This is a genomic window from Rhodococcus sp. NPDC127527 (assembly GCF_042672245.1).
Classification (GTDB): Bacteria; Actinomycetota; Actinomycetes; order Mycobacteriales; family Mycobacteriaceae; genus Rhodococcus_G.
Genome location: NZ_JBHXVP010000003.1, coordinates 1 through 83423, shown reverse-complemented (window position 1 = coordinate 83423; position 83423 = coordinate 1). Strand labels below are relative to the sequence as shown.

At 70.0% G+C, this 83423-nt stretch carries 86 protein-coding genes, 1 tRNA gene and 1 pseudogene; 39 read left to right on the top strand and 49 right to left on the bottom strand.

Going from position 1 to position 83423, the window contains the following annotated elements; genetic code table 11:
- Window positions 1-370 precede the first annotated feature (370 nt).
- From ACFVH2_RS06175 to ACFVH2_RS06155, 5 genes are all read right to left on the bottom strand, one after another.
- Window positions 371-446: transfer RNA gene (locus ACFVH2_RS06175), tRNA-Ala, on the bottom strand.
- Window positions 447-636: 190 nt separating this feature from the next.
- On the bottom strand, window positions 637-1422 hold the full coding sequence (gene glpR / locus ACFVH2_RS06170) for a gephyrin-like molybdotransferase receptor GlpR (protein WP_378420395.1): 786 nt from the start codon (window positions 1420-1422) through the stop codon (window positions 637-639).
- Window positions 1423-1615: 193 nt separating this feature from the next.
- Entirely contained in the window at window positions 1616-2272 is a 657-nt protein-coding gene (locus ACFVH2_RS06165) for a GNAT family N-acetyltransferase (protein WP_378420396.1), read from the bottom strand.
- A gap of 4 nt (window positions 2273-2276) precedes the next feature.
- The gene (gene glp, locus ACFVH2_RS06160; protein WP_378420397.1) at window positions 2277-3536 is read right to left on the bottom strand and encodes a gephyrin-like molybdotransferase Glp; all 1260 of its coding nucleotides are present in this window, start codon (window positions 3534-3536) and stop codon (window positions 2277-2279) included.
- Window positions 3537-3559: 23 nt separating this feature from the next.
- A complete protein-coding gene (locus tag ACFVH2_RS06155) occupies window positions 3560-4480 on the bottom strand; it encodes a UTP--glucose-1-phosphate uridylyltransferase (protein WP_378420398.1) in 921 nt (306 codons plus the stop codon).
- 79 nt (window positions 4481-4559) lie between these two features.
- Here ACFVH2_RS06155 and ACFVH2_RS06150 point away from each other — a divergent pair, with 79 nt between their 5' ends.
- The 4 genes from ACFVH2_RS06150 to mscL all read left to right on the top strand — a co-directional run bounded on the left by ACFVH2_RS06150 (window position 4560) and on the right by mscL (window position 6815).
- Window positions 4560-5141 carry a 5-formyltetrahydrofolate cyclo-ligase gene (locus ACFVH2_RS06150; protein WP_378420399.1) on the top strand — a complete coding sequence of 194 codons (582 nt, stop codon included), beginning with the start codon at window positions 4560-4562 and terminating at the stop codon, window positions 5139-5141.
- A gap of 146 nt (window positions 5142-5287) precedes the next feature.
- Entirely contained in the window at window positions 5288-5587 is a 300-nt protein-coding gene (locus tag ACFVH2_RS06145) for an FmdB family zinc ribbon protein (protein ID WP_378420400.1), read from the top strand.
- A gap of 87 nt (window positions 5588-5674) precedes the next feature.
- Window positions 5675-6334: an SAF domain-containing protein gene (locus ACFVH2_RS06140; RefSeq protein ID WP_378420401.1), complete on the top strand. Its 660-nt coding sequence runs from the start codon at window positions 5675-5677 to the stop codon at window positions 6332-6334.
- A gap of 91 nt (window positions 6335-6425) precedes the next feature.
- Window positions 6426-6815, top strand: coding sequence for a large conductance mechanosensitive channel protein MscL (mscL, locus tag ACFVH2_RS06135; protein ID WP_378420402.1), 390 nt, complete (start codon window positions 6426-6428; stop codon window positions 6813-6815).
- 66 nt (window positions 6816-6881) lie between these two features.
- Here mscL and ACFVH2_RS06130 read toward each other — a convergent pair whose 3' ends face one another.
- From ACFVH2_RS06130 to mrf, 13 genes are all read right to left on the bottom strand, one after another.
- Entirely contained in the window at window positions 6882-7559 is a 678-nt protein-coding gene (locus tag ACFVH2_RS06130) for an MspA family porin (RefSeq protein WP_378420403.1), read from the bottom strand.
- Window positions 7560-7635: 76 nt separating this feature from the next.
- Window positions 7636-8307, bottom strand: a complete 672-nt coding sequence (locus ACFVH2_RS06125; protein WP_378420404.1) for an MspA family porin — start codon at window positions 8305-8307, stop codon at window positions 7636-7638.
- Window positions 8308-8580: 273 nt separating this feature from the next.
- A complete protein-coding gene (locus ACFVH2_RS06120; protein ID WP_378420405.1) occupies window positions 8581-9258 on the bottom strand; it encodes an MspA family porin in 678 nt (225 codons plus the stop codon).
- A gap of 52 nt (window positions 9259-9310) precedes the next feature.
- Window positions 9311-9982: an MspA family porin gene (locus ACFVH2_RS06115; protein ID WP_378420406.1), complete on the bottom strand. Its 672-nt coding sequence runs from the start codon at window positions 9980-9982 to the stop codon at window positions 9311-9313.
- A 402-nt stretch (window positions 9983-10384) separates the two neighbouring features.
- Complete coding sequence (locus ACFVH2_RS06110; RefSeq protein ID WP_378420538.1) at window positions 10385-10573, bottom strand: hypothetical protein; 189 nt, start codon at window positions 10571-10573, stop codon at window positions 10385-10387.
- A gap of 2 nt (window positions 10574-10575) precedes the next feature.
- Window positions 10576-11073, bottom strand: coding sequence for a molybdenum cofactor biosynthesis protein B (locus ACFVH2_RS06105; RefSeq protein WP_378420407.1), 498 nt, complete (start codon window positions 11071-11073; stop codon window positions 10576-10578).
- 104 nt (window positions 11074-11177) lie between these two features.
- A complete protein-coding gene (locus ACFVH2_RS06100; protein ID WP_378420408.1) occupies window positions 11178-12632 on the bottom strand; it encodes a S1C family serine protease in 1455 nt (484 codons plus the stop codon).
- A 111-nt stretch (window positions 12633-12743) separates the two neighbouring features.
- Window positions 12744-14270, bottom strand: coding sequence for an ATP-binding protein (locus ACFVH2_RS06095; RefSeq protein ID WP_378420540.1), 1527 nt, complete (start codon window positions 14268-14270; stop codon window positions 12744-12746).
- Window positions 14270-14956: a response regulator transcription factor gene (locus ACFVH2_RS06090; protein WP_378420542.1), complete on the bottom strand. Its 687-nt coding sequence runs from the start codon at window positions 14954-14956 to the stop codon at window positions 14270-14272. The genes ACFVH2_RS06095 and ACFVH2_RS06090 overlap by 1 nt, the downstream gene beginning before the upstream one ends.
- 78 nt (window positions 14957-15034) lie before the next feature.
- Complete coding sequence (locus tag ACFVH2_RS06085) at window positions 15035-15646, bottom strand: trimeric intracellular cation channel family protein (RefSeq protein WP_378420409.1); 612 nt, start codon at window positions 15644-15646, stop codon at window positions 15035-15037.
- 5 nt (window positions 15647-15651) lie between these two features.
- Window positions 15652-17121 carry a D-serine/D-alanine/glycine transporter gene (gene cycA, locus ACFVH2_RS06080; RefSeq protein WP_378420410.1) on the bottom strand — a complete coding sequence of 490 codons (1470 nt, stop codon included), beginning with the start codon at window positions 17119-17121 and terminating at the stop codon, window positions 15652-15654.
- 257 nt (window positions 17122-17378) lie between these two features.
- Window positions 17379-17630 (bottom strand): type B 50S ribosomal protein L31, encoded by a 252-nt coding sequence (locus tag ACFVH2_RS06075; protein WP_378420411.1) that lies wholly within the window; start codon window positions 17628-17630, stop codon window positions 17379-17381.
- Window positions 17627-18874 (bottom strand): ribosome hibernation factor-recruiting GTPase MRF, encoded by a 1248-nt coding sequence (mrf, locus tag ACFVH2_RS06070; protein ID WP_378420412.1) that lies wholly within the window; start codon window positions 18872-18874, stop codon window positions 17627-17629. Before mrf ends, ACFVH2_RS06075 begins: the two co-directional genes overlap by 4 nt.
- A 100-nt stretch (window positions 18875-18974) precedes the next feature.
- On the opposite strand from mrf, the gene rpmB reads away from it, so the two are divergent.
- Genes rpmB through rpsR form a run of 4 tightly spaced genes read left to right on the top strand, consistent with a single transcriptional unit; the run spans window position 18975 to window position 19960 of the window.
- Entirely contained in the window at window positions 18975-19211 is a 237-nt protein-coding gene (rpmB, locus tag ACFVH2_RS06065) for a 50S ribosomal protein L28 (RefSeq protein ID WP_378420413.1), read from the top strand.
- On the top strand, window positions 19211-19375 hold the full coding sequence (gene rpmG / locus ACFVH2_RS06060; protein WP_378420414.1) for a 50S ribosomal protein L33: 165 nt from the start codon (window positions 19211-19213) through the stop codon (window positions 19373-19375). The genes rpmB and rpmG overlap by 1 nt, the downstream gene beginning before the upstream one ends.
- Before the next feature lie 2 nt (window positions 19376-19377).
- The gene (rpsN, locus tag ACFVH2_RS06055) at window positions 19378-19683 is read left to right on the top strand and encodes a 30S ribosomal protein S14 (RefSeq protein WP_378420415.1); all 306 of its coding nucleotides are present in this window, start codon (window positions 19378-19380) and stop codon (window positions 19681-19683) included.
- Window positions 19684-19702: 19 nt separating this feature from the next.
- Entirely contained in the window at window positions 19703-19960 is a 258-nt protein-coding gene (gene rpsR, locus ACFVH2_RS06050; RefSeq protein WP_072842868.1) for a 30S ribosomal protein S18, read from the top strand.
- A 79-nt stretch (window positions 19961-20039) separates the two neighbouring features.
- Here the strand turns inward: rpsR and ACFVH2_RS06045 are convergent, their stop codons facing one another.
- Window positions 20040-20834, bottom strand: coding sequence for an RsiV family protein (locus ACFVH2_RS06045; RefSeq protein WP_378420416.1), 795 nt, complete (start codon window positions 20832-20834; stop codon window positions 20040-20042).
- Between the two features lie 108 nt (window positions 20835-20942).
- On the opposite strand from ACFVH2_RS06045, the gene ACFVH2_RS06040 reads away from it, so the two are divergent.
- Window positions 20943-21869, top strand: a complete 927-nt coding sequence (locus tag ACFVH2_RS06040; protein WP_378420417.1) for an AEC family transporter — start codon at window positions 20943-20945, stop codon at window positions 21867-21869.
- A gap of 33 nt (window positions 21870-21902) precedes the next feature.
- Here the strand turns inward: ACFVH2_RS06040 and ACFVH2_RS06035 are convergent, their stop codons facing one another.
- Both ACFVH2_RS06035 and ACFVH2_RS06030 read right to left on the bottom strand, forming a co-directional pair.
- A complete protein-coding gene (locus ACFVH2_RS06035) occupies window positions 21903-23852 on the bottom strand; it encodes a VWA domain-containing protein (RefSeq protein WP_378420418.1) in 1950 nt (649 codons plus the stop codon).
- On the bottom strand, window positions 23852-25243 hold the full coding sequence (locus ACFVH2_RS06030; RefSeq protein WP_378420419.1) for an ATP-binding protein: 1392 nt from the start codon (window positions 25241-25243) through the stop codon (window positions 23852-23854). Before ACFVH2_RS06030 ends, ACFVH2_RS06035 begins: the two co-directional genes overlap by 1 nt.
- A 159-nt stretch (window positions 25244-25402) precedes the next feature.
- Here ACFVH2_RS06030 and ACFVH2_RS06025 point away from each other — a divergent pair, with 159 nt between their 5' ends.
- Both ACFVH2_RS06025 and mctP read left to right on the top strand, forming a co-directional pair.
- Window positions 25403-25681 carry a DUF3311 domain-containing protein gene (locus ACFVH2_RS06025; RefSeq protein WP_378420420.1) on the top strand — a complete coding sequence of 93 codons (279 nt, stop codon included), beginning with the start codon at window positions 25403-25405 and terminating at the stop codon, window positions 25679-25681.
- Window positions 25678-27354 carry a monocarboxylate uptake permease MctP gene (gene mctP / locus ACFVH2_RS06020; RefSeq protein ID WP_378420421.1) on the top strand — a complete coding sequence of 559 codons (1677 nt, stop codon included), beginning with the start codon at window positions 25678-25680 and terminating at the stop codon, window positions 27352-27354. The genes ACFVH2_RS06025 and mctP overlap by 4 nt, the downstream gene beginning before the upstream one ends.
- Before the next feature lie 46 nt (window positions 27355-27400).
- Here mctP and ACFVH2_RS06015 read toward each other — a convergent pair whose 3' ends face one another.
- From ACFVH2_RS06015 to ACFVH2_RS06000, 4 genes and pseudogenes are all read right to left on the bottom strand, one after another.
- Window positions 27401-27538, bottom strand: coding sequence for a BBE domain-containing protein (locus ACFVH2_RS06015; protein WP_378420422.1), 138 nt, complete (start codon window positions 27536-27538; stop codon window positions 27401-27403).
- A gap of 21 nt (window positions 27539-27559) precedes the next feature.
- A complete protein-coding gene (locus ACFVH2_RS06010) occupies window positions 27560-27874 on the bottom strand; it encodes a hypothetical protein (RefSeq protein WP_378420423.1) in 315 nt (104 codons plus the stop codon).
- 82 nt (window positions 27875-27956) lie between these two features.
- Window positions 27957-28124: pseudogene (locus tag ACFVH2_RS06005) on the bottom strand (FAD-binding protein); the annotation flags it as partial.
- Window positions 28125-28139: 15 nt separating this feature from the next.
- Window positions 28140-29615, bottom strand: coding sequence for an APC family permease (locus tag ACFVH2_RS06000; RefSeq protein ID WP_378420424.1), 1476 nt, complete (start codon window positions 29613-29615; stop codon window positions 28140-28142).
- A gap of 140 nt (window positions 29616-29755) precedes the next feature.
- On the opposite strand from ACFVH2_RS06000, the gene ACFVH2_RS05995 reads away from it, so the two are divergent.
- From ACFVH2_RS05995 to ACFVH2_RS05985, 3 genes are all read left to right on the top strand, one after another.
- Window positions 29756-30721, top strand: coding sequence for an alpha/beta hydrolase (locus ACFVH2_RS05995; RefSeq protein WP_378420425.1), 966 nt, complete (start codon window positions 29756-29758; stop codon window positions 30719-30721).
- A gap of 164 nt (window positions 30722-30885) precedes the next feature.
- Complete coding sequence (locus tag ACFVH2_RS05990) at window positions 30886-31755, top strand: endonuclease domain-containing protein (RefSeq protein ID WP_378420426.1); 870 nt, start codon at window positions 30886-30888, stop codon at window positions 31753-31755.
- 388 nt (window positions 31756-32143) lie between these two features.
- Entirely contained in the window at window positions 32144-32335 is a 192-nt protein-coding gene (locus ACFVH2_RS05985) for a hypothetical protein (RefSeq protein WP_378420427.1), read from the top strand.
- Between the two features lie 57 nt (window positions 32336-32392).
- Here ACFVH2_RS05985 and purH read toward each other — a convergent pair whose 3' ends face one another.
- From purH to ACFVH2_RS05950, 7 genes are all read right to left on the bottom strand, one after another.
- A complete protein-coding gene (gene purH, locus ACFVH2_RS05980; RefSeq protein WP_378420428.1) occupies window positions 32393-33946 on the bottom strand; it encodes a bifunctional phosphoribosylaminoimidazolecarboxamide formyltransferase/IMP cyclohydrolase in 1554 nt (517 codons plus the stop codon).
- Window positions 33933-34601: a phosphoribosylglycinamide formyltransferase gene (gene purN, locus ACFVH2_RS05975; RefSeq protein ID WP_378420544.1), complete on the bottom strand. Its 669-nt coding sequence runs from the start codon at window positions 34599-34601 to the stop codon at window positions 33933-33935. Before purN ends, purH begins: the two co-directional genes overlap by 14 nt.
- 29 nt (window positions 34602-34630) lie before the next feature.
- On the bottom strand, window positions 34631-36118 hold the full coding sequence (locus ACFVH2_RS05970; protein WP_378420429.1) for a DUF6350 family protein: 1488 nt from the start codon (window positions 36116-36118) through the stop codon (window positions 34631-34633).
- Between the two features lie 115 nt (window positions 36119-36233).
- Entirely contained in the window at window positions 36234-37160 is a 927-nt protein-coding gene (locus ACFVH2_RS05965; protein WP_378420430.1) for a DUF5336 domain-containing protein, read from the bottom strand.
- Window positions 37161-37341: 181 nt separating this feature from the next.
- Window positions 37342-38256, bottom strand: a complete 915-nt coding sequence (sucD, locus tag ACFVH2_RS05960) for a succinate--CoA ligase subunit alpha (RefSeq protein WP_378420431.1) — start codon at window positions 38254-38256, stop codon at window positions 37342-37344.
- 12 nt (window positions 38257-38268) lie between these two features.
- Window positions 38269-39438, bottom strand: a complete 1170-nt coding sequence (sucC, locus tag ACFVH2_RS05955; protein WP_378420432.1) for an ADP-forming succinate--CoA ligase subunit beta — start codon at window positions 39436-39438, stop codon at window positions 38269-38271.
- Window positions 39439-39581: 143 nt separating this feature from the next.
- Entirely contained in the window at window positions 39582-41471 is a 1890-nt protein-coding gene (locus ACFVH2_RS05950; protein WP_378420433.1) for a hypothetical protein, read from the bottom strand.
- A 440-nt stretch (window positions 41472-41911) separates the two neighbouring features.
- Between ACFVH2_RS05950 and ACFVH2_RS05945 the strand changes: the two genes are divergently transcribed.
- A complete protein-coding gene (locus ACFVH2_RS05945; RefSeq protein ID WP_378420434.1) occupies window positions 41912-42760 on the top strand; it encodes a M23 family metallopeptidase in 849 nt (282 codons plus the stop codon).
- A gap of 116 nt (window positions 42761-42876) precedes the next feature.
- Here ACFVH2_RS05945 and pcrA read toward each other — a convergent pair whose 3' ends face one another.
- A complete protein-coding gene (gene pcrA, locus ACFVH2_RS05940; protein ID WP_378420435.1) occupies window positions 42877-45345 on the bottom strand; it encodes a DNA helicase PcrA in 2469 nt (822 codons plus the stop codon).
- Between the two features lie 296 nt (window positions 45346-45641).
- Between pcrA and ACFVH2_RS05935 the strand changes: the two genes are divergently transcribed.
- Window positions 45642-45968 (top strand): chorismate mutase, encoded by a 327-nt coding sequence (locus ACFVH2_RS05935; protein WP_378420436.1) that lies wholly within the window; start codon window positions 45642-45644, stop codon window positions 45966-45968.
- 372 nt (window positions 45969-46340) lie between these two features.
- Here the strand turns inward: ACFVH2_RS05935 and ACFVH2_RS05930 are convergent, their stop codons facing one another.
- Window positions 46341-47777: a short-chain fatty acyl-CoA regulator family protein gene (locus tag ACFVH2_RS05930; protein ID WP_378420437.1), complete on the bottom strand. Its 1437-nt coding sequence runs from the start codon at window positions 47775-47777 to the stop codon at window positions 46341-46343.
- A gap of 182 nt (window positions 47778-47959) precedes the next feature.
- Here ACFVH2_RS05930 and prpD point away from each other — a divergent pair, with 182 nt between their 5' ends.
- From prpD to ACFVH2_RS05915, 3 genes are read left to right on the top strand one after another with little or no spacing between them, the layout of a single operon-like run.
- Entirely contained in the window at window positions 47960-49462 is a 1503-nt protein-coding gene (prpD, locus tag ACFVH2_RS05925; RefSeq protein ID WP_378420438.1) for a 2-methylcitrate dehydratase PrpD, read from the top strand.
- A complete protein-coding gene (gene prpB / locus ACFVH2_RS05920) occupies window positions 49462-50379 on the top strand; it encodes a methylisocitrate lyase (RefSeq protein ID WP_378420439.1) in 918 nt (305 codons plus the stop codon). The genes prpD and prpB overlap by 1 nt, the downstream gene beginning before the upstream one ends.
- A complete protein-coding gene (locus tag ACFVH2_RS05915; protein WP_378420440.1) occupies window positions 50376-51494 on the top strand; it encodes a bifunctional 2-methylcitrate synthase/citrate synthase in 1119 nt (372 codons plus the stop codon). The genes prpB and ACFVH2_RS05915 overlap by 4 nt, the downstream gene beginning before the upstream one ends.
- A 78-nt stretch (window positions 51495-51572) precedes the next feature.
- Here the strand turns inward: ACFVH2_RS05915 and ACFVH2_RS05910 are convergent, their stop codons facing one another.
- From ACFVH2_RS05910 to ACFVH2_RS05895, 4 genes are all read right to left on the bottom strand, one after another.
- Window positions 51573-52250, bottom strand: a complete 678-nt coding sequence (locus ACFVH2_RS05910; protein WP_378420441.1) for an MspA family porin — start codon at window positions 52248-52250, stop codon at window positions 51573-51575.
- A 76-nt stretch (window positions 52251-52326) separates the two neighbouring features.
- Window positions 52327-52995: an MspA family porin gene (locus ACFVH2_RS05905; protein WP_378420442.1), complete on the bottom strand. Its 669-nt coding sequence runs from the start codon at window positions 52993-52995 to the stop codon at window positions 52327-52329.
- An 88-nt stretch (window positions 52996-53083) separates the two neighbouring features.
- A complete protein-coding gene (locus ACFVH2_RS05900) occupies window positions 53084-54550 on the bottom strand; it encodes a PepSY-associated TM helix domain-containing protein (protein ID WP_378420443.1) in 1467 nt (488 codons plus the stop codon).
- A 279-nt stretch (window positions 54551-54829) separates the two neighbouring features.
- Window positions 54830-55354: a hypothetical protein gene (locus tag ACFVH2_RS05895; protein ID WP_378420444.1), complete on the bottom strand. Its 525-nt coding sequence runs from the start codon at window positions 55352-55354 to the stop codon at window positions 54830-54832.
- A gap of 212 nt (window positions 55355-55566) precedes the next feature.
- Here ACFVH2_RS05895 and pgi point away from each other — a divergent pair, with 212 nt between their 5' ends.
- A complete protein-coding gene (pgi, locus tag ACFVH2_RS05890) occupies window positions 55567-57216 on the top strand; it encodes a glucose-6-phosphate isomerase (RefSeq protein ID WP_378420445.1) in 1650 nt (549 codons plus the stop codon).
- Between the two features lie 6 nt (window positions 57217-57222).
- Here the strand turns inward: pgi and ACFVH2_RS05885 are convergent, their stop codons facing one another.
- Window positions 57223-58038 (bottom strand): FAD:protein FMN transferase, encoded by an 816-nt coding sequence (locus tag ACFVH2_RS05885; protein WP_378420446.1) that lies wholly within the window; start codon window positions 58036-58038, stop codon window positions 57223-57225.
- A 115-nt stretch (window positions 58039-58153) separates the two neighbouring features.
- Here ACFVH2_RS05885 and ACFVH2_RS05880 point away from each other — a divergent pair, with 115 nt between their 5' ends.
- The 5 genes from ACFVH2_RS05880 (at window position 58154) to ACFVH2_RS05860 (ending at window position 63475) form a co-directional block, all read left to right on the top strand.
- Window positions 58154-58915: a crotonase/enoyl-CoA hydratase family protein gene (locus ACFVH2_RS05880; protein WP_378420447.1), complete on the top strand. Its 762-nt coding sequence runs from the start codon at window positions 58154-58156 to the stop codon at window positions 58913-58915.
- A gap of 23 nt (window positions 58916-58938) precedes the next feature.
- Window positions 58939-60174 carry a hypothetical protein gene (locus ACFVH2_RS05875; protein ID WP_378420448.1) on the top strand — a complete coding sequence of 412 codons (1236 nt, stop codon included), beginning with the start codon at window positions 58939-58941 and terminating at the stop codon, window positions 60172-60174.
- Between the two features lie 69 nt (window positions 60175-60243).
- Window positions 60244-60489: a DUF2630 family protein gene (locus ACFVH2_RS05870; protein WP_378420449.1), complete on the top strand. Its 246-nt coding sequence runs from the start codon at window positions 60244-60246 to the stop codon at window positions 60487-60489.
- A gap of 39 nt (window positions 60490-60528) precedes the next feature.
- Window positions 60529-61998 (top strand): dihydrolipoyl dehydrogenase family protein, encoded by a 1470-nt coding sequence (locus tag ACFVH2_RS05865; RefSeq protein ID WP_378420450.1) that lies wholly within the window; start codon window positions 60529-60531, stop codon window positions 61996-61998.
- Window positions 61991-63475 carry a carboxylesterase/lipase family protein gene (locus ACFVH2_RS05860; RefSeq protein ID WP_378420451.1) on the top strand — a complete coding sequence of 495 codons (1485 nt, stop codon included), beginning with the start codon at window positions 61991-61993 and terminating at the stop codon, window positions 63473-63475. The genes ACFVH2_RS05865 and ACFVH2_RS05860 overlap by 8 nt, the downstream gene beginning before the upstream one ends.
- A gap of 7 nt (window positions 63476-63482) precedes the next feature.
- On the opposite strand, the gene ACFVH2_RS05855 is transcribed toward ACFVH2_RS05860, so the two are convergent.
- From ACFVH2_RS05855 to cobF, 3 genes are all read right to left on the bottom strand, one after another.
- Complete coding sequence (locus ACFVH2_RS05855; protein WP_378420452.1) at window positions 63483-64010, bottom strand: hypothetical protein; 528 nt, start codon at window positions 64008-64010, stop codon at window positions 63483-63485.
- A 120-nt stretch (window positions 64011-64130) separates the two neighbouring features.
- A complete protein-coding gene (locus ACFVH2_RS05850; protein WP_378420453.1) occupies window positions 64131-65006 on the bottom strand; it encodes an Fpg/Nei family DNA glycosylase in 876 nt (291 codons plus the stop codon).
- Between the two features lie 75 nt (window positions 65007-65081).
- The gene (cobF, locus tag ACFVH2_RS05845; RefSeq protein ID WP_378420454.1) at window positions 65082-65822 is read right to left on the bottom strand and encodes a precorrin-6A synthase (deacetylating); all 741 of its coding nucleotides are present in this window, start codon (window positions 65820-65822) and stop codon (window positions 65082-65084) included.
- Between the two features lie 33 nt (window positions 65823-65855).
- On the opposite strand from cobF, the gene ACFVH2_RS05840 reads away from it, so the two are divergent.
- From ACFVH2_RS05840 to ACFVH2_RS05810, 7 genes are all read left to right on the top strand, one after another.
- Entirely contained in the window at window positions 65856-66671 is an 816-nt protein-coding gene (locus ACFVH2_RS05840; protein ID WP_378420455.1) for a thymidylate synthase, read from the top strand.
- Window positions 66671-67153, top strand: a complete 483-nt coding sequence (locus ACFVH2_RS05835; RefSeq protein ID WP_378420456.1) for a dihydrofolate reductase — start codon at window positions 66671-66673, stop codon at window positions 67151-67153. Before ACFVH2_RS05840 ends, ACFVH2_RS05835 begins: the two co-directional genes overlap by 1 nt.
- Window positions 67154-67251: 98 nt before the next feature.
- A complete protein-coding gene (locus ACFVH2_RS05830; RefSeq protein ID WP_378420457.1) occupies window positions 67252-67578 on the top strand; it encodes a cupin domain-containing protein in 327 nt (108 codons plus the stop codon).
- A 111-nt stretch (window positions 67579-67689) separates the two neighbouring features.
- Window positions 67690-68583 (top strand): diiron oxygenase, encoded by an 894-nt coding sequence (locus ACFVH2_RS05825; RefSeq protein WP_378420458.1) that lies wholly within the window; start codon window positions 67690-67692, stop codon window positions 68581-68583.
- Window positions 68580-68936 carry a DUF4873 domain-containing protein gene (locus ACFVH2_RS05820; RefSeq protein ID WP_378420459.1) on the top strand — a complete coding sequence of 119 codons (357 nt, stop codon included), beginning with the start codon at window positions 68580-68582 and terminating at the stop codon, window positions 68934-68936. The genes ACFVH2_RS05825 and ACFVH2_RS05820 overlap by 4 nt, the downstream gene beginning before the upstream one ends.
- A 59-nt stretch (window positions 68937-68995) precedes the next feature.
- The gene (locus ACFVH2_RS05815) at window positions 68996-69694 is read left to right on the top strand and encodes an alpha/beta fold hydrolase (RefSeq protein ID WP_378420460.1); all 699 of its coding nucleotides are present in this window, start codon (window positions 68996-68998) and stop codon (window positions 69692-69694) included.
- Window positions 69691-70422 carry an SRPBCC domain-containing protein gene (locus tag ACFVH2_RS05810; protein WP_378420461.1) on the top strand — a complete coding sequence of 244 codons (732 nt, stop codon included), beginning with the start codon at window positions 69691-69693 and terminating at the stop codon, window positions 70420-70422. The genes ACFVH2_RS05815 and ACFVH2_RS05810 overlap by 4 nt, the downstream gene beginning before the upstream one ends.
- 10 nt (window positions 70423-70432) lie before the next feature.
- Here the strand turns inward: ACFVH2_RS05810 and ACFVH2_RS05805 are convergent, their stop codons facing one another.
- On the bottom strand, window positions 70433-71068 hold the full coding sequence (locus tag ACFVH2_RS05805; RefSeq protein WP_378420462.1) for a Tat pathway signal protein: 636 nt from the start codon (window positions 71066-71068) through the stop codon (window positions 70433-70435).
- Between the two features lie 125 nt (window positions 71069-71193).
- Between ACFVH2_RS05805 and ACFVH2_RS05800 the strand changes: the two genes are divergently transcribed.
- Entirely contained in the window at window positions 71194-72810 is a 1617-nt protein-coding gene (locus ACFVH2_RS05800) for a GAF domain-containing protein (protein ID WP_378420464.1), read from the top strand.
- On the opposite strand, the gene ACFVH2_RS05795 is transcribed toward ACFVH2_RS05800, so the two are convergent.
- Window positions 72807-73484 carry a response regulator gene (locus ACFVH2_RS05795; RefSeq protein ID WP_378420466.1) on the bottom strand — a complete coding sequence of 226 codons (678 nt, stop codon included), beginning with the start codon at window positions 73482-73484 and terminating at the stop codon, window positions 72807-72809. The genes ACFVH2_RS05800 and ACFVH2_RS05795 overlap by 4 nt on opposite strands.
- A 112-nt stretch (window positions 73485-73596) precedes the next feature.
- On the opposite strand from ACFVH2_RS05795, the gene ACFVH2_RS05790 reads away from it, so the two are divergent.
- A complete protein-coding gene (locus ACFVH2_RS05790; protein WP_378420546.1) occupies window positions 73597-74553 on the top strand; it encodes an acyl-ACP desaturase in 957 nt (318 codons plus the stop codon).
- Window positions 74554-74589: 36 nt separating this feature from the next.
- Here ACFVH2_RS05790 and ACFVH2_RS05785 read toward each other — a convergent pair whose 3' ends face one another.
- The 4 genes from ACFVH2_RS05785 to ACFVH2_RS05770 form a co-directional block, all read right to left on the bottom strand.
- Complete coding sequence (locus ACFVH2_RS05785; RefSeq protein ID WP_378420467.1) at window positions 74590-75492, bottom strand: universal stress protein; 903 nt, start codon at window positions 75490-75492, stop codon at window positions 74590-74592.
- Window positions 75493-75560: 68 nt separating this feature from the next.
- Window positions 75561-76343, bottom strand: a complete 783-nt coding sequence (locus ACFVH2_RS05780; protein ID WP_378420469.1) for a hypothetical protein — start codon at window positions 76341-76343, stop codon at window positions 75561-75563.
- Between the two features lie 36 nt (window positions 76344-76379).
- On the bottom strand, window positions 76380-77234 hold the full coding sequence (locus ACFVH2_RS05775) for an ABC transporter permease subunit (protein ID WP_378420471.1): 855 nt from the start codon (window positions 77232-77234) through the stop codon (window positions 76380-76382).
- The gene (locus ACFVH2_RS05770) at window positions 77231-78163 is read right to left on the bottom strand and encodes an ATP-binding cassette domain-containing protein (RefSeq protein WP_378420473.1); all 933 of its coding nucleotides are present in this window, start codon (window positions 78161-78163) and stop codon (window positions 77231-77233) included. The genes ACFVH2_RS05775 and ACFVH2_RS05770 overlap by 4 nt, the downstream gene beginning before the upstream one ends.
- 110 nt (window positions 78164-78273) lie before the next feature.
- Here ACFVH2_RS05770 and ACFVH2_RS05765 point away from each other — a divergent pair, with 110 nt between their 5' ends.
- The 4 genes from ACFVH2_RS05765 to ACFVH2_RS05750 all read left to right on the top strand — a co-directional run bounded on the left by ACFVH2_RS05765 (window position 78274) and on the right by ACFVH2_RS05750 (window position 81243).
- Window positions 78274-79446: a sensor histidine kinase gene (locus ACFVH2_RS05765; RefSeq protein ID WP_378420475.1), complete on the top strand. Its 1173-nt coding sequence runs from the start codon at window positions 78274-78276 to the stop codon at window positions 79444-79446.
- Window positions 79443-80111, top strand: coding sequence for a response regulator (locus ACFVH2_RS05760; RefSeq protein WP_378420477.1), 669 nt, complete (start codon window positions 79443-79445; stop codon window positions 80109-80111). Before ACFVH2_RS05765 ends, ACFVH2_RS05760 begins: the two co-directional genes overlap by 4 nt.
- 77 nt (window positions 80112-80188) lie before the next feature.
- A complete protein-coding gene (locus tag ACFVH2_RS05755; protein WP_378420479.1) occupies window positions 80189-80452 on the top strand; it encodes a hypothetical protein in 264 nt (87 codons plus the stop codon).
- The gene (locus ACFVH2_RS05750) at window positions 80449-81243 is read left to right on the top strand and encodes an LLM class flavin-dependent oxidoreductase (protein WP_378420481.1); all 795 of its coding nucleotides are present in this window, start codon (window positions 80449-80451) and stop codon (window positions 81241-81243) included. The genes ACFVH2_RS05755 and ACFVH2_RS05750 overlap by 4 nt, the downstream gene beginning before the upstream one ends.
- 9 nt (window positions 81244-81252) lie before the next feature.
- On the opposite strand, the gene ACFVH2_RS05745 is transcribed toward ACFVH2_RS05750, so the two are convergent.
- Entirely contained in the window at window positions 81253-82293 is a 1041-nt protein-coding gene (locus ACFVH2_RS05745; protein ID WP_378420483.1) for an LLM class F420-dependent oxidoreductase, read from the bottom strand.
- A 119-nt stretch (window positions 82294-82412) separates the two neighbouring features.
- On the opposite strand from ACFVH2_RS05745, the gene ACFVH2_RS05740 reads away from it, so the two are divergent.
- The gene (locus tag ACFVH2_RS05740) at window positions 82413-83237 is read left to right on the top strand and encodes an SDR family NAD(P)-dependent oxidoreductase (protein ID WP_378420485.1); all 825 of its coding nucleotides are present in this window, start codon (window positions 82413-82415) and stop codon (window positions 83235-83237) included.
- Window positions 83238-83423: the final 186 nt, after the last annotated feature.

Genomic DNA, 83423 nt, shown 5'->3' with positions numbered 1-83423 from the left:
CGACACCGGCGGTCACCGCGAACCCGGCCGCAACGGCCACAGCGCTGACACCACCCACCACACGACGAACGCTTCTGTCAGACATACATTTCCTCCGCGCCGGCAGCAGGATCGCTCAGCACGTCCCACCACACAGGCTCTTGTTCCGGTGCGCCGACGACGCCCGCATGGGCCCTCCGCGGCACGAAGACGATGCAGTACATCACAGCGACCGACCGCACGAAGCCATTTCGAGACGCACACATGGACGAGTGACCGACAACCGACGGACCCCGTTCGACCAGTACTTTTGCTAACCATTCGGGTCCGCGGGTGACAGCGGGCAAGAACGAGAAAAGGCACCACCCGCAATGCGGGTGGTGCCTTTTCGTGGTGGAGCTGAGGGGAATCGAACCCCTGACCTCTTCGATGCGAACGAAGCGCGCTACCAACTGCGCCACAGCCCCGAACCACGCCCCCGAAGGAACGCTCGGCAACTGTAGCAGGACCCCGCCCACAGAAAGAAATCGGCAGGTCAGCGGCTTATCCGCCGTCAACCCTTCCGAGACCGAGCCGTCACACCAGGGGTCCTCCGGCAGTCTCGTCGACGATGGTGTCGCCCAGCGGGGCGTGCGCAGGACCGGGCAACGCCTGTTGCTACTGCCCGACCACCCGTCGGACCTCCTGAGGGGGAAGATCCACGTCGGCCTGTTCGTCGTAGTAGTCGAGGTGGTCGAAGACGGGGTCGCCGTCGTCGACCTCGAGAACGACCGCACCCGGCCTGCGCAGTCGCGACGGAACGAGCCGGAGCTCCTCGTCCTCACGCGACTCGACCCCGAGCCGCGACCGGCTCAGTCGCGCCATCCGCCTGCGTCGGATCTCGTGCTCGATCTGCACCTGCCGGCGAAGATAGGCCATGTAGCCGACCAGCCCGGCGACCGCTGCCACGCACGCCCACCACATCATCGGCGAGACGATGATCGCCAGCGCCGCGGACATGATCGCGGCCAGCACCAGCCCGAGGACCGCGCGCTGACGGAACGAATAACGGGCCGCCCGGGCGATCGCGTCGGCTTCCGGGTCGAATCCTCCGCGGCCCCGGCGCTGCGGCACGTACCGCCCGGCCTCGCGTCGGTCGTCGTACCCGTGGTCTTCGGGTTCGTCGTAGTCCCGGTCGAGAGTCGCGTCGGCTCCTGCGTGGGATTCCATCCAGTCCTCCGCGTCCATCGGGCGATTGGGATCGGGGCGCCAGTTCGGATCGCTACGGTGCCCGGTTGCCGGACCACGCTTGTGCTGCCGGGCGAGTTGGTCCCTGTCGAGAACTCGCGTCGCGAGCGCCACGTCGGTGGTCTGCCGAATACGGGGTCGACGCTTGGCCTGCATAGGCAACAGCACGATGAGCCACACGACAACCAGCGCGATCCACAGCAAGGAGTTCGGCATGTCGGCGACCCTCCCTCTCCGTCGTCTGTTGGCACGGCTGTCACCAGCACGCCTGACCGAAGTGGCATGCCCAGGCTAGTTGTCTCGGCGTGCTGTTCCCCGCAGACGCGCCGACTCACCTTTCCCACATGCCACATTAGTCACTACTGCCGCATCCCTGCACACCGGGTAGCGGAAAGGTAACCAGGACCACTCAGCCCCAGGTCGCCTTGCCCGACCGCACCAACCGGTCCACGACCGTGGCCTCGACTTCCTCGATCGTGATCGCCACCAGCAGGTGGTCACGCCAGGCACCGTCGACGTCGAGGTATCGACGCAACAGCCCCTCCTCCCGGAAGCCGACATTCCGCAGCACCGCCTGGCTCGCGGCGTTCTCCGGCCGGACCGTCGCCTCGATCCGGTGCAGGCCGACCGCCGAGAAGCCATGATCGAGGCCGAGGGCGAGCGCCGCCGTCGCAACCCCCTGACCGCCGACCTCCTTGGTCACCCAGTAACCGATCCAGGCCGAGCGCAGTGCCCCGCGGATAATGTTGCCGATCGTCAGCTGTCCGCAGAACTTGCCATCCAGCTCGATCACCATGGGCAACATCCGCCCCTTGCGTGCCTCCGACCGCAGCGCGGAGCACAGGCCCGGCCAGTTACCGATGTGGTGCCGCGCGTCCCACGGGCCCTCGCCGGTCGGTTCCCACGGCCGGAGATGTTCCTGGTCCCGAATTCGAATCCGACTCCAGGCGGCGGCATCGCGCAACCGGATCGGCCGCAGCGTCACCCGCCCCGCACTCACGACGAGCGGTCCCAGCTCGGCGGGCCAGCCCGGATGGACGGTGTACCGGCGCAGTGGCGTCGCCACGACGTCAGCCCCGCTGCGCGAGGAAGGCCACGTCCACCTGATCCCCGGTTCGGATCTCGGTGACGTCGGGGTCGACGAGGACCAGGCAGTTCGCCTCGGCCAGGGTGGCGAGCAGATGCGAGGAAGCGCCCGGCGCGCCGCCGAGCGCCTGAACCAGGTACTCCCCCGTCGACTCGTCCCGCATCAGCTGTCCGCGAAGGAATCCCTTGCGCTTCTCGATCGAGGTGATCGGCGCGACCGTCCGAGCGGTCACGATCCGGCGCATCGGCTGCCGACGACCCAGGGCGATACGAATCAGGGGCCGGACCATCACCTCGAACACGACCAGCGCGCTCACCGGGTTGGACGGCAGCAGGAAGGTCGGCACCTCGTCGCGGCCGAGCTGCCCGAAGCCCTGAACCGAGCCGGGGTGCATCGCCACCCGCTCGACCTCGAGATCGCCGAGCTCACGCAGAGCCTCGCGGACCTGGTCGGAGGCCCCGCCGCCGACCGCGCCCGCGATGATCACGATCTCCGACCGGATCAGCTGTCCCTCGACCACCTCGCGCAACCGGCGCGGGTCGTTGCCGGCGATCCCGACCCGGTTCACGTCGGCGCCGGCGTCTCGGGCGGCCGCGGCGAGCGCGTACGAGTTCACGTCGTACACCTGGCCGGGACCCGGCGTCCTGTCGACGTCGACGAGTTCGCCGCCGACGGTGATCACCGACAGCCGGGGCCGGGGGTGCACGAGCACCTTGTCCCGCCCGACCGCCGCGAGCAGGCCCACCTGGGCGGCGCCGATGATCGTGCCCGCGCGCACCGCGACGTCGCCGGGCTGAACGTCGTCGCCGATCCGGCGGACGTAGTCGCCCGAGCGGACCGGGGCCAGCACCCGCACCCGGTTCTGCCCGCCGTCGGTGCGATCGAGCGGAAGTACGGCGTCCGCGAGGGTCGGCAGCGGCGCGCCGGTGTCCACGCGCACGGCCTGACGCGGCTGCAGCCGGGTCGGCTGCCGGGACCCGGCCGAGACCTCCCCCACCACCGGGAGGGTCACCTCGATCGGCTCACCGTCCTCGCCGCGCACGTCGCCACCCGCACCGGCCACATCCACGCTTCGCACGGCGTAGCCGTCGATGGCGGCCTGGTCGAATCCAGGTAGGGGACGCTCGGTGACCACTTCCTCCGCGCACAACAGGCCCTGTGCCTCGGAGATCGCTACGCGCACCGGCCGGGGCGCGACCGCGGCAGCGGTCACCCTGGTCTGCTGCTCCTCAACCGAGCGCATGTAGTCACTGCCTCCCGACCCCACTACCGACCCGTCTGCTGCAATCGCTGCACGAGCCACTCGCGCAGCGACGGACCGTATTCTTCGCTGTCGAGCGCAAAGTCAACCGCAGCCCGCAGGTAGCCGCCGGGATTTCCGAGGTCGTGTCTCCCTCCACGGTGCACGACCACGTGCATCGGGTGCCCCTCCGCGATCAGCAGCGCGATCGCATCCGTCAACTGCAACTCGCCGCCCTGCCCCGGCGTGATCCGGCGCAGCGCGTCGAAGATCGCACGGTCAAGCAGGTAGCGGCCCGCCGCCGCGAACGTCGACGGCGCGTCCTCCGGCTTGGGCTTCTCGACCATCCCGGTGACCTTGAGCACGTCGGGGTTCGTCGCGCCCGGCTCTACCTCGACCTCGAAGACGCCGTAGGCGCTCACCTGGTCCTTGGGAACGTCGATCGCGCACAGCACACTGCCGCCGCACTTGGCACGCACACGGGCCATCGTCTCGAGGACCCCGCGAGGCATCACGAGGTCGTCCGGAAGCAACACCGCGACGGCGTCCTCGTCGTCGTCGAGCACCGACTCCACGCACCCGACAGCGTGACCGAGGCCGAGCGGTTCGTCCTGGACCACCGACTCCACCGCGAGCAGGCCCTGCGCCTTCCGCACCTTCTCGAGCAGGTGCGACTTTCCACTCGCCTCGAGCTTGCTCTCGAGCACGAGATCCTCGACGAAGTGCGCGACGACCCCGTCCTTGCCCTCGGAGGTCACGATCACCAGCCGCGAGGCGCCCGAATCGGCTGCCTCACCGGCCACGAGTTCGATGCCGGGGGTGTCGACGACCGGCAGCAGCTCCTTGGGCACCGTCTTCGTCGCGGGCAGGAACCGGGTACCGAGTCCCGCCGCAGGCACGATCGCCGTGCGGAATGCCCTGGTCTGATTGGTGCCGAGCTCTGTCATGGCACACACCCTATCCATCGGCGGTGTCGACACTGAGTCCTAGGGTTAGCGGAATGATCCGAACGACCGAGACCTTGCCGTGCCGACACTGACGAAAGCGCAGTGGCGGGAGCGGGTGCTCGCGGACCGTCGGGCACTCGAACCGGACGTCCGCGCCGCCGAGGCCGGTGCGATCGCCGCGGCGGCCCGCGCTCTGGGGTCCGCTGCCGGTCCGTCTGCGACGGTCTGCGCCTACGTCCCGGTGGGCCGTGAACCGGGGTCGATCGAGATGGTCGAGGCGCTGAACCGGGTCGTCGGCAGGGTCTTGCTGCCCGTCGCCGGCGAGCCCGGCCCGCTGCGATGGGCGCCGTACCGTGGCCGCGATTCCCTTGTCCGGGCTTCCTTCGGACTGCTCGAGCCAGCCGAGGGGCACCTCTCGCCGGAGACGATCGGTGAGGCAGCGCTGGTGCTGGTGCCTGCACTGGCGGTGGACCGCCGAGGGGTGCGACTCGGCCGCGGCGCGGGCTTCTACGACCGCAGCCTCGACCTGGCCGATCCCGCCGCCCGCCTGGTCGCCGTGGTCCGCGACGAGGAGCTGGTCGACGAGCTGCCCGAGGACCCACACGACGTGCGGATGGACGAGGCACTGACACCCGGACACGGCCTGCAGCTCCTCCGGTGACGGTCACCACCACCGGCCCGACCAAGGGCGGCGTCAATCCAGGGGAATGCGCAGCTGATTAGCGGCGTTGGCACTCTTGACTGTAAAGTGCCAATGCCTGCGGTATCACTACCCAGGCCTGAGTACCCCGTGCGGAGGACCCTTCAGTGCCCACCTACTCCTATGCCTGTACCGAATGCAGCAACCGCTTCGACATCGTGCAGTCCTTCAGCGACGACACCCTGACGGTCTGCCCCCAATGTTCGGGCAAGCTCCGCAAGCTCTTCAACTCGGTGGGCATCGTGTTCAAGGGCAGCGGCTTCTACCGGACCGACAGTCGCGGCGGCAGCAGCACCGCCAGCGAGGCGGCGAGCACGAAGTCGGACTCGGCGGCAGCAAAGAGCGACTCGTCCTCCGCCGCGCCGGCGAGCACCCCCGCACCCGCCGCAAGCGCCGCCACCAGCTAGTTTCGGGTTGTCCACAGCCGCCGGAGCCGTCCACAGGACGGGTCCGGCGCGGGCCGGACGACACCCCGGCGGCCCTAGCGTGAGTTCATGCCACGCCGACGCGACACCCTGTCCCGCACCTACGGCGACCGCCTCGCGCGACTGACCAGACCTGGTTGGGCCCGTACGACCCTCGCCCGCCGGATCGCGGCGGGTGTCCTGGTGCTGATGGCACTGTTCCTGCTGATCCGCGGCGACCGGGAGACCGACGAGGTCCCCGTGGTCACCGCCGCGCGCGACCTGGCCCCGGGCCAGGTCCTCGTCTTCTCCGACCTTCGGGTGACACCGATGGATGCCGACCTCGTTCCGGCGGGCGCCCTCCGTGCGCCCGGCGACGCGATCGGGCACACCGTAGCCGGCCCGGCCCGCAGCGGCGAAGCGATGACCGACGTGCGCCTGCTCGGCCCCCGCCTCGCGGAGGCGGCCGTCGGCGGCCCGGAGGCCCGAGTGGTCCCGATCCGGCTGGCAGATCCCGAGGTCACCGACGTGCTTCGGGTCGGCGACCGAGTGGACGTGCTGACGGTCGGCGGCGATCGTTCCACCGATCCGCGGGTCCTGGCGTCGAGCGCCACCGTAGTCCTGGTGTCGGAGAAGGAATCCGGCCGCAACACCCGTGATCGGGTGGTCATGCTGGCGCTTCCCGTCGAGGCCGCCACCACGGTGGCCGCGGCCTCACTCACCGGCGCGCTGGCCGTCACCTTCCACTGATCGACCGGATGTGAGCTCGCTCGACAGCCATCAGGGTTCCTGGCATCGTTGTCCACGCTCACCAACCGGCCGACGGAATGGAGACCACACCATGCTCAAGGGTTTCAAGGACTTCCTGATGAAGGGCGACGTGCTCGACCTCGCGGTAGCGGTCGTGATCGGCGCGGCCTTCACCGCCATCGTCACCGCCTTCACCAACAACATCGTCAATCCGCTCATCGCCTCCATCGGCAGCGCCGAGATGGGCTTCGGCTTCCAGATCACCGACAATCCGGCGACATTCGTGAACATCGGCGCGGTTCTCACCGCAGCAATCAACTTCGTGATCATCGCGGCGGTCGTCTACTTCGTGCTCATCATGCCGTACAACCACGCCAAGCAGCGGTTCGGCAAGCCCGTCGTCGAGACGGCCACCGACAACGAGCTGCTCGGCGAGATTCGCGACCTGCTGGCCGAGAGCCCGGCGCTCCGCAGGCAGTAGCCCCACCTCGAACCCGGCCTGGGCCCGTACCGAGAACGGTACGGGCCCAGCCTGTTTCGAGCATTCCTAGCCGATACTGAAGGGCTGGCCCCACAGGGTGACCGTGCTCGACACGTTCTCCGTGTTGACCTTCACCCTCACGAAGGACCGCGCCTGCGCGTACCCGGCACAACCGTCGATACCCATCGTCGAGTCCGCCCACGTCACCGAACCCGAGTTGCCGGTGAACGAGTTCTCACCCGAGTGCGACTCCCCGCCGAAGTCGTCCGGCGCCTCGAGATCGAGCACCGAAAACGCCTGCGCCTGACCGGGACCGATCGACACGTTGCCGGTACCCCCGGCGGACGGCTCGCCCGGCGTACCGTCCCAGCCCGCACCCGTCCCGGACTCGGTACCCGCCTCTCCACCGAGGGTCAGCTGGCAGGCCACGATGTAGCCGGGTTCGATCTTGCCGCCGTCGGCGTTCGGTCCGGAGATCTCGACCTTCGCCGATCCCGACACCCACACGTTGCGATGCAATGGCGTCGCCCCCATCGACGGCGACACCGTCGCCGACTCACCGGTGCGGGTCACCGTCACCACGGTGCCGTCGACCAGGGTCTTGGAGATCGACCCGTCGGGCAGCGGTACGAAGGTGTCCGCGTTCGCGGCACCGACGGAGAACAGGCCGACGGCCACGGCAGCGGCCGCACCGACGGAAGCGATCTGCAGCCCGCGACGCAGGCTCTTGTTGGAAGTACGCATGAAAACCCCTCTGGGGGAATCCGTCTCACATCAGTCGAGACGGAAGTGAACGAGGACTTGGACGAGCCGAACCCGATCAGCCGATGCTGAACGGCTGCCCGTACAAGGTGGTCTTCGAGTAGTCGTTGCCCACGATCTCGACCACCGTGTACGACCGGGCCTGGGCGTAGCCGCCGCAGTTCTGGATCTCGAGCTGGGTGTCCTGGTACTGCACCGAGTACTTGCCGTTGCGCTTGACGTCCTTGCCCGCCACGTTCACGAACTTCACCTGACCGGCCGAGACCGGCACCGTCATCGATGCCGACAGCGACGGACCCGACAGGTCCATTCCGCCACCGAGCGAACCGCCCAGTCCGGTGATGTCGACCTGACACCCGACGATGTAGCCCGTGCTGATTCGCGAAACCCCGTGCGTGGACGAGTTGTTCGTACCCGGATCGTTGGTCGCACCGTTCCACGGACCGACCTCGCCTTCCTCGGCGACACCCGTGACGTCCGCGCTGACGGTGCCCGACACCCACGCCGTGCGACCCGCGCCGTTGGCCGCCAACGACGGCGAGATCAACGCACTTTCGCCGGTCCGCGTCACCACCGCGCCCGGACCCGCCTTCTGCCCGTCGGGCAGTGGGACGAAGGTGTCGGCGCTCGCGGCGCCGGTGGACGTCAGCGCGATCGCGACGGCGGCAACGGCGCCGACACCACCGATTCGGGTGCTGCGGCGCAGGCCGGACTTCCTGATCTCACTCATTCGTACCCCTCACAGGTGTCGGCCCAGCCCCGGCGGTCGGGGGCTGAGCTTGGTTGCCCCGCAAAGCTAGAACCTTGGACGGACGTCCGAAAGGGTGCGAACCTCACTTTTACGCATCGTTAACTGTGCGGGAACGGGGCGAAACACCACGAAGCCGGGAACCCGCGGGTTTCTCCGCGTGGTCCCCGGCTTCGCAAGAGGGGTCGAATCGTGATCGGTCTCACATGTGAGCGTAACCCGTTCCGTCCGTAAGTGATTCAGGTCACCGATGGGTCAGCCGATGCTGAACGGCTGACCCCACAGGGTGATGGTGCTGTTGACGTTCTTGGTGTTCGCGGTGACCTTGACGTAGTTGCGGGCCTGGGCGTAGCCGGCGCACCCGTTGACGGCAATGGTCTCGTCGGCCCACGTGACGCTGCCGCCCTTGCCCTTGAAACTGTTGGCGCCCGAGTGCGACTCGGAACCGTAGTCGTCGGCCTTCTCCAGGTCGAGCAGCCGGTGGTTCACGGCCTGGCCCGGTCCGATCGAGACGGTGCCCGACCCCTTCGCCGACTGGGTGGTCTTGTCGCCCGCGTAGTTCGACCCGATGCCCGAGTCGGCACCGGACTTGCCACCGAGGGTCAGCTGGCACCCCACCACGTAGCCGGGCTCGATCTTGCCACCGTCGGCGTTCGGGCCGATCAGTTCGACCTTCGCCGAACCCGACACCCACACGTTGCGGTGCAACGGCGTCGCACCCAACGACGGCGACACGTTCGCCGACTCGCCGGTGCGGGTGATCTTCACGATCGTCCCGTCGACCAGGGTCTCGGAGATGCTGCCGTCCGGCAACGGCACGAACGTGTCCGCGTTCGCGGCACCGACGGAGAACAGGCCGACGGCCACGGCAGCGGCCGCACCGACGGAAGCGATCTGCAGCCCGCGACGCAGGCCGGTCTTGCTGGCGTTCATCAATTCCCTTTCGAGGGTTCAGATTTCGGAATATCAGGCGGCGAAGCCGCGATCAGCCGATGGAGAACGGCTGCCCGTACAGGGTGGTCTTGGAGTAGTTGTCCCCCACGATCTCCACCACGGTGTAGGACCGGGCCTGGGCGTACCCGCCGCAGTTCTGGATCTCCAACTGGGTGTCCTGGAACTGCACCGAGTACTTGCCGTTCTTCTTGATGTCCTTGCCCGCCACGTTCACGAACTTCACCTGACCCGCCGACACCGGCACCGTCAACGACGCCGACAACGACGGACCGTTCAGGTCGATACCGCCACCGAACGACCCGCCCAGACCCGTGATGTCCACCTGGCACCCCACGATGTACCCGGTGCTGATCCGCGAAACCCCGTGCGTGGACGAGTTGTTCGTACCCGGATCGTTCTTCGCACCGTTGAACGGACCCACCTCGCCCTCCTTGGCGATCGACGACACGTCCGCGGTGACCGTGCCCGACACCCACGCCGTACGACCGGCACCGTTGGCCGCCAACGACGGCGAGATCAACGCACTCTCACCCGTACGCGAGACGACCACACCCGGCGTGGTCTTCGACCCGTCCGGCAACGGCACGAACGTGTCGGCACCCGCCACACCCGTGGACACCAGGCCGACGGCAACGGCCGCAACGGCCGCGCCACCGACGATTCGGGCGCCACGGCGCAGGCCGGACTTGCGGTTCTCGCTCATTCGTTCCCCTCATCACGTTCTGCTACTACTCAACCTCGACCGCCGAGATTGACGAGTGGTCCCATAAGACCCGGCGAAGTATTGCCAACTGTGATTACCGCAGCGTGAATTCACGGTGACTACTTGTTGGTGCACGCTTTACCGATGAGTCGCCATCGACAAACCGCGCCTCCACCGGGCGGACCTACCCATCGACGGCCCGTCGGGCCATTCCTGAGCTGACTCGCGAGGAGGCTAACCAGGGCGGAGTCCCCTGGCAATGAATAGTTTTCGATAGTGCGGGGTGAGTCGTCACACAGTGTTAAGGAAACAATTCACGGGCACGAGCCGCGATCGGGGGACGGCTGGAGGCGACAACGTCGGGAAGATGTTCACGGACGTGTCGCACGCACCCGCGTCGGCTCAGCCGTGATGCGGGGGAACCTGCCGACGCAACCACTCGTCGCCGACGGACTCGGAGGATCCAGGCGAGTCGCCGTCGCCGCGCTCGTCGCGCGTGGTCTCGGGGAGGACGTCACCGAAAATGCGCGCCAGCCGGGCCCGATCGATCGGGTCCCGGCTGGGGCGTGCCTGCTCGGCGTGGTCGGTGATGACTAGTCCTCTATCCAGGAGAGTTCGCCGATCACCTGGCCGGCGAGCGGGGTCAAGGTGGCCATTCCGTCGCGCACGGCGGCGCGGGACGAGGCCAGGTTCACCACCAGGGTACTGCCGGACACTCCGACCAGCCCGCGCGAGAGGCCGGCGTCGAGCGCCCCGGCGGCGAGTCCCGACGACCGCAGCGCCTCGCTGATACCCGGGATCTCCCGGTCCAGCACGGCGGCGGTCGCGTCGGGGGTGACGTCACGCGGTGAGACACCGGTGCCACCGACGGAGATCACCAGGTCGACGCCGCCGATCACCGCGGTGTTGAGCGCGTTGCGAATCTCCACTTCGTCCGCGGACACCGCCACGGTGGCATCGACGAGGAAACCTGCCTCCCCGAGCAGCTCGGCGACCAGGGGTCCGATCGAATCCACCCCCTCGCCGTGGGCGGTTCGATCGTCGACGATCACCACGAGAGCGCGGCCGGCCAGCGGGGTTTCGATGTCCATGACTCCTACGGTAGTGGCTGACCGGCCGGTGGCACCGACCTGGCCGTAAATACGGGATACGGCCGAACGGCCGCGCCCGGAGGCGCGGCCGTTCGGAGTGATCATCACCGGCCGCCCGTGGTGGGCGCCGCGGCGAGGGTGACCTCGACAGTCTTCGAATTTCCGCCGTTGGCATCGGTGTAGGTGACCTTCACCTTGTCGCCGGGGGCGTGCGAGCGGATCGCCGCGATCAGCGCGTCACCACTGTCGATGATCCGATCGTCGACCTTGGTGATCACCACGCCCTTCGGGATGCCCGCCTGGTCGGCGGGACCGCCCTGGGTGACGTCCTGTACGCCCGCGCCGTGCGAGGTGTCCCGCGAGGACACCGACACTCCGACGATCGCCTGGCTGGCCTTGCCGGTCTTGGTCAGCTCGTCGGCGACGCGGCGGGCCTGGTCGACGGGGATCGCGAAGCCGAGCCCGATCGAGCCGCCCTGCTGTCCGCTGGCGGCCTCCCCGCCGAGGGTGGCGATCGCGGTGTTGATGCCGATCAGCTTTCCGTCCATGTTCACCAGCGCGCCGCCCGAGTTGCCGGGGTTGATCGCCGCGTCCGTCTGGATCGCGTCGATGACGGTGTTCTGGTTTCCGGACTCTCCGCTGGTGGACACCGGGCGGTTGAGCGAGGAGATGATGCCGCTCGTGACGGTGCCGGCGAGGCCGAGCGGCGACCCGATCGCCACCACCGGCTGACCGACCTGCAGATCCGCGGAGGTGCCCAGCTCGATGGGGGTGAGGTCGGTGCGGCCGTCGACCTTGATCACCGCGATGTCCGAGGTCGGGTCGGTGCCGACCAGTTTGGCGGTGGCAGTGGAGCCGTCGGAGAACGCGACCGCCAGCTTGCCGTCCGGTCCGGCGCCCGCTGCGACGTGGTTGTTGGTCAGGATCAGACCGTCGGAGGACAGCACGATGCCGGACCCCTCACCCTCGGCGCGGCTGCCGGTGACCTGGATCTGCACGACGCTCGGCAGCACCTTCTGGGCAACCGACTGCACCGAGCCGGCCGGGGCGTTCGCGGTCTGGGTCGCGTTCGTCCGCGGGGCGTTGAGCGCGTTGGTCACCGGGCCCGAACCGCTCCCGTTGTTGGCGGACCACGCGCCCACCGCGCCGCCGATGCCGCCGCTGACCAGCGCGAGCGCGATGGCGCCCGCCGCGATCGCGGTGCGGCCGGACTTCGGCTTGCCCGCGGCCGGGGCGCCGGCCATCGGTGTCGCCATGCCGGCGGTGGAGGGGCCACCCGCGGTCGGGTACTGGGCGGTCGCGCCGTACGCATCCTGCTGCTGGTAGCTGCCGTACGACGGCTGCTGGTACCCGGACTGCTGGTACGCCTGCTGCTGGTACTGCTGGTGCTGGGCGGTCGGATGCGCCACGGTCGGGTACTGCTCGGCCGGGTTGTGGGCCGCCGGGTTCACCGCGGTCTGGTCGTCCGACTGCGCCTGCGGGGTCTGCGGCGGCTGGTTGGTGGCGGGCTGGGGGGCCCAGGGCGAGTCCTGACCCTGGTTGTGCTGGTCGTCGCTCATGGCTGTGTGATGTCCGTTCTCCCCTGCGCGCCTCGAGGGCGCGGCCTTCGATTCGATCTCGTTGTCTTCGAGACTGCCCGGACGGTCTGAGAGAGGCCTGAGATCGTCCTGTCAGTTTGCCGAGATCCTGCTGTCCGCACGGCCCTCCGCGACGAACTCAGCCTCGCCGGGCAGCACGATGGTGATCAGGGCCCCACCCCGTGTGGACTCCCCCGCGGTCACCGTGCCGCCGTGCTTGACGACCACCTGCCGGACGATCGCCAGGCCCAGCCCCGATCCGGGCATCGACCGCGCGGCCGTGGCCCGGTGGAACCGCTCGAACACCAGTTGCCGATCCTCGGGCGGGATACCCGGTCCCGCGTCGTCGACGGTCAGCGCGAGGTGCCCCGCATCCAACTGTCGCATCCGCACCCGCACCTGCGCACCCGGCGGGCTCCACTTCGCGGCGTTGTCGAGCACGTTGAGCACGGCCCGTGCGAGCCCGGCACCGTCGCCGTAGACGAACCACGGCACGGTCTCGACCTCGAAGTCGACCTCGTTGCGACGCCTGCGGGCCCGCTCGAGCGAACGCTCCACGACGTCGCCGACGTCGATCCGCTCGTGCACCGTCTCCGGCGCATCCTCTCGGGCCAGGTCCACCAGGTCGCCGACCAGCGTGGACAGCTCCTCGATCTGGGCGATCACGTCGGCGCGCAGCTCCGCCATGTCCTCGTCGGGAATGGCGGGCGCGCCGGGTCGGCCGGCCGCGATGAGCAGTTCCATATTGGTGCGCAGCGAGGTGAGCGGCGTCCGCAGCTCGTGCCCGGCGTCGGCCACCAGCCGGCTCTGCCGATCCCGCGACTCGGCGAGGGCCCGCAACATCGTGTTGAACGAGACCGTCAACCGGGCGAGTTCGTCGTTGCCGGTCACCGGGATCGGGGTGAGGTCGTCGGTGCGTGCCACCCGCTCGGTGGCAGCCGTCAGCCTGCCGATCGGCCGCAGACCGGTGCGGCCCACAGCCATTCCCGCGACCGCCGCCAGTCCGACGCCGCACCCGCCGACGATGAAGAGCACCCAGGCGAGGCGGTCGAGCACCTCACCGGTGGGCGCGAGCCGCTGGGCGATCACCAGGGTGCTGCCGAGATTCGTCTTCTGGCTCAGGACGCGTTGACCGGCGATGGTCCGCAGGGCCGAGTCGTGTTCGCCGCGCGCGACGGACATCTCGGCGTCACCGATCGGCGCGTTCGAGCCCGGCGGCATGTACACCTTCATGTCCGGGAAGATCAGCGCGACGCTGATGTCGTTGGAGTAGACGGTGGCCAGCGAGATCGTCCGGATGTCGAGCGCGTCGAGGTTGCTGTTGATCAGGGTGGCCGAGCGGGTGCGCAACTGCGAGTCGACCTCGTTGTAGAGCGCACGCGAGACCACCGCGTAGGCGGCGATCGCCATGACCGCCACCGCGATGGCCACGACCGAGGCCGCCAGCAGGGTGACGCGCCAGCGCAGCGACACCGATCGGGTCAGCGGCATGGGCGGGCGCATCTCGGGTACCGGCGCCGGGTCCGGGCGCGTGGCGCCGCCGGCCCCGAGCGGTCGATCCGGCGATGCGTCGGGTGCGGTGGACCGCTGCGCCGCGCCGCGTCCGAAGGGGGCAACCATCACGGGGGCGTCTCCCGCAGCACGTAGCCGACACCGCGGACGGTGTGAATGAGCCTCGGTTCCCCGTCTGCCTCGGTCTTGCGGCGCAGGTACCCGACGTACACCTCGAGCGCGTTACCCGAGGTCGGGAAGTCGTAGCCCCACACCTCCTCGAGGATGCGGCTGCGGCTGAGCACCCGACGCGGGTTCGCCAGCAACATCTCCAGCAGCGAGAACTCGGTGCGGGTCAGGCTGATCGAGCGACCCTTGCGAGTGACCTCGCGGGTGACCGGGTCGAGGGTCAGATCCTCGAAGCACATCGTCTCCGAGTCCGCGCCGACCTCCGGGGCGGCCCGCCGCAGCAGTGCGCGCAGTCGCGCGAGCAACTCCTCGAGAGCGAACGGCTTCGGCAGGTAGTCGTCGGCGCCCGCGTCCAGGCCCGCGACCCGCTCGGAGACCGAGTCCCGCGCGGTGAGCACCAGGATCGGCAGGTCGTCGCCCGCGCTGCGCAGTCGACGGCACACCTCGAGGCCGTCGAGTCGGGGCATCATGACGTCGAGCACGAGGGCGTCGGGCCTGCCCGCGGCGATCTGCTCGAGCGCGTCGAGCCCGTCGACCGCGAGGTCGACGGTGTAACCGTTGAAGGTGAGGGACCGGCGGAGCGATTCCCGCACGGCACGGTCGTCGTCGACCACCAGGATGCGCATGCTCATAGTTTCTACCTGTGAACTGAGATCCGGCTGAGAGGTCGCTGAGGCGTGTCGGTGGAGTTGCGCCGAGACCGATCAGTCGTCGACCAGCCGCGGCCCCGGCAGGCTCCAGTGCCGCCACAGCGCGAGCAGTCGGATCACCGAGGCCGAGACCGTCCCCACGACCAGGCCCGTGTTGGAGGTCAGCCCCAGGCCCGAGCAGGCCACCACCACCGTCGACCCGATCAGCGCCGGTATCGCGTACAGGTCGCGATGCAGCAGCAGCGGCATCTCGTTGACCAGGATGTCGCGCAGGATCCCGCCGCCGACGGCCGCGGTCCCGCCGATCAGGCAGGCGGCGAGGCCGCTCGCCCCTGCCGCCAGAGCCAGCGCCGACCCCGAGGCGGCGAACAGGCCCATGCCGACCGCGTCGAGCGTGAGAACCCCGATCCGGAGCCGCCGCACCGCCGGGTGCAGGAAGAAGGTGAGCAGCGAGGCGATCAGCGCCGTGGTGAAGTTCGGCCACTCGCTGAGCGAGGCGGGCGGGTGGATACCGAGCAGCAGGTCACGGATGATGCCGCCGCCGATTCCGGTGGTCACCCCGACCGCGCACACCCCGAAGATGTCGAGTCGTTTGGACACGCCGACCATCGCACCCGATGCCGCGAACGCGACGATCCCGGCGAGTTCGATGATTCTCTCCAGCACCGCGGCTACTCGCCCGCCGTGGCCTGCTCGCCCTTGAATGCCGCCGCCCGAGCCATCTGAATCGGCCGGCGCCGGAGCACCGCCCACGCCACGCCGAGGCCCGCGAACCACAGGGGGGTCACCAGCAGGGCGTGCAGGGTGTCCTCCTTCTGGGTGAAGGCCCAGATCAGGAACACGAAGAAGGCAAGGACGACGTAGCACATCGGGACGCCGCCGGGCATCTTGAACTTCGATGCCTCGTGCAGCTGCGGGCGCTTCTTGCGGTACACGATGTAGCTGATCAGGATGATCGACCACACGAAGATGAAGCAGAGCGACGAGATGGTCGTCACGATGGTGAACGCCTCGATGATCGAGCTGCCGACCGCGACCATCACCACACCGGCCAGCAGGAACACACCGGACAGGTAGAGCGCGTTCGCGGGTACCCGGCGCTTGGTCAGCTTGCTGAACGACGCCGGCGCGTCGCCCTCCTGGGCGAGCCCGTACACCATCCGTGAGGTCGAGTAGATGCCCGAGTTGGCCGAGGAGGTGGCCGAGGTGAGCACGACGAAGTTGATCACCGAGGCGGCGATGCCGAGGCCGGCGAGGGTGAACATGGCCACGAACGGACTGCGGTCGGCGGTGATCTCCCGCCACGGGGTGACCGAGATGATCACGACGAGGGCGACCACGTAGAAGAGCATCACGCGGACCGGGATCGAGTTGATCGCCTTGGGCAGGTTCTTCTCGGGGTCCTTGGCCTCGGCGGCGGTGGTACCGACGAGTTCGATGCCGACGAACGCGAACGTCGCGATCTGGAAGCCTGCGACGAAGCCCATGACCCCGGTCGGGAAGAACCCGCCGTCGTTCCACATGTTGGCGAACGAGGCCTCGGCGCCACCGGGCGCGGTGAAGTGCGAGAAGACCATGGCCAGGCCGACCACGATGAGGCTGACGATCGCGATGATCTTGATCAGCGCGAACCAGAACTCGGTCTCGCCGAACGCCTTCACGGTGGGCAGGTTGAGGCCGACGAGCAGCGCCACCGCCGCGAGGGCGGGGATCCACAGCGGCAACGAACCCCACCAGTACGAGACGTAGCCGGCGATCGCGATGACGTCGGCGATACCCGTGACGATCCAGCAGAACCAGTAGGTCCATCCGGTGAAGAACCCGGCCCACGGGCCGAGCAGGTCGGCGGCGAAGTCCGCGAAGGACTTGTAGCCGGTGTTGGAGAGCAGCAGCTCGCCCATCGCCCGCATGACGAAGAACAGCATCGTGCCGATGATCATGTAGACGAAGATCACCGACGGTCCGGCGAGGGAGATGGTCTTGCCGGACCCCATGAACAGTCCGGTGCCGATCGCCCCGCCGATGGCGATGAGCTGGATGTGCCGGTTGGACAGCTGCCGGGACAGCCCCGGCTGGTGCTGGTCGGGGTGTGCTGGTGCTGCCGACGTCGTTGCGGCGGCGGGCTCGGTGTTGTCGGGCACGGTGCTCCTCGGGATGGGCGTTGCGCGACGCCGAGCCGGAGCGTGGATTCATACCCGGGAGTCCGGACGATCCGGCGCGGTCGCGGGCGGCCGGGACAGCCGTCCGTGCTGCGTGACCGGGGGACGACGCTCGGGTCACCGGCGCGGCTACAACGTCATGCGAGGAGAAATGGTAGCCCCAGCCCCCGATCTCTCCGATGTCACATTCGGTAGGTCTGACCGAACCGGTGTGACATCGGAGAGGCGGGGGCAGGGGGTCAGCGTGTGCGGCGGCCGTACTTGCGTTCGAACTTCTCCACCCGGCCGGCGGTGTCCATCACTCGGGCTGCGCCGGTCCAGAAGGGGTGCGACTCGTTGGTCACGTCGACGACCACCAGCGGGTAGGTGTTGCCGTCGGCCCATTCCACGGTGCGCTCAGCGGTGACGGTGGACCTGGTCAGGAACGCGCTCCCGGTACTCGCGTCCTGGAAGACCACCGGGTGGTAGTCGGGATGGATGTTCTTCTTCATGCCGTGCCCTCTCTGTTGACGTCGCTGTACGGTGACTCGCTCGAAGCGCAGGGGTCCTGGTGCCAGTGCCCGAACGGGTCCGGCCATGTCGGCCATTGCTCTTCGCAGTCGAGTTCCTCGTCGGTGACCAGCGCCCACTGCAGGGCGCGGTCGATATCGCTCGGGTCGGCGGCGTGCGCGAGCACCACGAGGGACACGTCCCGGTCGCCGAACCTCGCGTCCCAGCGCACGGCCGCCATCGCCCGCCGCGCGGTCGGCTCCCGCTCCTGCTCGCCGGGGGTCATCGCGGCGAGCCACCGCCCGCCGTCGGCGACCCGCAGTCCCCCGCCCGCCGACTCCAGCCACAGCACGCGGTCCGGTTGGGTGGCCAGCCACAACCGCCCGCGCGCGGTGACGACCCCGTCGAGCAGCACGTCGAGAGCCTCGTGCAGGCGCTCGGGATGGAAGGGCCGCTCGGCGACGAACTCGACGAGGCTCACGCCGCAGTCCGTCGCGAGCGGCGGTTGACCGCGCAGCAGCGGCGCGTGCGCGTCGGCGGCGGCGCCACGTCGGGCGCTGCCGGGGATCCGGGTCAGCAGTCGAGGCGCGTCGGGAGCGAGGTCGTCTCCGATCCAGTCGATCGGGGCGGCGGGGGCCAGCCGCGCCAGCACCGCATGCAGTCGGGCCTGGTTCCACCCGTCCTCGCCCGCGCCCGCAACGACCAGTGCGTCGGCGTACTCGACCTGCCCGACCACGACCTGCGCGACGGTGCGCTCGTCGTCGCCGACGCCGAGTCCGCGTTCGACCAGGGCCTGGTCTCCGGTGGCGTCGTCGAGCCAGCTGTCGGCGGCCACGCACACGACGACGGCCTCGATCCGCACGTCCCTGGACGCGGGGCCGTCGAGTTGCCCGACGACCCCCGCGACGACGACGTCCTCGACCGCACGGCACAGCGCCTCCGGTTCGAGCGTCCGGTCCAGCTGCAGCACGATGCGCCGCACCGAGCTGCGCGCGTGCAGTCGACGCAGCAGCGGCAGCAGGTCCTCCCGCAGCGTGCAGGACACGCAGCCGTGCGCGAGCTCCAGGACGGTGGTGCGGGTGCGCCCGTCCGGGTCGGTCACGGTCCGGCGCACCACCCCCTCCCCGAGGTGACTCAGGTCGTGGTGGACCAGCACCGTCCCGTCCGCCAGCAGAGACCGTGCGGTGGATTCGGCGGCATCCGACCAGCCCGCGATCACGATGAGCGGCGTTCGACTGTCGGTCACGACAGCACCCCTTTCGACAACGATTGTCAATAACCGACCGCGACGCTACAGTGAAACCCCGCCATTGTCGAAAACGATTTTCGTTAGCAAGGAGGCCGCGGTGTCGGCACACTGCCAGGTGACCGGACGCTCGCCGAGTTTCGGCAAGTCCGTCTCGCATTCGCACACCCGAACCAGCCGGCGCTGGGATCCGAACATCCAGCGCAAGACCTACTACCTGCCGAGCGAGCGGCGGCGGATCACGCTGACCGTCTCCGCCAAGGGCATCAAGACCATCGACCGCGACGGAATCGAGGCCGTCGTCGCCCGACTGCGCGCACAGGGGGTTCGGCTGTAATGGCCCGCAACGAGGTCCGTCCGATCGTCAAGCTGAAGTCGACAGCGGGCACCGGCGTCACCTACGTGACGCGCAAGAACCGCCTGGGCGACCCGGACCGGCTGGTGCTGCGCAAGTACGACCCGGCGGTCCGCAAACACGTCGATTTCAGGGAGGAGCGCTAGAGATGGCCAAGACGTCCAAGATCGCGAAGAACGAGCAGCGGAAGGCGGTCGTCGCCCGGTACGCCGAGCGTCGCGCCGAGCTGAAGGAGACCATTCGCCTGCCCTCCACCTCGGCCGACGAGCGCGCCGCGGCCCAGGCCGCCCTGCAGCGTCTGCCGCGCGACGCGAGTCCGGTACGATTGCGAAATCGTGACGCTGCGGACGGACGTCCGCGAGGTCACCTACGGAAGTTCGGCCTGTCCCGTGTGCGCGTTCGCGAGATGGCCCATCGTGGGGAACTGCCAGGCGTCCGCAAGTCCAGCTGGTAATCGAGCCGTAAGGGAAGCAATGGCAGTCAAGAGAGCCCCGTCGAAGAAGCCCCGCGGCGCTGACGCGGGTCGCAAGCCCAAGAAGAACCCGCTCTTCGCGGCGAAGATCGAGCACGTCGACTACAAGGACGTGAACCTGCTCCGCACGTTCATCTCCGACCGCGGCAAGATCCGCAGCCGGCGCGTCACCGGCCTGACCCCGCAGCAGCAGCGTCAGGTCGCCGTCGCGGTGAAGAACGCCCGCGAGATGGCCCTGCTGCCGTTCACGAGCCGGTAGTCAGAAGCACTCGAAAGGCCGCGCAGTCCCCGGACTGCGCGGCCTTTCTGCGTGCCGGGCTCCCCTGAGGCCGGGCCCGTCAGCTCCGGACCACGTCCCGCAGGCCGGGGGCGATCACGTCGTCGAGCCGGTCCCACGGCACCGTCACCACGACCAGCCCGGCCGCGTGCGGGCCGACCTGGTAGTCGGCGAAGTGGATCTCCATGCCCGCCGGCGTGGGGATCCAGTTCGCGAAGTTGGCCTCCGTCGGCTCGATCCCCGACCGGTCGAAGCCCGGGCCGGCCGCGGTCGCGGGCAGCAACCGCGCCGACTCGTCCGACAGTCGCCGCAGCCCCGCGGGCAGGTCGGGGAACAGGGCGCCGAGAGTGATGGGCTGGGCGTTGTCCGCGTCGATCACCACCGTCGCCACCAGCGGCGTCGGGTGCGCGCCGGGTGGGTCCGCGTTCCACGAGGTGACCAGCAGACCCGCCAGCACCCTGGCGCCGATGCGGGCAACCGTCGACTCGTTGCGTCCTTCGAGGGTGAACCGCTCGCCCGGCGAACCGTCGATCTGGTCCTGCAGCGCCGCGCGGACGGACTCGTTGAACTCCCCCGCGACGGCGGGAGCGCCGCCCGCGACCTGGGGCAGCACGACGTCGTAGCGGACGCGACCGTTGTCGCCCGACACCCGCATGCTGGTTGCGGTGTACGCCGCCGGTGCCGCGGTGGCGGTGGTCCCGGTGGCGGCGGTCGTCGTCGGCCCGGCAAGAGCGGACGGCGCGCCGGGCGCCGGCAGGGCGGTACCGCCGATGTCGCTCGCGCATCCCGTGACGCCGAGGAACAGGGCCGCCGCGATCGCGAGGACTCGCCGCGCAGACGTGCCAGAGGTCGCCATGAGGTCATCCTGAGTGCAACCGGGCCCGGCGGCAAGGCGGCGCGCGGCGAATTCGTTCGCACTGCTACCCACTAGACTCTCCGGGGTTGTTCTCTAGGAGGTTCGCGGGTGTCGGGTGTGTTCGCGGGCTTCACCGTGATCTTCGTGGTGATCGCGATCGGGTACGCGCTGGGCCGCTCCCGGGTGCTCGGCGAGCACGGCGAGTTCGTGCTCAGCCGGCTGGTGTTCTTCGTCGCCACCCCCGCGCTGCTGTTCGACACCCTCGCCACCTCGGACCTCGCCGTGATCTTCTCGCCGACCCTCGCGGTCGCGGCCGCGACGGCGTTCGTGGTGGGCGGCATCTACCTGACGATCGCGATGGGCTGGCTGCGCAAGCCCCTGCCGGAAGCGACGATCGGCGCGCTCGCGGCCAGCTACGTCAACTCCGCGAACCTGGGGATCCCGATCTCCGTGTTCGTGCTCGGCGATGCGTCCTTCGTGGCGCCGCTGCTGTTGTTCCAGATCGTCGTCTACTCCCCCATCGCGCTGACCGCGCTCGACCTGGCGACCACCCGACGCGGCGCCTCGCTGGCCGAGACCGTCACCACCCCGTTCAAGAACCCGATCGTCGTCGCCGGGATCGCGGGCCTCGCGGTCTCGCTGTCCGGGTGGACGCCGCCGGAAGCGCTCGTCCAGCCGTTCCACATCATCGGCGGCGCGTCGGTGCCAGGCGCCCTGCTGGCGTTCGGGATCTCGCTCTACGGGGTGCGGGTGCTCCAACGCGGACTGAGCCCACGCCGCGAGATCGCCCTCGCCTCCGCGCTCAAGATCGGGCTGCAGCCCGTCCTGGCGTATGGGATGGGCCGCTTCCTGCTCGGTCTCGACGGCCACGAACTGTTCGCCGTCGTCGTGGTCTCCGCGCTGCCGACCGCACAGAACGTGTTCGTCTACGCCAGCCGGTACCAGCGCGGTGTCGTGCTGGCCCGCGACTGCGCCCTCGTCACCACCCTGGCCTCGATCCCCGCGATCGGCCTCGCAGCGTGGACGCTCGCCTGACCTCGCACGCCCTGGCGACCTCCGACGCGACCGTCAGCGCCTCCGCCGCAACCGCATGTAGTCGCTGACGACCGCCGCGCCCAACCCGTCGAGTTCCGGCGCCACCACCCGCCCGCCGACCCGCTGCGCCATCCGGTCCACCACGCGGGCCAGCCCGGGGTCGTCGCCGAGCCGGAAAATGGTCACCTGTGCACCCAGCTTCGCCAGGTTGTCGAGCTCACGGACGGTGAGCCCCAACGTCTTCGGGTGCGGCGGGTAGTCGAAGAACGCGCGCCCGTCGGGTTCGAGGTGCGCGGTCGGCTCACCGTCCGTGACGATCAGGACGACCGGCTGCGCGTTCGGGTTGCCACGCAGATGCCTGCCCGCGAGCAGGAGCGCGTGATGCAGGTTGGTGCCCTGGTCCCAGGCGCCGTCCAGTCCCGCCAGCTCGGCCGGGCTCAGCTGCTGCGCGAGCCTGCCGAAGCCGATCAGCTGCAGGTCGTCGCCGCGGAACCGGGTGGTGATCAGGTGGTTGAGTGCCAGCGCCGTGCGCTTCATCGGCACCCAGCGGCCGTCCATCACCATCGAGAACGAGGTGTCCACCAGCAACGCGACCGCAGCGTGCGCACGCTGCTCGGTCTCGGCGATCTCGACGTCGGAGACCTGCAGCCGCACGGGAAGTTCCGTCAGCCCTGCCGATGCCGCGCGCAGCACCGCATTGGTGACGGTCCGGGTCACGTCCCACGGTTCCGTGTCGCCGAACTCCCAGGAGCGGCTCGCCCCGGTCGGTTCGCCCATCGCACCCGCTCGTTGGGTGTCGCGTTCACCGCGGCGACCCGAGAGTCGCTGCGCCACATCACGCAGCGCCGACTGCCCGAGCTGACGCATCGCCTTCGGCGACAGTCGCCACTGACCGTCCGCCCCGCGATCGAGGAAGCCCTGCCGTTGCAGTGCCCGTTCGAGGTCGGCCAGGGTGCGGGCGTCGGCTGCAGCCTCCTCCCCGAGCTGACGCAGCAGCGCGTCGGGGTCGATGTCGTCGAGCTGCGCGCCCGCGTACTCCTGGGACAGTTGCTCCGCCAGCTGCTCGAGCTCCGCGATGTCCGCGAACGCGGCGGTGCCCTCGCCGAGACCCATCGGGTCGTCGCCGCGAAACCGTTCGCTGCCGTCCCAGTTCTCCCCCGGCCGCGCCGCGCGCAGGTTCGCGTCCAACCGGTCCAGCTGCTGTATCAGGCTCGGACTGCCGAACGCCTGCTGCGCCAACGCATCCAGTTCCGCACGCTGCTCGGGGGTCAGGGAGTTCCGCAGCCGCTGGGCGGCCGCCGCCCGGCGGGCCAGCGCGTCGAGCAGCTCCTCGGTGTCGCGCGGGTTCTCCGGGAAGAACTCGCCGTGCTTGTCCATGAACTCGGCGAAGTCCTCGTCCGTGTCCTCGCCGCGAGAGTGCTTGTCCAACAGGTCGTTCAGGTCGCGCAGCATCTCGTCCACGCGGGCGCGGTCCTCCGGCGTCGCGTGCTCGAGCGCCGACTTCATGCCCGCGAAGCGCTGGTCGAGCAGTTCCCTGCCGAGCAGGTCGCGGATCTTCTCGTAGTCCTCGCGGGCCTGCGGGCTGCGCCAGTCGTACTCGGACAGGTCCCGCACCGCCTGCGCGGTGGACGCCGGCAACTCGCTCAGCTGCAACTCCGCGAACCGCGCGCCGTCGTCGAGGGCCCGGGCGAGTTCCTTGCGCTCGGCGAGCACCGCACGGTCGAGCAGCTCACGCACCTCGTCGAGCGTGCCACCGAGATTGTTGCGTTCCAACAACTCTCGTCGTCGCCGGTTCGCCTGCGCCGCCAGCTCGTCGAGCCCGCGGGTGCGGTCGGTGCCGCGCCGCAGCAGCTCGCGCAGCGCCCGGCGCGGCGACGAACCCTCGAGCACGTCGTTGCCGATGGCGTCCAACGCCTCGCGCAGGTCGAGCGGCGGCGCCAGCGGGTCGTCGCCGCCGTGATAAGGCCCGTACCGCTGGTACATCAGCTGTACACCAGCTGCCCGTCGTCGTCGGGATCCTTGGCGATCCGGCGCGCCAGGTAAAGGCCCTCGAGCGCCAGTTCGACCGCCGAGGCCCGCGCCCCCACACTCTCGGCGCCGAGCCGGTCGGCGAGCGCGTCGAACACCGCCAGCTCCGGCAGCTCGCCGAGCAGGTCCTTCGCCGCGACCCGCTCGCCGGTGACCACCGGCGAGCCGGACTCGATCGCCGCCACCAGCGGCGCCAGGTCCAGGCCGCCGAGCCGCTCGCGCACGGTGTCCGCGGTGGCCCGGCGCAGCAGGTGCTCGAGCACCTCGAGCTCGCGGCCCTCTTCACCGGACTCGAACTCGATCTTGCCGCGCAGCACCTCGACCACGGTGCCGAGGTCCACCGGTCGCGCCGTCGGATCGGCCTCCCCCAGCACCGCCCCACGATGCACCGCCGCCGCGCTCACCGTCTCCGCGGCGGCCACCGCGAACCGCGCCGACACCCCGGACCGCTGGTCCACGGACGGCGACTCGCGCAGCAACCGGGTGAACCGCGCCAGGATCTCGAGCAGGTGGTCCGGCACCTCGGCGCGCAACTGCGCCTCCTGCTCGATCACCGCGACCTCGTCGGCCAGCTCGCTGGGATAGTGGGTCCGGATCTCGGCACCGAAGCGGTCCTTGAGCGGGGTGATGATCCGGCCGCGGTTCGTGTAGTCCTCCGGGTTGGCGCTGGCCACCAGCAACACGTCGAGCGGAAGCCGGATCGTGTAGCCACGAACCTGGATGTCGCGTTCCTCCATGACGTTCAGCAGCGACACCTGGATCCGCTCGGCCAGGTCGGGCAGCTCGTTGACCGCGACGATGCCACGGTGCGCACGCGGGACCAGACCGAAGTGGATGGTCTCCGGATCACCGAGGCTGCGGCCCTCCGCGACCTTGACCGGATCCACGTCGCCGACCAGGTCGGCCACCGAGGTGTCCGGGGTCGCGAGCTTCTCCGCGTACCGCTCGCTTCGGTGCCGCCACGCGACCGGCAGCGCGTCGCCCAGCTCGGCAGCCCGGCGGATCGAGGCCGGGGTGATCGGCTGATAGGGATGCTCGCCCAGTTCCGAACCCGCGATCACCGGCGTCCACTCGTCGAGCAGCAGCGGGAGGGTCCGCAGCAGTCGGGTCTTGCCCTGGCCGCGTTCACCGAGCAGGACCACGTCGTGGCCGGCGATCAGGGCGCGCTCGAGCTGCGGCAACACGGTCTCGCCGAACCCGACGATGCCGGGCCAGGGGTCGCGGCCGTCACGCAACGCGCCGAGCAGGTTCTCGCGGATCTCATCCTTGATCGGGCGCTGCACGTGTCCGGACGCGCGCAGCTCACCGAGTGTGCGCGGGCGGGGTTCGGGATTGGCGACAGTCACCTCACCAACGCTACGAGTGTTCGGTCGATTCGGCACCCGAGTCGGCCGAATCGACCGCCTGCCACGTTGCCGATTCGAAACGCCGATAGTCGGGCAGCAGCCGGATGCTGCGAGTAGCTTTCCCGGCGGAGGACCGCCCGAGGACATGGAGACACCGACGTGACGCAACCGGACGACACCACCGCACCGCCCGCGAACCGGCGCCTGCTGGCCGTCGCGGGCGTACTGCTCCTGATTCCGATCGTGGCGATCCTCTGGGTGCCGTTCTACGCCCGTGACGAGCCGCGGCTGGGTGGGTTCCCGTTCTTCTTCTGGTACCAGTTCGCGTGGGTGTTCCTGTGCGCCGGCGCGACCTTCGCGGCCTACAAGCTCGTGCTCAAGGCCCGTCCGCACCGGCCCATGTCCCGCCCCGCCGACACCGACGGGGCGGACCGGTGAGCGGGCCCGACGTGCTCGCCGCGAGCGGATCGGACGGCGTCGACGGGGTCGCACTCGCGGTGCTGGTCGCCCTGTTCGCGTTGGTCACCGTGCTCGGCTTCCTCGCGTCGCGGTGGCGCCGCGCGTCCAGCCTGCAGAGCCTCGACGAATGGGGCCTGGGCGGGCGCAGTTTCGGCACCTGGGTGACGTGGTTCCTCATCGGCGGCGACATCTACACCGCGTACACGTTCATCGCGGTGCCCGCCGCGATGTTCGCGCTCGGGTCGGTGAGCGGCTTCTTCGCCGTCCCGTACACGATCATCCTGTACCCGATCATCTTCGTGTTCATGTCGCGGCTGTGGTCGGTCAGTCACCGGCACGGGTACGTCACCACCGCGGATTTCGTCGGCGGCCGCTACGGGTCCAGGTGGCTCTCGCTGGCGATGGCGCTGACCGGCATCCTCGCGACCATGCCGTACATCGCGCTGCAGCTGGTCGGCATCCAGGCGGTGCTCGAGGTGATCGGCCTCGGCGGCTCGGAGAACGTGATCGCTCGGGACCTGCCGCTGCTGATCGCCTTCGCGGTGCTCGCCGCCTACACGTACTCGTCGGGTCTGCGCGCGCCGGCGATCATCGCGTTCGTCAAGGACACGCTGATCTACCTGGTGATCATCGTGGCGATCATCTACCTGCCCTCCAAGTTCGGCGGCTGGACGCACATCTTCGACGCGGCCCAGACGAAGATGGAGACCCCGAGCCCGGCCACCGGCAAGCCGACCGGCTCGTTCATCCCGAACAGTCAGCAGTACTGGGCGTACGCCACCCTCGCGTTGGGCTCCGCGCTGGCCCTGTTCATGTACCCGCACTCGGTCACCGCGACCCTGTCCTCCAAGTCCCGCAACACCATTCGACGCAACGCGACGATCCTTCCCGCCTACAGCTTCCTGCTCGGCATGCTGGCCCTGCTGGGCTGGGTGGCGATCGCCGCCGGCACCAAGCCGATCGGCCTCGACGGTAAACCCAACGCCCAGTTGGTGATCCCCCAGCTGTTCGAGGATGCCTTCCCGTCGTGGTTCGCCGGGGTCGCGTTCTCGGCGATCGCGATCGGCGCGCTGGTGCCCGCCGCGATCATGTCCATCGCGGCGGCGAACCTGTTCACCCGCAATGTGTACCGCGAGTGGTTCCGTCCGTCCGCCACCCCGGCGCAGGAGGCGAAGGTCAGCAAGCTCGTCTCGCTGTTCGTCAAGTTCGTGGCCCTGGTGTTCGTGCTCACCCTGGACAAGCAGAACGCGATCAATTTCCAGCTGCTGGGTGGCATCTGGATCCTGCAGACCTTCCCCGCCATCGTGTTCGGCCTCTACACCCGCTGGTTCCATCGTTGGGCCCTGCTCGCCGGCTGGGCGGTCGCGATGGTCTACGGCACGGTGGCCGCCTACCACGTCTCGTCGGCGACCACTCCGCACTTCGCCGGTTCACTCGCCTCGATCCCCGGCATCGCCCAGATGGGCTACATCGCGCTGACCGCGTTCGTCGTGAACGTCGTGGTCGCGGCGGCCGCGACGCTGGTGCTGCGGGCGGTCAAGGCGCCCGATGGTGTGGACGCGACGATCAAGGGCGACTACTTCGCCGACGCGGGCGACCCGAAGGTCCGGCCGCTCCCCGCGACGCCGACGGAGGCCACCCCCAGTCCGTGACCGGTGCGGTCGGCTTCCGGCGGCCGCCCGCACGGTCGGTCCGGGATCAACCGGCGACGAGCGGCACGCTCTGCTCGAAGCTGAACAGGTTGTCCGGGTCGTAGGCGGCCTTCACCCGGCGCAGCCGCGCACCGATGGCGCCGTAGTACTCGCGCTCCCAGTCCGACGCGGCGGCGTTGGGCACGTTGACGTAGGCACCGTCGCCCTACGGGCGCAACGCGCGCCAGAAGTCGGTCGCCCAACTCAGTGCCGTCGAGGTCAGCGCGGGGTCGTTCCAGGCCGCGCCCGGTTCGCAGTAGAACAGCGCCTCGCGGTGCGGAAATGCCGACCCTCCTGGCGGGGCGTGCCGCACCGCCCCACCGAAGCTCGAGCAGAAGAAGTTGCTCCACGGGCTCGGCGCGTGGCTCATGTAGCGGCCGACCAGATCGATCGCCACGTCGGGGAGCGGCCGGGTGACGAACTGGGAGCAGAACTTCCAGAAGGCGACGTCCTGCGGCCCCCTGTCGACACTGTCGTACACTGCCGGCCAGGCGCCGTCCGTCGATCGAGGACCAGCCCTCGAGACTGTGCCGTCCGCTGCGGGCACACAGGGCGATGCCCTCCTTCCGCGCCCACCGGACCGCGTTGACCACGTCCTGCGTGTTGCGGCAGAACACGATCGCCTCGGGACAGCGGGAGTAGAAGCGGTTCCAGCCGATCCGCGCCGCCTCGTAGCCGGGATCGCCCGCGCGCACCACCTCTCCCGTGAGCTCGGTGGTCGTCGCCGTCATCCTGTCACCTCACGATCAACGCTCGTAGATGGTGAGGTCTCCGGGCTCGGTGTCGAGGGCCTCGCGGCGGAATCTCAACAGCCAGAGGAAGAACAACCCGCCCGCGACGACGACGCCGGCCACGAGCACGACGGGTACGCGCGCATCCGCGGGGGACACCACCACGAACAGCACGACCACCATCCACACCAGCGCGCCGATCGCCACCGGCAGCTCGAAGCGCCCGAGGTTGAACGCGCCCTCCTTGTGGTCCAGCCGCCCGCGTACCGCCAGGTAGAGGACGACCGTCGCTCCGTAGACGATCACCGTGAGGATGGTCCCCGCGACGATCAGTTCCAACAGCGCTGCCCCCGGCAGCGCGACCATCAGCACGACCGCGACGACACAGATCAGGATCGTCGCCGGGACCGGGGTCTGCGTGCGCGGGTTGATCTGCCGCATCAGCCGGTACCCGGGAAAGCGCGAGTCGCGCGACATTGCGAAGACGATCCGCGAGCACGCGGCCATCGTCACCATGCCGGCGCCGAAGAAGGCGAAGGTGATCGCGACGAGTAGCACCCGCTCCACGACCGGTCCGAGCTGATCGCGCATGATCGCCGCGACCGCCGACTCGCTGGCGCTGATCCGCGGGATGTCGTCGAGGGCGACGGTGAGCGCGATCAGGAACACCAGTCCCAGCAGCGAGGCCGCGACGACCGATCCCACGATCGCGCGCGGGACGCTGCGAAACGGATCCTTGGCCTCCTCGGCCAGGTTCGCAGCGGCGTCGAAGCCGACCAGCGTGGCCAGGCCCATGATCATCGCCCCCATCAGCCCGCCGCCGATCGCGAAGTAGTCGGGCGCATTCTCGGTGACGCCGCGCGAGGTGAGGTTGTCGACCGACCCGTTTCCGGTGACCACCACGGCCACGACGAGCGCGATCGCCAGTACCACGACGATCGCCAGTTCGAGCCCCACCGCGGTCGCGTTGATCATCGCGACGATGCGCGTCGAGAACACGACGAGCAGGGCCTGGACGACCACCATGGCCAGGGTGATCAGACGCGCCGTCCCCTCGTCCTCCGCGATGCCGAACAGCGGCATGAAGGCCTGGCTGGCGAGGGCGTTGTCGACCGCGACGACGCCGAGCGACAGGTAGCAGACGGTCAGCCAACCGAACCCCCAGCCGATCTTCGGGTTGGCCAGCCGCGATGCCCACTGGTACGTCGAGCCGCTGAGCGGGATCCTGGCCGCGAACTGCGCATACACCAGCGAGACCAGGATCTGCCCGACCGCGACGACGACCCAGAGCCAGATCCCGACCGGGCCCGCGCTCTGCAGCACGTCGTCGTACGTCCCGAAGATGCCGACCGCCACCGAGATGAATGCGAACGAAATGGCAAACACCTGAAAGGAACCGAGAGTCCGCTTCAGCTCCTGGTGGTAGCCCCCGGACTCGACCGAACTCTCGTCGACCCGTTCTCCCGTTGACGTTGTCGATGTTTCAGCCATCTCAGCCACCTCACGAAAGTCACGTCGCATTCGATCGTCCCCCGGATGGACACGGATGTCAGCGTTGGTTCGGCCGCCTAACCACACGGCAGGAGACTCCCCGGCGAGTAGCGGCGCCGGGCCCTGAGAGACTGGTCGTCATGGCCGACACCGAGATCACCTTCACCAGCGGCGACGTCACCATGCACGGCAGCCTCCGTCTGCCCGCCGACGTGCGGGGACCGGTCCCCGCCGCGCTGCTGCTCGCGGGCAGCGGCCCCACCGACCGCAACGGGGACAGTGCGGTGCTGCCCGGGCCGATCGGCACCCTGCGATTCCTCGCGGACACGCTCGAGGACTCCGGCATCGCGAGCCTGCGCTACGACAAGCTGGGCAGCGGCGAGACCGGGCTCGGGCCGTACGCCGTCGAGGACGTCGCCGGGCTCGGCTTCTCCGTCTTCGTGGACGCCGCCGCGGACGCGCTGAAAAACCTTGCCGCACAACCCGACATCGATGCGGACCGGCTACTGGTCATCGGGCACAGCGAGGGCGCACTCGTGGCGATGACGCTCGCTGTCCGGGAGGGTACGCCGGCACTGGTCGGACTCGGACTGCTCGAGCCGCTCGCCGTCCGGCTGCTCGATCTGCTGACCCGGCAGATCCATGCACAGGTGGACGCCGCACTGGGGGCCGGCCAGCTGCCGCTCGAGCTCGCCGACGAACTGCGCACCGCGCTGACCGGCGCGGTCGAGACGCTGCGCGCCGACGCCACCCTCGGCGACGACCTCCCCGACCCGCTGCGCATGGCCGGCTTCGTGCCCGTGAACGCGAAGGCACTCGCCGAGGAGGACGCCCTGGACCCGCGGGTGCTGGCCACCCAGCTCCCGGCCGGGCTGCCCGTGCTGACCAGCTGCTCCGCGCGCGACATCCAGGTGGACTGCGAGGACGTCTCGGCCCTGGACACCGCGCTCGGCGCCTCGCCCCTGACCTCGCTGCGGTTGAGCACCGCCAACCACGTGCTCAAGGAGATCGGCGAACGGGCCTCCACCGGCGCCGACTACGTCGAAGACCTGCCGTTCTCCGCCGAGTTCGCGACCGGATTCAAGTCCTGGCTCGCCGGGCTCTAGCCCTGCTCGCTCCGCTCGCCTTCGTCGAGTGTGCACTTCCAGCCGCTCTCACTCACGCGATACGCCGACAAGTGCACACTCGGCGGCTGTGGATGGGCTCCGGAGTTGTGCACAGATCGCGGCGCCCACTTCCGCCGGTGCAACCAGTCGGCCAGTGTCGGCGCATGGGGGAATTCGCCGGTCCGTTCCTGGGTACCGTGGCGGTCGCGTCGGGTGCAGTGACAAACCGCCAACTACGCCTCGACTACACGCGACTGCACCGGGATGTGTACATCGCCAAGGGAATTGCGCTCGACGCCGTCATCAGGGCACGCGCCGCTGCACTGTGGGCGGGCGAGGACGGGATCCTCGGCGGACTCTCCGCCGCCGCCGTGCTCGGTACGAAATGGATCGATCCGGGAGCCCGCCCCGAGCTGTTCCGGACGGGCAGCCGTCGCGGTGCGCAGGGCATCCTGATCCACGGCGATGCGCTCGAACCCGACGAAATCTGTATCGCCGGAAGGTTGCTCACCTCGACGCCGGCCCGTACCGGATACGATCTCGGTCGCAGACTTCCGTTCGTCAGTGCCGTCGAGACGCTCGACGCGCTCTGCAACGCCACCGGCATCGGGCCGGCCGACATCGCTACCCTCACCGGAAAGCACCACGGTACAAGGGGAATCGTTCAGCTTCGCCAGGTTCTCGACCTCGTGGATGGTGGTGCCGAGTCGCCGCCGGAGACGCGGACGCGACTGGTCCTGGTCGACGGCGGGCTCCCCCGGCCGCGCACCCAGGTCAAGGTTCGGAACCGTCGAGGGCAGATCGTCGCGCGCTGCGACATCGGCTGGAAGCGCTGGAAGGTGGTGGTGGAGTACGACGGCCACCACCACTGGACCGACGAGGAACAACGAACCCGGGACATCGAGCGCTACGAACTGCTCGACGGTCTCGGTTGGCGCGTGGTCCGGGTCAGTTCCGAGCAGTTGCGACTGCGTCCGCACACCATCGCCCGGCGCGCCCGCGACAAGCTCCGGGATGCCGGCGCACCCGTCTGAACTGTGTCGAGCGTGCACCTGCCGGCGCTGTCACTCGGCCGATGCCCCCACGAGTGCACACTCGACGGTGGGTTCCGGCGCGATATCGAGGTGCGGACCGCCCGATCGTGCTGTACCGTTCCCGGCTAACCAACCACGCCCGAATCGAAAGGAACGCCGATCATGTCGATGTCCGTGCACGTAGCCGCACACGTAGCCGCGTGGCGTTGCCTTGTTTCGTCCAAGCGTGTCCACCGAGAACGATCCTGACGACCGGATCACCGGATCAGTTCTCGGCACCCAGGGCACCAGCCCGGGTGCCTTTTCTTTTACCCGGACAACCCCGTGCGGAAACCTTCCGCACACACAACTCGGACACACTCGAGTAGTACCGAACGAGGAGTTCACCATGAAGCTTCGGATCAGCCAATTGGCCGCGGCCCCGCCGCTGGCCGACCTACCCGCCGACCTCACCGGTCACGCGGTCACCCTCGACCTCTCGCACACCGACGCCGCCCAGCGCGCCGCCGCGACCGACCTCGCCCGCGAACTGCTCGACCGCGGCGCCGCCCGCATCGTCATCTCCGGCAACGCGGCCTGAACGCACGAGAGGTGCACACCCCGCGGGGTGCACACCTCTCGTGCGTCGTGTCCGGTGTCAGTGCGCGAAGTGGCGCGCTCCGGTCAGGTACATCGTGATGCCGGCCTCGCGGGCCGCCTCGATGACCTCGTTGTCGCGGACCGAGCCACCCGGCTGCACGACGGCCTTGACGCCCGCGTTCGCGAGCACCTGCAGTCCGTCCGGGAACGGGAAAAACGCATCCGAGGCCCCGACCGACCCGGCGACCCGGTCACCGGCGCGGTTGACCGCGAGGTGCGCGGAGTCGACCCGGTTGACCTGACCCATGCCCACGCCGACCGAGGCGCCGTCGCTGGCCAGCAGGATCGCGTTGGACTTCACCGAACGGCATGCGCGCCAAGCGAACTCGAGATCCTTGAGGGTCTGTGCGTCCGCGGGCTCGCCCACGGCGAGGGTCCAGTTCGCCGGGTTGTCACCCTCGGCGTCGAGGACGTCGCGCTCCTGCAGCAGCGCGCCGCCGGAGATCGGCCGCAGCTCGATGCCCGACTCGGTCGGCGCGACGGCCTCGAGCACGCGCACGTTCTTCTTCCGGGCCAGCACCTCGACGGCGCCGGGCGCGTAGGACGGGGCGATGACGACCTCGGTGAAGATCTCCGCGACCTGCTCGGCCATCTCGACCGTGATCTCGCGGTTCGCGGCGATGACGCCGCCGAACGCGCTGACCGGGTCGCAGGCGTGCGCCTTGCGGTGCGCCTCGGCGATGTCGGCGCCGACCGCGATGCCGCACGGGTTGGCGTGCTTGATGATCGCGACGGCGGGCTCGGCGAAGTCGAACGCGGCGCGCCACGCGGCGTCACCGTCGGTGTAGTTGTTGTACGACATCTCCTTGCCGTGCAACTGGGTCGCCTGCGCGAGGCCGGCGGGGGCGGCCGGGTTCACGTACAGGGCCGCGGCCTGGTGCGGGTTCTCGCCGTAGCGCAGCACCGCGGAGCGGTCCCAGCTGGCGCCCGCCCACTCGGGGAACTGCGAGTCGGACTCGACCAGCGTCGAGGTCATCCAGCTCGCGACCGCGACGTCGTAGGAGGCGGTGTGCTGGAACGCCTGCGCCGCGAGGGCGGTGCGCTCGACGAGGGTGAAGCCGCCCGCGGCGACCGCGGTGAGCACCTCCTCGTAGCGGGCCGGGTCGACGACCACGGCGACCGACGGGTGGTTCTTCGCCGCGGCGCGCACCATCGACGGTCCGCCGATGTCGATCTGCTCGACGCACTCGTCCGGCGTCGCGCCCGAGGCCACGGTCGCGGTGAACGGGTACAGGTTGACGACCACGAGCTGGAACGCCTCGATGCCGAGCTCCTCGAGCTGCGCGAGGTGCTCGGGCTTGCGGGTGTCGGCGAGGACGCCGGCGTGCACGCGCGGGTGCAGGGTCTTGACCCTGCCCTCGAGGCACTCCGGGAAGCCGGTGAGCGACTCGACCGGCGTGACGGGGATGCCCGCCTCGGCGATCCGCGCCGCGGTGGAGCCGGTGGAGACCAGCTCCACGCCCGCGGCGTGCAGACCGGTGGCCAGCTCGACCAGGCCGGTCTTGTCGTACACGCTCACCAATGCGCGGCGCAGCGCCTTACGTTCGGTCACTTGGGATCACGGCCTTTCGTCCGTCGGAAACAACACCTCGCGTGGCGACGGCGGCGATCACGTCCACCAGCAGTCGCCGTTCCACAGTCTTGATGCGCTCGTGCAGGCTCGACTCGTCGTCGTCCTCGAGCACGACCACCGGCTCCTGGGCCAGCACCGGCCCGGTATCGACACCCGAATCCACAAGGTGCACAGTCGATCCCGTCACCTTCACGCCGTACGCCAGCGCGTCGGGCACCGCGTGGGCGCCGGGGAAGGACGGCAGCAACGCCGGATGGGTGTTGATGATGCGGCCACCGAATCGGGTCATGAACTCGGCACCGAGGATCTTCATGAAGCCCGCGGAGACGATCAGGTCCGGCCGGTGCCCGTCGACGGCCGCGGTCAGCGCGCGGTCCCAGGCGTCGCGGTCGGGGTAGTCACCCAGCGCGACCCGAAAGGCCGGGATACCCGCGGCTTCGGCGTGCCCGATCGCAGCGCAGTCGCGATCGACGCCGACCGCCACCACGCGGGCCGGGTAGTCGTCGACCGCCGCCGAGATGAGCGACTGCAGCAGGCTCCCGGTGCCGGAAGCGAGGACCACGACCCGGACCGGGCTGTGTGATCCGGGGCGGAAGACATGCGGGGCGGTCAGCGCTCTACTCCTTGCGGCCAGCGGCCGGCATGCCCGACCGCTGGGTAAGCCTAGTCGCTGCTGGTCCGTGGACCTCCGGGCAGGTCCGGGTCCGCCTCCGGCGTCGTGACCTGCGCCACTTCCGCCGCATCGACCACCTCCGCATCGACCACCACGCCCTCGGTCTCGGCCTCGGATCGCTCGGGCGTGGCGACGACGGATTCGTCGACCACGACCTCGTCGAGCACCTCCGCCTCGATCACCGTCGTCGACGCCTCGTCGCGGATCCGGGCGGGCAGGACCAGCATTCCCGCGGCCGCGGTCCTCGTGGTCGCGGCCGGTGGCACCGGGTCGGGGGCCCGCCGCACCGTCTGCGGCTCGTCCCGCGAACCACTACGCCAGCGCACCAGGGCCGCGGTTGCCGCGCCGAACACCCCCAGCCACCCGAAGGTCAGTCCGGCGAAGGTCGCCAGGTCCACCCCGACCGTCCCGAAGGTGCCGAGGTTCCCGCCCGCCACGAACCCGAGCGCCGTGAACACCACCGCGACAGCGGCTGCCCCGACGAGGGCGGACTGCACTGCCTCGAGCACCGAACCGGCCCGCCGGGCGCAGTCGCGGCCGAGGAACGCGCCGAGCACCGCGGGGATCACCAATCCGACGGTCCACCCGCCGCCCTGCTCCGCCGGAAGCACCCCCAGCACCGGCAGCGCGGGCACCGGTCCACCGACCACGTCGAACATGCTCACCGAGGCCGCACCGACGTGCACCGCGGACCCCACCAGCACCGCGGTCGCGCCGATCACGACATTCGGCAGGTACAGGATCGAGACGACCGTCAGCCCGAGGGCGCCGCCCACCCCCTCGCCGGCCTGGAGCAGGTCGCCGACGGTCGACCAGGAGGCGAGCAGCGACACCACGGAGATCGCGGCCCCGGTCGCGAGCAGCGTCATGCCGGCGCGCATGGCGGGACGGGCGGCGCCCTGCACCCAACGGGGCAGACGCCATCGCGCGGCGACCGGTCGCCACACCCGGGTGCCCACTCCGACGATCGCGGCGACCAAGTGCACCGCGAGCACCCAGCCGAACGCGGCCAACGCGTTCGGCGGCGACAACGCGATCACCGAGGATGCGTCGGCGACGACTGCCAGCGAGATCGCCGTGGCCACCAGCGGACCCGCAACCGCGGCGCCGAGCACCCACCACTGTTCGCTCCGCGGGCTGTACTCGGTGACGGCCCGCGCGCAGCCTCGCGCGACCGTCCACATCATCACCGCAGTCGGCAGCAGCGGCAGCACGCCGAGCGACGCACCGCCGATGGTGAGCTGCACCTGGTGCACCGCCAGCCAGGTCGCCGCGATCGCGCCGCTGGTCCCGGTGAGGTCACTGTTCGCGGCGACCAGGGTCACCAGCACACAGGTGGCGATCAGCACCAGCGCGACCAGTGTCGGACGCAGCGCGATCCCGAGCAGGGTACGGATCTGCTCGGGCGTCGGCTGCGCGGTCACCGGCCTCCGGCTCGGTCTCGTCCGGGCGGTGTCGCGGCTCAGCAAGGAACTCATCTCCTCGAGGGTGACATCTCGGCCCGCACCGGTCGGCCAGGCGCGCCGATCGGCCGGGGCCGGGCGCATCGACGCCCCTCGGCGTTCACCGAGGGGCGTCGATGTCGTCGTTCGGTCAGTCGTCCTTGTGATCCGGCGGCGTGGGTGCAGCACCGAACGCCTGCGTCGGCGCGGGCGCGCTCGGCGGCTGCTCGGCCGGATTCGCCGACTCGGCGGGCTTCGGCACCGCGACCGTCTCGTCGGCGGCAGGCGCGGCGTGCTGGGACTGGCCGTAGGACTGCCCGGCCTGCGGGTAGGTGGGGGGCTGCGGCGGCGCGTACGGGTTGGCCTGGCCGTAGCCGGCCTGTCCCGGCGCGGGCTGTCCTGGCGCGGGCTGCGGGTAACCACCCGGGTACTGCCCCTGCGGGTAGCCCGGGGTCTGCGGCTGACCGTACGGCTGTCCGGGCTGCGGGTAGCCCTGCGGCGGCTGGCCGTACCCCTGCGGCGCCTGCCCCGGCTGCGTACCGAAACCCGGCTGGGGCTGGCCGTACCCGGCCGGCGGCTGGCCGTAACCCGGCTGCGCGAAGCCTGCCGGCTTGGGCGCGGGCGGCTTGAGCAGGCCCAGTTCGTAGAGGACGACGGCAATGGCGAGCACGGTCTGCACGAAACCGAGAACCAGGTTGAGAATCCCGCCCCAGGCCAGCGTCACGCCCTCGGAGAGGCTGAACAGGAAGAACAACCCGACCAGGAATCCCACCAGCGAGGTCGCTGCGGCGATGCCCTTGTACGGGTTGCCCGGCAGCAGCGACAGGCCGGCCAGCAGGGCGCCGACCAGCAGCAGCGCTAGCCCGATGACCGGGTAGCCACCCTCGAAGGAGCTCTGGCTCAGGGTGGTGTCACCGAACGTACTGACCTTCGCGAACGGCGCGAACCCGAACAGGAAGTTGACGATGCCCAACGCCAGCACACCCAGCGTGAGCAGGTGCGGCAGGCCCTTCGCCGCGAGTCCGCCGGAGGGCTGCGCGGGGGGACCGTAGCCGGGCCCTGTGGGCGGGTAGGTCATGATCGGCTCCTTGCTGTCGATGCGCGTGCGGACACTGCCTTCTGAACGCTAGCGCACAATCCTGTGTTGAACCTGGGGCGCGTGTTCACGCTGTGGCGGGTTCGCCGGGGCCCCGAAACGGCCGAAGGGCACCCACGCTCGCTCGAGGCGAGGCGGGTGCCCTTCGGCAGGACTGCGGGTGTCAGGCGCCCACGGTCAGGCTCTCGAGGATCTCGCGCGCGAGGGCGGCGGTCTCGGACGGCGTCTTGCCGACCTTCACGCCTGCCGCCTCGAGGGCGTCCTTCTTGGCCTGTGCGGTGCCCGAGGATCCGGAGACGATGGCGCCGGCGTGGCCCATGGTCTTGCCCTCGGGGGCGGTGAAGCCCGCCACGTAGCCGACGACCGGCTTGGTGACGTTGGCCTTGATGTAATCGGCCGCACGCTCCTCGGCGTCGCCGCCGATCTCGCCGATCATGACGATGAGCTTGGTCTCGGGATCCTTCTCGAACGCCTCGATGGCGTCGATGTGGGTGGTGCCGATGACCGGGTCGCCGCCGATGCCGATGGCGGTCGAGAAGCCGTACTCACGCAGCTCGAACATCATCTGGTAGGTCAGGGTGCCGGACTTGGAGACCAGGCCGACCGGGCCCTTGCCCGCGATGTTGGCGGGGGTGATGCCGACCAGCGCCTCGCCCGGGGTGATGATGCCGGGGCAGTTGGGGCCGATGATCCGGGTCTTGTTGCCCTTGTCGACGTTGTAGGCCCACGCGTACGCGGAGTCCTGCACCGGGATGCCCTCGGTGATGACCACGAGCAGCGGGATCTCCGCGTCGATGGCCTCGACGATGGCGTCCTTGGAGAACGCCGGCGGGACGAACGCGATGGAGACGTCCGCACCGGTCTTCTCCATGGCCTCGGCGACAGTGGCGAAGACCGGCAGCTCGACGGGGTTGCCGTCCTTGTCGGTGTGCGAGACGGTGGTGCCGGCCTTGCGAGCGTTGACGCCGCCGACGACCTGGGTACCGGCCTTGAGCATCAGGGCGGTGTGCTTGGTGCCCTCGCCGCCGGTGATGCCCTGGACGATGACCTTGGAGTCCTTGGTCAGGAAGATTGCCATTGTTCTAGTCCCTTACTTCGCTGCGAAGGCGAGCTCGGCGGCCTTGTCGGCGGCCTCGTCCATGGTTGCGACGACCGTGACCAGCGGGTGGTTGGCCTCGGCGAGGATGCGGCGACCCTCTTCGACGTTGTTTCCGTCCAGGCGCACGACGAGCGGCTTGTTGGCCTCGTCGCCCAGGGTCTGCAGGGCGCCGACGATGCCGTTGGCGACCGCGTCACAGGCGGTGATGCCGCCGAAGACGTTCACGAACACGCTCTTGACCTGCGCATCGTTCAGAATGACGTCCAGGCCGGCGGCCATGACCGCAGCCGAGGCGCCGCCACCGATGTCGAGGAAGTTGGCGGGCTTGACGTTGCCGTGCTTCTCACCGGCGTACGCGACGACGTCCAGGGTCGACATGACCAGGCCGGCGCCGTTGCCGATGATGCCGACCTCGCCGTCGAGCTTGACGTAGTTGAGGTCGTTCTCCTTGGCCTTGAGCTCGAGGGGATCGGTGGCGTCCCGGTCCTCGAAGGCCTCGTGGCCTGCCTGGCGGAAGCCTGCGTTCTCGTCCAGGGTGACCTTGCCGTCGAGGGCGAGGATCTGGTCGTCGGGGGTGCGCACGAGGGGGTTCACCTCGACGAGGAGCGCGTCCTCCTTGATGAACACCTCCCAGAGCTTCTGGATGGTGACGGCGGCGGCGTCGAGCACCTCGGCGGGCAGCTTGCCGGCCTCGGCGATGCTGCGCGCGAACGCCAGGTCGACACCCTTGACGGCGTCGACGGGGATCTTCGCGAGGGCGTCGGGGTTCTCCTCGGCGGTGACCTCGATCTCGACGCCACCCTCCACCGAGCACATGGCCAGGTAGGTGCGGTTGGTGCGGTCCAGCAGGAAGGAGATGTAGTACTCCTCGGCGATGTCGCTCGCCTCTGCGACCAGCAGCTTCTTGACGACGTGGCCCTTGATGTCGAGCCCGAGGATGGACTCGGCGTTCGCGACCGCCGCGTCGACGTCGGCGGAGTACTTCACGCCGCCTGCCTTGCCGCGGCCACCGACCTTCACCTGCGCCTTGATCATCACGGGCTTGCCGATTTCCTCGGCAATCTCACGTGCGCCTGCGACCGTGTCGGTAACACGTCCGGCCGACGTCGGCACGCCATGCTTGGCGAAGAGTTCCTTCGCCTGGTATTCGAAGAGATCCATCTGCTCACCGTCTCGTCTGCGTTGACGCCCGCTCGAGGGGTAAGAGCGGGTCCGTTCGGACTGTATCTAGTTGAATCAATGACCCATCGGTCGCCTTGGTGCTATGTGGCCTATCTCACGGGGTGATATCGGTGCGCGGCAGGTCACCGGCGATCATGGCGAACAGCCACCACAGCAGTCACCGTCAACAGCACCACTCCGAGGATCGCGGCCACCGCACCGGGACCCATCACGGGATCGATCACCCGGCCGCTGGTCAGTGGCCACCCAATCAGGTATACGCCCATGGCTCCCGCCGCGCCCGACAACCCCGCTGCGGCCCGTGCCGGCCGGGCCTTCGCCGCCACCCAGACCGCTACCGCCACGACGACCGCGAGCAGCGCCCGCCCCCACATGTCCCATCCCCACGGCCAGTGGACCACCGAGTCGGGACCGTAGCCGGCACCTCGATAGAGCGGCAGCGCCAACGCGACCACCGACACCGCCGCGGCCGGCACCCCGATCACCAGCACCGCGCGCCTGGGCGGGACGTCCACGGACGTGTCGATGCCCTCCCGCTCGGCGGATCCCGCGCACCAGGCCAGCAGTCCCGCCGCCGCGGCGGCTACGGCCGCAGGCCCGAGCACCCAGGCCCCGGGCCCCGGGCCCACCCCCGGGAGGTCGGACGCGACGACCACCGACTGCAACACCCCGGCGACGGCCGCGACCAGCGCGGCCCAGAGCACCCCCACCGCGGGGCGCACCAGCCCGGCGAATTCCGACAGGAACAGCCACACCGACGCGACCGCCAGGACCGCGGCGGCCACGAGCACGACCCGGGTGGCGAGGATCTGCGGCTGCGGGAACCCGTCGGGAACGGCGAGCACCGGGAGCAGGGCGCCGACCACCGCGAGCAGTCCCGCCGCGATCCCGGCGAGCCCGGCGCGCCGGTGCCATCGGTTCACCCGAGCGCGGGCCGCGGCCTCGGCGGCCGCCAGCGCCTTGGCCTTCGACGGGGCACCGGACCTCCGGCCTGCCGACACCGAGGACTCGACGCCAACGCCCTTCGTCAGCGCGGCGATCCCGCGCCGGGACCTGGCCGCCGCCACCGCGGGGACCGAGGCCCCGGCCAGAACGAGCACCGCGGCCGCCGCCGACGCCACCGCCGCGCCGGGCGCGAACCCGACACCGTCACCGGCCGCGACGCCCGCCGCCAGCTGCACCCCCGACAGTCCGAGCGCAGCCGTGCCCGCACCGACCAGGGCACCCGCGGCGACACCGGGCTCGATCGACACCAGCGAGCCGGCCACCACCACGACCACCGCGACCGCGACGAATGCCGTCCCGATCGCGGTCGCCGGGGGCGCGCCGAGCAGCGGGTGCACCAGGAGTACCGGGTCGGACGAGCGCAGCGGTTCGGCGAGCGAGGCGACCGCGAAAGCAAGTGCGGCCACAGCGATGACGGCGCTCAGTCCGGCTCCGACCCGGCGACCCACGGAGGCGCCCTCGTGGTCGGGGTAGTCACTGTGGCCGTAGCCGTCGTCGTGCGAGGCACGCGCGACGGTCAGCAGACCCAGCAGTCCGCCGAGGACGCCGAGTGCGTGCCCGGCCAGCATCGCGGAGGCGCCCGGGCCGGCGGTCAGGTGTGCGGCGGTGAGCGGTCGGAACAGTTCGAGCCGGTTGGCGTCGACCGGTCTCGCCCACAGCTGGAGGTCGAGCACCAGGAGTCCGAGCGCGACCGCCCCGGCGCCCGCGGTCAGCGCCCCCGCGACCGCCGGGGCCCGGCGCACGACGATCAGCGCCGCAACGGGAGCGGCGGCGGCGCAGAACACCGCGACCACGGTCGCGGCGAGCACCGCCGATCCCGCCTCGGGCCGGACGACTCCGATCGGAGCCGCGAGTGCGACCAGAACGGCGCCGCACAGCCCGGCGGCGGCCGCCAGCGCCGCGGTTCGTCGAGGATCCGCCGGGCCACGGGCGCCGGCGCCGGTTCGCCCGGCGACACGCTGGGGTTCGGCGCGGGTGGTGGACCGGTCTCGGGGTGAGGGCGACACGGGATTCGACGCTAGCCGCGCGGTCACTCCGGTCGGGATGTCGACACGAGTTCGGACCCACGATCGGCAAAGCCCGTGATCATTTTGTGATGCATCTCACAATTGCCCGGTCAGCGGCACGGAAGAGTTGCGGCCCTCGCGACCGTTTCGTTACCGTCGCTTCGGTCAATGTCACAGGCAGGTCACAAACGGGAGGGTTGAGGTTGTCCAGACACCGCGCACCCTCCGTAACCAGCCACTTCACGGTTCAGCCGATACCCGATTCCGGACCGGCAACGGACTTGATCACTGCAGGTCGTACCGCCGATTCCCGGTTCGGGACGGCGAAGGCGCCGAGTAAACCGGCCCTGCCGTTCACCGCAGACGACGCCACCACGCAGTCGTATTCGCAATACTCGGCGCAGCGTTACACCGGGTCACCAAGCCTCGAGACCCCCCGCATGAGTTTCCGCACCACCACGCACGACCAGCACGACAACGCGTACGCCCCGGACACCGCGGCGTCGGATCTCGACTCGGACTTCGCAGCTCCCGCTCGACGCGGTGGAGCGCACCGAATCCCCACTCCCCCCACCGCGCTCAAGGGCCGCGCCGCCGTCGTTGCGGTTGCCGCCGGCGCCGTCGTGGCCGCCGGACAGGCCGCCCTCGACAACGGGTCGTCCGCCACCACCGAGGTCGCCCTCGCCGCCGACGACAGCGCGTCGAACATCGCCGCGACCGCCGAGCCGCAGGCCGCACAGTTCGGCGCCACGTCCACCGGTTCCTCGCAGGCGCCGCAGGTGCTCAACGTCGCCGACCCGGCCGACCTCAGCCAGTTCTCCAACCTGCTCGCCAAGGGCCAGCGGTTCAGCCAGGAGCGCGCCGCCCGTGAGGCCGCCGCCCGGCGACCGCTGTTCGTGCTCCCCGCCGTGGGAACGTTCTCCTCGGGCTTCGGTTCCCGCTGGGGCACCCTGCACGCCGGCGTCGACATCGCCAACGCCATCGGCACCCCGATCTACGCCGTGGCCGACGGCGAGGTCATCGACTCCGGACCGGCCTCCGGCTTCGGCATGTGGGTCCGACTCAAGCACGCCGACGGCACCATCACCGTCTACGGCCACATCGACTCGTCCCTCGTCTCGGTCGGCCAGCACGTGATGGCGGGCGACCAGATCGCGCGGATGGGCAACCGCGGCTTCTCCACCGGACCGCACCTGCACTTCGAGGTGCACCTCGCGGGCGACAACAAGATCGACCCGCTGCCCTGGCTCGCGACCCGTGGCATCAGCCTCGGCGTCGAGCGCGACTGAGCTCCGCCGCCCCAACCAAACGCCACCGAGGGCCGTCTTCCCACCAGGGGAGACGGCCCTCGTCGTGGGCGCCGCCGGCTCACCGAGCCGGACGCGCCCCCGCCGCGACCGGCGGACTAGAGCTTGACCATCGGCACGCCGCCGATCAGCATCAGGCGCACCTTTCCTGCCGAGCCGAAGTCGACGGTCACGGTCGCCGTGGTGCCGGCGCCCTTGGTCTCGAGCACCGTGCCGAGGCCGTACTTGTCGTGGCTGACGCGGTCCCCGACGGCGAGCACCAAGTGGTTGTTGCGGGCCCGGGGCGCGCCGAAGCTCGGCGTCGACGCCTCGGCGCGGCCGCCGCCGTAGCCACCGCCCCCGCCGTAACCCTGTCCGCCGTAACCCTGTCCGCCGCGGAACCGGCCGCCACCGATGGCGCCGCCTGTCCCCGGTCCCGGGTCCTCCCGGCGCCAGTGCAGGAGATCCGAGGGGATCTCCTGCAGGAAGCGCGATTCGGGATTGGTGATCGGCTGTCCCCAGGCCGAGCGCATCACGGCACGAGTCACGTAGAGCCGGTGCCGGGCCCGGGTGATGCCCACGTACGCCAGCCGCCGTTCCTCCGACAACTCGGCCGGGTCGCCGAGCGCCCGCATGTGCGGGAACTGACCGTCCTCCCAGCCGGTCACGAACACCACCGGGAACTCCAGACCCTTGGCCGTGTGCAGGGTCATCAGCGTGACGACGCCGTCCCCGTTGTCGGGCAACTGGTCCGAGTCCGCCACCAACGACACCCGCTCGAGGAACGCGGCCAGCGACCCCGGATCCGGCTCGCCCTCCCCCGGGTTGTCGTCGTCCTCCCCCGCCGCCGCGAGCGCGCCCTCGAGGGCCTCGTCCACCTCGTCCTCGATGCCGGCGGCGTTGCGGGCGTCGGAGCTGAATTCGCGGGCGACGCTGACCAATTCGTTGAGGTTGTCCAGGCGCGCACCGTCCTGCGGGTCGCTGCTGGCCTCGAGCTCCGCGCGGTAGCCGGTCTTGTCCAGTACCGCCTCGACCACCTCGCCGATGTCGATCAGGCCCGTGTCGTCCGGCTGCATGCTCGCGCGAATCTCGTCCATCATCTCCGCGAACGCCGCGATCGCCTTCTGCGATCGGGTGTTCAGCAGCGGGACGGTGCCCTCGGCGGCGTCCCGCAGCGCCGCGGCGAATCCGATGCCGCGTTGCTCCGAGTGCACCGCGACGCAGGCCTCGGCGCGGTCGCCGATGCCGCGACGCGGGGTGTTGAGGATGCGGCGGAGGCTGACCGTGTCGTCCGGGTTCGCCAGCACGCGCAGGTAGGCGACGATGTCGCGCACCTCCTTGCGCTCGTAGAAGCGCACCCCGCCGACCACCTTGTAGGGCAGACCGAGCCGGATGAAGATCTCCTCGAGCGCGCGCGAGGAGTTGTTGGTGCGATAGAACACCGCGACGTCACCGAACTTCGCGTCGCCGTTGTCGACCAGCTTGTCGATCTCCGAGGCCACGAAGGACGCCTCGTCGTGCTCGTTGTCGGCGACGTAGCCGGTGATCAGCTCGCCCTCACCGGAGTCCGTCCACAACCTCTTCTCGCGGCGTCCGGTGTTGCGGGAGATCACCGCGTTGGCGGCCGAGAGGATGTTCTGGGTGGAGCGGTAGTTCTGCTCGAGCAGGATGGTCCGGGCGTCCGGGTAGTCGCGCTCGAACTCCTCGATGTTGCGGATCGTCGCCCCGCGGAAGGCATAGATGGACTGGTCCGCGTCGCCGACCACACACAGCTCCGACGGCGGCACGGGGCCGGAGTCCTCGTCGCCGACCAGGGTGCGCACGAGCACGTACTGAGCGTGGTTGGTGTCCTGGTACTCGTCGACCAGCACGTGCCGGAACCGTCGGCGGTAGTACTCGGCGACCTGCGGATGCCGCTGCAGCAGCGCCACCGTCTCGCCGATCAGGTCGTCGAAGTCCATCGCGTTGGCCGCCCGCAGCCGGGCCTGGTAGTGGCCGTACACCTTCGCCACCAGCCGGACCAGCTCGTTCGGGTCCTTGTCGGCGTCCGCCGCGGCCTGCTCCGGGTCGATCAGCTCGTTCTTGAGGTTCGAGATGTGGGTGGCCAGCAGCCGGGCCGAGTAGCGCTTGACGTCGATCTCGAGGTCCTTGGAGATCATAGTCAACAGCCGCCGCGAGTCGTCCGCGTCGTAGATGGTGAAGTTCGAGTTCAGTCCCGGCAGCAGCGCCGCCTGCATCCGGAGTATCCGCACGCAGCTGGAGTGGAACGTCGAGACCCACATGCTGTTCGCGCGGGGGCCGACCAGCTGCGCGACCCGCTCACGCATCTCCGCGGCGGCCTTGTTCGTGAACGTGATCGCCAGGACCTGTCCGGGCGAGACGTCGCGCTCGGCGAGCAGGTACGCGATCCTGCGGGTCAGCACCGCGGTCTTTCCGGAGCCGGCGCCCGCCACGATCAGAAGTGGGGAGCCGCTGTGCACCACGGCCTCGCGCTGCTGCGGGTTGAGGCCGTCGAGAAGTGCGGCCGAGGACGTGCGGGACGGCGCTGCCATCACACCTGCGTGAGCTGCTGCTGAGAATGTGTTCATCGCACCCCAACGCTACCGCCGGACACCGACAGCGATGCTCCCGGCCGGGCCCGGCGAGGTACCCACACGTGGCCGCACCACGGGGTCCGTGGCAAAATGGACGCATGCTCAGTGTCGACCTTCGCCATGGCTGGCGATTTTTTTACGGGTACCGGACTCCGGTGCCCGTGGCCTGAACATCCCACGAGCCCCGCGGTCCGCTTCTGCGATCCGGGGCTTTTTCGTGGGAAGGGCCTGGATCGGGTAACGACCCGCGGGACCGAGAACGATCCAAGAATTGACACGAGGAGAAGCACATGGGTGCCCCCACTTCGCCGAACAACGCTTCGAACGAGGCCGTGCCTGCCGAGGCGACGACCGCCGCAGACCTGCCCGCCAGCGAAGCCGAGATCAACGAGCTCCGCAAGGAGATCGACCGGCTCGACGCCGAGATCCTCGCCGCGATCAAGCGGCGCAGCGAGGTCTCGCAGATCATCGGCCGCACGCGGATGGCGTCGGGCGGACCGCGACTGGTGCACAGCCGGGAGATGAAGGTCCTCGAGCGCTTCAGCGAACTCGGCCAGGAGGGCCACACGCTGGCGATGCTGCTGTTGCGGCTCGGCCGCGGGCGACTCGGTCACTGAGGGGAACCGGCGCCGCGATGAGTCGGTCGACCACCTGTCGCCAGTGCGCTCCGAGCGCCAGCGCGAGATGTGAGTCGTCGATCGCGGTGTCGCGCACGATGACCGCGAGTTCGTCGGTGGTGCGACCCGCCGCGGTGTGCCAGGCAGCGCATGCGGACGTCGATCCGAAGACATGCAGCACGACCTGCCCGAGCCCGCGACTGGGTGCCGTTTGCCGTACCGCATGCGCGATCAGGCGGCGACGCCCCGGCAGCGTCAGTGCGGACCTGGTCCACAGGTAGCGGTCGATGTAGTCGGCGGCCAGGCCCGGGATGACCGCCAGCGATGTGAGCGCGTCGCATTGTGCGGACGTCGTCATCGGCACGTCTCGTTTCAGAATTGTGGATACGGCAGCGGGCTGCTCCGGTCGAGATCGACACGGACCGGCTTGCCGAGTTGTGGAAAGGCCCGCTGTGCGCAGGCTGGACGATCGCAGACCTTGCACCCGGCGCCGATCGGGACCGGGGTGGCCGGGTCGTCGACCTGAAGGCCGCGCGAGTAGACGAGCTTGGAGGCGTACCCGACGTCGCAGCCGAGCCCGATCGCGAAGTTCTGTTCCGGCGCGAGATACCCGCGCCCACCGCTGCGGGTGGTTCGCGCGATCCACAAGTAGGTGCGTCCGTCCGGCATCTGAGCGACCTGGGTCAGCACGCGGCCCGGGTAGGCGAAGGCCTCGTGCACCACCCACAGCGGACAGCTGCCGCCGACCCGCGAGAAGTGAAATGCGGTGGCGGACTGTCGTTTCGAGATGTTCCCGGCCCGATCGGTGCGGACGAAGAAGAACGGCACCCCGCGATGACCGGGGCGTTGCAGAGTGGACAGCCGGTGACAGATCGTCTCGAATCCCACCTCGAACTTCGATCCCAGCAGGTCGATGTCGTACCGCAACGACTCCGCGGCGCGCAGGAATTCGGCGTAGGGCAGGATCAGCGCGCCCGCGAAGTAGTTCGCCAGCCCGATCCGTGCCAGCGCGGCCGATTCCATACTGAGCGAATCATCTTCGGCGACAATCGAATCGATCAGAGGTGCGTGCGACAGGAAGGCGAGCTGAGTCGCCATCTGGAAGGCTCGCTGACCGGGTGCCAGGCGGCGGGCGATCGTCAGCGTCCGCTCGCGCGGATCGTACGCGCGCTTGGGTCCGAGCTGCAGTCTGTCACCAACCTCCGGGTGGTCGGTTCGAATCTGGACCGACACGTCGTACTCCGCACGCAGCAACTCCGCGAGCTGCAGGTCCATGGCACCGACTCGCAGACCTCGACCGACGAACATGTCCTCGGCCGCCGCATCGAGCTCGGGTATGTGGTTCCGCCGGTCGTAGAAGAAGTCCCGCACCGCCTCGTAGGGCATCGGGGCATGGTCGGCCCCGACCGGCTCACCACCGGAGAACTGCGCGGAGAACTGCTCGATCTGGTCGTTCGCCGAGTACAGACGCCGGTGCAGAGCCACCAGCGTGCGTCCGATCGAGGGCATGCGAGCGACCAGTTCCTCGACCTCGCCGGCTGCGGCTTCACCCGTCTCAGAGGTCTCCCGCAACACCTCGTGCAGGTCCGCGACCAAGCGGGCGTCGTCGTCCGAGGCGAAGAACTGAACGTCGAGATCGAAGGTCGAGTTGAGCTTGAGCAACACCGGGACGGTCAGTGGACGCTGGTCGTTCTCGAGCTGGTTCAGGTAGCTCGGTGACAGGCCGAGCCTCTTCGCCAGCGCCAGCTGGGTCAGCGCACGCTCCTCGCGCAACCGCCGCAGACGTGCCCCCGCATACATCTTCTGCATTGCCGATCTCACCTTCCGATCGTGTTCCACACCGGTGCACACGCACGCTACCCCTACGGGTTCGCAGCATTCGCAAATCTTGGTCACCGACGTCGCAAAGATCTTCATTTGCAACACGTTTCGGTACTCATACCCGCTGTGTAGCGTGCGAATCAGCACCCACATCGTTGGTCGGAGGCCTGATGAAGATCCATCCCGTTCGCACCCGCCGCTCGGCGGACGATTTCCCCCGTTCGGACCACCTCGCATGGAAGATCGCTGAGGTCGCCACAGACCCGGTGGACATCCCCGTCGCCGTGTCCGAGATGGTGGTCAACCGCATCATCGACAATGCCTCGGTTGCGGCGGCGTCGCTGACCCGCCGCCCGGTGTCGAACGCCCGCGCCCAAGCGGAGGCTCACCGGCACACCCCGGGTTCGACGGTGTTCGGTGTCGAGCGCACGGTCTCGCCCGAGTGGGCGGCCTGGGCGAACGGGGTCGCGGTGCGCGAACTCGACTTCCACGACACCTTCCTCGCCGCGGAGTACTCGCACCCCGGTGACAACATTCCGCCGATCCTCGCCGTCGCCCAGCACGCGGGCCGCAGCGGCGTCGACCTGATCCGCGGCCTGGCCACCGGTTACGAGATCCAGATGGATCTGGTGCGCGCGATCTGCCTACACGAGCACAAGATCGACCACGTCGCGCATCTCGGCCCGTCCGCCGCCGCCGGCATCGGCACTCTGCTCGGACTGGACACCGACACCGTCTACCAGGCGATCGGGCAGGCGCTGCACACCACCACCGCGACGCGCCAGTCCCGCAAAGGCGAAATCTCGAGCTGGAAGGCCTACGCGCCTGCCTTCGCGGGGAAGATGGCCGTCGAGGCCGTAGACCGTGCGATGCGCGGCGAGGGCGCCCCGTCTCCCATCTGGGAGGGCGAGGACGGCGTCATCGCCTGGCTCCTCGGCGGTCCGAACGCCGAGTACTGCGTCCCACTGCCCGGGCCCGGCGAGGCAAAGCGCGCGATCCTCGACAGCTACACCAAGGAGCATTCCGCCGAGTACCAGAGCCAGGCCCCGATCGACCTCGCTCGCCGGATGCGCGAGCGGATCGGCGACCTCGACCAGATCGCGTCGATCGTGCTGCACACCAGCCACCACACCCACGTCGTGATCGGCACCGGTTCGAACGATCCGCAGAAGTTCGATCCGACCGCGAGCCGGGAGACCCTGGACCACTCGGTGATGTACATCTTCGCCGTCGCGCTCCAGGACGGCACCTGGCATCACGAGCGCTCCTACGCCCCCGAGCGCGCACAGCGTCCCGACACGATCGAACTGTGGAACAAGATCTCCACCACCGAGGACCCGGAGTGGACGCGCCGCTACCACTCCACCGACCCGGACGAGAAGGCGTTCGGCGCACGCGCCGAGATCACCCTGAAGAACGGCGAGGTGATCGTCGACGAGCTCGCGATCGCGGACGCGCACCCGCTCGGCGGCCGCCCGTTCGCCCGCGAGCAGTACATCGCCAAGTTCCGCAGCCTCGCAGACGGCGTGATCGCCCCCACCGAACAGGACCGCTTCCTCGACGCCGCGCAGCGCACCGCGAACCTGAAGGCCGGCGAGCTCGGGCAGCTCACGTTCACGGTGACCGAGGACGTGCTCGCCCGCGCACCGAAACTGCCGAAGGGCCTGTTCTGATGTCGGGCCTGATCGCCGCCGCGACCTCCGCCACCGACAAGCGGACCGCCTTCCGTCGCGGGCTCACGTCGGGTTCGATTCAGCGCCTGCCGGGCGCGTTCAATCCCCTTGTGGCCAAGCTGATCCAGGAGATCGGCTTCGAGGGCGTCTACGTCTCCGGCGCAGTCGTCGCCGCAGACCTCGCGCTGCCCGACATCGGACTGACCACTCTCAGCGAAGTGGCGGCCCGCGGGCAGCAGGTCGCACGGGTGACCGACCTTCCGGTGTTGATCGACGCCGACACGGGGTTCGGCGAACCGATGAGCGCGGCACGCACGGTCACCGTGCTCGAGGACGCCGGGATCGCGGGCTGCCATCTCGAGGACCAGGTCAATCCCAAGCGCTGCGGACATCTCGACGGCAAGGCCGTGGTGCCGACGGGCGAGATGGTGCGGCGACTGCGCGCGGCAGTAGGTGCCAGGCGGGATCCGGCTTTCGTCGTGTCCGCCCGCACCGACGCCGCCGGGACCGAGGGCGTCGACGCCGCGATCGAGCGCGCCAAGGCGTACGTCGACGCCGGCGCGGACCTGATCTTCACCGAGGCGCTGCGCACCGAGGCCGAATTCGAGAAGTTCCGTACAGCTGTGGCCATCCCTCTGCTCGCGAACATGACGGAGTTCGGCAAGTCCGATCTGATCTCGGCGAAGACGCTCGAGTCGATCGGGTACAACGCGGTGATCTACCCGGTCACCACTCTGCGCCTGGCGATGTTCGCAGCCGAGCAGGGCCTCAGGGAGATTCTGGTCGAGGGCACGCAGGCGGGCCAGCTCGACCGGATGCAGCATCGCAGCCGCCTCTACGAGCTGCTCCAGTACGAGCGCTACAACGAATTCGACTCAGGCATATTCAATTTCACCATCGAGGGGGCACGGACATGACCGAGACGGCAACGATCTTCAAGGGCCTGGCCGGGGTGGTCGTCGACACCACGGCGATCTCCAAGGTGGTGCCCGAGACCAACTCGCTCACCTACCGCGGCTATCCAGTGCAAGACCTCGCCGCTCGGTGCACCTTCGAGCAGGTGGCATACCTGCTGTGGAACGGCGAGCTGCCCACCGACGCGCAGCTCGAGATGTTCACCCAACGAGAGCGGGCGAACCGCCGCGCGGACCGTTCGCTGTTGTCACTGGTCGCCAAGATGCCGGACAACTGCCATCCGATGGATGTGGTGCGCACCGCGATCAGCTATCTCGGCGCGGAAGACCCTGCCGAAGAGGACAACTCGACCGCCGCGAACAGGGTCAAGGCGCTGCGGATGATGGCCGTGCTCCCGACCATCGTGGCAGCCGACCACCGGCGGCGCCACGGGTTGGATCCGGTGGCGCCCCACAGTCATCTCGGGTTCGCCGAGAACTTCCTGAACATGTGCTTCGGCGCGGTTCCGGACACGGCGATCGTCCGAGCGTTCGAGATATCGCTGATCCTGTACGCGGAGCACAGTTTCAACGCGTCCACGTTCGCCGCGCGAGTGGTCACCTCCACGCTGTCGGACATCTACAGCGCAGTGACGGCGGCGATCGGGGCGCTCAAGGGTCCCCTGCACGGCGGAGCCAACGAGGCCGTCATGCACGACATGCTCGCGATCGGCGATCCCGCACTCGCCGCGCAGTGGCTGCTGGCGAAACTTGCCGCCGGGGACAAGGTGATGGGTTTCGGGCACCGCGTGTACCGCAACGGAGACTCTCGCGTGCCCACCATGCGCGCCGCGTTGGCCGATGTCGCCGCGCACACCGGCGAAGGCAAGTGGGTGCAGATGTACGAGATCCTCGAACGCACCATGCAGGAGGCCACCGGAATCAAGCCCAACCTCGATTTCCCCACCGGGCCTGCGTATTACCTGATGGGCTTCGACATCGAGATGTTCACTCCGATATTCGTGCTGAGCCGAATCACAGGCTGGACCGCGCACGTCATCGAGCAGGGCGAGTCCAATGCGTTGATCCGGCCTCTCAGCGAGTACACCGGCGTCTCCCAGCGTTCGGTCGTCGCCTGACCGTTGCTCCTCGGATCTGGCGGGCGACGGGCGGACGGCCTCGCCACATTCGATGGCGAGGCCGCCCGCGTCACGCCGTCAGCCGATGCTGAACGGCTGACCCCAGAGCGTGATGGTGCTGTTGACGTTCTTGGTGTTCGCGCTGACCTTGACGTAGCTGCGGGCCTGCGCGTATCCGGCGCAACCGCTCACACCAATGGTCGAGTCGGCCCACGTGACGCTGCCGCTATTGCCCTTGAATCCGTTGGCACCCGAGTGCGACTCGGAACCGTAGTCGTCGGCCTTCTCGAGGTCGAGCAACCGGTAGTTCACGGCCTGGCCCGGTCCGATGCTCACCGAACCGGAACCCTTCGCCGACTGCGTGGTCTTGTCGCCCGCGTAGTTCGAACCGATGCCCGACTCCGCACCCGTCTTGCCGCCGAGGGCCAGCTGGCACCCCACCACGTAGCCGGGCTCGATCCGGCCACCGTCGGCGTTCGGGCCGATCAGTTCGACCTTCGCCGAACCCGACACCCACACGTTGCGGTGCAACGGCGTCGCACCCATCGAGCCCGACACGTTGGCGGACTCGCCGGTGCGGGTGATCTTCACGATCGTCCCGTCTGCGAGGGTCTGGGTGATGCTGCCGTCCGGCAACGGCACGAACGTGTCGGCGCTGGCGGCACCGACGGAGAACAGGCCGACGGCAACGGCAGCGGCCGCACCGACGGAAGCGATCTGCAGCCCGCTGCGCAGGCTCTTGTTGGAATTACGCATGAAAACCCCTCTGGGGGAAGCCGTCTCACATGATTTGAGGCGGAAGTGAACAAGGACTGGGAAAAGCCGAACCCGATCAGCCGATGGAGAACGGCTGCCCGTACAGGGTGGTCTTGGAGTAGTTGTCCCCCACGATCTCCACCACGGTGTAGGACCGGGCCTGGGCGTACCCGCCGCAGTTCTGGATCTCGAGCTGGGTGTCCTGGAACTGCACCGAGTACTTGCCGTTCTTCTTGATGTCCTTGCCCGCCACGTTCACGAACTTCACCTGACCCGCCGACACCGGCACCGTCAACGACGCCGACAACGACGGACCGTTCAGATCGATACCGCCACCGAACGACCCACCCAGACCCGTGATGTCCACCTGGCAACCCACGATGTAACCGGTGCTGATCCGCGAAACCCCGTGCGTGGACGAGTTGTTCGTACCCGGATCGTTCTTCGCACCGTTCCAAGGCCCGGCCTCGCCCTCCTTGGCGATCGACGACACGTCCGCGGTGACCGTGCCCGACACCCACGCCGTACGACCCGCACCGTTGGCCGCCAACGACGGCGAAATCAACGCACTCTCACCGGTACGCGAGACGACCACACCCGGCGTGTTCTTGGATCCGTCCGGCAACGGCACGAAGGTGTCGGCACTGGCGAGGCCGGTCGACACGAGGCCGATCGTGACGGCGACAACGGCTGCGCCGCCGACGATTCGGGCACTACGACGCAAGGGGTTCTTTTCGACGTTCATGGGTTCCTTCTCGAGGTTGGGCCGAGTACCGGCCCTGGATGAAGTGGATGTCGGAGAGAGCTCGGGCGATGGGGCTTGCGGCCGGGAGCTACGCACGACTGCGTGCCCGGGCACGCAGCCCGACGGCGGCGTCGATCACAAGGAACGCGACCAGGCTGAGGCCGAGGAGCGGCACGAACCAGCCCACGGCGATCGCGACGGCGGCGAAGCCGACCGCCAGGGCCGGATGCACCTGCCGCAGCGCACCGCGCAACGGCGGGCGGCCCACCGCCCAGTCCGACCCGCGGGTGGGCCGACGACGCCACCACATGAGGTAGCCGCGCACGATGACCGTCACCAGGGCGACGGCGAGCGCGGCCAACGCGATCTGGTTGATCAACCCGAACTGCAGACCCATGTGCAGCTGGATTCCCCAGGACGTGAGCTTCGCCGCGAGCGGCCACTCGGCGAACCGCAGCACGTCGGTGACCTGCCCCGTTGCCCCGTCGACAGCGATGGAATCGGTGGCGAACACCCAGGGCTGACGCGTCTGGGTGACCGTGAACGCCGTCGTGGAGTTCGACGGAATCGAGGCCTCGACCGCGCCGTCGACGCCGTTCTGCCGCGCCGTCGCGAGCACCGAGTCGATCCGGCCGACGTTCGCGCCGAGGAGGTCGCCGCCGGCCGCGGCCGCGGCACCGTGTCCCTCGTGCCCGGCGTGGGCGTCCGCTCCGCCCGCCGGTGCGCCCAGCGACTTGTCGATCTGCGGCGTCGTCCAGCTCAGCGAGGTGCGCAGGGCCGTGACGTTCTCACCCGCGTACTTCGACCAGGTCAGCCCTGTCGCGGACAGGAACACCAGTGCGACCGCGATCCAGATCCCGACCGCACCGTGCCAGCTCACCGTGCGCGCGCGACCCGAGCTCGAACGGTCGACGGTGAGAAGCCGCGCGTCGGAGCCGTTGCGCTGCCGGGCCTTCCGGTAGCGGTCCCACCAGAGGTAGACGCCACCGAGCGCGATGACCCACATCCACGAGGCCGCGAGTTCGCTGTAGATCCGGCCCGGCTCGCCGAGGTGCAGATGCCGGTGCAACTGCGAGATCCACGTCCGCAGCGGCAGTGCGCTGCTGCTGCCGTAGACGGTGAGTTCGCCGACCGGGCTGGCGGTGGCCGGGTCCACGAAGACCGCTCGCCGCTCGGATTCCCCGAGACCGGGGTCGGTGAACAGCACGCGGGTGGTGTCGCCGGGCTCGGTGGCCGGCCGCACGGCGGAGACGGTCAGGTCCGGGCGGACCTGCTGGGCCGCCCGGATCTGGTCCGCGACGGGCACGGCCGGGCCGGTCGAGTCGACGTGCAGGTAGTCGCGGTAGACGACCTGTTCGAGCGAGGGCGCGAGCGCGTAGAGGCCGCCGCTGATCGCCGCGATGAGGATGAACGGCGCCACCAGGATGCCGGCGTAGAAGTGCAGCCGCATCATCAGCGGCCGCACACTTCGCGCGGGGCCTGGAGGTTGCTTCGACGGAGGAGAGGTGTCACCCAGAGAGGACGCGAGTCCCCGGTCGATTTCGGGTGCGGACATGTTCGATTCTCGATTCGTTCGGCCGTCGGCCGGGTGCGGGCACCGCAGAGCCGCACCGGATCCCACGAGATCCGGAGCTGGCGGCACCGCCACGGGCGCGACGGCTGGGAAGTTCCGACGCCGCTGAGCGCACTGTCGAGCGCATCGGGCTGTCGGCGAAGGGCAGGGGCATCGACCGCGGCAGGGCGTGGCCCCGCGGCGGCGGCGATGTGAGGAGTGCGCGACACAGTTCCGCAGGGGACGAATCCCGTTGTGCGGGTAGGTGTGTGATCGCGTCGACTAGGCCGACAGGGGTGGCCCGCGGGTGCCGACGCGGGCGCCCACCAGCAGCCACCGAGCGAGCCTCGGACGGTAGGCGGGCACGCCGACGACGACCGGGGTGGTCACCGGGAAGGCGGCGAAGAGCACCGGAAGGATCCGGTGCAACGCGGAGACGGCCAACGCGAGGCCGCGTTCGCCGGCCCGGATGAGCCCTGCCGCGACGACCACGGCGAGCGCGTGCATGACGACCATGCCGGGGCTGAGCTGCGGTCCGTGGTGGTGGACGGCTCCGAGCGCCAGCGCGGTGTGGCCGACGACCTGGCCGAGGGTCAGCGCCCCTGCGAGAACCGGCACGGTGCGGGTGGCGCGGGCCGAGGCAACGACGGCGCCGACGGCGGCACATCCCAGCACCAGCAGCACGACGGAACTCTCGGTGGGGGCGGACCCGCCGCCCATCGCGTGCGCCGCGACACTCACCGCGGCGGAGAGGGAGCCCACGAAGCCGCCGCGCATCCGCGCGGTCGCCGTCTGTCGTGTGCTCACGGGCAGAGAGTACAAGGCTCTACTACGACCGTTAGTACCCGGACGGAGCTTTCCCGCCGAAGACAGAGTCAGCCCGAGTTCGACGAGTCCACGCGCCCCGGAAACCGACTGGATCCACCAGAGCGGCCGTTACGCTTCCTGGTTCGATTCAGCGTTCTCGAGGGCTGGAAGTCGGCCCCCGCGCCCGATCCGTGACCACTAATGTCGAGTGCATGAGTCTCGACATCGCCGCGACATCGGCCTGGCAGAAGTTGCGCGCGCACCACGATCAGGTCGCCGACCGGCACCTTCGTGCATTCTTCGCCGACGACCCGGAGCGCGGACGAGAACTCACCGTCACCGCTGGCGACCTGTACATCGACTACAGCAAGCACCGCATCGACCGCGAGACGCTGCGGCTGCTCGTCGAACTGGCCCGAACGGCGGGGGTGGAGGAGCGCCGCGACGCGATGCTGCGGGGCGAGCACATCAACTCCTCCGAGGACCGCGCCGTGCTGCACACCGCGCTGCGACTGCCCGCCGACTCGACCCTGATCGTGGACGGGCAGGACGTTGTCGCCGACGTGCACGAGGTGCTCGCCCGGATGGGCGCGTTCACCGACCGGTTGCGGTCCGGGGACTGGCGCGGAGCGACCGGGGAACGGATCACCACCGTCGTCAACATCGGGATCGGCGGATCCGACCTCGGTCCGGTGATGGCCTACCGGGCGCTGCGGCACTACGCGGACGCCGGCATCGCGGCGCGGTTCGTCTCCAACATCGACCCGGCCGATCTGGTGAGCAAGCTGGCCGGGCTCGACCCGGCGAGCACCCTGTTCGTCGTCGCGTCGAAGACGTTCTCCACCCTCGAGACCCTCACCAACGCGACCGCGGCGCGGCGCTGGCTCACCGCCGCGCTGGGCGAGGATGCCGTCGCCAAGCACTTCGTCGCCGTGTCCACCCATGCGGAGCGGGTGGCCGACTTCGGCATCGACACCGCCAACATGTTCGGCTTCTGGGACTGGGTCGGCGGGCGGTACTCGGTGGACTCCGCGATCGGGCTGTCGGTGATGGCGGTGATCGGCAAGGAGGCGTTCGCGGAGTTCCTCGCCGGTTTCCACACCATCGACCGGCATTTCGCCGAGACGCCGCTCGAACGCAACGCGCCGGCCCTGCTCGGCCTGATCGGGGTCTGGTACTCGAGCTTCTTCGACGCGGATTCGCGTGCGGTGCTGCCCTATTCGAACGACCTCGGCCGGTTCGCGGCATACCTGCAGCAGCTGACGATGGAGTCGAACGGCAAGTCGGTGCGGTGTGACGGGTCCCCGGTGAGCACACCGACCGGCGAGATCTTCTGGGGCGAGCCTGGCACCAACGGCCAGCACGCCTTCTACCAACTGCTGCACCAGGGCACCCGGCTGGCGCCGGCCGATTTCATCGGGTTCGCCGAACCCACCGACGACCTGCCGACCGTCGACGGCACCGGCAGCATGCACGACATCCTCATGAGCAACCTTTTCGCGCAGACCAAGGTGCTGGCTTTCGGCAAGACCGCCGAGGAGATCGCCGCCGAGGGCACCGCCCCGGAACTGGTTCCGCACAAGGTGATGCCCGGCAATCGGCCGTCGACGACCATCCTCGCCCCGAAGGTCACCCCGTCCGTGCTCGGCCAGCTGATCGCACTCTACGAGCACCAGGTGTTCGTCGAGGGCGTCGTGTTCGGCATCGACTCCTTCGACCAGTGGGGCGTCGAACTCGGCAAGGTGCAGGCACTCGAACTCGAACCGGTGCTCACCGAATCTCGAGCCCCCGCCCGACAGGACGATTCGTCGACCGACACGCTGGTGCGGTGGTACCGGAGCAGGCGCGGCCGGGCGGTCTGAGTTCGCTCAGGCGACGTGCCCGTGCGGGCACAGGTGCAGCCACGCGTCGGTGGTGCGCACGCTGCCCCGGCGATAGGCGACTCGGGCGGCCAGGTCGTTCTCGGTGAGCCACCGCAGCGCCGCGACCCCGCGACCGAGCGCGGCCGTCGCGGCGGCGTAGGCCCACAGTCCGTCCTCGGCGATCACGGTCACCGTGTCGATGCCACCGTCCGCCACGTCCCCGGTCGGCTCGGCGGCGCGGGCCGATGCCATCGTCCGGCCGGACACCACCTCGACCTGTTCACCGCCCCCGTACGGGTACCCGCCGAGCCCGACCTGCCAGCCGCCGATCGGGCAGTGCCCGGACGTCGCGACGATGTCGTCGACGCGGACCATCACACCGCATTCGAGGTTGTCGGCGGCCGCCCGGGCGACCTGGTGTGCGGTGCCGGCCTTGGCCGTTCCGGTGATGTCGAGGAACACCCCGAACGGCGCGAACACGGTGTCCCCATCCAGCCGCACGTCCGTGAATCCCGGTGTCGGGTGGGAGGTCGGGACCTGAGCGGCCTCCAGCGACAGCGGCGACACCGCGCCCGCGGTCATCCTGGCCGCCCACAGCGCCGAACGGATCAGCTCGGTCAGGCGCGGGCTGACCCTGACCGGCGTGCCCTGTGCCAGATTGACCGCGTGAATCTCGGCGTCCCCGCGGGTCAGGTCGCACGCGGCCTGCACGTCGGACAGGGTCGCCGACACAATTTCCGCCGCAGCGGTGAGCGCCGCCCATTCGGTGACGCGCACCTCGACCTCACTCCCCCAGGTGCTCCATTGCGTGCTCGGGACCATGATCGTGCTCCACGGAAATCGGGCGCTGATGCGGATCAGCTGGTGTTGAACTTCCAGTATGCGCCCCCATCCTGTGGGTGTCCTGAGCGATTTTCCTCGGGGTAGCGTCAGCCGCATGAGCGTGCGCACCGAACGAAACGGGCCCGTGACCACCGTCGTTCTCGACCGGCCCGAAGTCCGCAATGCCGTCGACGGCCCGACCGCCGCGGCACTCGCCGAGGCCTTCACCGCCTTCGATGCGGATCCCGACGCCGCGGTCGCGGTGCTCTGGGGCGAGGGCGGCACCTTCTGCGCCGGGGCCGACCTCAAGGGGCTCGGCACCGACCGTTCGAACCGACTCGACCCGGACGGGGACGGCCCGATGGGGCCCACCCGGATGCGACTGTCCAAGCCGGTGATCGCCGCGATCTCCGGGCACGCGGTGGCCGGCGGCCTCGAACTGGCCCTGTGGTGCGATCTGCGGGTCGCGGAGGAGGACGCCGTGCTGGGTGTGTTCTGCCGCCGGTGGGGGGTGCCGCTGATCGACGGCGGCACGGTCCGCCTGCCGCGGCTGATCGGCAGCAGCAGGGCGATGGACCTGGTACTCACCGGCAGGCCGGTCGACGCCGCCGAGGCACTGGCGATGGGCCTGGTCAACCGGGTGGTGCCGACCGGCGCGGCGCGCGCAGAGGCCGAGGCACTGGCGTTGCAGCTGGCGGGCTTCCCCCAGACGTGCCTGCGCCAGGATCGGCTCTCGCTGCTCGAGCAGGAGGGTCTCGCCGAGGAAGACGCGCTGCACCGGGAGTTCGAGCACGGCCTGGCGTCGGTGCAGTCCGACGCCCTCTCGGGCGCGGCCCGCTTCGCGGCCGGCGAGGGCAGGCACGGGAGCTTCGGCTGAACACCCCGCCCGACCGCCTGTCGGTGGTCGACGAGATGTTCCTGCGCACCCACCACGGCTTCGGGACGCCGGTGGTGATGCAGGGCCTGTGGCGTACCACGGAGCGCGTGGAGGCCGCGACCCTCGCCCAGGTGCATCGCCTTCTCGCCGCGGGACCGTTGGGCCGCACCGTGATTCGACCACGACTACCGGGCGCCCGGCCGCGCTGGCAGTCCGGCGCCACGCCGTGGCCGCTGGACTACCCGGCCGACGCCGTCGCCGCCGACGCCGTGGTCGCGTGGGCGGATCGGGTGGCCCGCGATCCGGTCGATCCCGAGGCGGGCGCGGGGTGGCGACTGGCCGCCGCCCGGATCGACGGGGGCGGCACGGTGGTCTCGCTGGTGTGTTCGCACGTCCTCGCCGATGCCCGCGGTCTGGCCCGGGTGCTAGCCGACGCGATGTCCGGGTCCGCCACTCCCCCACCCCCGCCGCCCGCCCACCCACTGCGGGCCGACCTGGCCGACGCGGTCCGGATGTACGGCTCGGTGGGCGCCCGGACCCTGCGGGCCGTCGCGGGACTGGTGCTCCACCCCGCCCGGATCGCGACGCTGTCGCCCGTGCGCGTGGAGCACCCCAGCCGGAGTACCGATCGCGCGCAGTCGCCGGAGGCGATCGTGATCGAGGTCGACGCCGCACGGTGGGACGCCGCGGCGACCCGGGACGGCGGCACCCCCAACTCGCTGCTGGTCGCGCTCGCCGTCGAGGTCGCGCAGCCGCATTCTCCGGTGCAGGTCAGCGTGCCGGTCGACCGTCGCGCCGATCCGGATTCCCCGGCCAATGCGGTGGACATGGTGGCGGTGACGATCGGGCCGGGCGACTCCCCCGCCGCCGTGCGCACGGCGCTGCGTGCGGCGTACGCCCAGCCGCCGATGTCCAGTCCGGCCGGGTTCCCGCCGGAGCTGCTGCAACTGGTGTCCGACGCGACCGCGCACCGGCTGGCCCCGAACCCCGGCGAACGGGACGTGCTGTGCTCGAACATCGGGACGATCCCCGACGCGCTGAGTTCGCTCGGCGGGCACCGGGCGAGCGGCATCGCGACCCGCGCGGTGCACCCCGGGGTCACCCCGGCGCAGGCAGCGGGCGCCCGGAACCGGTTGTCCGCGTACATGTGTCGTGTCCAAGGCCGGTACACCTTGGCGCTGGTCTCGATGGACGGCGGGCTGCGCGCGCGCACCGAGGAGGCGCTGGGGGCACACGGACTGAGCGCGCGCTACTGGTGAAGGGGCGGCCGACCCGGCCTATGGTGGAACAGAACCCGTGATCCTTGTCGAGACGAGTGGAGTTCACCGATGAGCGAACAGGACATCCTCGTGCGTATTCGCGAGCTCGTGGACACCGAACACGCACTGCGCGCGAAGACCGAGGCAGGCGAGCTGGACCCCGACACCGAGCAGGCGCGACTCGCCTCGGTCGAGCAGACCCTGGACCAGTGCTGGGACCTGCTGCGCCAGCGTCGCGCTCGAGCGGATGCGGGCTTGCCGCCGGACGAGGTGCCGGTCAGCCCGGCCGGGCAGGTCGAGGGCTACCTGCAGTAACCCGGGTACCGACCCTCGAACCGTTCTACGGTGGACGACATGGCCACACAGACGGAGTACGACGTCATCGTGATCGGCGGCGGACCCGCGGGCGAGGTCGCGGCCCAGTACGCCGTCGCCGGCTCGGACCGCACCGCCGCGATCGTCGAGCACGAACTGCTCGGCGGCGAATGCTCGTACTGGGCCTGCATGCCGAGCAAGGCCCTGCTGCGGCCGGCGACGGTGCTCGGCGCCGCCAGGGCCATGCCCGGCGTCCGGTCGACCGTCGGCGACACCGCGCTCGAGGTCCCTGCCGTCCTGCGCCGCCGCGACGCCTTCACCAGCCACCACAACGACTCCCGACAGGTCGGGTGGGCCCGCTCGCTCGGGATCGACGTGCGCCGCGGGTCGGCGCAGCTGACCGGCGAGCGCACGATCGAGATCTCGACCGGAGGGCACGGCGACCCGCCCACCGGCACGTTGCGGGCCCGCCACGCGGTGGTCCTCGCGACCGGGTCGCAGCCCGTCTTCCCGCCGGTGCCCGGCCTGCGGGAGGCGCTGCCGTGGACGTCCCGCGACGCGACCAACCTGCGTGAGGTGCCGCGCCGGGTCGCGATCGTCGGCGGGGGCGTGGTGGCCACCGAGTGCGCTACCTGGCTGCTCGCCTTCGGTGCCCGCGAGGTCACGTTGATCGTCCGGGGGTCCGCACTGCTGGCGTCCGCCGAACCGTTCGCGGGCGACCTCGTCACCCGCGCCCTGCGCGACGGCGGCGCCACCGTGCTCTTCGGCACCAGCCCGACCGCCGTGCACCGCGACCGGCCGCACGACACCGGCGAAGGCCGGGTGCACGGCGGCCCGGTCACGGTGACACTGGACGACCCGGCACGGACCGAGCTCATCGTCGACGAACTGATCGTCGCGGCGGGGCGCAGGCCCGCGACCGCCGGACTGGGGCTCGCCGCCGTCGGCCTCAGCGACGGGCGGATCTCCACCGACGACCACCTCACCGTCGAGGGCGTGCCCGGCAACTGGCTGTACGCGATCGGCGACGTCAGCGGCCGCGCCCCGCTCACCCACATGGGCAAGTACCACGGCCGGGTGTGCGGCGACGTGATCGCCGCTCGCGCCGAGTACCGCCCGCTCGACGGTCCTCGCTTCCTCGCGAGCGCCGACCACGGCCGGGTTCCCCAGGTGGTGTTCACCTCGCCCGAGGTCGCCTCGGTGGGTCGCACGCAGCGTCAGGCCACCGAGGACGGGTTCGACGTCGAGACCGTCGAGGTGGACATCGCTGTCGCCGGATCCTCGCTGCTGCGAGACGATTTCGCAGGCCACGCGAAGCTGGTGATCGACCGTGCCACCGACACCCTGATCGGCGCGACGTTCGCGGGCACCGAGGTCGCCGAGCTTGCGCACGCCGCGACGGTGGCGGTCGCGGGCCGGGTGCCGATGGAGTCGTTGTGGCACGCCGTCCCCGCCTACCCGACGGTCAGCGAGGTCTGGCTGCACCTGCTGGAGGCGCGTCGTGGCTGATCCCCTGGTGGTCCCGACCGCGGAGGGCGCCGTGCTCGGCCGCGAGCAGCACGGGCTGCGGACCTGGCGCGGAATCCCCTACGCGGCACCGCCGGTCGGTGAGCTCCGGCTGCGCGCTCCGCGTCCGGTGGCCACCTGGCCCGGGGTTCGTGACGCACTCGAGTTCGGCTCGTCGGCACCGCAGTCCGGCCGCGGTGGCCGGCGCGGAACCGGCGAGGACTGCCTCACCCTGAACGTGACGGCCCCCGCAACCCGCAGCGACGACCGCAGGCCGGTGATGGTGTTCGTGCACGGCGGCGCCTACAACGGCGGATCGACGTCCACCTCGCTCTACCGGGGCGACTCGCTGGTGCGCCGCGGCGACGTGGTGTACGTGTCGGTGAGCTACCGGCTCGGCGCTCTAGGCTACCTCGACTTCAGTGAATACTCCACTCCGGAAAGGCCTTTCGACTCGAACCTCGGACTGCGGGACCAGCTGGCCGCCCTCGGGTGGGTGCGCCGCAACATCGCCGCGTTCGGCGGCGACCCGGACAACGTCACCCTGTTCGGCGAGTCCTCGGGAGCCAACGCGGTGACCACCCTCATGTGCGTCCCGGCGGCCGACGGACTGTTCGCCCGCGCCATCGCGGAGAGCCCGCCCGCCGCCTCGGCGTACGGGCCCGACCGGGCGAAGGGCTGGGCCACCGAGTTCGTCGACATTCTCGGCGGCTCCGCCGATCCCGTCCGGGCCCTGACCACCGCACACCCGGACGCCCTGGTTCGTGCCGGCGATGCCCTGGCCGCGCGCGGCGCGGACGAGGCGCCCGGCACGCGAGCCTTCGCACCGATGGTGGACGGCGACCTGTTGCCGCAGCACCCGCTCGACGCGTTCGCCTCCGGCCGTCAGCACCGGATCCCGCTGATCATCGGAACCAATGCCCATGAGGGCACACTGTTTCCGCGTTTCCTCGACATCATCCCGACCGATCCGGTGCGGATCGAGAAGATGTTCGAGGAGACCGACCCCGCACTGAAGGCGCGCATCCAGGCGGCGTACCGCGGCTATCCGCGGCGGCGAGCAGCGGTCCGCCTCGGCGGGGACGTCACCTTCTGGGAGCCGTCGGTGCTCGTCGCGCAGTCCCATGCCACCGCGGCACCGACCTATGCGTACCGCTACGACTTCTCCCCGCGCCTGTTCGACCTCACCGGGTTCGGGGCCACCCACGGCACCGAGATGCTGGCCGTGTTCGGGGCGGGCGACGGGCCGCTCGGCCGCGCCGCGACCGTGCTCGGCGGCCGCCGCGGGCTACGCGCGGCGACCGCCGTCGTCCAATCGCACTGGCTGCACTTCGCCCGGTACGGCACCCCACGGGGGAATTGGCCGGCGTACTCGACGCAGCGCCGCGAGACGCTGATCCTCGACGCGCAGCCGCGGGTCGAGGCGGACCCGAATGCCGAGCTGCGGAAGGCCTGGATCGGCTACCGGCACCGGCGGTGACCCTCTCCTAGCCTCCCGCGCCGTTGTTCGGATTGGTGCAGATCGTCCCCTCACACGGCACGGCGCTACCGTCGCCGTTCGGGTTCTCCATCACCGCACCACCGTTCGCCTGCGGGTCGGTCCCCGCCCCGTGGTCAGGGTTGGTGCAGATCGTCCCCTCGCACGGCACGAAGTTGCCGCTGCCGTCCGGGTTCGGGATCGCACCCGGCCCGACATAGCTACCCAGGGGGCAGCCGGGATCCTGGTTCTGGGCGCAGTACGCGGCACTCAGGTTGTCACCGGTGGAGCCGTCCGCGCCGACGGGACCCGCCGCGGGAGTGACCACCGGGGTGGGCGCCTGCATGGGTGCCTGGGCCCCGGGCTCGACAGTCGGCGGTTGCTCGTGCTGGGTCGGGTTCGCCATCGACGTGACGGTGGTCGTGGTGGCAGTCGTGGACGAGGACGTGGTGGTCGAGTCCGAGGAGTCGTCGCTGCACCCGGCAGCGAAGGCGGTCAGGGTCAAGGCGGCAAGGACAACAACACTGCGTTTGAGCATGAAGCATTCCTTTCCGAGACGTCGTCCCTCGGCTTCGAGGGTCCATCGAAAGGTAGCCGGAACTGCGGCCGCATTCGGTGAACCGGCGCCATGTCGCGACCGGCCCGTGCGAAACCCTGACTACTTCAGCAGCTTCGACATGCGGCGATCCGCGAGGATCTTGCCGCCGGTCTGGCAGGTCGGGCAGTACTGGAACGACCGTTCCGCGAACGAGACCTCCCGGACGGTGTCGCCGCACACCGGGCACGGCAGCCCGGTGCGCGCGTGCACCCGCATCCCGGATCGCTTCTCCCCCTTGAGACGCGCCGCATCCTGCCCGACCGATCTCTGGACGGCGTCGGTCAGCGTCGAGCGCATCGCCGAGTGCAGGGCCGCCACCTCCTCGGCGCCGAGCTTGTTCGCGGTCGCGAAGGGGCTCAGCTTGGCCACGTGCAGAATCTCGTCGGAGTATGCGTTGCCGATCCCCGCCAGCACCGACTGATCGGTGAGTGCGGTCTTGATCCGTTGCGAGGTCTTCGAAAGTAGTTCCGCCAGAACCGGTTCGGTCACATCGAGCGCATCGGGGCCGAGCTTGGCGATGCCCGGAACCTCGGCCGGGGTGCGCACCAGCCAGACGGCAAGCCGCTTCTTGGTGCCCGCCTCGGTGAGGTCGATCGCCGGGGTGCCGCCGTCGGGCGCGAACAGGTGCACCCGCAGCGCCAACGGTCCCTTGCCCGGCTTCGGCGGCGTCGCGCTCGGATTGTCGCTCCAGCGCAGCCAGCCCGCCCGCGACAGGTGGGTGATCAACCACAGCCCGTCCTCCTCGCCGCATCGGATCCCGAGATGCTTTCCGAATCGCGCGGCGCCACTCACGTCCCGGCCCGGCAGAGCGGAGATCGGCGGGTCGAAGGTCTTGAGCACGCTCAGCGCGGCGACGTCCACCCGTCCGATCACCGCACCCACCGCATGGGCGCGCAGGAACTGTGCCAGGGCCTCTACCTCGGGCAGTTCGGGCATGTCAGCAAGTATTGCGCCTTCGGCGCAGTGGTGCACCTACGGAGTCCACGGACTCCGTAAGCGCACCACTGCGCGCTAGCGCCTTCGGACCAGGTAGGTGTCCATGATCCAGCCCTTGCGCTCGCGCAGCTCGGCGCGTACCCGGACGATCTCCCGCGACACCTCGGCGAGGTCGCCCGAGACCAACACCTCGTCGGGGGTGCCGAGGTACGCGCCCCACCAGATGTCCCAGTCCCCGGCGAGGCTGGTGAAACTGTTCTCCGCGTCGAGCATCACCACCGCGTCGCGCACCCCGTCCGGCAGTCCCTCGCGGAGCCGTCGACCGGTGGTGACGTGCACCGGCTCGCCGATCCGGTTGAGCACGATGCGGTGCTGGGCGGCGAGCGACTGGACGCTGGTGACGCCGGGGACGACCGAGTAGTCGAAGCCGACGACGCCCCGCGCGAGCACCCGCTCGACGATCCGCAGTGTGCTGTCGTAGAGCGAGGGGTCGCCCCAGACCAGAATCGCGCCGACCCCCTCGACGGCGGCGAACGCCTCCTCGAAGATCGCGGCGCGGCGGTCGTGCCAGTCGTCGACGACGCCGGTGTAGTCCGCCGGGGTCCGGTCCCGCGGCGGATCGAGGATCTCGACGATCCGGTACTCGCGGTCCATGTGCGCGGACAGGATCGTCGTGCGCAGGTCCACCAGGTCCTGCTTCTCGTCGCCCTTGCCGATGACGAAGAAGACGTCGGCCCGGTTCATCGCCTTGACCGCCTGGACAGTCACCTGGTCGGGGTCGCCGGCGCCGATGCCGATCACGAGAAGCTCACGCATGTGGAGATTGTGGCAGGGCCTAGGATGTACGCGATGACTGCCCAGCCCGCCCCCGTCCATGCACCCTACGAGGAATTGCTGCGCCTGGTCATGGAGACAGGCGCCGCGAAGGCGGACCGCACCGGCACCGGGACGCGCAGCGTCTTCGGGCACCAGATGCGCTGGGACCTCACCGAGGGTTTCCCCCTGATCACCACCAAGAAGGTGCACCTCAAGTCCATCGTCTACGAGCTGCTGTGGTTCCTGCGCGGCGAGTCCAACGTCAAGTGGCTGCGCGAACACGGGGTCACCATCTGGGACGAGTGGGCGGACACGGACGGCGAGCTCGGCCCGGTGTACGGCGTGCAGTGGCGGTCGTGGCCGACGCCGTCGGGCGAACACATCGATCAGATCAGCAAGGTGATCGAGACGCTGAGGACCAATCCGGACTCGCGACGGATCATCGTCTCGGCGTGGAACGTCGCCGACCTCGACGAGATGGCGCTGCAGCCGTGCCACGCGTTCTTCCAGTTCTACGTCGCCGACGGCAAGCTCAGCTGCCAGCTGTACCAGCGCAGCGCCGACCTGTTCCTGGGCGTGCCGTTCAACATCGCCAGCTACGCGCTGCTCACGCACATGGTGGCGCAGCAGGCCGGGCTCGAGGTGGGCGACTTCATCTGGACCGGCGGCGACTGCCACATCTACGACAACCATGTCGAGCAGGTCACCGAGCAGCTCTCCCGCGAGCCGCTCCCCTACCCGACGCTGAAGCTGAACAAGCGCGACTCGATCTTCGACTACACCTTCGAGGACGTCGAGATCGTCGGCTACCGCCACCACCCCGCCATCAAGGCCCCGGTGGCCGTCTAGTGCTGGGTGTGATCTGGGCACAGGCCCACGGCGGCGTGATCGGCCGCGACAACGCCATCCCGTGGCGGATCCCGGAGGACATGGCCTACTTCAAGGCCGTCACGACCGGGCACCCGGTGATCATGGGCCGTCGAACCTGGGACTCGCTGCCGCCGCGCTTCCGGCCGCTGGCCGGCCGCCGCAACATCGTCGTCACCCGCGACCTGCAATGGGCGTCGGACGGGGCCGAGGTCGCGCACTCACTCGATGATGCGCTGGCCCTGGCCGGGGACGGCGAGGTCTGGGTGATGGGGGGCGGCCAGATCTACGCCGCCGCCCTGGACCGGGCGGACCGGGTTGCGGTCACCGAGGTGGACCTCGATGTCGACGGCGACGCTTACGCCCCGACATTGGGGCCCGAGTGGGTCGCCGAGCGAACTGGAGACTGGCAGGAATCGAGCCGCGACGGCGTCCGGTTCCGATTCGTGACCTACGGCCGCTGACGCATTCGGCGAGTACTGCGCCGAGGGCAGTACGGTGGTCCATACTGCAGGGGCACGACGAGATCGCAACAGGTCTTTCCCCAGCGAGAGGCACGCCCATGGACAAGAAGTCGCTGACCGCGGTTGCGCGGCAACAACTCAAACTCGCCAACACCGCGACGAGCGGACGCAGCTCGCAGACGATCTACGGCGGTCACCAACGCAGCCTGCGGCAGACGGTGGTCGCGCTGATCGCCGGCGAGAAGTTGGCCGAGCACGACTCCCCCGGCGAGGCGACGCTCCTGGTGCTCAGCGGAACCCTGACGCTGATCGCGGGCGAGGACTCGTGGAAGGGTTCCGCGGGTGACCTCCTGGTGATTCCGACGATCCGGCACAGCGTGGAGGCGGTCGAGGACGTCGCGTTCCTGCTGACCGTCGCGAAGTAGGAACCTCGAGAGACAGTGTGAATTTTGGTCACACACACCTCTTGACCGTGCGAGCGGGCGGGCTTACGTTCCAGGTGTAACGGAAATCTCCGACGCGACGGAGGATCACCGATGCCAGCCACCACTCCCACCGACCGTGAGGTCGTTGCCGCCCGCCTGCTCGCCGGGTCGATCAAACGCTCGTACAACCCGGTCGTCGACCTCGATTGGGACGCCCCGCTGGTCGAGGGCCGGTACTTCCTGCCGCCGACGGTGCTGTCCCTGTACGGCACCCCGATGTGGGAGTCGATGTCCGAGGCGCAACGGATCGAGCTGTCCAGACAGGAGGCGGCGAACATCCTCAGCGTCGGCACCTGGTTCGAGAACATCCTGCTGCAGGCGCTGCTGCGCGACCTGCTGCACCGGGACCCGACGTCGCTGCAGACCCGGTACACGCTCACCGAGATGGGCGACGAGTGTCGGCACATGACGATGTTCGGCCGGGCCATTACGGCCATGGGCACCAAGCCGTTTCAGCTACGGCCGCACCAGGCGATGGTGGCGAACCTGCTCTCGAAGACCTTCCGCGGCACCATGCTGTGGGTGGCGGCGCTGATCGGCGAGGAGATCTTCGACGCCACCCAGCGGCGAGTGCAGAACGACCCCCAACTGCAGCCGATGATGTCGCGCGTGATGCGGATCCACGTGACCGAGGAGGCCCGGCACATCCGCTTCGCCCGCGAGGGCGTGCGGAGCCGGGTCGCCCGGACGCATCCGATCGAGAAGGCCTGGGTCGGCACGGTGCAGGGTGTCGGCGGGCTGTTGCTGCAACGACTGTTCACCAATCCCGCGATCTACGAACGGGCCGGGCTCGACGTGCGCGAGGCTCGCCGGCAGGCGCTGGCGAATCCGCACTTCCGGGAGAACCAGCGCCGGGGATTCGACGGCCTGGCCGCGTTCCTGCAGGAGAACGGTCTGATGCGGGCACCGTCGAGGGCGATGTGGCGGCGGTCGGGGTTCCTGTGATCGGACGCAGGCACCGGCACGAACGCCGCGCCGACGAGACACCACTGGTCGACCCCGAGCTGCTCGACCCGGACACCGTCTACGCCGGCCCTGCGGTGCTCGCGGCCGACGACGACGCGCTCGACGTCGTGGTCCACCTGAACGGGCACTTCGAACCCCTCGACGGACGCTTCCACTGGTACGGCCGCATCGAAGGCCCGACCGTGGGGGCCGTCACCGAACGGGGCCGGTCGCGGTTGACGCTCGCCGTCGACGACGGGCCGCCTCGCCCCGCCACGCTCGGGGAGCAGGACCCGTGGGGACACTTTCGGATCAGCGGCGTCGGCGCCCCGCCGTTCCACCTGCACGAGTAGGAGACCACGTCCGGGGAAGACCGAGGTCTCGAAGGATGCCGCTGCGTTAGCGTGGTTGCATGAGCGAGCCGTTCGAACGCGACGACGTGCGCGGGGATCTGCACCACCCCGAGGGCGAGCCGGTGGGCGCGCTGCTGCTGACCCACGGCGCAGGCGGCAACCGCGACGCGACGCTGTTGCAGCGCGCCGCCGACGAGTTCGCCGCACGGGGCGTGCTCGTGCTGCGCTACGACCTGCCGTTCCGGCAGCGCCGGCCGAAGGGGCCACCGAGCCCGTCGACGGCCGAGCAGGACCGTGAGGGCATCGCGACTGCCGTCGCCGCGGTACGCGAATTATTCACCGGCCCACTGATTCTCGGTGGCCACTCGTACGGCGGCAGGCAGTCGTCGATGCTCGCCGCGGACAGACCGGAGGTCTGCGACGGCCTGTTGCTGTTCTCCTACCCCCTGCACCCGCCCGGCAAGCCCGAGAAGGCACGCACCTCGCACCTGCCGGACCTGCGCAGTCCGTGCGTGTTCGTGCACGGCACCCGCGACCCCTTCGGCAGCCCGGACGAGATGCGCGTCGCCCTCGAACTCGTCACCGCGCCGACCCGACTCGTCCTGATCGAGGGCAAGGGCCACGACCTCGCGCCGGACCGCAGCGACGCGGTTCCCCGCGCGGTCGATGCGGTCGGCGACATGCTCGACCTCCACGCCCCTGCCCAAGGCGGCGCGGTCGCCGGCACGGCCGCAGATCCGGCAGGATCGGAGCCATGACCGACCACGAGACAGTCCTCGAGATCACCGTTGCGGCACCCGCGGAGCGCGTCTGGCAGGCACTCCGCGACCCTGCACTCATCCGGCGCTGGCACGGGTGGGAGTACGACGACGACAGGGGACTCGACGAGGAGATCCGGCAGATATTCGTCGACGGCGTCACCGAGGACGCAGCGGCGATGTCGCTGACCCTCCAGGGCGGCGACACCTTCACCGTGGTACCGGATCCCGAGGGCACCGCCGTTGTGCGAATCGTGCGTGCCGCCAAGGGATCCAACCCGGAATGGGACGACTGGTACGAGGACGTCACCGAGGGCTGGACGACCTTCCTCCAGCAGCTCGAGTTCGGCTTGGAACGCCACGGCCTGGCCGAGCGCCGCACGCTGTACCTCGACGGGCCGGTCGGCGACGCGACGGTGATGGAACTGTTCGGCGTGGGCGGGATCACCGGGGCGCCCGGTTCTGCCTACACCGCGCTGGTCGCCACCGGAGACGCACTCAGCGGCACGGTGTGGTTCCGCTCCCCGAAGCAGTTGGGGCTGACCGTCGACCAACTCGGTCCGGGCCTGCTGGTGCTCGCCACCCAGCCCGAGAACCCGCGACGCCCCGGCGGTGGCGCCCAGATGATTCTGAGCGCCTACGGCCGGAGCGCCGAGGAGTTCGCGGACCTCACGGACCGCTGGACCAGCTGGTGGCACGCCCGCGATCACGGCGCGGGGTGTTGCTGACCGGCTGCCGCTAGCTCATCACCACGCCCATGCTCGGCCACCAGATCGTGCTCTTGACGACGTCGGTGTCCTTCGGGCCGACCTTGTGCCACAGCGAGCCGTAGACGGCGCCGACAACCATGCCCTTGCCGACGTTCAGCGGGGCGGTGGAGATGACCGTCGGGATCACCTTGTTGTTCTGGTCCAGCCGGGTGATGCCGCTGGTGCCGTTGGCCAGGCTGTACCAGACCACGTTCAGCTCGGCGCCGGTCTGGTTGTCGGCGATGCTGCCGGGACCGCCGAAGAAGCCGAACCGGAACTCGTTGTTCATGTTGGTTGCGACGCCGGCGCCGTAGAGCTGGCCCAGGACGTCACCGCCCTGACCGGTGTCGGAGTACGCGGGAATCGGGAAGATCTGCCCGGGCAGGGACAGCACCGGGGTCGCGATGTCCTTGGGTGCGCCGATCAACCGCTCGACTGCGTCCTGCGCCGCCGGGTTGCCCGCCGCGGCGGCCCTCAGCTGGACCGCGGCGTCGGCGAGATCGACGGCGGGCGCGGGGGCGGGCGCAGGCGCCGCTGCCGCGGTCCCGGTGAACAGCACCGCTGCCGCGGCGCAGACGGTCGTGAACAGTGCGGCCAGACGGCCGAGGACGGATCGCTGCATCATGGTCTCCTCACCGATGACTTAGGTACCCGAAACATCGGTTCCGGTCGGTTTCCCGTTACAACCCAGCACACAACGGGCATCCGGCACGGGGGTGAGCTCCGTGGGGTCACGATAGGGTCGAGTTCATGGTCGAACTACCCCACGACGACCCGAACACCCAGGTCAGAACCTTTCAGCATCGACTCACCGAGGTCGGTACCACCCCGGAGAACCTGCGAGACCTGCTCGAGGCCGTCCTCGTCGTCGGTGCCGGACTCGAGCTCGACCCGACCCTCCAGCGCATCGTGCAGGCAGCGACGACGCTGCTCGGCGCCCGATACGGCGCACTCGGGGTCCGGTCCCCCGGCGGCGGCCTGTCCGAGTTCGTCTACGAGGGCATCGACGCGCAGACCCGGGCCACGATGGGCCACCTACCCGAGGGGCACGGCCTGCTCGGACTGCTCGTCAACGACCCCCGCCCGGTTCGGATCCGCGCCCTCGACCGGCACGCCTCCTCGGTCGGGTTCCCGCCCAACCATCCACCGATGAGCAGCTTCCTCGGCGTGCCGATCATCGTTCGGCGCCAGGCCTACGGGAGCATCTACCTCACCGAGAAGCGCGGCGCCCCCGAGTTCACCGACGAGGACGAGGTGATCCTGACCGCCCTCGCCGAGGCCGCGGCGGTAGCCATCGACAACGCGCGACTGTTCGAGGAATCCCGCACTCGCGAGCGCTGGCTGACCGCGGTCTCGTCGGTGAACTCCCGCCTGTTGACCGGCGGCTCGGTGCCGGAGACCCTCGACCTGTTGGTCCGCCGGGTGCGCGAACTGACCTCGGCCGAATCCGTGACGCTCACCGTCCGAGCCGACGACGCGGACACGGTCGCGGCCACCACCGATGCGGCCCTGCGGATTCGGCAGGTCGTCGAGGTCGCGGATCTGACGGGGCGCGGCTTCTCCGCCGTCGTCCCGGTGTCCGGAGCGCAGCGGGACGACGGCGATTCGAGCCGGGTCGAGGGCGTGCTGATCGTCTCGGGCCTGCCCGCCGACCCGGACCGCGACCCGGTCGAACGCAGCTGGCTGTCCTCGATGGCGGACCTGGCCGCGGTCGCGCTCGAGTTCGCGCACCAACAGCGTCAGCAACGCCTGCTCGACGTGCTCGCCGATCGCGACCGCATCGCACGGGACCTGCACGACAACGTGATTCAGCGCCTGTTCGCCACCGGCATGAGCCTGCAGTCGGTGACGGCGCACAGCCAGGGACGAACGGCCGACATCCTCGCCCGCGCGGTCGAACAGCTCGACCGGACGGTCCGCGAGATCCGCACCACGATCTTCGACCTGCAGGCCGCCGACCCGGCCGGCGTCGTCGGCCTCCGCCGCCGCCTGCTCGACGTGATCGCCGAGCTCACCGCGCACGGCGCGGTGGCGCCGACCGTCCAGTTCTGCGGACCGCTCGACACCCTCGTGCCCCAGTCGGTCCATCCGCACGTGGAGGCGGTGCTCCGCGAGGGTCTGAGCAATGCCCGCAGGCACGCCAAGGCGACCTCGATCGACATCACTGTCGTCGTGGCGCAAGAGTTCACCATCTCGATCACCGATGACGGCATCGGTATGTCCGGCGACGAACCGCGCAGCGGACTGGCCAACCTCGATCGTCGCGCCGCCCTGTTCGGCGGCCACTGCGAGGTGCTCGCCCGCGCCGCGGGAGGCACCACGCTGCAGTGGTCGGTACCCGTCGAGCGAGCGGGAGACCTGCCCTAGCCCTCGCCGCGAACGGCCCGCAACTCCGTCGCGAGCACCGCGACCTGGGTGCGCCGCTGCATACCCAGCTTGGTGAACAGCCGCGAGACGTAGTTTTTGACGGTCTTCTCCGCGAGGTACATCCGCTGCCCGATCTCCCGGTTGGTCAGACCCTCCCCGATCAGGTCGAGCACCGTTCGCTCCTGGTCGGTGAGGTCCTCGACCCGCCCGCCCGGACTGCGCTGGGTGCGGATCCGGTCGAGCGCCGCGGCGGTGGCCTCGCCGTCCATCAGCGATCCCCCACCCGCGGCGGTGCGAATGGCGGCGACCAGGTCGGTACCGAGGATCTGCTTGAGCAGGTATCCCGACGCCCCGGCCATCACCGCGTCGACCAGGGCCTCGTCGTCCGAGTACGACGTCAGCATCAGGGCGCGCAGGCCGGGACACGCCGACCGCAGGTCACGGCACAGTTCCACGCCGCTGCCGTCGGGCAGTCGGACGTCGAGCACGGCCACGTCGACCGGTCCTCGGGCGGAGCCTCGGGGCAATTGTTCGAGCGCGGGGATCGCCGTCAGCGCCTCGGCGACCGTGGACGCCTCCCCGACCACCGCGAAGCCGGGAACGCCGCCGAGCAGGTCCACCAGGCCGCGTCGGACGATCTCGTGGTCGTCGACCAGGAAGATCCGGATGTCCATGCACCCAATCCCAACACACACCGGCACAGCCGGGACCTTCGCCCCTATCGCGGCGGGGTTCACGTCGACCAGCCTCGACGAGGACTACTGGCACTGCGATTGGGGATCCACCGTGGCCCGCGAACTGACCCAGCTCGAACTGCTCCGCGAGCTCGAGCACGTCGCCGAGGACAACGTGCACCGGCACCTGGCGATGGCGAAGGACTGGCACCCGCACGACTACGTTCCCTGGGACGACGGTCGCAACTTCGCCGCGCTCGACGGGGTCGACTGGGAACCCGGGCAGTCCCAGCTGAGCGAGACCGCCAAGGCCGCGATGATCACCAATCTGCTCACCGAGGACAACCTGCCGTCCTACCACCGCGAGATCGCCGAGAGCTTCTCGCGTGACGGCGCCTGGGGCACCTGGGTGGGCCGGTGGACGGCGGAGGAGGCCAGGCACTCGATCGTCATGCGCGACTACCTGGTGGTCACCCGCGGCGTCGACCCGGTGGCGCTCGAGAACGCACGGATGACGCACATGACCACCGGGTTCGCACCCGAACTCAACTCGGGACTGCTCGACTCGGTGTCGTACGTGACCTTCCAGGAGTTGGCCACCCGTGTCTCGCACCGCAACACCGGCAAGGCCTGCGGCGACCCGATCGCCGACCGGATGCTGGCGCGGGTGGCGGCCGACGAGAACCTGCACATGATGTTCTACCGCAACATCTGCGGCGCGGCCCTCGACGTCGCGCCGGACCAGACGATCCGCGCGATCACCAAGATCCTCACCAACTTTCAGATGCCGGGCGCGGGCATGCCCGCGTTCCGTCGCAACGCGGTGCTGATCGCCAAGGGCGGCATCTACGACCTCCGGCAGCACCTCGACGAGGTGGTGCTTCCGGTGCTGCGCACCTGGAAAATATTCGAGCGCAACGACTTCGGCGGTGAAGGCGAAGCATGTCGCGAGGAACTCGACCGGTTCCTGACCGCACTGCAGGACGACGCCCTGCGCTTCGAGGAGGCCCGCGACCGCTCGCTGGCCCGTGCCGCTACCCGGCGCACGAACGCGGCAAGCGCGAGCTGATCGAATCCGGCGTGCTGGTCGAGACGACGACTCTGGTCAGGACGCCTCGACCGGGCGCACGATGAGCACCGGGCAGTCGGCACTGTTCATCAGCGCGGTACTCGTCGACCCGAGCAGCATGCCCTTGAACCCACCGCGGCCGTGGCTGCCGACCACCAGCAGCTGTGCCCGCTCGGAGTAGTCGCTGAGCACCCGCACCGGACGGTCCCGGCCGACCACCCGCTGCACCGACACGTCGGGGTACTGCTCGATCCAGCCGGCCAGACGCTCGGAGAGCACGGCCTCCTCCGCGGCCTGAATGGCGCTCCAGTGCGGGTCGTCTGCGGTCGCGCCGAGGGAGGGCTGGACGGAGACGTCGCTCCACACGTTCACCGCGATCAGCGGGGCGCGGCGAGCGGAGGCCTCCTCGAACGCCGCGGCGAGGGCCGCCTCGCTGACCTCCGAGCCGTCGACGCCGACCACCACGGGGCCCTCGGTCGGCGGCCTGCCGTCGAGGGTGCGGCCTCGGATCACCGCGACGGGGGCGGTCGAATGTGCTGCGACACTGCGGGTCACCGAGCCGAGCACGGCGCCGGTGAACTCGCCGAGGCCACGGCTGCCGAGCACGATCATGGCGGCGGTCGGCGAGTACTGCAGCAGGATCTCCGCGATCCGGCCCTCGTGGAGCTTGGTGTCGACCGTCAGGTCACCGACGTCCTCGGCGGCCTCCTTGGCCAGCACCGCGGCGCCGTCGAGGTGTGCACGCCCGGCATTCGTCAGCTCGTCGCCGTAGCCGCGGGCCAGGTAGGGCTCGGTGTAGTAGTACGCAGGAACGTGGACCACGGAGACCAGCAGCAACGGCAGCGCGCGCGCCGCTGCGGTGCGCGCGGCCCAGACCACCGCCTCCGACGCGGATTCCGATCCGTCCACTCCGACCACGATGGGCTTGCCTGCGCTCATGCTGCTCCCTCACTCGTTCGGCTACTGCTCGTCGGCGTCTCCGCCACAACCATTGTGGCCCGTGGACATCACCCTTTCTCGGTGTCAGTGAGATATGCCTCGAGTCGCGCCGAACGCCGCCTGGCCAACACCGCCGCACCCCGCAGCGCCGCGAACCAGACCGCGATCGACACCGCGGCGCTGGTGAGCACGAGGCCGAGCCGGGCGTCGCCGGTGAGCGCGCTGACGCCTGTGGGCGGCACGAGGTGCACGAGCAGCAAGGGCACGAGCAGCACCACGACCACCGCGGCCGGGAACACCGCGTACGGCAGCACGACGAGCACTCCCCAGCGCACGATCACCGACCGGAACCGGTGCCGGTGCGTCCACCGCCATCGCAACGGGTTCTGGTGGTACGGAAAGAACACCCCGACCCATGCCGACAGACCCAGTGCACCGAACGGGACCACGCAGATGCACGCGATCAGCGTGGCCGCCGTCGCCAGGTCGCTCTCCATGAACCCGACCACCACCGCGACCAGCACGCAGACCGGCGCAACGAGCAACCACAGCACGACGGTCTTGGCCCACAGCAGCCGCGTGAGCGCGCCGACGTCGGTGAGCTTGTCGAGCACCTCGCTCGGATCCTGGGCGAGCACGTTGGTCGCGGACACGTCCGCGTACATCCAGCCGGCGAGGGCTGCGGGAAATCCCCACGGCCCGGTGAAGTCGAACAGCCAGCTACGTGGGATGAGGAACCAGGCCACGGTGACCAGCAGCGCGTTCCCGAACACCGTCAGCGGGACCTCCGCGGGTCGCCGCCATGCCCGGCTCCACTCCGAGCCAACGGTGGCGACCAGTTCGCGGCGCATTCCTCGACAATATGCACTCCCAGCCGCTCACACGGCTCAGTCGACGTCGCGTTTGCGCAGCACCGCCGCCGTGACGGCCACGAAGATCACCAGGTAGATCGTCAACACCGTCGCGGCGAGTCCGGGTCCGAGCACGGCGAGCACACCCGGTGTCCGCTCGGCGTCGGCTGCGGCGCCGCTGAGCCCGCCCGCAAGCGACCCGGCGGCGGTCCCCGGAAGGTAGTCGGTGACCAGCCGGATCGGCGCCAGCACCGCGCCCACACCGCGCAGCAGATTCTCCACCACCAGCACCCACACCAGTCCGAGCCCGACCGCCAGTGCCGGGCCTCGGGCGAGCGTCCCGATCAACACCCCGCACGCCGTCCACATGCCGAGGATCAGCATTCCCGCCCCGATGGCGCGCACCGAGTCGCCCACTCCCGGCAGCGAGGTCGGCTGAGACTCGGCGGCAGCGACGAGCCAGGCCACCGCCAGATCTGCTGCGAACACCACGACCACCAGCGCGGCGACCACCGCGGCCAGCGCGAGCAAGGTTCCGCCGATGGCACGGAGCCGACCCGGCCCCTGGGTCAGCACCGTCTTCCAGGTCCCCCAGCCGTACCCGCTGCCCGCGGCGAGCGCGCCGAGGGTGAGGATCAGCGCGCCGCCGAACATCGCCATGCCCTGCGTCAGCACCTCCGGCACCGCGCCGGGGAGCATCCGCGCGAGCAACACCGAACGTGGAACGGCCGCACCGAATCCGGTCCCGCCGCCGCTGCGGTAGGTCAGGTAGTTGAACACGTACACGAAGGTGAGGTCGAGCAGCAGCCAGGCTGCCGACAGGACCCACAACGAGGGCCACTTGCGGAGCCGCAGCAACTCCGCCCGGAAACTGGCCGACAGGGTGTTCATCGTGAAACCTCCGCGGTGTCACCGGTGGTGGCCGAACTCGTCATCTCGAGGAAGACGTCCTCGAGGGACCGTTCGCTGCTGTGCACGTCGAACACCTCCACACCCGACTCGACGAGCGCGCGCACCAACCTCGGGGCCAGTGCCGCGCCCGCATCCACCCGGACCCCGTCCGCGGCCTCGCTGACGCGATCCGCCCCGGCGACGTCCCGAGCCACGGCGAGCACCTGCTCGCCCGGTGTCGCGCGCACGACAATGCTCGAACCGCCGCGCAAGTCGGACACCGTCGACTCGGCTGCCAGCCTGCCCGCGACGATCACCCCCACGCGGTCGCAGATGTCCTGGACCTCGTCGAGCATGTGACTCGACAGCAGCACGGTGTGCCCGGCCGCGGCGAGATCGGCTATCAGGGCGCGCATCTCGGCGACGCCGGCCGGATCGAGTCCGTTGGTGGGCTCGTCCAGGATCAGCAGGTCCGGGTCGCCGAGCAGTGCCGCCGCCACCCCGAGTCGCTGCTTCATGCCCAGCGAGTAGCCCCGGAACCGGTCGCCGGCCCGCGCCCGCAGTCCGACCCGGTCGAGCGCGGCTTCCGCGGCCGCATCGGCGAGTCCGCGGTAGCGGCACAGCACCCGAAGGTTGTCCCGGCCGGACAGATACGGGTAGAAACCGGGGCCTTCGATGAGCACACCGGTGTGCACGCTCGCGTCCGGATCGCCGGGGTGGCGGCCGAGCACTGTCGCGGATCCCGAGGTCGGGCGCACCAGCCCCGCAAGCATGCGCAGCGTGGTGGTCTTGCCCGCGCCGTTGGGTCCGAGGAAGCCGTACACCTCGCCCGCCCGCACGGTGATATCGACGTCGTCGACCGCCACACGCTCGCCGTACCTCTTGGTCAGACCGTTCGTCACCACTCGCAGCTCGGTTGTCGTCGTCATGACTGTCAGCCTTCGCGGCGTCGATGCCGGGCACATCCGCCGCGCGGCGACACCCTCGATACGCCCGCAGGACGACGCCGCGGACCACCCCGCGGGGTTAGGTTGGGGCCATGCCCAGACCCGCCGACGTCGCGCTCGCGGGAGCCGTCGGCGTCGTGTCGGTACTCGGCTCGGTCGCCGCGTCCCGGCACGGGCACCCGGCGCGCCCCCTGGACTGGTTCGCCTTCGCGCTGCTCGTGGCCGCCGCGGGCGCGCTGCTGTGGCGGCGCAGCGCCCCCGGCGCGGTGCTGGCCGTGACCTTGCTCGTGACGTTGACGTACCTGCTGCGCGGCTACGGCATGGGACCGATCTTCCTGCCGCTGGTCGTCGCGTACCTGACCGCGGCGCCGCGGGCGCGGCGCTGGCCGATGTACGCACTGCCCGCGCTCGGGTTCGTGGTGGTGCTGTGGTTGGTGCCCTGGGCGACCGGACAGGAAGCGGTGCCCACGGCCGGAGTGGTCGGCATCGGCGCCTGGTTACTGACGCTGGTGGCGATAGCCGAGGGGATCCGTCAGCGCCGGGAGGCGATCCGGGCTCGCCGCCAGCGCGCCCGGGAGGCGGCTCGGAGCGCCGAGGAGGAGCGACTGCGCCGGGCCAGCGAGGAACGACTCGACATCGCGAGGGAGCTGCACGACGTTCTCGCGCACAGTCTTTCGATGATAAACGTGCAGTCCGGGGTGGCACTCGAACTGCTCGAGACCAAACCCGAGCAGGCGGGCGTCGCGCTGGCCTCCATCAAGGACGCCAGCCGTGAGGCGCTGGTGGAGGTGCACGCGATGCTGCGGACGCTGCGCCGCGGCGGCGAGCTGGCCCCGCTCGCGCCCGCCCCGTCCGTCGCCGACCTCGACGCGCTGGTCGAGCGCGCCCGCGGTGCCGGAATCGACGTGACGACAACCGTTTCCGGCGTGCCACGGCACGTGCCTTCGACCATGGACCTCGCCGCCGCCCGGATCGTCCAGGAGGCACTGACCAACGTGGTCCGGCACTCGGGACAGTCCGCCGCCCGCGTGCAGGTGCGGTACCTGCCGGACCGGCTCGAGGTGTGCGTCGACGACGACGGCAGCGGCAGCGGCAGCGGCAGCGAGACGACGTCAGGCGCCGGTGGTGGCATCGCGGGGATGACCGAACGCGCCCACGCCCTCGGCGGCACCCTGACCGCGGGTCGCCGCCCCGACGGCGGGTTCCGGGTCGAGGCGCGACTTCCGCTCTCCGACAGCGACTCCGGAGAGGATGCGACCGCGTGAACATTCGGGTGATCGTCGCCGACGACCAGTCCCTGGTCCGTGCCGGGTTCGCGGCGCTGCTCGAGGCACAGGACGGGATCGAGGTGGTCGCTCAGGCCGAGGACGGCGAGCAGGCCGTCGCGGCGACCCTCGAGCACGTGCCGGACGTCGTGCTGATGGACATCCGGATGCCGGTGCTCGACGGGCTCGAGGCCACTCGGCAGATCGTTGCCCGTCCCGAACTGGCGGCCGTGCGGGTGGTCGTGCTCACCACCTTCGAGCTCGACGAGTACGTCTTCGAGGCGATCCGGGCCGGCGCCGCCGGGTTCCTGGTCAAGCACACCGAGCCGGCCGACCTGGTGCGAGCGGTGCGTGTAGTGGCCGGCGGCGAGGCGTTGCTGTCCCCCGGCGTCACCCGCCGTCTGTTGGCGGAGTTCGCCACTCGTGCCAAACAAGCCCCCGACTCGAGCCTGCTCGCCGAGCTGACCGACCGCGAGCGCGAGGTGATGACGCTGGTCGCGGAGGGCCTGACCAACGCCGAGATCGCCGAGCGGCTGTTCCTGAGCCCGGCCACCGCCCGCACCCACGTGAGCCGGATCCTGCTCAAGCTCGGCGCCCGGGACCGCACCCAGCTGGTGGTGCTGGCGTACGAGTCGGGACTGGTCCGGCCCGGTTGGCGGGGCTGACGTACGTACCCACGCGTATGCGCGGTGCCGCCCGCGGACCGATGCGCACGCCGTCCTCCCGCGAGCAGGCTGGATGCATGAACGCACTCGGAGCACAGACCGCACTGATCCTGGCCGACGACTGGGACGGCCGCTACGGACCCGGCTGGGGGCCGGGACCGTGGTTCTTCCTGATCCCCCTGACCTTCTGGATCGCGGTCGTGGTGATCGTCGTGCTGGCGCGGCGGCGCTGGCGCGGTCACCACGGCGAGTCCACGCTGCGCGACGTCTACGCCCGTGGCGAGATCACCGAATCCGAGTACCGGGCCCGGCTCGCCGTGCTGAGGGAGACCCGGCGATGAGGATCGCGGTGGTCGAGGCGCCGATGGGTTCGGGCCGGCACTGGGCCGAGCGCGCCCGCCTGCTCGACGGCCAGGGGTTCGACGCACTGCTGGTGCCGGACACCCTGTGGACGCCCTCCCCGTTCCCCGCGCTGGCCGCGGCCGCGGCGGTCACCGAATCGATCCGGCTGCGCACCTGGGTGGCGGCGGCGCCCCTGCGCACTCCGGCGGCACTGACTCGGGAAGCTCGTGCGCTGCAGGTGCTCTCGGACGGGCGCTTCGAGTTGGGGATCGGCCCGGGGCGTCCCGACGCCGAGGCGGAGGCAGCCCGGCTCGGCGCGACGTGGGGCACCGCAGCGGAGCGGATCGCCGCGGTGGAAGAGTCGGCGGCCGCCGTGCGTGCCGGCGTGGACCCCGTGCCGGACGTCGTGGTCTCGGCGGCGGGGCCGCGGATGTTGAGCGCCGCGGCACGAGTGGCGGACCGCGTGGCACTGGCGCTCGGCCCGACCGCGACGGAGGCGGATCTGGTCGACGCGGTGGAGCGGGCGCGTGAACTGTGCGGCCCGGCAATGACGTTCACCCAGTCACTGGTCGGCGTCGGCGAGGCGCTGCCGTCGTACTTCGCCCGGACCGACGGACCGACCCTCGCCGAACTGCAGACGCTGGACTCCTCGGCGCTGCTGCCCGGGGACCCCGGGCTGGCGGCGGACATTCTGCGCGCACGCGAGGAACGTCTGGGCATAGTCGAGGTGACGGTGCCGGGCGAGCTGGCCGAGGCGTTCGCCCCGGTGCTCGCCCGGCTCCGCCGCTGAGGCCGTGGCTCAGTCGATCAGGTTGCGGAAGTCCTCGATCAGCTTCACCCGGCCGGCCGAGTCGGCGGCCATCGGCGTGACGGTCAGGGTGGTCGCCCCGGCCTCGGCGAACGCCGCGACCCGCTCCTTGACGTAGCCGGCGGGGCCGATCAGCGAGACCGCGCGGACCAGCTCGTCCGGCACCGCGGCCGCTGCCTCCTCCTTCTTGCCGGACAGATACAGCTCCTGGATGGTGGCGGCCTCGGCCTCGTAGCCGTACCGGCAGGCGAGATCGTTGTAGAAGTTCTTGCCCTTGGCGCCCATGCCGCCGATGTACAGGGCGAGGTGCGGCTTGATCCAGTCGAGCATGTGGTCGACGTCCTCGCCGATCGCCAGCGCCGGGCCGGCGAAGACCTGCAGCTCACCGAGGCTCGGGTCACGCTTGGCCTTGCCCTTGGCCAGGGACTCGCCCCACACGTCGTTGGCCTTCTCCGGGTGGAAGAAGATCGGCTGCCAGCCTTCGGCGATCTCCGCGGTGAGCGCGACGTTCTTCGGGCCCAGCGCGGCGATCACGATCGGGATACGTTCGCGCACAGGGTGATTGATCAGCTTGAGCGGCTTGCCCAGCCCGGTGCCCTTCTCCGCGGGCAGCGGGATCTGGTAGTACTTGCCGTCGTACTGCACCTTCTCGCGGCGCCACACCTGACGACAGATGTCGACCATCTCTCGGGTGCGCCCGAGCGGCGCGTCGTAGCGCACGCCGTGGAAGCCCTCGATCACCTGCGGCCCGGACGCGCCGAGCCCGAGCACGAAGCGCCCGTTCGAGACGAAGTCGAGGCCGGCCGCGGTCATGCCCATCAACGACGGCGTGCGGGTGTAGATCTGGAAGATCCCGGAGGCCAACTCCAGGGTCGAGGTCTTCGCCGCGAGGTAGCCGAGCTGGCTGACCGCGTCGAAGGAGTAGGCCTCCGCTATGAACGCGATGTCGAGGCCGGCCCGCTCGAGGTCCGCGACCTCCGCGACGGTCTCGGCGAACCCGCCGCTGTAGGTGATCTGCATTCCGACTCGCACCCGGACACCTCTGTTCGACTCGATGGGGACTCCTGCACCACGGACACTACGCAGTGCCCTGCGGAATCCGTATGACCGATCCGCGCACAATTCGTGACCGCGCCCCCTACGATCGCGCGGTGACACGCAGAAGCCGGGTGGACTGGACACATTCGCACGTGATCGTGACGGGCGGCTCGCAGGGTATCGGCGCGGCGGTCGCGCGGGCCGCCGTCGGCAGGGGTGCGGCGGTCTCGATCCTCGCGCGCGGCGAGGAGCAGCTGCGCGCGACGGCCGAGCCGATGGGCGCGCGCTGGGCGGTCGCCGACGTCACCGATCCGCAGGCGCTGCAACGGGCGGTCGAGGCGGTCGAGGCCCGGTCCGGGCCGTGCGACGTGCTGGTCGCGTGCGCGGGCACCGCGCTGCCCGGACGGTTCCTCGAGGTACCGATCGACGAGTTCGAGTCGCAGATGCGGCTGAACTACCTCGGCGCCGTGCATGCGGCCAGGGCGGTGTTGCCCTCGATGGTCGCGCGCGGACGCGGGCACGTGGTGCTGACCAGTTCCACCGCCGGACTGATCGGCGTGGTCGGCTACAGCGGGTACGGACCCACCAAGGCCGCGGTGCACGAACTCGCGCACACCCTGCGTTACGAGGTGGAGCCGGCCGGGGTGACGGTCGCGGTGCTCTATCCGCCGGACACCGACACCCCGGGCTTCGCCGTCGAGAACACCCGCAAGCCGGTCGAGACCGCGGCCGTGTCCGGCGCCATCACCCCCGTGAGCGCGGATGTGGTCGCTGCCGCGGTGATCGCAGGCATCGACAAAGGGCGTCACCACATTTCGGTCGACCCACTCACCCGGGTGCTGGTCCGCGCCGGCGGCATCGTCGAACCGGTGGTCCGGCCGATCATCGCCCGGACCATCCGGAAGTCGCTGCGCGCGAGTCGTCCGGTGCGCGGTTAGCCGCGGAGACGTCCACCACAGCGCGCGACGGGCGAGAATCCCGGAAGCCGAGCAGCCGCAACCTTGGGTTCTTGTCGGCACCCCGCGATAGAATTCGAACATGCATTCGACAGGCGGGGTTCGAGAGGTCGGTCAGGTGGCAGCACACCTGACCGACCTGGACGATGCCGTCGACGGGCTGCTCGA

Excerpts from the sequence above, each read along its gene's own strand:
- ACFVH2_RS05810 (WP_378420461.1), top strand. The coding sequence starts at position 69,691 with ATGACCGACCACGAGACAGTCCTCGAGATCACCGTTGCGGCACCCGCG.
- ACFVH2_RS05780 (WP_378420469.1), bottom strand. The coding sequence starts at position 76,343 with ATGCGCCGCGAACTGGTCGCCACCGTTGGCTCGGAGTGGAGCCGGGCA.
- glpR (WP_378420395.1), bottom strand. The coding sequence starts at position 1,422 with ATGCCGAACTCCTTGCTGTGGATCGCGCTGGTTGTCGTGTGGCTCATC.
- ACFVH2_RS06105 (WP_378420407.1), bottom strand. The coding sequence starts at position 11,073 with ATGGACATCGAAACCCCGCTGGCCGGCCGCGCTCTCGTGGTGATCGTC.
- ACFVH2_RS05945 (WP_378420434.1), top strand. The coding sequence starts at position 41,912 with ATGAGTTTCCGCACCACCACGCACGACCAGCACGACAACGCGTACGCC.
- ACFVH2_RS05995 (WP_378420425.1), top strand. The coding sequence starts at position 29,756 with ATGGCCGACACCGAGATCACCTTCACCAGCGGCGACGTCACCATGCAC.
- ACFVH2_RS05830 (WP_378420457.1), top strand. The coding sequence starts at position 67,252 with ATGGACAAGAAGTCGCTGACCGCGGTTGCGCGGCAACAACTCAAACTC.
- ACFVH2_RS05755 (WP_378420479.1), top strand. The coding sequence starts at position 80,189 with ATGAACGCACTCGGAGCACAGACCGCACTGATCCTGGCCGACGACTGG.
- ACFVH2_RS05985 (WP_378420427.1), top strand. The coding sequence starts at position 32,144 with ATGAAGCTTCGGATCAGCCAATTGGCCGCGGCCCCGCCGCTGGCCGAC.
- ACFVH2_RS05850 (WP_378420453.1), bottom strand. The coding sequence starts at position 65,006 with ATGCCCGAACTGCCCGAGGTAGAGGCCCTGGCACAGTTCCTGCGCGCC.
- ACFVH2_RS06130 (WP_378420403.1), bottom strand. The coding sequence starts at position 7,559 with ATGCGTACTTCCAACAAGAGCCTGCGTCGCGGGCTGCAGATCGCTTCC.
- ACFVH2_RS05930 (WP_378420437.1), bottom strand. The coding sequence starts at position 47,777 with ATGCAGAAGATGTATGCGGGGGCACGTCTGCGGCGGTTGCGCGAGGAG.
- ACFVH2_RS05825 (WP_378420458.1), top strand. The coding sequence starts at position 67,690 with ATGCCAGCCACCACTCCCACCGACCGTGAGGTCGTTGCCGCCCGCCTG.
- pcrA (WP_378420435.1), bottom strand. The coding sequence starts at position 45,345 with ATGAACACATTCTCAGCAGCAGCTCACGCAGGTGTGATGGCAGCGCCG.
- ACFVH2_RS05815 (WP_378420460.1), top strand. The coding sequence starts at position 68,996 with ATGAGCGAGCCGTTCGAACGCGACGACGTGCGCGGGGATCTGCACCAC.
- cobF (WP_378420454.1), bottom strand. The coding sequence starts at position 65,822 with ATGCGTGAGCTTCTCGTGATCGGCATCGGCGCCGGCGACCCCGACCAG.
- prpB (WP_378420439.1), top strand. The coding sequence starts at position 49,462 with ATGTCGGGCCTGATCGCCGCCGCGACCTCCGCCACCGACAAGCGGACC.
- ACFVH2_RS05765 (WP_378420475.1), top strand. The coding sequence starts at position 78,274 with ATGCCCAGACCCGCCGACGTCGCGCTCGCGGGAGCCGTCGGCGTCGTG.
- sucD (WP_378420431.1), bottom strand. The coding sequence starts at position 38,256 with ATGGCAATCTTCCTGACCAAGGACTCCAAGGTCATCGTCCAGGGCATC.
- ACFVH2_RS05785 (WP_378420467.1), bottom strand. The coding sequence starts at position 75,492 with ATGAGCGCAGGCAAGCCCATCGTGGTCGGAGTGGACGGATCGGAATCC.
- ACFVH2_RS06155 (WP_378420398.1), bottom strand. The coding sequence starts at position 4,480 with ATGACAGAGCTCGGCACCAATCAGACCAGGGCATTCCGCACGGCGATC.
- ACFVH2_RS05990 (WP_378420426.1), top strand. The coding sequence starts at position 30,886 with ATGGGGGAATTCGCCGGTCCGTTCCTGGGTACCGTGGCGGTCGCGTCG.
- ACFVH2_RS05870 (WP_378420449.1), top strand. The coding sequence starts at position 60,244 with ATGAGCGAACAGGACATCCTCGTGCGTATTCGCGAGCTCGTGGACACC.
- ACFVH2_RS05840 (WP_378420455.1), top strand. The coding sequence starts at position 65,856 with ATGACTGCCCAGCCCGCCCCCGTCCATGCACCCTACGAGGAATTGCTG.
- ACFVH2_RS05865 (WP_378420450.1), top strand. The coding sequence starts at position 60,529 with ATGGCCACACAGACGGAGTACGACGTCATCGTGATCGGCGGCGGACCC.
- mscL (WP_378420402.1), top strand. The coding sequence starts at position 6,426 with ATGCTCAAGGGTTTCAAGGACTTCCTGATGAAGGGCGACGTGCTCGAC.
- sucC (WP_378420432.1), bottom strand. The coding sequence starts at position 39,438 with ATGGATCTCTTCGAATACCAGGCGAAGGAACTCTTCGCCAAGCATGGC.
- ACFVH2_RS05915 (WP_378420440.1), top strand. The coding sequence starts at position 50,376 with ATGACCGAGACGGCAACGATCTTCAAGGGCCTGGCCGGGGTGGTCGTC.
- ACFVH2_RS06035 (WP_378420418.1), bottom strand. The coding sequence starts at position 23,852 with ATGTACCAGCGGTACGGGCCTTATCACGGCGGCGACGACCCGCTGGCG.
- ACFVH2_RS05905 (WP_378420442.1), bottom strand. The coding sequence starts at position 52,995 with ATGAACGTCGAAAAGAACCCCTTGCGTCGTAGTGCCCGAATCGTCGGC.
- ACFVH2_RS05855 (WP_378420452.1), bottom strand. The coding sequence starts at position 64,010 with ATGCTCAAACGCAGTGTTGTTGTCCTTGCCGCCTTGACCCTGACCGCC.
- ACFVH2_RS05900 (WP_378420443.1), bottom strand. The coding sequence starts at position 54,550 with ATGTCCGCACCCGAAATCGACCGGGGACTCGCGTCCTCTCTGGGTGAC.
- ACFVH2_RS06120 (WP_378420405.1), bottom strand. The coding sequence starts at position 9,258 with ATGAACGCCAGCAAGACCGGCCTGCGTCGCGGGCTGCAGATCGCTTCC.
- ACFVH2_RS06100 (WP_378420408.1), bottom strand. The coding sequence starts at position 12,632 with ATGAGCGACGACCAGCACAACCAGGGTCAGGACTCGCCCTGGGCCCCC.
- ACFVH2_RS05805 (WP_378420462.1), bottom strand. The coding sequence starts at position 71,068 with ATGATGCAGCGATCCGTCCTCGGCCGTCTGGCCGCACTGTTCACGACC.
- ACFVH2_RS06075 (WP_378420411.1), bottom strand. The coding sequence starts at position 17,630 with ATGAAGAAGAACATCCATCCCGACTACCACCCGGTGGTCTTCCAGGAC.
- rpsR (WP_072842868.1), top strand. The coding sequence starts at position 19,703 with ATGGCAGTCAAGAGAGCCCCGTCGAAGAAGCCCCGCGGCGCTGACGCG.
- ACFVH2_RS06115 (WP_378420406.1), bottom strand. The coding sequence starts at position 9,982 with ATGAGCGAGAACCGCAAGTCCGGCCTGCGCCGTGGCGCCCGAATCGTC.
- ACFVH2_RS06125 (WP_378420404.1), bottom strand. The coding sequence starts at position 8,307 with ATGAGTGAGATCAGGAAGTCCGGCCTGCGCCGCAGCACCCGAATCGGT.
- ACFVH2_RS06090 (WP_378420542.1), bottom strand. The coding sequence starts at position 14,956 with ATGCGCATCCTGGTGGTCGACGACGACCGTGCCGTGCGGGAATCGCTC.
- glp (WP_378420397.1), bottom strand. The coding sequence starts at position 3,536 with ATGCGCTCGGTTGAGGAGCAGCAGACCAGGGTGACCGCTGCCGCGGTC.
- ACFVH2_RS05910 (WP_378420441.1), bottom strand. The coding sequence starts at position 52,250 with ATGCGTAATTCCAACAAGAGCCTGCGCAGCGGGCTGCAGATCGCTTCC.
- ACFVH2_RS05750 (WP_378420481.1), top strand. The coding sequence starts at position 80,449 with ATGAGGATCGCGGTGGTCGAGGCGCCGATGGGTTCGGGCCGGCACTGG.
- ACFVH2_RS05775 (WP_378420471.1), bottom strand. The coding sequence starts at position 77,234 with ATGAACACCCTGTCGGCCAGTTTCCGGGCGGAGTTGCTGCGGCTCCGC.
- ACFVH2_RS06140 (WP_378420401.1), top strand. The coding sequence starts at position 5,675 with ATGCCACGCCGACGCGACACCCTGTCCCGCACCTACGGCGACCGCCTC.
- ACFVH2_RS05970 (WP_378420429.1), bottom strand. The coding sequence starts at position 36,118 with ATGAGTTCCTTGCTGAGCCGCGACACCGCCCGGACGAGACCGAGCCGG.
- ACFVH2_RS05935 (WP_378420436.1), top strand. The coding sequence starts at position 45,642 with ATGGGTGCCCCCACTTCGCCGAACAACGCTTCGAACGAGGCCGTGCCT.
- prpD (WP_378420438.1), top strand. The coding sequence starts at position 47,960 with ATGAAGATCCATCCCGTTCGCACCCGCCGCTCGGCGGACGATTTCCCC.
- ACFVH2_RS05795 (WP_378420466.1), bottom strand. The coding sequence starts at position 73,484 with ATGGACATCCGGATCTTCCTGGTCGACGACCACGAGATCGTCCGACGC.
- ACFVH2_RS05880 (WP_378420447.1), top strand. The coding sequence starts at position 58,154 with ATGAGCGTGCGCACCGAACGAAACGGGCCCGTGACCACCGTCGTTCTC.
- ACFVH2_RS06000 (WP_378420424.1), bottom strand. The coding sequence starts at position 29,615 with ATGGCTGAAACATCGACAACGTCAACGGGAGAACGGGTCGACGAGAGT.
- ACFVH2_RS05885 (WP_378420446.1), bottom strand. The coding sequence starts at position 58,038 with ATGGTCCCGAGCACGCAATGGAGCACCTGGGGGAGTGAGGTCGAGGTG.
- rpmG (WP_378420414.1), top strand. The coding sequence starts at position 19,211 with ATGGCCCGCAACGAGGTCCGTCCGATCGTCAAGCTGAAGTCGACAGCG.
- rpsN (WP_378420415.1), top strand. The coding sequence starts at position 19,378 with ATGGCCAAGACGTCCAAGATCGCGAAGAACGAGCAGCGGAAGGCGGTC.
- pgi (WP_378420445.1), top strand. The coding sequence starts at position 55,567 with ATGAGTCTCGACATCGCCGCGACATCGGCCTGGCAGAAGTTGCGCGCG.
- ACFVH2_RS06095 (WP_378420540.1), bottom strand. The coding sequence starts at position 14,270 with ATGGTTGCCCCCTTCGGACGCGGCGCGGCGCAGCGGTCCACCGCACCC.
- ACFVH2_RS06045 (WP_378420416.1), bottom strand. The coding sequence starts at position 20,834 with ATGGCGACCTCTGGCACGTCTGCGCGGCGAGTCCTCGCGATCGCGGCG.
- ACFVH2_RS05770 (WP_378420473.1), bottom strand. The coding sequence starts at position 78,163 with ATGACGACGACAACCGAGCTGCGAGTGGTGACGAACGGTCTGACCAAG.
- ACFVH2_RS05965 (WP_378420430.1), bottom strand. The coding sequence starts at position 37,160 with ATGACCTACCCGCCCACAGGGCCCGGCTACGGTCCCCCCGCGCAGCCC.
- ACFVH2_RS05800 (WP_378420464.1), top strand. The coding sequence starts at position 71,194 with ATGGTCGAACTACCCCACGACGACCCGAACACCCAGGTCAGAACCTTT.